Genomic DNA, 115,343 nt, shown 5'->3' with positions numbered 1-115,343 from the left:
AGCAATTTCTAATTTGGTATCTAACTCCCAAGCGTTAGAAGCATCAATTTGATCTTGAAGCTCAGCTTGACGATTCATTAGTTTTTCCATCTTATCTGCATCAGAGTATACTTCCTCTAAACCAAACTGATCGTTAATTTTATTGTATTCATCTAAAATAGCAACGGTTTCTGCTGCACCTTCACGTACAATTTCCATTACTGTTTTGTCATTATCCAATTCTGGTTCTTGTTCTAAGTAACCAACAGAATATCCTGGAGAAAAAACTACGTCTCCTTGATAATTTTTATCAACTCCAGCAATAATTTTAAGTAAAGTAGATTTACCAGAACCGTTAAGACCTAAGATTCCAATTTTTGCTCCGTAAAAGAAACTTAAATATATATTTTTAAGTACAGGTGTTTGTGCACTTTGAAATGTCTTGGTCAAACCAGACATTGAGAAAATTACTTTTTTATCGTCAGACATTTATTGTAATGTTTTAATTATTAATTTGATTATACTCTTCCCTTAAGTGCGTTAAACACCCAAGCCACAGCAAAAAAACCGACACCAACAGCTGCAAAACCCCAACCTGCTACATCATCGTATCTAAAGGCGCCTAATGCGATTAATGCTAATCCTACTATTATCATTATTGTGGTAGCCCAAGCTAACACAGTATTTTTATTCATTGCCATAATCTATTTTTAGTAAAATGTGAATTACAAATATCGTTTATTTCAACAAAAAAAGCACCCTATTTAGGATGCTTTTTTGATATCGCTTAATTTGAAGCTATGACATTGGTACTTCTATAAAAAGTAATTGCGTATTTGTATTTGTTTTTATTTCAAAATTATCTGTCTCAGTAACTCCTATAGCATCTCTAGTTTGTAATACATTATCATCTATAGTTACACCTCCAGACATAACCATAACGTAGGTTCCGTGGTTATCACTTTTTGCATGATACTTAAAGCTTTGATTGGCTTCTAAATCTATTCTGGACAACTTAGCGTCTTGATGAATTTTTAAACCATCCTCTTCATTATCTATAGATGTTACTAAGGTTTGTAACTTACCTTGCCTATCTTCTGCGTTAAAAAAGCGTTGATCGTAACGTGGTGCTACATTTTGCTTATTGGGTATCACCCAAATTTGAAATAAGCTTAAATACTCATCCGTTTTAGCATTCATCTCAGAATGTAACAAGCCTGTCCCTGCACTCATGACTTGTACTTCTCCTGCTTCTATGGTTTGCCATGCATTACCCATAGAGTCTTTGTGCTTAAGTGTACCTTTTAAAGGGATAGTAATAATCTCCATATTATCATGAGGATGTGTACTAAATCCCATACTAGGTGCTATGACATCGTCGTTTAATACACGTAACGCTCCAAATTGCATTTTATTTGGGTCATAAAACTGAGCAAAACTAAAACTATGATTTGCTTGTAACCAACCATGATTTGCAAAACCACGATCTGATGCTTGGTGTATAACTGTTTTCATTTTGTTTTAATATTTATTTTAGTAATCAATACCGTAATTTATGCGTCGTTATTGTCACGCATTTTATCTAATAAATCACTTAGCTGACCCGCTTCCTCGTTAGATAACGAATCCAATAAATGATGTAATGGATTATTAGGCATGATTTCGTTTAAAAGATCTAATCCATCTTTTGTTATTTCAATTAAAACAACTCTGCGATCTCCAGGAAAAGGAATCCGTTTAATTAGTTTTTTATCACATAACTTATCTGTCAAACGTGTTAGATTTGGTGCGCGCTCTACCATTCTTTCTTTTATGGTTTGCACTTTTATAGGTTGTTTTGCGCCACGCAATATTCTTAAAATATTATACTGTTGTGGCGACACCCCAAAAGGTTTAAAAAAATCGTTTTGATGACTTGTAATGTAATTTGCTGTATACAGAATATTAAGCATTGCCTTTATCCTGTTATTATCGAATTTTGAATTTATCTCTTCTGCGAAATTAGCCATGATCATTGGTGTTATTAGCTGTTATAAACTGTCAGAAAATTTAGCAATTTCATGCACTAATACCTTATTAAGATCAGTATCAATAACACTTCCTTCCTTAAAATTATCATTAAACGATGGGAAGTTATAAGTGGCAACAATGTTAGCATTATGTCTTGGAAATCTATCTTTTGCCATGTCAAACACTGACTGTCCTGCTCTTGCACCCGGAGACGTACTCATTAACAACATTGGTTTATCCTGAAACACTTTTACGTCTATCCTAGACATCCAATCTAATAAATTTTTAAAAGCTGCGGTATACGCTCCATTATGCTCTGCTAAGGATATAATAATTCCGTCAGTTGCTTTAAGCTTATCAAAAAATAATTGTGCCTTTTCAGGAAAACCAGAAGCTTGCTCTAAGTCTACTCCATAAACAGGTACTTCAAAGTCGTTAAGATCTAAAACCGTTACTGTTGTATTTGGTACTAAAGACGCTGCGTAAGTTGCTAATTGTTTATTTATTGATGTTGAGCTGTTACTTGCTCCAAATGCTATTAATTTTTTCATGTATCTAATTTTATAGATTACAAATATACAAAATAAATTAATATATATTACATGGAAACTAATTCCTTGTGTTGTATTACAGATGAAACAAAAAAAATGCTAATTATAAGCTGTAAATTATGGATTATAGCATAATACTTGTTATAATTAGAAAATAGTAGTTTCATTACACTATTATCTTTTGTATTTTTACCTCAAATAAAACAATTGCAATGGACATAAACTTCAATAAAAACGAAGATCACAATAAGCTATTACTTTCTGACCTTAAGTCTAAATTAGTTAAAGTTAAACTAGGTGGCGGAGAAAAACGCATAGAAAAATTACATGCAAAAGGGAAAATGACTGCCCGAGAACGTGTAAATTATCTATTAGATAGTAAAAAGAAAAGTATAGAGATCGGCGCTTTTGCTGGAGAAAACATGTACCAAGAACATGGCGGTTGCCCTTCTGGAGGTGTGGTTGTAAAAGTGGGCTACATAAAGGGTAAACAATGTATAGTTGTTGCCAATGATGCAACTGTTAAAGCAGGCGCTTGGTTTCCTATTACAGGAAAGAAAAACTTACGTGCTCAAGAGATTGCAATCGAAAACAAATTACCTATTATTTATTTAGTAGATTCTGCTGGTGTATACTTACCTATGCAGGACGAAATATTTCCTGATAAAGAACACTTTGGTCGTATTTTTAGAAACAATGCAATTATGAGTAGTATGGGAATTACACAAATTTCAGCTATCATGGGAAGTTGTGTTGCTGGTGGTGCTTACTTACCTATTATGAGTGACGAAGCTATTATTGTAGATAAAACTGCAAGTATTTTTCTGGCAGGTAGCTATTTAGTTAAAGCTGCTATTGGAGAATCTATAGACAACGAAACATTAGGTGGAGCAACAACACATTGCGAAATTAGTGGTGTAACAGATTATAAAGCTACAGATGATAAAGATGCTTTAGAAAAAATTAAACGTATTATTGATAAAATTGGTGATTATGACAAAGCTGGCTTTAGCCGAAATGAGTCGAAAAAACCAAAAGAAGATCCACAAGACATTTATGGTATTTTGCCTAAATCTAGAGCGGATCAGTATGATATGAAAGAGATTATTAAGCGACTTGTTGACGACTCTGAGTTTGATGAATACAAAGCCGATTATGGTAAATCTATAATAACTGCTTACGCTAGAATAGATGGTTGGGCTGTCGGTATCATAGCAAACCAACGTACCTTAGTTAAAAATGCAAAAGGAGAAATGCAATTTGGTGGTGTTATCTATAATGATAGTGCCGATAAATCTACCCGTTTTATTGCTAATTGTAATCAGAAAAAAATCCCTTTAGTCTTTTTACAAGATGTTACTGGATTTATGGTTGGTAGTAAAAGCGAACATTCTGGAATTATAAAAGATGGTGCCAAAATGGTAAACGCTGTTAGTAATAGCGTGGTGCCAAAGTTTACTATTATTTTAGGTAATAGTTATGGAGCTGGTAATTATGCAATGTGCGGAAAAGCGTATGATCCTAGATTAATTGCTGCTTGGCCAAGTGCAGAGCTTGCTGTAATGAGTGGAAATAGCGCTGCTAAAGTATTATTACAGATTGAAACAGCATCACTTAAAAAGAAAGGTGAAACAATTACTAAAGAAAAAGAAGACGAACTATTTAATAAAATAAAAGCACGTTACGATGAGCAAGTCTCTCCGTACTATGCAGCTGCACGTATTTGGACTGATGCTGTAATTGATCCTTTAGATACTAGAACATGGATTAGCATGGGTATTGAAGCTGCAAACCACGCACCTATTGAGAAACAATTTAACATGGGGGTTTTACAGGTTTAGATACATGACAAAACGTGGTTTACTTTATATACTTATAACACTATTTATTAGTTATGGTTTATACCAAATTTATGTGTTTTATTTTGACAATAACAACAACATACAATCCATCTATCTAGTACCTAAAGATGCGGTTTATGTTATTGAAAGTCAAAAACCAATAGACAACTGGGATGCCATAAGCAAAAGTGATATTTGGAAACACTTAAACACCAACACCTATTTTAATAGCCTTGCTAAAAACTTAAATAAGTTAGATACTATTTTTAAGCAAAAGCAAGGCACTTTTAACCGTATTGGTAATCGTGAGATTTTAATATCTGCACATGTTTATGCGCCTAAAAAATATGGGTTTTTCTATGTTGTAGATTTACAGAAAATATCTAAACTTAATTTACTTAAAAACAATTTAAACTCATTAATAAATAGTAATTATAAGGTTAGTAAACGTAAATATCATGACCATCAAATAACAGAGGTTTACGATGTTAAAAACAGAGAAACACTTTATATTAGTTTTATAGAAAACCAAATGATTGCGTCATATACGCATACTCTAGTAGAAGCTTCTATTGATCAGTATTCTGAACCTAAAATTGGTAGAGATTTAAATTTTATTGAAGTCAAAAAGCAAGTCGGGTATAATGATATGTTTAGGCTATACTTTCAATATGACTATCTAGACCAGTTTGTTAAGGTCTTTTCTAATACTACTGGGTATACAACACAAGTTTTAAAAGAAAGTCTTGAGTATAGTGGTTTTAGTTTTGACTTGGACGATAATACCATTATTGCTAACGGAATTACAAATACAAACAATCAAGCGTCGTCCTATTTAAAAGCACTTCAAAAATCAGGAAAAGGAAAACGTACAATAAGTCGTGTTGCTCCAAAAGAAACTGCTTTATATCTTAGCTTCGGTTTTAGTAGTTTTAAAGACTTTTACAACAATTTTGAGACCATTCAAAAAGAAAACCCAGAACAATTTAAAAGCTATTTGGACGGTACAGAACAGATTGAAAACTTTTTAAAAATAAACATTAAAAAACACTTCATAAGTTGGGTTGATGATGAGATTGCTTTACTACAACTCCATTCCAACGTTTCAGATTCTAAAAAAGATGTTGCCTTAGTTATAAAAACAAATAACATTGATGACGCCAAAGAAAACCTAGACTTTATTCTAGAACAAATTAGAAAACGATCTCCTGTTAAATTCAAGGCGGTTGACTACAAAGGCTATACTATTAATTTTATGTCCATAAAGGGCTTCTTTAAAATTCTTTTAGGTGATTTGTTTTCAGATATAGAAAAGCCATACTACACCATTATAGATAATTATGTTGTTTTTAGTAATGAGCCTAACACCTTAAAGAGTATCATCAATGGGTATACTAACAAACAAACATTAAGTAATTTTGAAGCTTTTAATAATTTTGACGACCGCTTTGATAAACGCTCTAGCGTCTTCGCTTACATCAATACACCTAGCTTATACAACAACGCTTATCAATTTGTAGATAATGCCACTAAACAACAGTTAAGTGTAAATAAAGACTATGTGATATGTTTTCCATTAATAGGAATACAACTAACACCAGAACAACGTTATTTTGAAAGTAAAATAGTAATAGACTATCAAGCACCTGATCAAGTAAAAAGTAGTTATACTTTTATAGATGCCACTATACCAAACAAACCAAATAGTAATACATCTTCATTAATTAATAAAGATACTATTGATCAGACTACTGTATTTAATATTCCTGAAATATATCCAACAGATCTAACTGCTGATCAATTTTCTAAAAAATACGCTAACGGAAACACCAAATTTAGTGTTGAATTAAAAGATGGTTTAAAACATGGACGTTATAAATCCTACTATTCCAACGGAGTTCTTAAAATTTCTGGTAAATACAGAAAAGACAAACAAGTTAGTACTTGGCGTGTTTATGATTTAAATGAAGATTTAATTTTTAAGAAACGTTTTTAATTTAATAAATTTAAAACATGAAAGCAATTAACAAAAATAACCTATTATTAGCTATAATTCTTACATCAAATTTTTGCATTTGTCAAACAAACAGTTTTGCTTTTAATCTGAGAGAAAAAGTTACTATAACTACTAATCATGAAAATACAAATAGCACTAAAAAAGATTCAACGTATATAAAAGTGTATCCTGAAAAATTAGACTTTATTTATCAATTTGATTATTTATTAAATCAATCTTTAACTAGTAATTATATAAATGCAACTTTTTCTAGAAAAAACAGCATCATTCAACAATTTTCAAAACCTATAAAAATTTATATTGACCCCAATCTAAAAAAGAACTTAAAAGAAGAATTTGTAGCTTTTATAAAAGACATACCAGAAATTAAAAACTTATCAATATCATTTGTTAACACACTTGATGACAGTAATTACTATATTAAAATAGCTGATAAAAATTTTCAAGGAATATCTCAAAAAATATTAAAAAACTACCCTGAAGAAGAAAGAAAAAATTTGATTTTCGAGAAAATATCAAGAATAAACTTTAATGATAACAACCATAATAGTTACGCTTGTTTACTAACATTAAGTCCGTCTATATTTGAAGACGATAATATGATGACGAAATTAAAAAAGGCGTTTTTTATAACCATAAGTAATTTTAGTGTCCTAACTTACGGTGCCCCAAATGGTTCTGTTTTGGATTTTAAAACAAAAACTATAGACCGATTGAATGAGGATGACATATTGTTACTTAAAATGCACTATTTTCATATCTATGATTTTAAAGTTGACTATAAAGTATTCAAAGAAATTCAAAAACTAAAATCTAAAAATTAATGAAAACTATTTTTCAGAGCCTACTTATAATTTTTTGTTTTAATTTTAGTTATGGACAAAAAAAAGGATTGCAAACAATTACTAAAAGGTATATTCCTTTAAGTGAATATCAAATACAAAACAAAGCCCCCTTAACTAAACAAGACTCTTTAAACTTAATAATAAAAGATGGTGTTTTTTTAATTTTATTAAAAGAAGATAGTGTCTTGAATAAAAAAGGGACTAGCGTAGCATATACATACAAAGACTCTACCTTTTTAGCTAAATATACTAAAATCGGATTTAATCATAAGAACCATATTTACAATGATTCTACAACGTCAAAATATTGGAAACAACCCATAAAATTATTTTTTGATAAAAACATACCAAACAAAACAAAGAAACAGTTTATCCATTTTGCTGAAAATATTATCAATCAAGTAGACTCCTTAAAATTAGATATTGTTAAAAAAGTAGAAGATTCAAATTATGTTATTTATTATTCTAATGGTTATGAATATGAAAGTAAAATGTCCAACAATACATACTCTGATTTATATATCCACTGGAAAAATGCCAATAGTCAAATTTACAAAGGGGCCATTAAAATAAGAGAGGATAAATTATTTAATGAAACCTTAAGGTTACAAAAAATTAAATCATTATTTATTCAGTCTTTGGGTTATTTTACATTTGACGATCAAATAGATTGTGAAAATTTTTTTTCAGGTTGTTATCAAGACAATATTAATCTGTCGGCATTTGATATAGAAATTATAAAATATCATTATGATTATGGCATATGTAAAGGTACTTATTTAAGCACTTTTGAAGAGCAACATAATAAAGCTAAAAAACTCCTAAATAAAAATCCAAAAAACAGAATGAGTTTCTTTCATCTAACTGAATAAAACAAAATAAAAAAGGAACGCTTTTAGCGCTCCTTTTTTATTTTAAATACCAGTAACAATTAAAACTTAAAATTGTATTGTTCCGATTTCCAATAGATCTTTCTCAGCATCTAATCTAAAAACTCTAACCTCTTTCGTTTCTTCTTTACTTCCGTATTTCTTGAATATTGTAATTTTTAAAGTGGTTGGTCCCGAAATTTTCTGAACGTCGTCAGCAAAATAATCTAATTCAATTTCGTATGTTCCTTTTAGTCCTTTTTTAATCATAAACTCTTCCGGTCCATAACCTTCAGTCATATCTTCTGACAAATGATCTCCAAAATCTGATATGGTCTTTTTATAACTTATCGATACTTCTTCAGGTGTTTCTACCCATAAATCTAAATCAGTATCGTTATGATTCCAATCTGCAACAACACGCAGGTCTAATTTAATTGGCTGTATTCGTTTTTTCTGTACTTCAGTTAATTGTATCTGACCTTTATATTTTTGTATCAAATGACCAGCCTCGATAAATGCTAAGTGTTCTATTCCATAAAAGCGTTCATCTAAATCCTTTTCAACTAATTGTCCGTCTATTAATGTATATAATAAGTCAAAAGCCTTTTGATACTGTCCAACGTGTTCAAAAGCTAAAGCTAAATCTCTTGTAGATTGTGGCTCTTCTGGTCTCAACTTTAAAATTTCTTTATAAACATGCAGTGCCAGTTGATCTTGTTTAAAATACTCTAACTTATAAGCCAGAGCACGCATTACTTCATGATTATCCAAATCTATTTCAACTAAATTAGACAACACTTTAATTGCTAATTTTGTTTCTTGTTTAGAATCAAAAAAATCTGCGACATCCATAAAAAAAGATGGTGTATTGCGGTATTTTCCTCTCAGCTTTAAATACGTTTTATAAGCATCTTCAATGCTAGTTTGCGCCATTAACAATTTTATATAATCATTCTCTGCTGACCAAGGTTTAAAATTAATGTCTTCCCTAATTTTATTATCTAATTCTTCTATTTCCTCTGGTCTATTTTTTAGACCAGCTTTGGTTCTTATTATTATAACTTCATTACTAGCCCTACTTCCAAATAAGGCGGATGTTGAAGCATCTTTAAGCACCGTAAGACTATCAATAGAATCCGTATCTATTTTTTTAAATTCAGTATCAGAAACTATTACTCCATCAATTACATACAACGGTGTATTGTTACCAATAGTACTTTGTCCTCTTATAATTATTTGAGGACTACCTCCTGGCTTCACTGAATCGTCTTCTATATTAACTCCAACAACTCTACCGCTTAATGTTTGTACTGCGTCCGTAACAGATTCTGATTTAACAACTTGAACTGAACTTGTCACACTTTTCCTTGTTATAGAAGCGTAAGCAGTAACAACCACTTCATCTAAATTATTATCCGGTTCTAAAGTACTATTAACAGTAGTATTACTACCAACAACAAACATTTTACTTACATACCCCACATAGCTAATAGCAATACTATCTCCAACGTCGGCATTAATGCTAAAATTTCCATCAAAATCTGTTGTTGCACCTCTAGACGTTCCTGTGACAATTATTGAAGCACTTGGCAATGGTAGTCCGTTTTCGTCAGTTATAACTCCTGATATTATCCTACTATTGGAGTCTAATTCTGTTTCCTGTAACACACTTCTAACAGGCATAACTTCAGGTTCTGGAATACTTGGCAGGTTAACTGTAGTACTTTCTGTTGTCACCGTTGCTGTATTTAAAGATTTTGGTTTTTTAATCTTAGTTACGATCGGATACTTAGTGCTATACCAATCCATTAAATCTTGATAATCTTTAATAAGATCTTCTTTTCTGTCTTGTATTTCTTCTTGTCTTTCAGCTTCAGCTTGACTATTATTAGCTATAAGTGCTTTATATTCTGTTTTTAGTTCCAATGGTGGCTCAATCTTATACCTGACATAATCTTCTATTCTATCTAAAATTATTAGCGACGTATATTCAGATATCAAATGATGCTTTTTTGCTAGTTTAATAATGTCATCTTTATTATTTTCTTTATCTATATTCAATGCTTGCAATTTCTTTTTTGCCCATAAGCGCTTTACTAATCCATTAAAACTAGATTTAATTAAGTTTACTTTTAAATGCTCTGTAACTTGACCATTATAACCAAAATTTAATTTTACTTCTGTATTAGAATCAAATTTTCCTGATACTGAAAAATCACTATTCACAGTTGTATTTGGTAGCGGATACACTTCAGAAACCGCCTTGTTTTTATCAGTACCTAAAAACTTAAATGATTCCGTTTTAAGGGCATGTAAAGCAGCATCAGGTTTGTTGAAATTTAGATTAATATATTTTCCGTTATTTTGATTTGCTATGTGCTCTAAAAACTGATGGTTGGCAGATTTAACAGTGTTTATGGTGTACAAACGACCGTTAAACTTATTTTGCAACTCTCCTAAATTAAACATACCATCACTAAAAAATAAAACCTCCTCTTTTACCGTGTTTTTAATATCCAAATAAGATGTACCTCCATCATACACTACGGACTGAATTTCTTTTTTTAATAAGTCCCAATTTCCGTTAGTAATACTAAAATATTTTGGTGTTTGAGTTACATTACTAAACACAACTAAATTGACGTTAACCGTCTTTAAATATTTAAAATAGTCTTCTAAAAGCTTAATTTCGGTTTCTAAATCTCTAAACTTCATAGAATAAGACGCATCCCAATACAATGTAATATTTCTAGGTTTTTCTTTAATCCTACTTTTCGGCTTAAATGATTTATAAACATTAAAATATGCGTTATAAGTGGATACACTCTCTGTGCTACCTATAGGAAACTCTAACAAAACAGCCGTATTTACAATAGCTTTAGTCTGCTTAGATGATGCTTTTAATACGCCATCTACTTCTTTGAATTTAAGTTTATACAGATTATCACCAATAATCCTCGGTTCTTGATTTACATTATAAACAACAACATCTAGATTAAAGTCTAAAGGATCTGAAAAATGTAATGGAATCTGATATAAGTGTTTACCATTACTAATATTCATTTCTTGCTCAAATGTGATACTTAATAATTTATAACCTTTTGCCGGTATTGGATATACTCTTGCTTTATAATTATTTCCTTTAGTAATTTCTAACAATCCAGGATCAATGGTTTGTCTGATAGTAGACTCATAAGCGACACGACCCAACTCTTTAGTAACAATTACAGCATCTCTAAGCTTACCATTTACATCCATTGCAAAATTAGTCACAGATTGACCCTGCCCCAAAGGAAAAGCCAACTGCCCCTCTAAAACACGATCTGTACCATTATAAAAGGTCATGTTATAAGTAGTTGTAGCAATATTACCTACAACTTCTGTTTTAACATCCAATTGCTTTAACGTTAATAAAGTAGAATCTTGAAGTTTTATTCTTGGTACTTCTTGCGCAAATAGTTGTATTGAGATAAAAAAGAAAAAGAGTTTGATTAGTTTCATGGTGGTTGTTTTAAAATTAAAACAAACTTATAACCAAACTAAAGATTACAAAACCAATATTGAGGGAACGCTACTTTTCAATTAGGCAAACCTACGATTTAACAAGCGCCATAGTTTTTAACCTATTTATTTTGCCTGAGGTTGTTTCCGCGAAAGCGGGAATAGAATATACAGTTTTAGGCGTTTGTATTGCTGTTAGGTCTAAAAAAACAGCAGGACTTAACATATTGTCTTCCGCTTCAATTACCATTACAATGACCTCTCCAAACGTCTCGTCTTTTTCTGAAGTTATAAAAAAACGAGGTCCAATTTTAGATTGAAGCTTCGCCTCTATCTGTTCCGGAAACAGTTTTACACCTCCAGAGTTTATAACATTGTCAATACGTCCTAACCACTCAAACGTTGTTTTAGAATGTAGTTTTACAACATCATTAGTTATAATTTGCGTTGTATTTAATTGTGGCGCATCAATAACCAAGCACTCCTTATCGTTTTGACTAATGGTTATATTTGGTAACGTTTTAAAGTAGTTTGTCGTTTTACCATTAATCTGTTTTACCGCAATATGAGTAATGGTTTCCGTCATCCCATAAGTTTCAAAAATATTAGTTTTTAAACCTTTAAACTGTTGTTTTAATTTGGGAGACACTTGAGCACCTCCTACAATTAACGTTTTTATATTGCTTAATTTTTGAATTGTCTTTTCTGCTTGCGCAGGAATCATAGCACAAAAATCATAATGCTTTTTAGTATTAAATTCCGGATTAGTTGTTGGTTGTACACAGTCTATTTCTAAACCTAAAATCATAGCACGTACCAACATCATCTTACCCGCTATATACGTTGCCGGAAGACACAATAACGCGGTATTACTAGGTTGCAACTTAAAAAAATCTCCAGTAGCAATAGCCGAATGCACCATGGCTTGTTTACTTAATGTAATTGTTTTGGGGTGTCCCGTAGACCCTGATGTCTTTACTAAAATAAAGTCATTATCATCTAACCAATCTGATAAAAAATCACCGATTTCTTTTTCAAACAAATCACCTTCTTTAATAAAACTATACGCTACTTCTTTCAAGTCTTCAAAAGAAAAACTATTCCCGTTTAACTTAAATCGGTTATGTACTTTATTAAATGTTGGTGTCATTACTTAATCTAAAAGGTTACTATTTTCCTTTAATGGTGCTTCAATGTTTCCGAATAATTTCTCTTTCCAATTGGTCCATTTATAGACTTTCGCAAAAATAAATAGCAATATAGGAAACACTACAAATACCGGTATAATTACATCTCCAAAACCTGCTCCTGGTTCTGACACGTCTTTTAAAACTGAATGTGTTTGCAATACAGTCCAGTCTGCAGTAACCAATAACGCACCAAATAAATTATTTGCAGCATGAAACCCTAAGGCTAACTCCATCCCGTCGTCCATTAACGTTAGTACTCCTAAAAATACACCTGTACCAATATAATACACCATTACACCATAACCTAGCTTACCAACTTCAGGATTAAACACGTGCATACCTCCAAAAATAACAGAGGTTATAAGTAATGGCACCCATTTTTTTCTTAAAGATGTCACTAAGTTTTTATTAAATTCAGACTCAAAAGCATTTTTCTTTTTTAAAATATCAAAGATTAAAGCACCAACTCCAATTACAGCGCCAATCGCACCAATACCTTCCCATACATCAAGATCATAAATCATGATTATATTAGAGCATATCGGAATAGACAACAGCGTAAAAATAAATCCAAAAGGAAATTGATTACTAGTTGTAACCGTACCGAAACCTTGCATTAAATACCCTCTAAAAATGTACTCTTCTAAACTTGTTTGAATTGGTATTAACAATACTGCAATAACAGCTAAAATTAAAAAACGTTCTAACTCAAAATTCCAAACATAACTCTCAGGCGTCGTTAAATAGTCGATCAATATCATTCCTGAAGATATAACACCCCAAAACAAAAAAGAAAACATAACACGTTTCCAATCTATTTTATTTCTAGCAGTCGTTACAGATAACAACGTTTGTTTATGCAAATATTTAACAGCAATAATTAACCCTATAAAACCAATAGCAAAGGATAGTAATAATAAAAACAAATTTAGATTAGGCTCTAAAATTGTCATCAATTGTTTTTCGTCCATATTATAAGCAGATCCACCATTTGCCACATATTTAAGCATAGCTGCAACTGTAAACGGAATTTGCCCTAATGATGCAAAAACAGCAATAATTAAAGACCCTACTAGGTAACGCCAAAATTCGTGTTTAAAATTAAAAGCTTGTTTTATAAAATCCATAGTCTATAATTTAAAATCCCAATTAGTATTGTTATTGTAATGTAATCGTCCTTGCTCTACTTCTAAAGGCGATGTAATATTATTAGTAAATAAACCGCCAGTACCAAGACCTTGTGGTAAATTACTTTGTTTTGTATACGTGTATTGCGCTATTGCATTTAATCCAACATTACTTTCTAGCGCGCTAGTAATCCACCAACCTATCTTTTGTTTTTGGGCTAATGCAATCCATGTATCACTACCTTTAAAACCTCCAATAAAACTAGGTTTTAAAATAATGTATTGCGGATTAATAGCGTGTAATAAGGCTTCCTTTTTAGCATCATCAAACACACCAATTAATTCTTCATCTAAAGCAATATCTAAAGGGGTTTGCTCGCAAAGTTTTGCCATTTCTGAAAACTGACCTGCTTTTATAGGTTGTTCAATAGAGTGTAAATTAAAGTCTGATAACTGTTTTAGTTTTTCTAAAGCTTCAGATGATTTAAACGCCCCATTGGCATCCACACGTAGTTCTATATCGCTTTCGCTGAAATTATGCCTGATACCCTTTAAAATATCCAACTCCGTTTGAAAATCTATGGCTCCAATTTTTAATTTTATACAACTAAATCCCGACGCTATTTTGTCTTCAATTTGTTGTTTCATAAAAGCCTGATCGCCCATCCAAATCAAACCATTAATATCAATCGAAGCGCTGCCTCTTGTAAATTCTGAAGGAAATAAAACAAAAGGGGCTTGACTCTCTAAACTTTTAAAAGCCATTTCAAGTCCTATTTGAATACTCGGGAATTCTCTATTCTTGGCATACAAATACGCTAACCCTTTTTCTATTTCTTGACATGTGTTGTGCAATTGCATTTCGTAATCAGGTCTATCATCTGCACTTAAACCTCTTAAAATACCACATTCTCCAATACCACGTTTACCGTCATGTTCTATAATAATAAACCAAGTTTCCTTAGTTTTTAAAACACCTCGAGAGGTACCACTTGGTCTTTTAAATTCTAAAATGTGTTTCTTGTAGCTTGCTTTCATAAGGAAATCAAAAATACTTAAATAATTTTGTAATTTCACCTAAAAATATAGGATTACATGACGTTTAAAAATAAAGTAGTTTGGATTACTGGCGCCTCTAGCGGAATAGGAAAAGGGTTAGTTCTAGCCTTAGCTAAGTTAGAGTGTCAATTAATAATTTCTTCAAGAAACAGTAGCACTTTAAATCAACTTAAGCAATTGTGTCCTAATCCAGATAATATTGCAGTCCTACCGTTTGATTTATTGGATTACAACCATATGAAACCAGTTGTAGCCCAAGCTATAAAACAGTATGGAAAAATAGACTTGTTAATTAATAACGGAGGTATTAGCCAACGCGCCTTGATTATTGATACGGATATAAGTGTAGATAAAAAACTAATGGAAGTGGATTATTTAGGGACTGTTGCTTTAAGCAAAGCGTTACTACCTCATTTTATTAAAAATCAATCTGGACATTACGCTGTAGTAACTAGTTTGATGGGTAAATTCAGTTCGCCTTACCGTTCTGGATATTGCGGTGCAAAACATGCTTTACACGGTTTTTTTGATGCACTACGTATGGAACACCAAAAAGACAATGTAAACGTAACACTAATCTGTCCCGGATTTGTAAATACTAATATTGCAAAAAATGCATTGATTGGCGATGGTAGTTTACAAAACAGCCAAGATGACGCCACAGAAAACGGATTACCTATTCCTGAGTTTTGTGACCGCATGATACATGCTATTCAAAAAGAAAAATTTGAAGCTTATATTGGAAAAAAGGAGATTTTAGGCGTGTATTTAAAACGCTTTTTTCCAAAGCTATTACATCGTTTTGTAATGAAAAGTCAAGTTAGATAATAATTACAACTCTAAACTTTCTCCTATTTCTAAAAGCATTAAGTCTTTGTCTTTTTCAAAAAACTTACGCTTAGCTGCTTCATGATCAATTTCTATATAACCAAACGTATCAAAATGATATCCTAAAATTTTATCGCACTCTACAAAACTACTAGCAATAATAGCATCATTAATACCCATTGTAAAATTGTCTCCAATAGGTAAAATAGCTAAATCCAATTTGGTTTGCATTGGGATCAACTTCATATCAAATGTTAGTGCTGTATCTCCTGCTATATAAATATTTTTATGTTCGCCTTCAAGAACAAAACCTCCAGGTTGACCACCATAACTACCATCAGGAAAAGAAGAGGTGTGTATTGCATTGACATATTTTAAACTTCCAAAGTCAAAATCCCAGGTCCCACCATGATTCATTGGATGACCTTCAAAACCTAAATTCTGAAAGTGTGTTACAATTTCAAAATTAGAAACAATGACTGCATCCGTACGTTTTGCGATTGCTTCCACATCTAATATATGATCTTGATGTGCATGCGTCAACAAGATGTAATCTGCTTTAATGGTATTAATATCAATATGAGCAGCTTTAGGGTTTCCTGAAATAAATGGATCTACTAAAATATGTGTATCCTCTATTTGAAGACCTAAGCAGGCGTGACCGTAAAAAGTAATTTTCATGGTAATGTATTTATTACAGTAAATGTCCGATACCTAATAGTAAACTTAACAATACTGTGGTTAATGCTAACTTTTTTAATTCTGGATCAAAATCTTTAGGGTTAGTAACCGATCTGACCTTTTTTAAATGTAATCCTAAAGGAATATACGCTACAAAGTAAATCAGATTTAAAGGTGATTTATAGTAAATTACACCAAATAAAACTGATAATACAATAGCTGTAATTATTAAAAAATAATGATATTTTTTAGACTTTTCAGCCCCTAATTTTACAGCCAATGTTATTTTGTTTGCTGTTACGTCAGATACAATATCTCTCATGTTATTTAGGTTAAGTACCGCTGTACTTAATAATCCTATTGCAACTGCAGGTAAAACAACAATAAAGTCTATCTGTTTAGCAAATAAAACATAACACCCTAAAACACTTACTAAACCAAAAAAAACAAAGACAAAAATATCGCCCTTACCTTTATAGCCATACGCATTGTTTCCTACGGTATATTTTATAGCTGCATAAATAGAGATTCCTGCTAGCACAAAAAATAATAGTGCTAACCACAAATATTCAGCTTTAAAAGACACATAAAGTAAAATTAGAGTAAGCACTACGCTAATAATTACGTTTAATCTAATAGCTTTATACATGTCCTGATGTGTAATAGCGCCAGATTGTAAAGCACGAACAGGTCCAATGCGTTGGTCGTTATCCGTCCCTTTTACACCGTCTCCATAATCGTTAGCTAAATTTGATAGTATTTGATAACTAAGCGTTGTTAATATAGCAAACACTAGTATTACACTATCAAAAACACCATTATATTTTGCTAAACAGGCGGCGACAATAATTCCAGAAATAGATAGTGGCAATGTACGTAAGCGCATTGCCGACAACCACTTGGTAAGGTTCTTCATATATTATGGAATCCATTGTTTTGGAAAATTAGGCTTACGCTTTTCTAAAAACGCATCCCTACCCTCTTTAGCTTCGTCTGTCATATAAGCCAATCGTGTCGCTTCTCCAGCAAATACTTGCTGCCCAACCATACCATCGTCTGTTAAATTCATGGCAAATTTTAACATCTTAATAGACGTTGGCGATTTCTCTAAAATTTCTTGTGCCCATTGGTATGCAGTAGCTTCTAACTCGTCATGAGGTATCACAGCATTTACCATTCCCATGTCATAAGCTTCTTGCGCAGAGTAATTTCTTCCTAAGAAAAATATTTCTCTAGCTCTTTTTTGACCTACCATTTTTGCTAAATAAGCAGATCCATAACCACCATCAAAACTAGTAACATCGGCATCCGTTTGTTTAAAAATAGCATGTTCTTTACTTGCTAAAGTTAAATCGCAAACAACATGTAAACTATGTCCTCCACCAACTGCCCAACCAGGAACAACTGCTATAACTGCTTTAGGCATAAATCTAATTAAACGTTGTACCTCAAGTATATTTAATCTATGGTAACCATCTTCCCCTACGTAACCTTGATGGCCTCTTGCCTTCTGATCTCCACCAGAGCAAAAACTATACACGCCATCCTTAGTAGATGGTCCTTCTGCTGATAATAACACAACACCTATTGAGGTATCTTCTCCTGCGTCATAAAAAGCATCATACAATTCCTTTGTAGTTTTTGGTCTAAAGGCGTTTCTAACATTTGGTCTATTAAAAGCAATACGTGCAACACCGTTACATTTACTGTAGGTAATGTCTTCGTAATCTTTGGCTTTCTTCCAATTTATATTATCCATAAAATATCTTTAATTTTTCAAGTCATAAAAATACGTAATAAATCTTTTTTAAGAAGCGATATTAATGGTTAACTACCGAATACTTTTTAGCTAAAAAAACATAAAAAGAGAGCATCTACACTTGTAAACTCCTGATTTACAAGTGTTAAATGTAAGAAAAATCAACTTAACATTTGATTTTAAACGATGAAATCAGACTTTAATCTATTTGTTATCACAACTTTAGCAATTAGCATAATACAATTAAAAACAACTTTTATATTTGTTTCATATTAAAATCCCTCTATTAATGAATGTAACCAAGTCTAACCTATATAATTCAATTTCAAAAGAACACAATCTCTCCCTAGGTGATTTATTTCTTTTTGAAAATGTAGCTGTAATTCAAGTTCATGAAGGCAAGCACGTAGATATAGACGCTTTACAAGATTGCTTAAAAATCTTATATGATTTTTATGAAAAAAGAAAAAAACCGTTTAGTTTAATTTCTAATAGAATAAATAAGTACTCTATTGAAGTTTTAGACTATCCAAAATACAGTAGTTTATTTGATAATATATGTATGTATGGTATTATCGGATATTCAAGCTTTAGTGAAATGAATATTTCAATTGAAAAACGATTTAGTAAAATGAAAACATTAACATTTAATACCCTTAATGAAGCTTTTACTTATTCCAATACAGTTGCACAAAATAAAGTAAGTATTAATTGATAGCGTAAATTAGTCCCCCCAAGTTACTATTATATAGAAACTTTTAAGTTACTTTTTAAGAGCCCTAAACTCTTTTTAAGTAACTTTTTTTTTGGTGTTAATCCGAAAAAACATAATTTATATCGAAAACTATCTAGTTAACAACCACATAACTACATTAAAAAATTTTCATGCTCTAAATTTGCTATAAGCTATTAAACTTATGAAAATTGTAGATTCCACACTTGCTGACCAAATTAAAGATGTATACATCTCGGATTATGGTAACTTCTATTTTTTAGACGATGTTATAATTTCAGAACTTGACGAAGGTATTACCTACACTTGGGAAGAAGCTAAAAAAGTTATTGAGGCAGCAAAAGCATTTTACGGTCCAACAATAAACGTAAGTTACGTGTCTAACCGTATAAATAAATACTCTGTAAAACCATCTGATTGGTTAAAATTTTATCGTGGTAACAATAGACTAAATGCCTATGCTGTAGTTACCAAAAGTGAAAACAGTTGGTTTAATGCTTTAATGGAAAAATTATTTTCTAATGTAGAGATTGAACGCTTTGATGACTTATACGAAGCTATTGACTGGGCAAAACGCCTTAGTAGTGCTAATCTTGCTTCTTAAGATAAATTCCATCAGGTTTTAACTCCACTAATTTTTGTCTGTATAACGTCCCTATTGCCTTTTTAAATGTTTTTTTACTCATTTGTAAAAGGTCTTTAATTTTTTCAGGACTAGATTTATCTGTTACAGCTAAAAACCCATTGTTATCCGTAAGTTCTTGCATGATCTTATCAGCATTAGGTTCTATATTTCTATAGCCTATTTCTCCTAATCCAATATCTAACTTATTTCCTGGTCTTACTTTTTTAACAATACCTTTTAGTTTGTCTCCAACACTTAAGTCTTGAAAAATACTATCCTTGTATATTAATCCTGTATGTATATTATTAACAATAACATTCATCCCTAAATCACTTGGATGAGATACAATAATATCCACTTGATCAAACTGTGCTACTGTTAACTCTTTATTATCTAAAAACTGATTAGTCTTACTAGATGCAACTAAACGCTCTGTAACATCGTCTAAATAACAACGTACTAAGTACCAACCACCCTTTTTCATAGGAAATGCTTGCTCTTTAAATGGGCAAAACAATTCTTTTACCAATCCAAAATCTAAAAAGGCACCAAAATTAGATACTTCATTACATCGTAATACCGCAAACTCTCCGTTAATTATAAACGGTTCTGTAGTTGTTGCGATAATACGTTCGTCATTATCTAAATAAACAAAAACTTCTATTTTATCCCCAATTTCAAAATGTTCTGGAACATATCTGTTAGGTAATAAAACTTCATTATTATCTGCATCACCTAAAAATAATCCAGGTTCTGTGTCTCTTAAAATTTCAAGCGTATTGAATTCTCCTATTTGTATCATTTTGCAAATGTAAGCATATAAAAAAAGCGTTACAGAACTGTAACGCTTTTTTTATATGTTTTTTTCTATTTTTTTTCTATTTGTTGTAAATCGCTTCTTTTTTGAAGTGTTTTGCCAATAAATAATAAACAACCGCTCTGTATTTATTTTTATTTGATCTTCCATAAGTTTCAATTACAGAATCTATAGCTTTATCTAAATCTGCACTATCTGCTAAACCTAACTTTTTAATTAAAAAATTATTTTTTACAGTAGCTAATTCTGATTCGTCAGAACCTGACACTGTCGCTGCATCTTTATTATATATAGATGGTCCACAACCAATAGTAACTTTAGTTAAAAAATCCATATCTGGATTAACTCCACATTTATCCTTTAAATCTGCAGCGTACTTTACGATTAAGTCATCACGTTTACTCATAATTTTTTTATAATTTAAATTAATAATTTTTAGCTTACTAAAGATACAATTTTTCTCGGTCTCTTTTTTAAGCCAAAATAAATATAATTACAATTACGATTAACGGTCAATTTCTCCGATTAAACTATTTGACAAATTGAAAATAATCTAATAGTATACTATCATTGTCTCTTGCTGGCGTCATAACCTCCAATAACTTAGGTTGCTCGGTTTTATCGTAAAAATGCTCTAGAGCATTTTCTAATTGGTCTTGGTCGGTTACTTGGGTGTATTCTAAACCATACATTTGACACAAGTGCTTTGCAGACAGATTATGTTTCGTTTCGAAAAAATAATCAAAGTTATCTGTGTTTTTATGTCCTGGTAGGATTCTAAAAATCCCTCCTCCTTCGTTATTAATAACTATAATCCTAAAGTTTTTAGGTATGTAGTTATTCCACAACGCATTACTATCGTAAAAAAAGCTTAAATCTCCAGTTATAAAGACGGTTGGATTATCTCTTGTTATCGATGCTCCAATTGCGGTACTAGTACTTCCATCAATTCCGCTAGTGCCTCGATTACAAAAAACGTCCAACGTTGGATTAATATCAAAAAGCTGTGTATATCTAATAGCAGAACTATTACCAACTTGTAATTGCGTATGATTTGGTATACTTTTTAGTAACACATCAAATGCTTTAAAGTCAGAAAATGGTATCAACCCCATGTATTGCAAATGCTTTTCTCTTCTAATATCCATTTGGTTTTTCCAAAATGGATTATAATCACTTTTTAAAGCTTTAGTTAATGGTATAAAAGATTGGAAAAACGAATTTATTGATTGCTTAAACACCTTATTTAGCACAAAAAAGGTGTCATTTGCCCCATTTTCTGCTACATGCCAATGTTGTTTTGGCTTATGGGTTCTTAAAAATTTCTTTATTTTTTTTGATACTATTAAACCTCCAAAGGTTAATAGTATTTCTGGTTGTAAACCTTGTAACTCTTGTTCAGAAAGCGCACCAATTAATTTATCAATACTTGGACAAATATTATCATGATGTAAGTTAGACGTGCTTTCGGTTAATATCAATACACTTTCATCTTCTGCTAAAACATCAATAAAGTGCTGCTCTACGCTGTTTGGAGCTAAAACACCTACTAATACTAACTTCTTTTTGGAGTTATTCCAAATTTCAGCGAAAGCGTTATAATCTTCACTAACTAAATTATGTTTTGGTACCGGCACTACTTGTGGAGTTACCGTAAGTGCATCCACCATTTGATATAAAGGCTCATCAAACGGAATATTAACATGTACAGGGCCTTGTGTTGTTATTGCTATATTAAAGGCTTTATTAATTTCGGTTTCGTTGTATTGTTGGATTCCTTGTTGTAGCCCTAAAAAGCGTTCGATTTTATTCTCAATACTCTTCATTATTGGCAAGTCTTCCGCGAAAGCGTTTTCTTTTTCAGGATTTAAATCTTGCTTTAAATTAGCCGAATATTGTATGTGATTTTTAAAAACGTTTTCTTGATTTATAGTCTGCCCATCTCCTATTCCGACCAAGTACTTAGGTCTATCTGCACTTAAAACCACTAACGGAACATGGCTATAATACGCTTCTGACACTGCTGGATAATAATTTAACAAAGCACTACCAGAAGTACAAACAACTGCTACCGGATGCTTTATTTGTTGTGCGATACCTAATGCGAAAAAAGCTGCGCAACGCTCGTCCACAATACTATAACATTTAAAAAAAGGATCGTGAGTAAATCCAATGGTTAATGGCGCATTTCTGCTTCCTGGAGACAGTACAATGTGTTGGATATTCTTGGCTTTACAAAGCTGAATTACCGTTTGCGCTAAAGGTGTTTTTGGGTGTTTCATGTGTTATACAAAAATACGAAACCCAAATCCTAAATAAAACCATTATAAGAGGTTTTTAACAGTCTTAGATTTTGCAACGGTTTCTTCCCATTCGTTTTCAGGTATAGAATCTTTTGTAATTCCGCCACCAACATAGATTAATGCTTGGTTGTCCTTAATTTGCAGACATCTTAAATTAACAAACAAATGCGATATTGTTTTTACGGATCCGTAAGCGTTATTCTCTACGTTTCTGCGATTGGTATTTCTTGTTTTGGCTTGTTTAATATTTATTTCGCCTAAAAAACCGGTATAATATTCACGATTATAGCCTTCGTTTTTTAATATAAACTGTTTAGCATTTTCTTTAGGTAAACCGCAAACTGCAGGTGTTGGATGTAATTTAGCAATAACAGACTGCAATCCATTTTCAGGCTTTAATAGTCCAGAAATCTTAGTTTGCAAATGCAATAAATCCCCTGCTTTGATAGTCTCTGTAGTGCCCAAATTAATACTACTGACTGACGACTCTAAACTACCTACTATAAAATCCGTAACTAATTGCTGTTCTTCTTGTTCCTTGGACTGCCACTGGACATCAACTGTGTTTTTGTATTGTTGCGTACCTGCAAGAGACATGGTTAAAAAGCGGTTGCCTTCTACTTTTAACAACGTTTCAGGCGTTGCTCCTAGCCACAACCCTACTTTTGGATGATACCAACAATACACCATTGCTGTTTTATAAGTCGCTAACAGTTTTTTAAATAGTAAAAGCGTATTGTCTTCAGGAAAAGTTTCGGTTTCAACTCGAGATATCACTACTTTTTTAAAACTACCATCTTCAATTTCGGAAATAGCTTTCTCTACTATTTGGATATGTTTCGCTTTCGCTGAAACATTTATCGTGCTACTTAATTGGCTTTTAGCCTGATCAGGTTTACTATCAAACAAACAATCTATTACTTCGCTTTTATCTAAAGGAAATAATACCGTATTATCTTCATTTTTAAAAGGTGAAAACACAAAACCGCTAGCCTCAAAATTTGTCGTAAAATGAAGCTGATTGCTATCCTGAAGCAATGCTTTTACCGCTAATTGATTGGGCTTTTTATAAGCTACAAAAGGAAGCTGATTTGTAAACTGCTGAGCAAGCTGTTCAAAAAAATCTGAAGACTTCATAACTTACTTCTTTTTAGGTAAAGAAATGGTTGACAATTTGCATAACGAAATAAGGTTATCATCATCATCCGTTACTCTAATATCTAGTAATTGCGTTGTACGTCCTTTATGTAAAAAAGTAGCCTTAGCGTAAACATAGCCTGAGCTAATACTTTTTAAATGGTTGGCAGTTATCTCCAAACCTCTAATCATTAAATTTTCTGAATCTAAAAAAATATGCGAAGCAAAACTACCAACGCTTTCTGCTAAAGCTGCTGTTGCGCCACCATGCAACACACCGTCTGGTTGATGCACACGTGGTGTCACTGGCATTCTGGACACTAAAAAATCCTCGCCATAATCCACAACTTCTATCTCTAAGGTTTCCATTAAAGTGTTTTTGCTTGCTTTATTTGCTATTGCTAACACTTGTGCTTTAGAATACTTCATGTAAGGGTTTGTTTTATTTTGCAAAAATACAAAACAATAGGCATTTATTTAGTTTTACTGTAGGTCGATATGCAATCCAAAAAAGCTCGCATTACTTGCTGCAGTGTATTTGGCATGTGTATAACTAAAACGTAATTTGTTGATTTTAATAGCAAATCCAACAGACAAACCTGAAAAATTACGTTGATCAACAATACGCAACTCTTCTGCACGTCTAAAATTATATCCTAATCTTATATTAAAACCTTTGTCTGGAAAAAGCTCCGCTCCTAAAATAGTATGACGTATTACATTGCCTAAAAAGCCAACCTTTTCTTGTGTTTGATTACCTTCTAAATCTGTGGTTGCACGTGCCGGATTAGAAGTCCCAATAGGCCACTGTTGCAAGTTTTCAAAAGTGACATGCCAACGCAATGGCACATGCTCTAGCGTTTGAGACAAACCTAAAGTGATGTCTAATGGCAAACTTTCTTGTTGTCCTGCGTAGGTTGTAATCTGTGTTCCTAGGTTTCTGACTACTAATGCAGCTTGAAACTCTAAATCGTCATCGACATACATTAAACCCAAATCTGTTGCTACTCCAAACGAGCTGTACTGCTCTAAAGTTGACGTAATAAATTTAAGATTGGCACCAAAATAAAAATCAGAATAGCCTAATTGCAATGCATACCCTAAAGATAAAGCTGCTTCTGTACCAGTAAATGTTCCTGTTGAAATTCCGTCTTCATCATAGCCATCAAAATCGCCATAATTAATATAGGTCATCCCAGCATGTAAAGTCTGAGTACGTCTGTCCCAAGTATAAGCATAAGCAGCAGTACCATAAGTAATACCACCCAAATAGTTACTAAAATTTAATGCGAATTGGTTATCCATTTCTGGATTAATAGCCGATGGATTATATAATCCCTGCGTGACATCGTAATCTATATTGGTTAAAACTTTACCTCCCAAAGCGGCTTGACGTGGGGATGATACTAAGTTTAAAAATTGATAAGTCGATTGCCCTCCCAATTGCGCGTAACTAAACGTGCAACCAAACAATAGCAATAAAAGGACTATTTTATTTTTAAACATAGTTTCGCAAAGTAAATAAATCTACCCTAAAACGCAGATATAGTAAATTTATTTTTTACTTAAGTTTAAGCTTTTGTCCTATTTTTAAATTATTAAACTTAACGTTGTTTAGTAATGTTAGCTTTTTAACTGTTGTTTTGTGTTTTAAAGCCAAGTTGTAAAGGTTATCCCCTTTTACAATTATATGGTAATCGACACCCTCTACTTCTTCTTTAGCTTCTTCTTCCGACTCTTCTTTGTCTTCATCAGTATTATCAACTGTATCTTCAGTCGCTACTTCAGTTTCTTCTTCTAAAACGTCTTCCACAGTTTCTTCAATAGCTTCTTCAACTAAAGCTTCTTCAACTACAACCGTTTCTTCAGATTCTACAATCTGTTTTACCACGTCCTTAGCTACTACTGCATCTTCAACAGCTGTATCTTCAATAACTGTTTCGCTAACAACGGTTTCAACTATTTCCTTTTGCTCTACTACTGCAGGTATCTTTACAGGCGCTGTTACTTTAGATTGTTGCGCTTTTTTAGCTGATTTTAATCGTTGCTTAGCATCTTCCAATTGTCTCTCTGCTCTTCTGACTTCTTCCGAAGCTTCCAAAACTGTTATTTGATTTGTAATTACAGTTTCTTGAACCTCAACCTTTGGAGCTGCGACAACTTCTTCTTCGATTGTTGTTACTGGAACAGTTGTATTTGATGGTTCTGAAACCGTAGGAATAATCATTGGTTTAGAATAGATACTTCCTTTAACTTTTGTTTTTTTGTCTTTAGGATTTACTGTTTTTGTTATCTTAGTATCACTTTCCATTGTTTGTGATGTCTGTGATGGTGGCGGTGCTAATGTAGATGGTGATTGTCCTGGTCTTAATTTAGCAATAATACGATCGTCTCCAGAATAACTAATTACCGGGCTACTTGATGTTACTAAAACTTTATTGATAATTTTTAACTTTTGACCTAAACTAAGCGCATTAGATTTTAGATTATTATCTTTTTTTAACTGCGTAAGACCTAACTTATATTTTTCTGCAATTACAGATAACGTTTCTCCTTTTTTAACAACGTGCGTAGATATGTTATTATAAACTACACCACTTGGTGTTGTTTGTAATTGTTCAGGATCCGTTTTTGCATGTTCTCTAAACACATATTCTCCTGTTAAAGTAGACATAAATGCCTCCTTTTCTTCTATTACTATTGGTAAAAATTCTTCTTCTACTTCTTGCGCTATACCTAGGTTAGCAAATAAAAACACTAAAATAAATAGTATGTTTTTCATTTTTATAAATGGATTATTTTCTGCAAATATAAGCTATTGCTTATTATCCGCTATAATTAAGGAATTTAACATAAAAAAAACACCATTATACTTTAGTTAAAAAGGATAATGGTGTTTTAAAAAATATTATTACCGACGGTTTAACGTCTTATTTTAATCTTAACTGCTGTCCAATTGACAACGTGTTACTTTCTAAATTATTTAAAGCTTTAATATCTGTAACAGAAACACCAGATTGTCTTGAAATACCATATAAAGTATCTCCTTTTTTAACAATCCAAGCACTTTCTGAAGGCTCTTGAGTTGCAGATGCATAAGAGATATTAAGTACCTGTCCAATGCTTAAGGCATTACTTTCTAGATTATTTATAGACTTTAATTGAGACATACTTACACCATATTGTTTAGATATAGAATATAATGTTTCTCCCCTATTAACTGTATGAGTATTACCGCTAGTTGTGTTACCACTACTAACTGTTTTACTTGCTGTATTATTTTTGTTGGATGACATTTTTGCCAAATCCTTTTTATTCATTGCTTTAAACTGACCCGTTTTTGTATTTAACAAAGCAGGTTTCCCGTCTAAAACGACTTCAATATAATTATCGTCTTGTGCAAATGCAGTTAACGAACTAAATAATACGGCTAATACAATTAATCTTTTCATGTTACTAAAGTGTGCTTTAAAGTTTTTTTGCGTTTTTAACTTTTTGGTCGGTAATAGCAATATTAACAACCTCCAACATGTCCGACACATAATGAAACGTTAGCCCATTTAAATATTCTGGCTTAATTTCTTCTATATCTCTTCTGTTGTCTTCGCAAAGTAATATTTCTTTAATTTTTGCACGTTTAGCAGCCAATATTTTTTCTTTTATTCCACCAACGGGTAAAACTTTCCCACGAAGTGTAATTTCGCCGGTCATTGCTAAGCTCTTTTTGACTTTTCTTTGTGTAAATAATGACACTAATGATGTTAACATTGTTACACCTGCACTTGGTCCGTCTTTTGGAGTTGCACCTTCTGGCACGTGGATATGTACATTATATTTCTCAAAAACATCAGGATCTATACCTAATTCTTCAGCATGTGCTTTAATATATTCCATTGCAATGGTAGAAGACTCCTTCATCACCTTACCTAAGTTTCCTGTAATATTAAGCGATCCTTTTCCCTTAGATAAAATAGATTCGATAAATAAAATATCACCACCTACTCTAGTCCAAGCTAATCCTGTAACAACCCCTGCTACATTATTGTTTTCGTATTTATCACGTTCTAATTTTGGACCACCTAAAATTTCAATAATATCATCATTAGATATTTTGATGTTATAATCTTGCTCCATTGCTATGTTTTTTGCTGCATAACGCACCATCTTAGCAATTTGCTTTTCTAAACCACGCACACCAGACTCACGCGTATAACCTTCAACTATTTTCTCTAATTGTGGTTTTGCAATCTTAATATGCTTGTCCGTTAAACCATGCTCTTTAAGTTGCTTTGGTAATAAATGACGTTTCGCTATTTCAACTTTTTCTTCAATAGTATACCCTGTTACATTAATAATCTCCATACGATCTCTTAATGCAGGCTGTATAGTATTTAAACTATTAGTAGTTGCAATAAACATAACCTTAGATAAATCATACCCCATTTCTAGGAAGTTATCATGAAACTCAGAGTTTTGCTCTGGATCCAATACTTCTAACAATGCAGAAGATGGATCTCCTTGATTAGAGTTAGATAATTTATCAATTTCGTCTAATACAAATACAGGATTAGATGTTCCTGCTTTTTTAAGACTCTGTAAAATACGTCCTGGCATTGCACCAATGTATGTTTTACGGTGTCCGCGTATTTCTGCTTCGTCACGTAAACCACCCAAACTCATACGCACATACTCACGTCCTAGAGCTTCTGCTACAGATTTACCTAAAGATGTTTTACCAACTCCTGGAGGTCCGTATAAACAGATTATTGGAGACTTCATGTCATTACGAAGTTTTAAAACAGCTAAATGTTCTATAATTCGTTTTTTAACGTCATCTAAACCATAATGGTCACGATCTAGTATTTTTTCGGCACGTTTTAAATCAAACTTATCTTTACTAAACTTACCCCATGGTAAATCTAGAAATAAGTCTAAATAATTACGCTGTATGGAATACTCAGCAACCTGAGGATTCATACGTTGTATTTTTGCTAATTCTTTTTCAAAATGCTCTTTAACTTTTTTGTCCCATTTTTTAGTTTTAGCACGTTTTTTCATCGCTTCAATTTCTTCAGCATTACCACCACCAAGTTCTTCCTGAATGGTTTTTAATTGCTGATTTAAGAAATACTCACGTTGTTGTTGATTTAAATCGCTTTGTACTTTAGATTGGATATCGTTTTTAAGTTCTAATTTCTGGAACTCGACATTCATAAAACGTAACGTTTCTAAAGCTCTTTCTTTTAAATCGTTAATTTCTAAAAGTGCTTGTTTTTCGTCTACAGACAAATTCATGTTTGACGACACAAAATTGATTAAAAACGCATCACTTTTAATATTTTTAATAGCAAAAGTAGCTTCTGTTGGGATATTTGGACTGTCCTTAATAATCTGTACAGCTAACTCTTTAATAGAATCTATTATAGCAGCAAACTCTTTGTTTTTCTTAGCCGGAGTTGCTTGAGGTACTTCTTTTACTGTTGCTTTAATGTATGGCTCCTCAGTGATTACTGTATCAATTTCAAAACGTTTTTTACCTTGAATAATAACTGTAGTGTTACCGTCAGGCATTTTTAAAACTTTTAAAATTCTAGCTACTGTCCCTACTTGGTGTAACTCTTCAGCTTTTGGATCTTCAACCTCTTCATCAATTTGAGAGACTACTCCAATAACTTTTTCGCCTTTATTAGCGTCGTTAATTAATTTAATAGACTTATCACGTCCTGCAGTTATAGGAATTACAACACCTGGAAACAATACCGTATTACGTAACGATAAAATTGGCAAAGATTCTGGTAATTCTTCTTTAGCTATTTTTTCTTCATCTTCTGGTGTCATTAAAGGTATTAACTCTGAATTTTCGTCAAAATCCTGCAATGACAAACTGTCAAGTGATATAAAGTTAGATTTTTTCATAGATATATATAAGCCAAAATGTCACATTAGTAGTTTCATTTGGACTATTTGTTTTTAAAAATTATTCTAATTAAAAAGCCATCTTATTGATTTACTTGTTGTTAACAAAATAGTATGGCTTAATTTCATTATTAAAAATTCAATTAATGTGCCACTTTTTAAGTTTTTACTTTCAAACCGAATAGATTCCGTGTGGAAGTTAATAGAATTGGATTCAATAAAATTTAAAATATTTTTTCTAAAAGTGTAACAAAGTGTTTTAACTTTCCTCTTTATATAAAACAAACCATTTTTTGACACTAACCAAACACAATATCGAAGAGCTTATAATGCTTTGCTTATCTGGTAACCAATTAGCACAATTGGAGATTTACAACAGATATTACAAAGCAATGTACAATACCTCGTTTAGAATTGTGAACAATAGTTTTGAAGCTGAAGACATTATGCAAGAGTCCTTTTTGACCGCATTTACTAAGCTTAAGACACTAAAAGAAATAAGCACATTTAGTGCTTGGCTTAAACGTATTGTTGTTAATAATAGCATCCATGCGTTTAATAAGAATAAAAAAAATGAAGACGTAGCAATAGACGATGTATTATATAAAATTGAAGACCAACAAGGTTTAGATACAACAACCGAAATTACGTCTACTAAAGCAAAACAAGTATTAGAAACCTTAAGTGGCTTAAAATCTAATTACCGCATTGCGTTAACCCTTAATTTAATTGAAGGTTATGATTACGAGGAAATTAGCCAAATCATGGATATTAGTTATGCCAATTGCAGAACCACCGTGTCTAGAGCTAAAGACAGTTTAAGAAAAAAATTAGAACAATTAAACTAATTGTTATGAGCGATAAAATAGAAGACTTATTTAAAAACCTAGACAATCACTTTGATGTTGAAGTTCCAAATTTTGGACACCAACAACGGTTTTTAGACAAATTAAATAACCAGCAGATTACTGTAAAAGTGGCTAGCACTAAATCCAGCTATTGGAAACCATTATTAGCGGTAGCAGCCTCTATAGTTTTAATATTAACCATTACGTTTAATTTAAAACCTGATACTAGTGATAAAGATTTAGCTAGTGTGTCTCCAAAAATGGCAGAAACACAAACTTTTTTTGCAAATACAATCACCTTTGAATTAAACAAATTAAATACAGAGAAAAGTCCTGAAACAGAAAAACTAGTAAACGATGCTTTACTAAGATTAGGACAGTTAGAAAAAGAATACAAAACACTAAAATTAAATTTAACAGAAAGCGGAGAAGATCAACGTGTTATTTACGCAATGATTACCAACTTTCAGAACAGAATAGACTTGCTACAAAGCACGCTTTTACAAATCGAAGCGATAAAAACATTAAAACAAAACAATTATGAAACTACTTTATAAACTAACCTTATGCCTATTGCTGCCGCTTTTCGCGTTTTCAAATAATGGCAATTGGGATGGCAAACACACTAAGAAAAAGACCATTAACAAGACCTATACTGTAAGTAAAGATGCAACACTAAAAGTAGCCAACAAGTATGGAAACTTAGATATTGTTACCTGGACAGGAAACACAATAGAGATTGAAGTAACAATTACTACCAATGGTAATGATCCTGAAGAAGTAGATAAAAGATTAAATGAAATTGATGTCGAGTTTAACGCATCCTCTAACCATGTCTCTGCCGAAACTGTTATTGGTAAAAAGAAGAAAAACTCTTGGTGGAGTTGGTCTAGTAATAATGACGTAAACATGAAAATAAATTATGTTATTAAAATGCCTATAACAAATAACGTAAGCTTAAATAACGACTATGGTAATATTACATTAGATACGCTTGAAGGACATGCTGACATAAAGTGCGACTATGGTAAGATTACAACTAAAGAGTTATTAGCAGATAACAACACCATCCAATTTGATTACACAAACAATAGTTATTTTGAATATATAAAAAGTGGTAAAATAAATGCCGACTATAGTGGGTTTACCGTAGCAAAAAGTAAAGATTTGACTATAGTTGCAGATTATACAAAATCACTTATAGAAATTGTAGAAAACATAGATTATAACTGTGACTACGGAAGCTTACGTGTTAATAAACTTAATAGCATTTCTGGTAACGGAAACTACCTTACAGTTGTCTTAGGTGATGTGTATAAAAATGTTAATATAAATGCAGATTATGGTTCTATTAAAATAGGAAAAATGGCCAAAAATGCTAAAAACATAAGCATCCAATCTGATTACGTGGGTATTAAAATAGGTATTGATGCAGAATACGCCTTTAACTTTGATATTAACTTAGAATATGGTGGACTTAACGGAGATGACGATTTTGAAGTACAAACAAAAAGTATAAAAAATACAGACAAGTACTACTCTGGTTACCATTTAAAAAATGGTACAGGAAATTTAGTTAAAATAAACTCAGAATACGGAAGCGTCACTTTTGATAAAAAATAATCAATTAATAATATAAATCAATCACTATGAATTTTTCAGCACACAAACACTTACCAATTACAAATGCGGTAAGTAAAACATTAAAACAAACATTACTTTTAGCATTAACTCTAGTTACTTTCTCGTCTTGTAATGCACAATGGGGTAACGGTAAAAAGATTAAAGGAAACGGAAATGTTACCACCATTACTAGATCAACATCAGATTATGATGCCATTAGATTAGCTGGTTGGATGGACTTTGAATTAGTAAAAGGTATAGAAGGTACAATTACTATTGAAGGTGAAGAAAACTTATTAGACTACATTATTACAGAAGTTGAATCTAACGGATTAGTAATTAAAATAGAAAATAACACAAATTTAAAACCAAGCGGAAGCAATAAAATCAAAATTACGGTTCCATTTGAAGACATAGATAAATTAACTTTATCAGGTTCTGGAGATGTTACTTCTAATGCAACATTCTACTCTAAAAATTTTGAAACTAAAGTATCTGGATCTGGAGATGTCACTTTAGATGTAGAAGCTACAAATATTAAAGCTTCGGTTACTGGATCTGGAGATTTAACCATTACTGGTACTACTAAAAACTTAGAAGCAAGTGTTACTGGATCAGGAGACATACATGCTGAGCGTTTAAAGTCTGACAATGCAGATGTAAAAGTTACAGGATCTGGCGGAATAGAAGTTTACGCTAAAGACAGTTTAAAAGCAAAAGTTACTGGATCTGGAGATATAGATTATAAAGGTAACCCGTCAAACGTAAATAAAAAAGTTACAGGCTCTGGAGATATTAGTAATTAAGACACTAAAATGAATCTATAGTTTAAAGGATTTTGCAATTAATTGTAAAATCCTTTTTTTTATGTTCTAAAATTATTGATTTAGAATGCTATATTTGAGTCATGAAAAAAAGCTTAGGATATCAAACTACAGTAGACTTTTATAATTGTAATAAAAACACCATCAATTCAGTCTCAACAATAACCACTATTTTAGAAACAGCAGCCAAGTTAATGAACCTTAATGTAGTTAACACAACTATACACCAGTTCTCTCCTATTGGTATTAGTGGTGTAATTGTAATTAAAGAAAGTCATATTGCAATACACACTTGGCCAGAACATAACTATGTCGCATTAGACTTTTTTACATGCAGTACCTTTAACGATCTTGAAAAAGGTATACTATGGATCCAAGAACAATTTGAATCTGATAAAATAGAGCAGCAATTTTCTCAAAGAGGATTTTTAGAAAAAATACATTAAGCTATGAGTTTTAAAAAATCAATTGCAAAATATTTTGATGACGAAAAAGGTAACGCTAAAGGAGAAGCACTATTAGAATATTTTATAGCGGTACTAATTCTAATAAATGTATTAGCCATTATATTAGAATCCTATAAAAGCATCTATACCAGCTATAAATCCCTTTTTCAATTACTAGAACTATTTACAATCATTGTTTTTTCAATCGAATATATCATTCGTATTTGGGTTTCAGATTTAATCTACCCACATCTATCTCCTACCAAAGCGCGATTAAAATATGCGCTTTCTTTTATGGGAATAGTAGATTTAGCATCAATATTGCCATTCTATTTGCCATTTATAGTCACGTTAGATTTAAGAATAATCAGATTGTTACGTTTATTTAGATTATTGAGAGTTTTAAAATTAAATCGAAATTTTAAAAGTTTAGCGGTAATACGTTCTGTAATAATTAAAACAAAAAATGAAATATTAGTTTCAGCCATATTAGTATTTATATTACTAATAATAGCATCTACTTTAATGTTTTATATAGAAAACAAAGCACAACCTGAAGCTTTTGAAAATATTGGACAAGCACTTTGGTGGGCAGTTGCAACCTTAACTACCGTAGGATATGGAGATATTTACCCAATAACAGGACTTGGTAAAATAATGAGTGCTTTTATCGCTTTACTAGGTATTGGTTTTGTAGCCTTACCAACCGGTATTATTAGCTCTGCCTATATTGAAGAAATACGTAGCCAAAAGAAAACAGAAAAATGTATTTGCCCACATTGTAATAAAGAAATAATAGAATAATGTTTGGAAACAAAAAACAACATCCATTAAACAAACTAAAAGTGGGGTTTTCATTTAGTTTATTAAAAAAAGAATGGACCATCCTTGAACTTGGTGAATATAGTTGGGATACAGGAAATATGAGTGTAGAATACACCATTGAAAGTGGTGCTGAAAAAGCATTTTTAGAAGTCGAATTTTATCGTGGTGAATTTGAAGTTATCTATAGCGAAACATTGCATCTAGGAACTATTGATTTAGATGAAATTATTGATGATGGTTACTTTAATTTTGAAGGTAAAGATTATAAATTAGAAGAAACATATTCAGGCTCTTACAGAAATATGACTATTTTTACAAGCACTGAAACCTTAACTAGTTATCAATTTTATTACAAAGACAATTGTATTACTATTGAAAAATGGAGTGACGGAAGTATTGAATCCTTTTATGGAAAAGAAATAAAACCTAAAAAAATAACCAACATTAACACCTTATAAAATGATTAACAAAATTATATGTGCTACTGTAATTAGCCTTTTATTGTTTTCGTGTGATAACACGGAAAAAGAGGTTAAAACAATAACTGTTGAGCCTTCTCAAGCCATATTAAAAAACATACCAAGTAACGATTTTTCGTTAGTATTGGATGATATGACTATTGAAGAAACTGAGAATCAAATTATACACAAACACAAGTATAAAGTTTTAGAGCTTAAAAAAGATTCGTTATACAGTACAGATAAAGATTGGGCTGTTGTAAATCAAACCTTTTTTTCTAATCATAAAAATGATTTAGGAATGGAGATTTTATCAAGGCATAATGGTAAAGTTTCAACATTAGCACAACCCGTAGGTTTTGGTTGGGCAATTGGAAATACAGCGCATGGCGAATGGGAAGAGACTAAAAAAGACTCTACAAGCACGTCCAATTCTGGAACAACACATAGACGTTGGAGAACACATTCTACTAGTCCATTTTTTTGGCTTTGGTTAGGTTCTAGACGTAGTATATTTAGAAGCGATTATACTAATTACAGAACGTACAATACTAGTGGTAGAAGTTATTATGGACAAAATAGAAATAATACTTATGGATACGGTACAAGAAGTAGTTACCAGAAAAAAACAAGGTCTTCGTTTTTTACAAGACAAAGTAAAAATGCTTCACGCTGGAATAATTTAGAAAAAAGAACTAGTAGAAGTTCTTCAAGATACAAATCAGGGTCTTCAACACGATCTAGATCAGGTGGAACTGGAAAATAGTAATTTTGAGTTATACTAAAAAACAAAAATCTACCGCTTTAAAAGTAGCCTTATTTGCTACAGGCTTAAGCGGTATCGTGGCAGAGTACATTCTGTCAACCTTAGCATCTTATTTTATTGGTAACGCCATACTGCAGTTTACATTAATTGTTTCAATTATGTTATTTGCAATGGGCTTAGGTAGTCGGTTATCTAGATTATTTACTGGTAATGTTGTTTTATCGTTTATTGTAACCGAGCTAGTGCTTTCTGTATTTATATCCTTTTCAGCAATTATTTGCTATTTGGTTTATGGATTTACAGATTTTTCATGGTTGATTATTTATATGTTTTCTATTCTAATAGGTTTATTAATTGGATTAGAAATCCCGCTAGCAACCCGAATAAATGATGACTACGAAGAGCTGAGACTTAACATTTCCAATATTCTTGAGAAAGATTATTTTGGGAGTTTAATTGGAGGACTATTTTTTGCATTTGTAGGCTTACCATATTTAGGATTAACCTACACGCCATTTATACTTGGGTTTCTTAATTTAAGTGTTTCGTTTTGGTTGTTTATTGTACTTAAAGACACATTTTCTGCAAAAACAAAAAAAATGCTTTCCATAACTTATGTGGTTGTATCCACTTGTATTGCATTAGGCGTTTATTTTGCTAGCCCAATAGTACAATACGGAGAGCAAGTAAAATACAAGGACAAAATAGTGTTTAGTCAACAAACTAAATATCAAAAAATAGTCATTACTAAATGGAAAGACTGGCACTCGTTATATATAAACGGAAACCAACAACTGTCCTCTTTTGATGAGTTTATGTATCATGAACCTATGGCACACATAACCATGGGATTAGCACCAAAAAAAAGTAATATTTTAATTTTAGGAGGTGGTGACGGTTGTTTAGCTCGAGAAATTTTAAAATACAAGTCAGTTAACACTATTACTTTGGTCGATTTAGACCCTATAATGCTAGAGCTTGGTAAAGACAATCAAACGTTTAAAACCTTAAACAACGATGCTCTAAACAGTCCTAAAGTAACAACTGTTGCAGATGATGCCTTTTCTTTTCTAGAAAGAAATGACATATTATATGATGTCATATTTGTGGACCTTCCAGATCCAAACAATGTTGATCTAAACAAACTGTACACTAAAGAGTTTTATTATTTATGTAAGAATAAGTTAAGCGATAATGGCTTAATGATAACCCAATCAGGAAGTCCCTATTACGCAACAAAAGCCTTTTACTGTATAGAAAAAACAATGCGTGCTGCGCAATTAAATACCATTCCATTACATAATCAAATTTTAACTTTAGGAGAATGGGGCTGGATTATAGGTAGCAAAAACAAGATAACTACAAAACAGGTTCATGATGTAGATGTTTCTAGTATACCGTCCTTAAAATGGCTTAATAATAGCTCAATTGGTTTGTTGACGTCTTTTGGAAAACCATTAGCAGATACAACGGATATTAAAATTAATACTATTTTCAACCCTAAGCTGTATACTTATTACAAAGAAGGTAATTGGAATCTGTATTAATAAATATTACCAAAATTAAACTTTTAAATAACTAATTCAAATCGCCCTCTTTTGGTACTCTAAATAACAACACAATACCTATTAAAAAGAATATGAATAAAAACAAGATGGCATTACGCATACTTCCCGTTAATTGATCTATTGTCGCAAAAATTACCATACCTATCACAATACCTATTTTTTCTGCTACATCATAAAAACTAAAATAAGACGTTGTGTCTTCTGTTTCTGGTAAAAATTTTGAATACGTTGATCGTGCTAAACTTTGCACACCTCCCATTACTAAACCAACAAAACCAGCAGCTAAATAAAATTGCATTGGTGTTTCCATAAAATAGGCGTAAAAACAAAGGAACATCCATATTATATTTACAACAATAAGTGTTTTAATGTTTCCGAATTTAGACGATGCTACTGAAGTTAAAAAAGCACCTAAAATAGCAACTAATTGAATAACTAATATACTTACTATTAACCCTTGCGTTTTAGCATCAGCGCCTCCCCAATTAATCTCTTCTTCTCCAAAGTACACCGCAACCAACATAATGGTTTGTACCGCCATACTAAACACAAAAAAGGCTGTTAAGTAACGTTTAAGTCTTAAGTTCTGTTTTAACTGAATCCAAACTAACTTTAATTCTTTTAAACCATTAAAAACAACAGCTCTAGTTACCTTATGTCCTTTAGACACACCTTTTGGTAAAACATAGAAAGAGTACTGACTAAATAATATCCACCATAAACCAACGGTTATAAAAGATATACGCATGGCTTGAAAAGATGCTGCATTTTTAGCCTCTTTTAATGCTTCTGCTATTTGTCCTTCTGTTCCTGTTTCTCTGATTGATTCAGAAATACTAATATCAAAACCAAACCAATCTGGCTTCATTACCATAGCTAAGTTTAATAATAATAGTGTAACACTTCCAATGTACCCCATACTAAACCCTTTGGCACTAATACTATCTTGCTGTTCTGGATAAGCTATATCTGGTAGATAAGAGTTATAAAAAACCAAACTGCCCCAATACCCAATTAATCCCATAAAATAGAAGAACAAACTTAGGTGAATAGAATCTATACTAAACCAGTATAACCCAATACAACCTGTACCTCCAACGTAACAGAAAAACTTCATGAAATTTTTCTTATTACCAACATAATCGGCAATACCTGATAAAATTGGAGAAGTAAAAGCAACAACTAGAAATGTAAATGCTGTAACATAGGTTATTAATGCTGTACTTTTAAATACCATCCCAAAAGCAGGTACTGTTTTTTCTACTTGTGATACAAAAAGTGCAGAATAGAATATAGGAAATATAGAAGATGCTATTGTTAGCGTGTAAACCGAATTTGCCCAGTCATAGAAAGCCCAAGCATTAAGTAGTTTTTTACTTCCCTTTTCAAGATTTGCCATTTAATAAGTGTTAGTTAGAGCCTAAAAATACAAAAGCTGCTCTATAAAAGAGCAGCTTTAAAAATAATTAAATATTTTAATAAGTAACTAGTATTTTCCTAATGGCTTAAAGCTAGTAACTCCAAACTTCTTTGCTTCTGCTTTCGCAGCTGGTGACAATGCTGTTAAGTTATCAATACGTGTTTGATTTGCAGGGTGAGTACTTAAAAACTCTGGTGGCGCCTCTCCACTACTTGCTGCTGCCATACGTCTCCATAGGTTTGCAGCCTCATCTGGATTATAACCAGCAATAGCTGTTAAATACAATCCAATTTTGTCTGCTTCCGTTTCATGACTTCTACTAAAAGGTAACATCCCTAAAACATTAGATCCAACACCGTAATATTGGTTAAACGCATTTCTGGTTTGATCATCTTTAATGGCAACATTTCCAGCTACAGCTAAACCTTGTTGTAAATATGAAGCACTCATACGTTGCTGACCATGATTTGCTAGCGCGTGAGCAACTTCATGTCCCATAATGGCTGCTACCGCAGATTCGTTTTCTGCTACAGGTAAAATCCCTGTGTAGAATACAATTTTACCTCCGGGCATACACCAAGCATTGATAATATCTTCATCAATTAGGTTATACTCCCACTTATAATCATTCAAATATCCTTGTTGACCATTTGCATTTAACCAACGTTCTGCAGCAACTGCTATACGCTGACCAACACGCTTAATCATATCAGCACGAGCCGTACCTGTTTCTACTTTGCTTTCTGTCAACACTTGATTATATTGTGCAAATGCAGTCGGAAACAATTGAGAGTTAGACACAAATGCTAGCGTCTTTTTTCCCGTAAACGGATTTGTTGCACAAGACATAAACATCACTAATGTTAATGTCACAACTATTGTATTCTTAAATTTCATATGGATTGTTGTTAATTCTTTTATAAAACTACAAAAACTTAGCCACAATTAAGTAATGACCGTATTTATCATGTTAGTAACATCGATAAACGTCAAAAAAGAACCTGTAAACTGTTAATTTTATTGTGTTATTTTCCTATTAAATGAATTTCTGCAAAGTTTTTATCGACAACCATTGATAGCGTTTCGTTTACTTGTAAATTTTCTATTGAAATAATTTCGTTATCAATTTGAATCTCTTTTATCTCGAAAGGTAAACCATGTAAATTAAGTTTAAAGGTTTTATAAGACGCCTCATACTTACCTTCTTTATGCTGTTGTATAATTAACTCGTTAGCCTTACCTGTTAGTTTAAACGTCCTAAAACTATAACGTCCTTTAGTATAGTCATAACCGTCATGTGCATCATCATACAATTCAGAGACCTCTTTCCCTAATTTATAATAGACTTCTAAAGCTAATTCTTCAATTTCAATTTCACCAACATATTGTTGCACAGGAAATTTAGGAATAATAGCACCTTCTTTAATAAACATTGGCATACTGTCTATTTCTGCATCTACCCATTTTTCCTTTCCACCTTCAACATATTCATCTGTCCAGAAATTATACCAACTTCCTCTAGGAATATACATTCTACGTCCTTTTGCATTTGGCTCTTGAATTGGACACACTAATATTTGATTTCCGTATACAAATTCATCTGTTCTGTAATGCGTTTGTTGGTCTTCTTGATCGAATAAGACTAACGACTGTAATAATGGTGTCCCATGTTCTATCAGCTTCCAGAATGCCGTATATAAATACGGTAACAATTGGTAACGTAGTTCAATAAATTTTCTAACAATATCAGTAACATCATCATCAAATGCCCAAGGTTCTTGATCACCATGGTCTCCTGAAGAATGCACACGACAAAACGGATGGAATACGCCTAATTGGATCCAACGCGTGTATAATTCGCCTTGAGGCTGTTCTGCAAAACCACCAATATCACTACCTGCAAAACTAAACCCTGACATAGCCATGCGCTGTGCTTGAATATTTGCAATACTTAAATGCTCCCAAGTCGCCACATTATCTCCTGTCCAAGTAGACGTATAACGTTGCGTTCCTGAGTACGCTGCTCTGGTTATAACAAACGGACGTTTTGGGTAATTAAATTTTTTCATTCCATGGTACGTCGCTCGCGCCATTTGCATACCATAAACATTATGCGCTTTTCTATGACTACAACGGTTACCATCATAATCATGTCTAACATCATCCGGAAATGTTTTGTTTGGCACTTCCATAACTGCGGGCTCATTCATATCATTCCAAACCCCTTGGACGCCAATATCTTCTACTAATTCTTTAAATAAACCTGACCACCAATCTCTAACTTCTGGTTTAGTAAAATCTGGGAAATAACATTCTCCTGGCCATACTTTTCCTTTCATGTAAGGACCATCAGCACGTTTACAGAAATAGTCTTTTTCTAGTGCTTCTTTAAATACAGAATATTCGTGATCTATCTTTATACCCGGATCTATGATAGCGACCGTTTTAAAACCATCATCCAATAACTCTTTCACCATACGTTTAGGATCCGGAAAATAGTCTTTATTCCAAGTAAAGCATCTGAAGCCATCCATATAATCTATATCCAAGTAAATGGCATCACATGGTATTTGTAACTCTCTAAACTTGTTGGTGATTTCTTTTACATTAGCTTCTGGATAGTAACTCCATTTACATTGATGAAATCCTAATGCCCAAAGTGGTGGTAATTGGTGTGGTTTTCCTGTTAAATCTGTATAACTTTCCACGACATCATTCATTTTAGGCCCGTAGATAAAGTAATAATTCATCTCTCCTCCTTGTGCCCAAAAACTTGTTACATTTCGTCTTTCTTGACCAAAATCAAAATACGTTCTAAATGTATTATCAAAAAATATCCCATAGGCTTTGTTATGGTGTAAGCCTGTAAAAAACGGAATAGCTTTATATATTGGGTCCGTTTGCTTACCAAATGCATAAGAATCTGTTACCCAATTTTCAAAACGCTTTCCTTTTAAGTTTAAATGTTCTGGTTTATCTCCTAAGCCAAAGTAGCTTTCACGATCATTTATGGTTTTACTCATTTTAACAATGTTACCACCATACTCGTAGCTTTCTTCCCAATGAAAACCAATTTCGTCTTCATTTATCAAAGTGTTATCCTTGACATCGTAAATACGTATTCTTAAATTTTCCTTTGCAATTTTACAAAGTAATTTAGAGGTGATAATATGGTATTCTTCATCATTTTCTACAATCTCTAAATGATTATACCCTTTGCTAGCATACTTAGTGATAGCATAAGAAAAATCGTTATCAAAAGTACCTGTGGTTGTATACCTAAATCGTAATACACTGTCTCTAAAAACAGTTAATTGAAGGACAACATTATTATCTGTTGAAAAATATAATGTATCGACATCTTTTTTAAAAGAGACGAACTTTGATGGAAACAAATTTCCTTTTTGTTCTAATTCTGTATTTACAATCATATATTGTATATTATTTATAAAGTAAAAAAACGGAAAATTTTAATGTTATAAAAACATTGATTACAGTTATTACCACAAATTATTAACTATAACGATTTCGGTAACAAAAATTATTAAAACCTTTATTATCAGCAGATAAAAAGAGAATTTAATATAATTTATTTTGCGCTCTTTTGATACTTAAATGCCACCATACCTAAAGGTGGAATTGTTATTTCTGCCGAGTTTTTTCGAGAATGCCAAAGCGTCCCTTCACTAGTTAGGCTGTTATTTTTAAAATCTCCTGTTCCAAAAAATGATTTATTATCACTATTAAAAACCTCTATTAAACTTCCTTTTTTAGGCAAACCTATACGATAGTTTTCTAAAGGTACAGGCGTCATATTACAAGCAATAATTACATTGTCTTTTGGTTGATTTCCTTTTCTTATAAAAACAATAACAGAATGCTCTGCATCTCCATAATCTATCCACTCAAAACCATCATGAGAAAATTGTTTTTGATATAAAGCAGGCTCCGATTTATAAAATGTATTTATAGCCTTAATAAACTGGTTAATCCCTTTATGAGATTGATATTCTAGTAAGTGCCAATCTAAGCTGGTTTGAAAATCCCACTCTTCACTTTGACCAATCTCCGCCCCTTGAAACAATAATTTTGTTCCTGGGTGTGTAAACATATAGCTGTATAACAATCTCAGGTTTGCAAAACGCTGCCACTCGTCTCCTGGCATACGTCCTAAAATAGATTTTTTGCCATAAACAACTTCATCATGGCTTAAAGGCAACATGAAATTTTCAGTAAACGCATAGGTTAAAGAAAAAGTGATATCGTTTTGATGGTGTTTTCTATAAATCGGTTCTTTTGCAAAATACTGCAATGTATCGTGCATCCAACCCATCATCCATTTCATCCCGAAACCTAAACCGCCTAAAAAGACTGGTTTTGATACTCCAGGAAATGCGGTGGACTCTTCCGCTATGGTTTGTACATCCGGAAAATTATCGTAAACAGCGACGTTTAGCTCTTTCATAAACGCAATAGCATCTAAGTTTTCTCGTCCTCCGTAAATATTAGGTTCCCATTCGCCTTCTTCTCTACTATAATCTAAAAATAGCATAGACGCTACAGCATCTACACGCAATCCATCAGCATGAAATTGTTCTAACCAAAAAATAGCATTACTTATTAAAAAGGATTTAACCTCGTTACGTCCGTAATTAAAGATTAAACTTTTCCAATCTTGATGATAGCCTTTTTTCTTATCAGGATGCTCATACAAGCAAGATCCATCAAAAAAACCAAGACCATGTGCATCTTCAGGAAAATGTGAGGGTACCCAATCTAGTATAATACCGATGTCATTTTGATGCAGCTTATCGACTAATAATTTAAACTCTTCAGGATATCCAAACCGCGATGTTGGTGCAAAATATCCTGTAATTTGATAGCCCCAACTTGGGTCGTACGGAAACTCCATGATTGGCATCAGCTCTACATGTGTAAAATTCATGTCTTTGACATATTTTACTAAGTCATCCGCCAACTCTACGTAAGATAAAAACCGATTCTCTTCAATTTGCTTTTTCCAAGATCCTAAATGCACTTCATAAACAGAATACGGTGCGTCTAATGCGTTTTTCTTTTTTCGAGATTTCATCCATTTGGAATCCTTCCAACTATAATCGTCTTCCCAAACAATAGATGCTGTATTGGGGTTATGCTCGCAACGTCTAGCGTACGGATCGGCTTTCTCTGTTACAATACCGTTATTATTACTTTGTATTTTATATTTATAGGCACTTCCTTTGCCAATATTTGGAATAAACCCTTCCCAAATACCGCTTTCATCCCAACGCACATTTAGTAAATGTTCGCTTTCCTTCCAATAATTAAAATCTCCGACAACAGACACTTGCTTAGCAGTTGGTGCCCACACAGAAAAATAAGTACCTTCTACTCCATTTACAGTCGTGATATGCGACCCAAACTTCTCGTATAACTTATAGTGTTTTCCAGACTTAAAGAGATTAATATCAAATTCTGTAAATAAACTAAATACTGTTACATCTGCCATATATTATATTACAAACCCATTAGGTATTATTGCTCCTTTTTTAATAACCACAATACCGTCTTTAATAACGTACGTATCCGTTTCTATATTTTCAAGATGTTTACCACCGTTAATGCGGACATCATCTCCAATTCTAGTGTTTTTATCAATAATGGTATTTTTAATAAAGCAACGCTCTCCAATACCCATTAAAATATTTATTTTATTAGATTCTATTTCGGATAAGGATTCATAAGAATCATTTCCCATCATATAGGTGTTAATAATCGTAGTTTCTTTACCTATTCTTGACCGTATTCCAATAACCGATTTTTCGATTTTTGATGCATGTACAATACAACCTTCTGCAATTACCGCTCTATCTAAAGCTGTACCTGATATTTTAGACGTTGGTAAAATCCTTGCACGTGTATAAACACTTTGGTCTTTGTCGTACAAATTAAATTTAGGAATATCATCCGTTAAACCAAGATTGGCCTCAAAAAACGAATCGATATTACCAATATCTGTCCAATACCCTTCAAACTGGTAACTTAAGGTTTTATGTTTCTCTATAGATTGCGGAATGATTTCTTTACCAAAATCATTAGTATCCGGATTACTCATTAATTCCACCAACAACTCTCTATTAAAGATATAGATTCCCATAGATGCTAAATGATTTTTACCTTCTTTTTCCATTTCTGGACTAACTTTAGACGTCCAATCCGGTAATAAGGACGCATCAGGCTTTTCTACAAAAGAGGTAATTACATTTTTATCGTCTGTTTTTAAAATCCCAAAAGACGTCGCATCCTTTGCATTTACTGGAATAGTTGCAATAGAAATTTCGGCTTTAGCCTTAACATGTGCATCTACCATGGCATTAAAATCCATTTGATAAAGTTGGTCACCCGATAATATTAAAGCATATTCAAAATCATGACTTAAAAAGTGATGCATGCTTTGTCTAACAGCATCTGCGGTACCTTGAAACCAACCTTCGTTACCAGGCGTTTGCTCGGCAGCTAATACATCTACAAAAGCAGAACTAAAAAAACTAAAATGATAGGTGTTTTTTATATGACGATTTAATGATGCCGAGTTAAACTGAGTTAACACAAACATACGTTTGATGTCAGAATTAATACAATTAGAAATAGGTATATCTACCAATCTGTATTTACCCGCAATTGGTACTGCTGGTTTAGATCTAGTTGCTGTTAAAGGGTACAATCTTGAGCCTTGTCCTCCTCCTAAAATGATAGATAAAACTTTATTATTAATCATAGTTATTTTTTTAAAGATTGGTATAAATTGATATATGCGTTTGCTGATACATGCCATGAGTGGTCAATTGTCATGATATGCTTGGTTAGTGACTTAAAGATAGTAGTTTTATGGTATAAATCGACACTTCTTTTAATTGCTTGGTAAATTTCTTCAACGGTAACCTGCTCATGGCTAATCCCAAAGCCACCTTTTTTACTAATATCCACAACCGTATCCTTTAAGCCTCCTATACTTCTCACTACCGGAATAGTACCATAACGTAAGGCGTATAATTGATTTAAGCCACAAGGTTCTACTCGTGATGGCATTAACAAAAAGTCTGCTCCAGCATAGATATTGTGTGACAATTTTTCGTCATATCCAATAAATGTGTTGTAGTAACCTTTATTTTTCGCTTTAAGCTGAAGTAAAGCCGCTTCTGCATCAGCATTACCCGATCCTAAAACCAAAACACTACAATTTTTATCTTCTAATGCTTTTTCTAAAGCTGAAGGAAATACATCTGCACCTTTTTCGTAAACCAAACGCCCTATAAAAGCAATTAAAGGCTTTGTTACATCCAAATCAAATGTTTTACAAAGCGCTAATTTATTAGCTAGTTTACCAGTTTCGACTGTATTTATACTATAATTCTCTTCTATATAATGGTCTGTTTCTGGATTCCAAACAGCAGTATCAATACCATTTAAAATACCAACACACTTATTACTTTCATGTTTTAATAAATCTTGCAATCCATTAGCTTCTAACTTTAACTCTTCCATATAACTTGGCGATACCGTTGTTACTCTCCAAGCACATTTAATAGCAGTTGCCAATGGGTTAATACTATTATCCCAGTCTAATAATCCTGTTTTGTTTAGATCAAATTCTGGTATTAAATGTAATTTATCATAGCTAAACCAACCTTGATACTGCGCATTATGGATAGTTGTCACCACAGGAATTGTGTTTAATGTTTTATACCTAAAACTCTCTTGTAGCATAAACGGAATTAACCCCGTGTGGTGATCGTGACAATGGATAATTTCCGGTAGTGCTTGTAAAGTCAAAATCCAATTTAAAGTTGCAATTTGAAACGCTAAAAAACGATCCGTATCATCCACAGAATACACATAATCTTTAAAAAGAAGTTCTGGTATATCCACAAAAAAGGTGTTAAAATCTAAAACGTCATCTGCTGTTTTTAATATTTTAAAACTAATTTGAGTGCCATTAAAATCTAATTGATCTTCAAAAACGGTAGTAAAACTGTTGTTTTGGGTGAATTTATTATCATAAAAAGGCATGATTACGGAAGACGAATGTCCTAACCCATTTTGATACTTTGGTAAGGCGCCCACAACATCTGCTAAGCCTCCTACTTTGGCTACAGGATAACATTCTGCGCTAATATGAAATATTTTCATTTACAATAATTTAATTAGAAGTTGAAAAGTTACACTTAAAATTACAAATAGTGAAATGTTATTTTTAAATTAAAATTACGACAGTATTAATTCTATTTTAAGTTTTTAAGATATCTTTAAAAAAAAGAAAAATTATGAAAAATATTGCATTAGTACTCCTAACTTGCCTTTTGTTTAGTTGCAAAAGTGAAGCACAGGAAACAACAAAAAAAGAAACCTTTGAGGTGACTAAAACAGATACAGAATGGAAAGCAGAATTGTCGGATGCTGAATATTATGTATTAAGACAAGCCGGTACAGAACGTCCTTTTTCTAGCGCTTTAAATAAAGAACACAGATCAGGAACGTACCATTGTGCTGCCTGTGACACGCCTTTATTTAAAAGTAAAGATAAATTTGATTCTGGAACAGGATGGCCTAGCTTTGACCAAGAAATAGAAGGTAATGTTGCATTTGGAACTGATACTAAAATTGGTTACACAAGAGATGAAGAACATTGCGGGACTTGTGGTGGACATTTAGGACATGTTTTTAATGATGGTCCAAAAGAAACCACAGGAGAAAGACATTGTATAAACGGAGTTGCATTAAATTTTAAACCAGATAATGAGTAATTATAAAGTAACAAAATCAGAGGACGAATGGCGTAAAGAATTAACGGATGAGCAATACCGTATTTTACGTAAAAAAGGTACTGAAATGCCGCATACAGGTAAATATAATCTTCATTTTGAAGATGGTGCCTATACTTGTGCTGCTTGTCACCAAAAGCTTTTTGAAAGCAACAGTAAGTTTGAATCTAATTGTGGATGGCCTAGTTTTGACGAAGCAATCCCAGGAAGTGTGACAAACATATTGGATAAAACGCATGGGATGATTAGAACGGAAGTCGTGTGCTCTAACTGTGGTGGACATTTAGGACATGTTTTTAACGATGGTCCTACTGAAACAGGAACACGTTTTTGTGTTAACTCTGCAAGTGTAGATTTTAAAGATGAATAATTACATTACAAGTATAATAAAACAGTTTGATTACTATAAAACTGCTGGAGACAAAACACTCCAGCAGTTATCTTTTGAGGAGATGAATTGGCAATCTCACGACAATTCTAATAGCGTATCTATTATTGTAAAACATATGGTTGGAAATATGTTAAGCCGATGGACTAACTTTTTAACAGAAGATGGCGAGAAAGACTGGCGCCAGCGTGAACAAGAGTTTGAAGCGATCTACACAAATAAAGACCAGCTTATTGCCGATTGGGAAAAAGGATGGCAATGTGTATATGATGCTATAAAACCGCTTAAAAACAAAGATTTAGAGCGTATTGTTTACATCCGTAATGAAAGTCATACTGTAGCCGACGCAATATTTAGACAACTAGGACATTACAGTTATCATATTGGTCAACTGGCCTACATAGGTGTTAGTATTAAAAATACTGATTGGCAATCTTTATCTATACCAAAAGGACAATCAGTACAGTTTAATTCAGAAAAATTTAGCAAACCTAAAACTTAGGATTTTAGTTTCTTTTTATAAGGTCTTATTATTAAACGTGCCTCTCTATCAAATCTAATATAGTTGTAAACCCAATTAATAAAAACAACTGTTCTGTTTCTGAATCCAACTAAAGAAAACAGGTGTACAAACATCCACACAAACCAAGCAAAAACACCTTGGAATTTAAAATTAGGTAAATCTACAACTGCTTTATTACGACCTATAGTTGCCATAGATCCTCTGTCTTTGTAAACAAACGGTGTCATTGGTTTTTTATCTAACAGCTTCAAGATATTATCACCTAATAATTTACCTTGTTGTATCGCTGGTTGTGCCATCATTGGATGGCCATGTGGTACACTTTCAGACTCCATTTGTGCGACATCTCCAATTGCAAAAATATTATCAATTCCTTTGACTTGATTAAACTCGTTAACCAAAATTCGATTACCTCTAGAGACAAATTGTTCGGCATCCAATCCTTTTATAGCAGCGCCCTTTACTCCTGCTGCCCAAACTACAGTTTCAGACTCAAACGTTAAGTCGCTATCTGTTGTTACCGTTGTACCGTCGTAACTAGTTACTCTAACATTTTTCCAAACGTTAACTCCTAATTGTTCTAAAAAATCTTCTGCTTTTTTAGAGGCATTTGGACTCATTGTTTTTAGAATAGTATCTCCCGATTGCACTAAATTTATTTGTGCTAACCGCGTATCCAAATCTGGATAATCCTTTGGCAATATTCCTTTTTTAATTTCGGCTAAAGCCCCAGCCAACTCTACTCCTGTTGGTCCAGCACCAACAATAACAAAACTCATTAATGCATTTCTTCGATTTAAATCAGACGTTAATAATGCTTCTTCAAAATTTTCAAGAATTAAACTTCTTAAATTTAAAGACTGTGGTATGGTTTTCATTTCCATACTATTATCTTCAATAGATTTATTACCAAAATAATTGGTTTTAGATCCTGAAGCAACTACTAAATAGTCAAACTTAAGTGCTCCTATATTTGATTGTATTGTGTTTTTTTCAGTATCTATTTCGGATACTTTTGCTAGTCTAAAATAAAAATTAGGAAAATCTTGTAATACCTTTCTAATCGGATAAGCAATGGAGTCTGGCTCCAAACCACCGGTAGATACTTGATACAATAAAGGCTGAAATGTATGATAATTGTGCTTATCCAAAAGTACGACCTGCACTTCTTGTTTAGATAATTTTTTAGCTAACGCAATGCCCGCAAAACCACCACCAATAATTACAATTCGAGGAAAACTAGATTTAGGTATATTCATAATAAAAAACTTGCTGTGCAAAGGTAGCATAAAGTTGTAATTTTTTAAGAATCTAAATTCTTTATTCAAATTTGGTTTCGTAACTTCGTAACTTCTTAAAAACTACAAAAATTAATAGAATGAGTAAATACGATGTAATTGTACTTGGAAGTGGTCCTGGAGGATACGTAGCTGCTATTAGAGCATCTCAATTAGGTTTAAAAACTGCTGTTGTAGAGAAAGAAAGTCTTGGTGGTATCTGCCTAAATTGGGGTTGTATTCCTACCAAAGCTTTATTAAAATCTGCACAAGTTTTTGAATATTTAAAGCATGCAGAAGATTATGGTTTATCTGTTAAAGATTATGACAAAGATTTTAATGCTGTAGTTAAACGTAGTCGTGGCGTAGCTGATGGCATGAGTAACGGTGTTAAGTTTTTAATGAAGAAAAACAAAATTGATGTTATTGAAGGTTTTGGAACACTTAAAACTGGAAAAAAGATTGATGTAGAAGGAACCGAATATAGTGCAGATCATATTATTATAGCTACTGGAGCACGCTCTAGAGAGTTACCTAGCTTACCGCAAGATGGTAAAAAAGTAATAGGTTACAGACAGGCTATGACATTACCAGAACAACCTAAAAAATTAATTGTTGTAGGTTCTGGTGCTATTGGTGTTGAGTTTGCTTATTTCTATAACTCTATGGGTACAGAAGTAACTATAGTAGAATATCTTGATAAAATTGTCCCTGTTGAGGATGACGATGTATCTAAACAATTAGAACGTAGTTTTAAGAAAAGTGGTATAAAAATTATGACTTCTGCTGAGGTTACTAGTGTTGATACTTCTGGCGATGGTGTAAAAGCGACTGTAAAAACTAAAAAAGGAGAAGAAATATTAGAAGCTGACATCGTATTATCTGCTGTTGGTATAAAATCTAATATAGAAAATATTGGATTAGAAACTGTTGGTATTGCTGTAGATAGAGATAAAATCTTAGTAAACGATTATTACCAAACTAACATCCCTGGGTACTACGCTATCGGAGATATTACTCCTGGTCAAGCATTAGCACACGTTGCCTCTGCAGAAGCTATTTTATGTGTAGAAAAAATTGCGGGAATGCATGTGGAAGCATTAGACTACGGTAACATCCCTGGTTGTACTTATGCTAGCCCAGAAATTGCAAGTGTTGGTTTAACAGAAAAACAAGCTAAAGAACAAGGATACGATATTAAAGTTGGAAAATTCCCATTCTCTGCGTCAGGTAAAGCAAGTGCTGCTGGAGCAAAAGATGGTTTTGTAAAAGTGATTTTTGATGCTAAATATGGTGAGTGGTTAGGTTGTCATATGATTGGCGCTGGTGTTACGGACATGATTGCAGAAGCAGTTTTAGGACGTAAATTAGAAACTACAGGACATGAAGTATTAAAAACGGTACATCCACACCCTACTATGAGTGAAGCGGTTATGGAAGCTGTAGCAGATGCTTATGGAGAAGTAATACATTTATAAATCTAAACATTTTAATCTTTAGGACTAAAATCTATTTAGAAAACTACAATACTAAAAAAGTTCCAGAAATTTCTGGAACTTTTTTTATGTTTAAAATATAGATATTATTGTAATAGTTATTATTAAAGACTATAAAAAGCTTTGAATAGCCAATTCATAACTCTGTAATCCAAAACCTAAAATAATTCCTTTTGCATTTGGAGATACAAAGGATTGATGTCTAAACTCCTCTCTTCCAAAAGTATTAGAGATATGCACTTCTACAACAGGTGTCTCTATAGCTTTAACAGCATCTCCTATACCTATAGACGTATGTGTATACGCTGCTGCATTTAAGATTATACCATCATAACTAAAGCCTACCTCTTGAATTTTATCAATTAGTTCGCCTTCAATATTAGATTGGTAATGCTCAATAGCCGCAGTTGGATATTTTGCCTTTATTGTATCTAAAAACTCGGTAAAAGAAAGACTTCCGTATATATTAGGTTCTCGCTTACCAAGTAAGTTTAGGTTTGGTCCGTTTATAATGATTAGTTTTTTCATACTGTAAAAATACAAAAGTTATAGCATAAAAAAACCGAAGCGATTAAGCTTCGGTATTTTTATAATAAAGTTTTATAAACTTAGAACTTGTAAACAACTCCAAAGTTAATATCACTTAAGTCTAATCCAATGTTAAAGCTATCAGTTGATTCAGCACCTGAAAAATCTGGCTTAGTAGTAGAGTACCCTAAAACACCTACAGAAGCTTCGATAGCAAAGTTTTTAGATACAAAATAGCTAATACCAGGAGCAAAAGCTACATCAAATCCATCATACTTAGCATCTGCTAACTTGTCTTCACCTGAAGTATAATCAACTCCTAATTCTGTGAATAAAGAAAATTGGTTAGCTGGAGAAAAGTAATATCTTCCAAAAGCACCAACAGCAAATTCATTTGCATCAACTAAATCTGTTCCATCGTTATCAGAAGAAAAAGAAGTGTAACCAACTTTTAAACCTGCAGCAATGTTTTCAGAAACAAAATATCCAACTTTTGGAGCAATGTTAAATACATTTGAATCAAGATCTCCTGTATTCTCAGTTCCAAAACCAACAGAACCAGAAACAAAAACATCACCTTTTTCGAAACCACCAACAGTAGTATCCTCTTGTGCATTAACACTTGTAAATCCTAATACTGCGATTGCAGCTGTAAATAATAATTTTTTCATAATTGATATAATTTTAAATCATTTGAACTGCAAATTTAGAAGCTATAAACACCTTCAACAAGTAAATTTTCGTAAAAAAAAAGAGCTAAAAAACAAGTCACTATCAATCACACATTTAGAGTAAAAGTTTAACGTTTTATTTTGATAAAAAGTAGTTAAAAATCTTGCAAAGTCCCGATATCAAAAGGATAGCAACAAAAATACATATTAAACATTATGAAAAAAAAACATGTATTTTAAGCATTATTCTCATCATATTAACACGCTTAGCTTTTATTTTTTATCACAATCAAACTAATATATAAACTATCAGCAATCTGCTCTATTTTCGTCTTTATAAATACTATATTTAACCTCATGAAATGGCATCAAGCACTAACGGATTATTCATTGTATTTAAAAATTGAAAGAGGGCTTTCTGAAAACTCTATTAATAGTTATATTCTTGATGTAAAAAAACTAATAAATTATTTAGAGACTAACACTATCAGCGTTTCACCCATTGACATAGATACGACAACAGTAAAACAATTTATTTATGAGGTTGCTAAACTATTAAATGCTAGATCACAATCCCGATTAATTTCAGGTTTAAAAGGTTTTTTTAACTATTTAATTTTTGAAGACTACCGCAAAGACAATCCTCTGGATACAATAGACTCTCCAAAAATTGGACGAAAACTTCCGGATACATTAAGCGAAAATGAAATCAATAATTTAATTGAAGCTATTGATTTAAGTCACCCGCAAGGCGAACGTAATCGCGCTATTTTAGAAGTATTATACAGTTGTGGTCTACGTGTTAGCGAGTTAACTAATCTAAAAATATCTGATTTATTTTTTGATGAAGGCTTTATAAAAGTCACCGGAAAAGGTGATAAACAGCGCTTTGTCCCTATTTTAGAAGACACTCAAAAATATATTACTATTTATAAAAACCAAATACGAAACCATATAAAAATACACCCTGAGCATCAGGATATCTTGTTTTTAAACAGACGTGGTAAGCAACTTACCCGAGCAATGATATTTACTATAATAAAAGGTTTAGCTGTTACCATTGATTTAGATAAAACAATATCTCCTCACACTTTTAGACACTCATTTGCAACACATTTATTAGAAAATGGTGCTGACCTTAGAGCTATACAACTTATGTTGGGTCACGAAAGTATTACCACTACCGAAATTTATACACACGTAGACCGCAGTCAATTAACCGCAGTAATTAATAATTTTCATCCAAGAAAATAGTTGGGTTTTCTCGATATATTTATTTATATTTGACACAGTCTGAATGATTTAGACGGAATCCCTGAACTAGCTTGATTAAAATTTTACTGTATGTCTGAGTTAATAAATGGTTTTCTGCCAAATCCAAATACGTCCATTCATGAAAATGAAAAGTGGCAATTAGCGTTGCAAATTAGTAAATTGGGTATTTGGGACTATTGCGGAACTTCTGACCGTATTTTCTTTTCTCAACCGTCTAAAGCTCTAATTGGATTTGAAGATAATGACGAATTTGGTAATAACGCCACAGATTGGAACAACCGTGTACATCCAGATGACAGAGCGCAATATTATAACGATTTTCAAGACCACTCCAAAGGACTAAAACCTATCTACGAGAATAAGCACCGTGTTTTGCATAAAGATGGGTCTTACCGCTGGATTTTGGATCGCGGTCAAATTGTTGAAAAAGATAAATCAGGAAAAGCATCTAGAATTATTGGTACACATGTGGACATCACTGAATATGTTGAAAACGAAGAAAAGATAATAGACACCTTTAACCTTGTTGTAAAGCAAAATAGTAAACTTCAAAATTTTGCACACATTGTTACTCATAATTTAAAACAGCATGCTGGCAATTTTGAAAGTCTGTTAGGGCTATATGAAGAAGCAGATACCGAAAGTGAAAAAACAGAAATGTTAGATTACTTAAAAACACTTTCTCAATCTTTATCAAAAACAATTACCGATTTAAGTGAAATTGTAACCGTACAATCTAAAGAAAAAACTTCAATACATAAACTATTCGTCGTTAATGAAATAAATGCTATTCTAAAGGATTTAGCATATTTTATATCAGATAATAATGCAATAGTGACCAATAACGCTAGCCCTAGTTGTTATGTCCATTTTAATACCTCTTATTTTCAAAGTATAATACAAAACTTAATTAATAATGCGGTTAAGTACAAACATCCAAATCGTGATCCTAAAGTAACTATAACATCTCAAACTATAAATGATATTTTAGAAATTAAAATAGCAGACAATGGTATTGGAATCGATTTAGAAAAATTTGGTAATGCCATTTTTGGACTCTATAAAACGTTTCATAATAACGATGACTCTGAAGGAGTTGGCTTATATCTTGTTAAAAATCAAATTGAAGCTTTTAATGGTACCATTACAGTGTCTAGTATTGTCAATTCTGGTACAACCTTTACCATTACTATTCCAAACAAACAGTTTTAAAATTATTCAAAAAAAACCAAAAGCAATTAAACGATAAAATACGTAGTTAATCTAATTAATCGGTATTTAATCGATGTTAACATTTCTACAAACACAAAAATCCTCAAATTAATTCTTGTATTAGATATTTGCACTGTAATGTATTAATATTTAGAGAAATGGAACAGATAACCGAAGAAAACACTCTTGAAAACCAGAAATGGAAATTCGCTTTAGAAAACTCAGGGATTGGAGTTTGGGATTGGAATGCAAAAACTAACGTTGTCATTTACTCTAAAGAATCAAAAAAAATAATAGGTTTTCAAGATGACGAAATAAGCTCTGAAGCATCAGAGTGGGATGATCGTGTACATCGCGAAGATAGAGCTGATTATTATGAAGATTTTAATGATCATATTACGGGTCTAAATTCTAACTATGTTAATGTACATAGAGTCTTACACAAAGATGATACTTACAGATGGATTTTAGACCAAGGAAAAATAATTGAACGTGACCTAGCTGGTAACCCAGTAAGAATTGTTGGTACACACACAGATATTACAAAACAAAAAGAAGCGGAACTTTCTTTAAAAAAATCTATTGATGTTATTACTGATCAAAATAATAAATTAAAAAGTTTTGCTCATATTGTTTCTCATAACCTAAAACAACATGCGGGTAATTTTGAGAGTATATTAAAATTTCATGAAGAAGCAGATTCTGATGCTGAAAAGCAGGAAATGTTTAGACACTTAAGAACCGTTTCTAAATCTTTATCAAAAACATTAAATAGTTTAAGTCAAATTGTAACGCTTCAGTCTAAAGATAGTATTAGAGATAAAAATATCAAAATAGATAAAGAAGTAAATGCTGTAATTGAAGAGCTTACTTTTATAATATCAGAAAGCAGCACTATAATTTATAACAATGTTAGAAACAACTGTAATGTCTACTTTAGTGCTAGTTATTTAAATAGTATTCTACAAAATTTAATTACTAATGCTATTAAGTACAAACACCCTGACCGTAACCCAGTAATAACTATTGATTCAGATTGTATTGAGGGTGATTTAGAATTGACGATTAGTGATAATGGAAAAGGTATAGATTTAGAAAAGTTTGGAAAAGATATTTTTGGACTATACAAAACCTTTCATCATAATGAGGATGCAGAAGGTGTGGGACTATACTTGGTCAGAAATCAAGTTGAAGCTTTTGGAGGTACAATCTCCATAGACAGTAAAATAGATGTCGGTACAACGTTTAAAATACGAATTCCTAGTCATAAAAAAATCCAGCTATAAGCTGGATTTTTTTTATAAATAGTTTTAGAATTACTTAGCAATATTTACCGCTCTAGTTTCTCTAATTACTGTAACCTTTACTTGACCTGGGTATGTCATATCTGTCTGTATTTTTTGAGAGATATTAAATGATAAGTCTGATGCTATTTGATCAGTTACTTTTTCACTTTCTACAATCACACGTAATTCTCTACCCGCTTGTATCGCATACGCCTTTTTAACTCCGTTAAATCCAAAAGCAATTTCTTCTAAATCCTTTAAACGTTGTATATAACTATCTAATACTTGACGTCTAGCACCTGGACGTGCTCCTGATATAGCATCACAGACTTGAATGATTGGTGATAATAACGATTTCATCTCTATCTCGTCGTGGTGAGCTCCAATAGCGTTACACACTTCATCTTTCTCGCCATACTTTTCAGCCCACTGCATACCTAAAATAGCATGTGGTGTTTCCATATCTGCTTCTGCATCTGGCACTTTACCTATATCATGTAATAATCCTGCACGTTTTGCTAATTTTGGATTTAAACCTAGTTCTGCAGCCATTACACCACATAATTTTGCAACTTCACGGGAGTGTTGTAATAAGTTTTGTCCGTAAGAAGAACGATACTTCATACGTCCTACCATTTTTATTAGTTCTGGATGTAATCCATGAATACCTAAATCGATAACTGTACGTTTACCAACTTCGATAATTTCTTGTTCTATCTGTTTTTGTGTTTTCTTAACAACTTCTTCAATTCGTGCTGGATGAATACGACCATCCGTTACTAATTTATGAAGTGACAAACGTGCTACTTCTCTTCTAACAGAGTCAAAACATGATAAAATAATTGCTTCCGGTGTATCATCAACAATAATCTCTACACCTGTCGCTGCTTCAATTGCACGAATATTACGTCCTTCACGACCAATAATACGTCCTTTAACATCATCACTTTCAATATTAAATACAGAAACACAGTTATCAACCGCTTCTTCTGTTCCAATACGTTGTATAGTATTAATAATTATTTTTTTAGCGTCTTGCTGAGCTGTTAATTTAGCTTCTTCCATTTTATCTTGGATGTAAGCCATAGCATCACTTTTAGCTTCACCTTTTAAAGACTCTACTAATTGAGATTTAGCTTCGTCTGCAGACAAACTAGAAATAACTTCTAATTGCTCTACCTGGCTTTTATGAAGTCTATCTAGCTCTTCTTGTTTTTTATCTAAAACATCAAGTCTATGATTGTAGTCTTTTACTTTTACTTCGATATCAGTATTTAGCTTTTTGTTTTTAGACAACTCACTAGATACCTGAGACTCTTTATCTCTAACACGTTTTTCTGTGTCAGCCATTTTTTTGTCACGACTTAAAATAACCTTTTCGTGCTCTGCTTTAAGCTCTAAAAATTTTTCTTTTGCTTGAAGTATTTTATCTTTTTTGATACCATCACCTTCTACCTTAGCTTCTTTGAGAATAGCTGCTGCTGATTTTTTAGCACCTTTGATAAGCTTTGATGCGTTATTGCGCTCTAATATTTTAGCGACTATAAAGCCTATTATGGCTCCGATTGCAATACCTGCTATAATTAAAATTGTTTTATCCATTTTTGATTGTTTATATATAAAAAAAGCCTACACTAATTTGCTTTTGTATAAACTCCTTAAAAACAAGTTTAGGGCTAACAAGCTGATCAATAATCTGCCTAAATAGTAATAAATCACTATTAGCAGCACGCTTTTACAGCTTAAAACTCACCCTTTTTAAAGAATTAACGTTGAGTTTATCAAAAAAATAATTAATGTAGGCAGTAACCTAATATTCTATGTTATATGAACGTATTATAAACTAAGATGTGATTGTAACATATCATTTAAAGCTTCTAACTTATCCTGTACATGTTCCGTCACATGGTCTTTATCTAGTGCCTTCTGTTCTACTTGACTTGCAAATTGTAAAGCACACATGGCTAATACATCTTGCTTATCCCTAACAGAGTAGCTTTGCTCGAACTTGGTAATCATAGCCTCAATCTTCTTTGCTGCTAAACGCAGTCCTTCTTCTTGACTAGGTGCTATAGTTAACGGGTAGACTCTATTTGCTATAGATAACTTTATTTTAAGCGTGTCTGCCATAAAAACTATATAAACTTTAACTTGATAATTGACTTATACAATGGTCAATCTCTCTTATTAATGTATTTATTCTGAGCTTTGTTTCTCGTTTATCATTGTCACTGCCAAGTATTGTGTTAGCCATTTTTAAAGTGTTATACTTTTCTTGCCAAGTTTCTAATTCTAAATCCTTTGCAACACTTTTAGATTGGGATTGTTCCAAAGCCTTTTTAAGCTTTTCGTTTTCTAGTTTTAAAATCTCTTGCCTATGTAAGACTTTTTTAATTTTACCTTCTAGAGCATCAACAATGTTTTCAATCTTACTCATGAACTAATACTATACTTATCTCACAAAGTTAATCAAACCTTAACACAATACAATTAATTTTTGATAATTTTTTAAACCGCCTTTAATTATGCTCATTATCAATAGTATGGCTTAGTCTTTGATTTTACTTTGGTATTTAAAACCTTATTTATACTTTAGCCGTAATCAATATTTTATGCGATATACACTTTTATTACTCATTTTTATTTCAACTTTTGGCCAAGCACAAAGCATTTACCCTCAAGACTATTTTAGATCTCCTTTGGATATAGAACTGGTGTTATCCGGTACTTTTGCCGAGTTAAGAAGTAACCACTTCCACTCTGGTTTGGACATTAAAACTAAACAAAGAGAAGGTTTAAACATTTATGCAACTGCTAGCGGTTATGTTAGCCGAATTAAAGTATCACATTACGGATATGGTAAAGCTATTTATGTGACGCATCCTAATGGTTACGTTACAGTACATGGGCATTTACAACGCTTTTCTGATAAAATTGAAGCGTATGTTAAACAACGTCAATATGCAGAAGAAAGTTATGAGATCGAGTTATTTCCCGATTTAAACGATTTGGTAGTTACAAAAGGTGACGTTATTGCTTATTCTGGGAATACTGGTGGTTCTGGTGGTCCTCACCTTCATTTTGAGATTAGAGATAACCAAGAACGTCCAATCAATCCATTGCTTTTTGGTTTAAAAATTAAGGACTCAAAAAAACCGACAGTTAGTAGTGTTTATGCGTATCCAATTAACGACTTATCTCATGTAAATGGTTCTAACCAAAAGCAAAAAATTAGACTTATCCCTTTAAAAAATGGGGATTATAAAACCGAAGACTTGACAGGTTACGGTAAAATTGGTTTTGCTATTAATAGTATTGATAGACACGATTTAGCTGCTAATAAAAATGGTGTTTATAAAATTGAAACGTTTTATAATGGCATGCAAAATTTTACAATCGATTTTAAAAAGTTTTCGTTTAACGAAACAAAACATCTTAATAGATTAATTGACTACAAACATTATAAGGATAAAAAGGAACGTCTTCAAAAGTTATTTAAAGACACCAACAATCCTCTAAGCATGTATGATAATATAATTGACGATGGATATTTAATTATATACGATACCGTTTCTAATGTTTATAAAGTAAAAATTACAGATTTTGATGGTAATGAAACTAGTATCAATATTAATATCAAAGGAGAAAACACACAACCTACAGATATTGTGGATCGTTTTACTTCGCCTTATTATATTAAATCAGAAGAAGTAAATTTATTAGAAGATCAAAATATAAAAGTAGAAATCCCGAAACAGACCTTTTACGAAGACTTTTTTATTGATTATAAAGTTAGTGGTGACACATTAAAGCTTCACGAAAACAATCTTGCGGCTAAAAAGTATTTTACTATATCTTATGATGTTAGCAATTATAGTGCTGAAGATTTAAAACAAATGTACATTGCTAGATTAGTGGGTTACAAAAATTATTTAAGCTACTCCTCTACTATCAGAGAAGATAATACATTACTAACTAGGACCAAAAACCTGGGGACGTATTGCTTAGCAAGAGACACTGTAAATCCCACAATAACACCTGTAAGTTTTAAAGATGGACAATGGTTAAGTAAATACCGTTTTTTGAAAATCAAAATTGATGATAAAGAAACCGGTATCTCTAATTACAGAGCGTCCATTAATGATGAGTGGATTTTAATGGAATATGACTACAAAAAGAAGACCTTAACATACGATTTTAACGATAAAGTCGTTACTGGTACTAAGAACAATTTAAAAGTTATTGTTACAGATAATGTAGGAAATAGCACTACATTTGAAGCAAGCTTTTTTAGAAAATAAAACAACTACCCTTGGACAAACCTAACTACACCATAAAACTATTAGCCTTTTTATTCCCTTTGTTCTGTTTTGCACAAACCGGAACAATAAAAGGTGTGATTTTAAACGAATTTAACCAACCAGTAGAAGCCGTAAATATTAAGAGTGGAGCGTTTGGCGGACAAACCAATCAAAATGGTTTTTTCGAAATTAAAATTCCGGCTAACACAGATGTAAAAGTTATTTTTTCTCATGTATCCCATAAAAATATAACGGCTACTTTCAACTTAAAAAATGGTGAAAAATTAGAGTTTAATCCCGTCTTAAAAGAAAACGTAGAGCAAATTTCTACCGTTGTCATAAATGGTCGTAAAAGAAAAGATGTGGAAGGTATTGTTAATATTGATCCCGCTACATTAACAAAAATCCCAGGTGCACAAGCTGGTATTGAAAATTTATTAAAAACGCTACCTGGTGTTAGTAGTAATAACGAGTTAAGTACACAGTATTCTGTAAGAGGTGGTAATTTTGACGAAAACCTAGTATATGTTAATGGCATTGAAGTGTATCGTCCTTTTTTAATACGTTCTGGACAGCAGGAAGGATTAAGTTTTGTTAATTCGGATTTGGTTCAAAATGTAGATTTCTCTGCTGGAGGATTTCAAGCCAAATATGGAGACAAATTATCTTCTGTTTTAGATATTACTTATCGTAAACCTGTAGACAATAGTGTAGCTGTAGATGCTAGCTTATTAGGCGCTAGTGTGGCTATAGAAACTGCTAGTAAAGATTCTAAATTTACAGGTATCGTCGGACTACGCTATAGGGACAACAGCTTATTGGTTAACGCTAAAGAAACGGAGACTAATTTTAAACCAACCTTTGCAGATGTGCAAAGTTATTTAACGTATCAATTTACAGATAAATTAGAAGTCAGCTTTTTAGGAAATGCTGCACTTAATAAATATGATTATACGCCATTAACTAGGCAAACAAATTTTGGAACCTTAGATAACCCACAAGCGTTAATTGTGCAATATCAAGGTCAAGAAAAAGATAAATACCAAACCCTTTTTGGTGCTTTAAGTGCTAATTATGATGTTAATGACGATTTATCGCTGGCATTAGTTACGTCTACTTATCACACTACAGAAGAAGAATACTTTGACATTTTAGCACAGTATGCTTTAGGGGAAGTTAATAGTAATATTGGAGATGAAAATTTAGGTGAAGTCGAATTTGCTGAAGGTATCGGAAGTCAACTAAATCACGGTCGTAACGATTTAGATGCTTTAATCACGACAGTGGAAGCAAAAGGAACGTATACTAAAAATGAAAACGAATTTAAATTTTCAATAAAATATACCAACGAGGATATTAGAGATAGATTGGTAGAATGGGAAGTAATTGATTCTGCCGGGTTCTCAATAAATCCTCCAAGATCAGATGCTTTTAATAATCAACCTTATGAGCCTTACGAAGGTCCTCTAGAAGCTTATCAGGACGTTAGAGCACGAAACAACACTACAATAGATAGATTACAAGCATATGTACAATGGAGTAAGCGTAGCACCATTGGAGCACATGATGTATGGTATAATGCCGGCGTTAGAAGCCATAGTTGGACTGTTAATGATGAGGCTACAAACCAAAGTGTATCTCAAAATGTTTTTAGTCCCCGTGCACAATTTGCTATAAAACCAAACTGGGATAAAGACATGCTATTTAGAATTAGTGGTGGTTTATATTACCAACCTCCTTTTTACAGAGAATTACGTAATCAAGAAGGTATTGTCCAAGCAGATGTAAAAGCTCAAAAATCCATACACTTAGTATTAGGTAACGATTATAGTTTTAAAATGTGGGACAGACCCTTTAAACTAACTAGTGAAGCCTATTATAAAAAACTAACAGATGTTAATCCATATACTTTAGAAAACGTACGTATTAGATATCGTGCTACTAATAATGCAGAAGCGTATGCTTACGGTTTAGATTTACGTTTAAATGGCGAATTTGTACCTGGTACAGAAAGCTGGTTTAGTTTTGGATATTTAAAAACAGAAGAAAATATTAATGATCAAGGTTTTATAGCAAGACCAACAGATCAACGCTTAAAATTTGCTGCATTGTTTCAGGATTACGTACCAAATATCCCTAGTATGAAAATGTATTTAAACTTAGTTTATAATACAGGTCTTCCAGGGGGATCACCAAGTTACGCCGATCCTTACGTGTTTCAAAATAGACTTCCTGACTATAAACGTGCTGATATAGGATTTCAATTTGTTGTAGTAGACGCAGACAAACAATTTAACAGTGGTTGGAAAAAAGCGTTTAAAGAATTGTCTTTTGGATTTGAAATCTTTAACGTGTTTGATGTTCAAAACTCTATAACCAATACTTGGGTTAGAGATGTGTACAGTAAACGTCAGTATGCAATACCTAATTATTTAACGCCACGTGTTTTTAATGTCAGAACTACAATGCGTTTTTAGAAGATAAAAACACTCCATCCTAAAAAAACAACAATTGAGTAAAACAAAATTAAAGAAGCCTTAAAATAAGTATAAGTTTGGGTATCTAACAACCCAAAATTATGTCTTATACTATTTTAATGTACCTTCATTTAGCCACTATACTTCCTGCTTTTGTTTTAGGAACACTTAGTTTTATACTAAAAAAAGGAACAGTAACTCATAAAATAATTGGTCGGATTTATATGATTTTAATGCTATTAACAGCATTCATTACTTTATTTATGCCCTCTTTTATTGGCCCTCAATTATTCAACCATTTTGGTTGGATACACTTATTTAGTTTCCTAACTATTTACACTGTACCAACTGCATACACCGCGATAAAAAAGGGAGATGTAAGGCGTCATAAAATAAAAATGATTGGCTTATACGTTGGCGCAATGTTAATAGCTGGTGCTTTTACTTTTGTTCCTGGGCGTTATATGCATACCTTATTTTTTACCTAATACAAAGATTAACAGATCCTTGACAAACTAAAGTGCCTTAGCACCTATCTTTGTAATAAAAGCTATGTTTGGATTATTTAAAAAGAAAAGTGAGTTAGATAAACTTCAAGATAAATACAAAAAATTATTAGAAGAGTCGTTTAAATTATCAACAACTAATAGAAGTGAGAGTGATAAGAAACAAGCAGAAGCACAAGCGGTATTAGAGCAAATAGAAGCGCTTCAAAAAAACTAAGCTACTATTGCTCTGCTTCTAAGAAAGTCTAAACTTGTTTTGTTAAACAACAAGGGTTGTTCCACATTAACCACATGTCCACATTTTTCAACTACATATAATATTGAAGATGAATGCGATTTTACTATATCCTTTATGGATGGTAAAAACAAATGATCCTCTGCTCCCATGACGTAAAGTGTTGGGATTTGAATATCCTTTGCTCTAAAAAACCGAAGTAAAGGGTTGATCTCAGAGGTTAACTTAAACCATCTGATAAACTCTTTTTGATATAGTTTTTTAGCTTCATTAACAAACAAAGATCTTGACTTTTTATGATTTTTTTTCGGCATTATAATAAATGCAAAAAAACGATACAATAACATATAAGGCACTACACTTTTAAAAATAACACCTAACTTAATCAAGATTTGAGACCTAACATTAAGTTTCATTATAGCACCTCCCATTATCATACTTTGTACGCGTTTGGGATGTTTTTCGGCTAAATTTCTTATTAAAATGGTTCCTAAAGAAATACCAACAAAATGTGACATTTCAATATTTAAATGATTGATAACCTCAAGAATATCATTAGTAATAGAATCAAAAGTATATTTAGAATTAAAGGTGTCTTTTAATCTAGGCTTGCTATTTCCGTGACCACGAAGGTCCAAAATAAGCACATTAAATTCTGCTTTAAAATCTCTAATTTGCTTGTACCATATGGAACTGCTCCCTCCCGCTCCATGGACAAAAGTCACCCATTGATTAGAATTAGCATTTAAATATGTAGAGTAGTTTAGCAAAAAATTTTTATGAGTTACAAAAATACGATATAAAAAGACTTAAATATATTCTTTTAACACCTCAATAACATAATCTATTTCTTCTGTTGTATTATACTTACTAAAAGAAAAACGTAAAGACGGTTTTTGCATATCATCATCACTTAAAATTTGAGATAATACATGACTTCCTTTAGAGCTTCCACTTTGGCAAGCACTTCCTTTAGAACATGCAATTCCTTTTAAATCTAATTGAAAAAGTAATATCAATGCTTTTTCTGACGCTATTGGTAGGCAAGTATTTAAAACAGTATATGTGCTTTTTTCAAAATCGGCACTACTACCATTAAATCCAACACCAGGAAAATTAGTTTCTAGTTGCTTTATAAAATATGTTTTAAGTATTGTGATATATGCTTTTTCTTCTTCTAGATGTTGGTAAGACAATTTTAGAGCCTCTTCCAATCCAACAATATTATGCACAGCTTCTGTCCCTGCGCGGTGTCCACGTTCTTGTTCTCCTCCAAAAATTAAAGGTTTTAAACCTGAATTTTTTCTAACAAATGCAAACCCAACTCCTTTTGGTCCATGAAATTTATGACCACTTACTGCCATAAAATCTATCGGGATTTCTTGTAAATCCAATTTATAATGTCCTACAGACTGTACAGTATCACTATGGAATAATGCTTGGTTAGACTTACACATATCAGCAACATGCTTGATGTCTAATATATTACCAACCTCGTTATTAACATGCATTAAACTAACTAAGGTTTTTTCTGATGTTTGTAATAATTGCTCCAAATGCTTATAATCTACATGACCATCTACATCTAAATCTACATAGTTGATGGTAATATCGTACTCGCGTTGTAATTGTTGTACGGTATGCAAAACAGCATGGTGCTCTATTCTTGAAGTAATAATATTTTTTACACCTAAATCTCTAACTGCACTTAATAATGCTAAGTTATCAGCTTCCGTACCACCTGATGTAAATACAATTTCTGACGCAGATACATTTAAAAGCTTCGCTACTGTTTTTCTAGCTTGTTCAATCCATGCTTTAGCAGAACGTCCAAAACTATGCGTCGAGGATGCATTACCATAACACTCTTGCATAACTTTAGTCATTTTATCTATAACTTCTGGTCTTATCTGCGTAGTGGCAGCACTATCAAAATATACTGGTTTCATTGCGTTTATTGCTATTAAGAAGCACAAAAATAGTTTAAATAAAATTAATTAGCTTAACCAACGTTATAAGTTTGACAATTCTCTTATTTTTGTCTTTTAAACTTATTAGCAATGCGAAAAATTTCAGTTTTATTTATCTTTTTATTAAGTCTATTTTCTTGTGATGATGGCGACATTATTACCACTGAACTAGATTTTGATGATACTTTTGAGGCTTGTGGTGATTTAGTTTTCTTTAAAGTAAAAACGGAACCTAACGAAACGCTTTCATTACAATTAGATAGTCCTAGTTTTACTGTTGCTTCTTTGCTTGAAACTGAAGCTAACGCTGATAACACGTTACTAGTAGATTTGGTAACAACAGATGTTACCGTAGCTAGTGTTGCTGGTTTATTTAAGTTTAGAAGTTACACTAGTGATCCTACTGATTTTTTCTGTAATGATGTCCCTCCAAACGGTATTCAAATAGTTGAAGAGTATACAACTACAAGTGGAACTGCATATTTTACTGTTAGTTTAATTGAAGATGATAACGACGGAATACCTGCCGAATTAGAAGATGATAATTTAGATGGTGATAACGACCACACAACAAATCCTTTAGATACAGATGGTGACGGTTTGCCAGATTATTTAGATGCAGACGATGATGGTGATAATGTTTTAACAGCAAGTGAAAGTGTTGCTTACACAGAAACTGATGGACTAAATAATGCTTTGGATACTGATGGAGATGGTATTGCAAATTATTTAGATAACGATGATGATGGCGATGGTATACCAACCAGAAATGAAGAAGTTACAACTTTTGATAATAACCCAACCAATGACGTTTCTGACAGTACTTTTGGTCCTGATTATTTAAACCCAATATTTATGAATAATCATCAACCGACATCATTTAGAAGTCATAGTATTTCTCAGGAATTTACAGTTACTCTTAAATTTGAAAATATTTCTTTTCCTGAAATTATTTATGACGAAACTAATTTTGGTACCTTAGATGATGGTTTAACGTCTAAAACTAGAACAATTACACCACCTTTTATTTAGGATTAAATAGTAGTACTAGCATTTTGCATAATATAAACCTCTGTAGCTCCTAAACCGTATTTTTTATAGTCGGCTTCGTAGTATTTAACATTGTCATACCTACTAAATAAGGTTTCTAATTCCATTTTTAAAACACCTTCTCCGACACCGTGTATAAACACAATTTTTTGAAGACGCTTTTTAATAGCAAATTCTAACTTATGTCTAGCGGTATCTAATTGAATGGTTAATTTGTCATAATTAGTCATACCTCTTTCGTGGTCAACTAATTTGTGTAAATGCAAATCCACTTCCATAGTTGGCTCATAACGTTCCTTAGCCTTAACTTTAGTTGTAGAATGGCGCTTTTTCTCTGTTTTTTCAGACAATACTTGTTGTAGTGATGCCGAATTAAAAACATTATTTCTTAGTGTAGCTGATTTAGTTTTAACTAATTCAGAAGGCTTAAATTCAAGCTCAAAACCTTCATCTGTTTCAATAGTTACAGTATTTGACACTATAGCTATTATTGTTCCAGACAAAGCATCATCCAAAACATCTACTACATCTCCAATCTTTAAATTCATTCTTCTTCGTCTTCAATTAGTTCTGATTCAACAAACGTCTCCTTTTCTTTTTTACTAGGTATTCCTGACTGCAAATTAAAAATACCAAACATTAATACAGCAACACCCCCAACTAAGAGAAGTATGTTTTGTTTCTCATTAGCATTGGCATAAATGGCAACAACTGCACCTAGTAAGATACAGATATAGTAAAGCGTAGTCTTTTTTTGCACGATTGTGATATCTTTAAATATTTAAACAAATCTATATATTTTTATAATACTTGTGTCGATTAGCTTAGTAAAAAACACCAATTAACAAATCATTAATCCGCAATACCTTACATAAAGGATAGTCAAAAGACTAAAAATGAAATTATTATACTGAATTAAACCAATCATATTGATAAATTCAATATTTTTGTATAGAATATTCATCCCCCAAAGAATCATGAAAAAAAACCTAATATTCGCGCTACTTATATGTCCTATATATATAAGCTTTGCGCAACTGACAGTAAGAAACGATGCTTACATTTTTGTTGATGGTACTGGATTTGATGACACTGTAGCCGATGTTGCTCCATTATTTGTAACGGACAACATTAACCTACAAGAAGCAAACAGTACTATTTATTTAAGAAACGAAGCACAAATAATACAAGGTATTAAATCAACAGGTAATTCTGGTTTAGGTAAACTAAGTGTTTATCAACAAGGTACTGTACATAATTATGCTTATAACTATTGGGCCTCTCCTGTAGGTAATGTATCAACTAATACAACAGGTAATTCTGCGTTTATACCTAATCAAAACATTTTTGATGTTGTAGATTTAACCAACAGTAATTTAGCTGGTTATGCTACTTCTGGATACAATGGTACAAGTGCACCTTTAAATATTGAAAGTTATTGGTTATGGAAGTATAACCCTGGTACATCTTATAGTGATTGGATATTTGTTGGTCAATCAGGAACGGTAGACGCAGGTTATGGTTTTACTATGAAAGGGACCACTGGATCTACTCCTGCTTCTGGGCAATTATATGATTTTAGAGGAAAGCCGAACGAAGGTGAAATTGGTGCTGAAGTTACCTTAGGTCAAGAAACTTTAATAGGAAATCCTTTTCCTTCCGCTTTAGATGCAAAAGCTTTTATACATGATGCCAACAATGTGCCTCTATTAGATACTGGGTCGTTATATTATTGGGAACAAGACCAATCTGTAAGCTCTCATGTTTTAGTAGACTACAGAGCAGGTTATGGTGCTTATACTATTGATGCTTCAGGTACACTTGGATCTTACGTCCCTCCTGCTTTTAATGCTTATAATGGCGATGGTACTTTAAATACAGCCGGATCGACATCCACCACAGGAAAAAGAGCCAGACGTTATATCCCTGTTGGTCAAGGATACATGGTCAAAGGTGCAGCCACAGGTACACTTTTAATATCAGATAAACACCGTGTATTTTATAAGAAAACTGGAGTAAATAGTGAATTTTACAAAACAACTTCGCAAAGAAGTACTAGTAATGATGCCTCAGAATACCAAATGATATACAACGACAATGGATATCAAATTATTCCTGAAGCTTTCAAACGCTTTAGATTAAACGTAGATTTTGGAGTTGCATACACAAGACAATTATTACATAATTTTCACGACTCAGCAACACCTGGAATGGATTATGGATTAGAAAGTAAAGTGAATAGTCTTTTAAGTGCTGATGCTAACTGGAAACAAGGCAATGATGCTTATGTTACTAAGGCTGATAAATTTGAAATTGAATTAATAATTCCAATCATTTTAAATATAGATGCGCCACAAACGTTAAAATTTAGATTAACGGATATTCAAAATTTTGACAATGGACAGCCAATATTTTTACACGATAAAGACAACGATTTATACGTAGACTTAAGACAGCAAGACTTTGATGTTATTTTACCTATTGGTATTTATTCTAATAGATTTGAAATTACTTTTGAAGAAGCAAATACATTATCAAGTGATGAGTTTGTAGATAATAATTTTAATGTACTACAAAACAATGCCAATGCAGAATTAGTTGTACTAAACCCTAAAAATTTAAAGATTAATAGTATTGAGTTATTTGATATAACTGGTAAGCTTGTTTTTAATAAATTAGTTAACAATACAACTACAAGATTAAGCTATTCTACTAAAAACCTAAGTGATGGTGTGTATCTAGTAAAAACCACATTATCTAATAGCAATACAACTACTAAAAAAGTGATTGTTGCTAACAAAAAATAAAATTAGTTACTGTTTAAACAAAAAAAAAGACTGTCAAAATTGACAGTCTTTTTTAGTATATAATAATTTAAAAATTACTTTTCAAATTGTTTTAATGTTTTTGTAATAATACCAACACAATCTAACAACTGTTCTTTAGTCATTACTAAAGGTGGCGCAAAACGGATAATATTACCGTGCGTTGGCTTTGCTAATAAACCATTGTTACGTAATGCCATACAAATGTTCCAAGCAGTCTCACTATCTTCTGTATCATTAATTAAAATAGCATTTAACAGTCCTTTACCTCTTACCGAGTTAACAATATTTGAAGTTTCGATAAATTTAGCTAATTCAGATCTAAATAATTCTCCTAAATCAAAAGCGTTTTGTGCTAATTTTTCATCTTTAATTACTTCTAAAGCTGCAGTTCCAATTGCTGCTGCAACTGGGTTACCTCCAAATGTACTACCGTGGTTACCTGGCTTAATAACATTCATTATGTTATCGTTTGCTAACACAGCACTTACTGGGTAAGCTCCTCCTGATAATGCTTTTCCTAATATTAAAATATCAGCTTTTACTTCTGGAGTACCAGAACAATGTTTGTCAGAACAAGTACAATTACCACAAGTTGCTAATAAACGTCCTGTTCTTGCAATACCTGTTTGTACTTCATCTGCAATAAATAAAACGTTATGTTTTGCACATAATGCTTTAGCTTTTGCTAGATACCCTTCACTTGGCACGTATACACCCGCTTCTCCTTGGATAGGCTCCACTAAGAAACCTGCAACGTTTTTGTTACTATTTAGCACATCTTCTAATGCTTGAAGATTATCATATTCAATTTTAATAAATCCTTTTGTATAAGGTCCAAAGTTTTTACGTGCTACTGGATCGTTAGAAAAAGATATAATAGTAGTTGTACGACCATGAAAATTGTTTTCGCAAACAACAATCTCAGCTTCATTCTCATCAATACCTTTTACTTCATAAGCCCATTTTCTACATAGCTTTAAAGCAGTCTCTACAGCTTCAGCACCAGTATTCATTGGTAATAACTTATCGTAATTAAATGTTTCGGTAGCATATTTTTCAAATTTACCTAACATATCATTATAAAAAGCACGAGACGTTAATGTCAATGTTTGCGCTTGTTTAACCATTGCTCCTACTATTTTCGGGTGACAATGTCCTTGATTAACTGCAGAATATGCAGATAAAAAATCATAATATTTTTTTCCTTCTACGTCCCAAACAAATACACCTTCACCTTTGCTTAATACAACAGGTAATGGATGATAGTTGTGTGCTCCGTATTTGTTTTCTAAGTCCATCGCTTCTTGCGATGTTAATTGGTTTAAAACAGCCATTTTTTCAATATTTAAAGTTATAAAGTAGCCATTCCTTCTGTACCTTTATCCTTTCGAAAGCTCGAAAATTCAGCGTGGGAGAGAAATCATCCCTAAGAACACGCAAATTAATAAATAAAACCTTCAAAGAAATAAAAATCAAATTTATTATAGTAATATATACCAATTCTAAATTCCTTTTAACAGACAAAAGCGCACTTAATCCGATGTGACATTTACTAGTTCTATTAATAATTACAACTGTCTTATAAATTCTATTTTAGCTAGAATCATTAACTAATCAACAAAATAATAATACAAAATGGAATTTTTAAAAAACATTGAAAGAAGTATTTCAAACTCACTTGGAGATAATTTAACTAATGCTTTGGGTGCTTTACTTATATTAATAATAGGAATCTTTGTCGCTAAATTTGTAAAAAAAATAATTACAAAATTAGTAGCAAAAAGTGGTATAGATGCAAAACTTAAAAGCGATAAAGTAATATTGTCAAAACTAATTGGTAAGCTTATCTACTTTTTATTAATGATAATTGTGTTTATGCTAGCATTAGAAAAATTAGGAATGACTAACGTTCTTGAGCCATTAAAAATAATGCTTAATAAATTTTTAGGTTTTATTCCTAATATTATAGGAGCAGGATTAGTAGCTTACATAGGTTACATGCTTGCTAATGTGGTTTCAGAATTAGTAGAATTATCTGGAGATACTATTCAAAAATTTACACCAAAATTAAAATTACCAGAAAATATTAATCTTGTTAAAATTTTAAAACAAGTAGTATTCATTTTAATATTTATACCATTATTAATTTCTGCATTAAACATTTTAAATATAGAAACTATTTCAGAGCCAGCAACACAAATGTTAAGTACGTTCTTTGCTGCTATTCCTAAAATATTATTAGCTGCAATTATTTTAATAGTATTTGTTGTCGCTGCAAAATTTATTTCTTCTTTATTAAAAGACCTTTTAAAAAGCATGAACTTAGACAGTACTTTAGAAAAAATGAATATGAAAAGCTTATTTGGTAACACCAATGTAGCAACTGCTATTTCTAAAATAGTTTATGTTTTTATTATTCTTTTTGGACTAGTTACAGCTCTAGAAAAATTAGAATTCTCTCAATTAACATCTATTGTTGATACAGTAATTTCTTATGGTGGAAGAATCCTTTTCGGAATTGTAATTATTACACTTGGTATGTGGTTAGCTAATTTATTAACTTCTACAATAGCAAAGGGTAACAACGTTTTTGTAACTTCTATTATTAAAATAGCAATTATCGCTATTTTTCTAGCTATCGGATTACGCTCAATGGGAATTGCTGATGAAATTGTAAACTTAGCATTCGGAATTACATTAGGTACAGTAGCACTTACAGTCGTATTATCTTTTGGACTTGGTGGTCGTGAAGCTGCAGGAAAACAGATGTCTAACATTTTAGACAGATTTAATAAAAAATAATTTAAATTTCCTTTAAATTTAAAACTGCTCTAAAACATTAGAGCAGTTTTTTTTTGATATTTTTGCACTTATGGCAAGACGAAATACAAAAAAACAAATTTTTACTAATGTAGAAGTTTTAGATGCTGCAGCTAAAGGAAAGACTGTAGCTAAAGCACCTGATGGACGTGTTATATTTTTACCAAACGCAGTACCAGGAGATATAGTAGATGTACAAACATTTAAAAAACGTAAGTCTTATTTTGAAGGTAAGGCTACTGTTTTTCATAAATTAAGTGATAAACGTACAACTCCAGAATGTGAGCATTTTGGCGTTTGTGGGGGTTGCAAGTGGCAAGATATGGGCTATGAGCACCAATTATATTACAAACAAAATGAAGTTACAAATAACCTAACCAGAATTGGTCATTTAGAGTTACCTGAAGTAACTCCTATCCTACCGTCTGCAGAACAATATTTTTATAGGAATAAAATGGAGTTCTCTTTTAGCGATGCTAGATGGTTAACTTTAGAAGAAGTACAATCTGATAGAGATTTAGGAGACAGAAATGCACTTGGTTTTCATATTCCTGGAATGTGGGACAAAATATTAGATATTAAAAAATGTCATTTACAAGCAGATCCTTCTAACGCTATTAGAAATGCAGTTAGAGATTTTTCTATTAAAAATGAACTAGAATTCTTTAATACTAGAAACCAAACCGGTTTATTACGTACTATGATGATACGTACGTCTTCTACAGGCGATATAATGGTTGTTATTCAATTTTTTAAAGAAGATGTTGCAAAACGTGAATTGCTTTTAAATTATGTAGCTGAAACTTTTCCAGAAATAACATCATTACAATATATTATTAACGAAAAAGCTAACGATACTATTTACGATCAAGATGTAATTTGCTTTAAAGGTGAAGATCATATTTTTGAAGAAATGGAAGGTTTGAAATTTAAGATAAATGCGAAGTCATTTTATCAAACCAATTCTAATCAAGCCTACGAGTTATATAAACTAACCCGTGAGTTTGCCGATTTAAAAGGAGACGAATTAGTTTACGATTTATATACAGGTACCGGAACTATTGCTCAATTTGTATCTAAAAAAGCTAAAAAAGTGGTTGGTGTAGAAGCTGTACCAGATGCTATTAGTGCAGCAAAAGAAAATGCTGAACGCAATAATATTACAAATTGCGAGTTTTTTGTAGGAGACATGAAAAACGTTTTTAACCAAGAGTTTATAAATACTCATGGTCAACCAGACGTTATTATTACAGATCCACCAAGAGACGGAATGCATAAAGATGTGGTGCAACAAATACTAAATATTGCGCCACAAAAAATAGTATATGTAAGTTGTAATAGTGCGACGCAAGCTAGAGATTTAGAGTTAATGAAAGACATCTATAACATTACTAAAGTGCAAGCTGTAGATATGTTTCCGCAAACACACCATGTAGAAAATATTGTACTTTTAGAAAAGAAATAATTTACAACGTAAATGAAACATTTAAAACTTTACTTAGTAGTATTGGTTGCCTCGTTTAGTCTTTTGACTTGTGAGCGTGACGATTTATGTCCAGAAACAACACCTACAACGCCAAGTCTAATTATTGATTTTTACAACAATAATGCGCAGGACAGTAGGAAAAATGCAACAAACCTATATGTAATTGGTCAGGATAATGAAGACGTTTTAGATGGTTATAATGTTGCAACCGTAAACCAAGTTGTGTTACCATTACGAACAGACACAGATACTACAACATTTTCTTTAACCCGTAATACAGTTTTAGATGACGATGGTAATATTACCTCAGGTAATACAGATACAGTTACTATAACCTACGCTACGGAAGACGTTTATGTCTCTAGAGCTTGTGGTTATAAAACTATATTTAAAAATGTAGTAGTAACAATAGATGGAGGTACGGATGCTAATTGGATCATATTTGCACAACCAGAAAATGATAATTTAACAATTGAAGATGAAACAACAACACACTATTTCTTTTATCATTAGTCTGTTTTTGTGCTGTAGTATAACATTACACGCACAAGAAGAAAAAGAAGAGGTCGCAATCAAAAAAGATAGTATCCAACTGCGCTATGGTTTGCGTTTAGGTACAGACGCTAGTAAATTAATTAGAACAGCTTTAGACGATGACTATTCTGGTTTTGAAATTAATGGTGATTACCGTTTGACTAAAGATCTATTTATTGCGGGAGAAATTGGTAATGAAGAAAAAACAACCACCAATGATTTTTTAGATGTTACTGCTAAAGGAAGCTACTTTAAAGTTGGTTTTGACTATAACCTTTATGATAATTGGGCAGGAGCGGATAATATGATTTATTCAGGATTTAGAATTGGAGCTAGTACTTTTAGTCAAACTAGAACTAGCTACACTGTTTATTCTACCAATCAATATTGGCAACCTCAATTCTCATCAACAGAGTCAATAGAATCTAGTGGCTTGTCTGCCATTTGGGTTGAATTAATATTAGGAATTAAAGCTGAAGTTTTTACTAATTTTTATATTGGTATTAATGCGCAATTAAAAGGAATGATTACGCAAGACCAACCTGTAGATTTTGAAAATTTATTTGTTCCTGGATTTAACAAAACGTTTGATTCTGGTCGTATCGGGGTTGGTTACGGATACAGTGTTTCCTATCTAATACCGCTTTTTAAGAAAAACAAAAACAGTGTAAAAACAAAAAAGGAAGTTGATAATTAATCAACTTCCTTTTTTTTATTAGCTATTTGTAATAACTACTTATTCATATACTTTCCTTTTTTACTTCCTGCGTAAATCTCGTATTTAACTAAACGTGATTCCAACATAGCATTCATTAAATGGATTTTTCTTGATGGTCTTAAACCAACATGTTTTAAAGCCTCTAAATTAGAAGTAATAAACCAAGCATCTGTATTTGGGTAATTCTGCTTTAAAGTATCTCCTATATTCTTGTAAAAGCTCTCCATTTCAATATCAAGACGTTCTCCGTACGGTGGGTTAAATACCATATGTAATTTTGACTCCCCTCCTCTTTGTGTCTTAAAAAAGTCTTCGTGCTGTATTGTTATAAAATCCTCTAAGTGCGCATTTGCAATGTTTTCCTTAGCTTTTGTAACTGCACTTGGAGACTTATCATAACCTACTATTTTATGATGAAAATCTCTAGTCTTTTTAATTAAAGACTCTTCTATTTTTTCAAATAAATCTACATCCCAATCGTTCCAACGCTCAAAAGCAAACTCTTTACGCATTAAATTTGGTGGTATATTACAAGCAATCATAGCAGCTTCTGCTAAAATAGTTCCACTACCACACATTGGGTCTATAAAATCGGATTGTCCATCCCAACCTGACAACATGATAATCCCTGCTGCCAACACCTCGTTAATAGGTGCAATATTGGTTGCTAATTTATAACCACGTTTGTGTAAAGAATCTCCAGAAGAATCTAAGGAAATATTACACTCTTCCCTATCAATATGAACGTTAATTTTAACATCCGGAAACTTTAAGTCTACATTTGGACGCTCTCCAGTGTCGTCCCTAAACTTATCTACAATGGCATCTTTAGTTTTTTGTGCTATATATAAAGAGTGTGTAAACACCGTAGAATTTATTGTAGCATCAACAGCTAATGTTCCTGAGGACTTCAAATAAGGCGTCCAGTCCATTTTATAAACCTGATCATATAGATCTTTTTCTGTTTGAATTTTAAAACTATGTATCGGTTTTAAAATTTTTGTTGCTGTACGCAAAGCCAAATTACTTTTGTACATAAATCCCTTATCCCCAACAAATGACACGTTACGAACACCGATTTTTACATCGCGCGCACCCAATTGTGTTAACTCTTTTGCTAGTAACTCTTCAAAGCCAAATAAAGTTTTGGCAACCATCTTGAAATTTTCTTCCATTCTTTTCGTCTAATACTTTGCAAAAATACTCTATTTTTGCCGGAAATATAACCTTTATAAATAAATGGGTTAAGGATGGAGCAATTTGTTTGAGCTCCTCGGAGAGAGCGAGTTGCGAGAGCCTGATAAACTGTAGCTTAAGCGGAAGTTTAAACCCCAAAAATAAAATATGAATAAAAACGATAAAAAATGGTACGCATCATGGTTTGATAGTCCATTTTACCACATACTTTACAAAGATAGAGATCATACTGAAGCTGAGCATTTTATGACTAGTTTAACGGAATATTTAAATCTTCCTGAGGAAGGTAAAATATTGGATTTAGCTTGTGGTAAAGGTAGACATGCCGTGTATTTAAACTCGATTGGATACAATGTTACTGGTGCAGATTTATCAGAAAACAGTATTAATCATGCTAAGCAATTTGAAAATGACACATTGCATTTTAAAGTGCATAATATGTGTGAGCCTTTCGGCGAAACTTTTGATGCTGTGTTTAATTTGTTTACCAGTTTTGGATATTTTGAAAATGAATCTGACAATTTAGCGACTATAAAAGCTATTAAAGCCAATTTAAACGATTCTGGTTTTGGTGTTATTGATTTTATGAATACCGAGTTTATTATTGACAACCTGGTTCCTGAAAACGTTAAAACGGTAGAGGGTATTGACTTTTTACAAAAAAGACGAGTAGAAAACGGATACATTATTAAAGACATTAGCTTTACGGCAGATAGCGAAGATTATCAGTTTCAAGAGCGTGTTAAAGCTTTTAGCTTAGCTGATTTTGAAGCTTTGTTTGAACAAGCCGGTGTTTATTTATTAGATATTTTTGGAGATTATAAATTAAATAAATTTCATAAAAAAACATCTGATCGCTTAATCATGATTATCAAGTAAGTAATTTAGTAAAACAAATGCAAAATTTTATTTTTCCCATTATAGCTGTTGTTTTAGGGTATTTAATAGTCTTATTATTTAAGCCTAAACATAATCGCAGTCTTAAATTACTACTAGCGTTTAGTGGTTCTTTTTTACTGTCAATTACCGTTTTTGATTTTTTACCTGAAGTGTATAATAGTTTTGATAAACCTATTGGTTTGTTTATCATGATTGGTATATTATTACAAATTATACTAGAGTTTTTCTCTAAAGGAGCAGAACATGGTCATGTCCATATTGACAAAAGTAGTGTTGATTTTCCTTGGTTATTATTTATAAGTTTAAGTATACATAGTGTTTTAGAAGGCATCCCTATCGAGGCACATGACCATTTAATTTATGGTGTAATTATCCATAAACTACCTGTAGCTATAATATTATCAACCTTTTTTCTAGCTTCAAACTTAAGCAAGTCTAAAAGTATTATGTTTTTATTACTGTTTGCATTAATGACGCCTTTAGGAGTGTTTTTATCAATGCAATTTCAGTTTTTTGAAAACTATTATTATGAGGTTTCTGCTTTGGTTATTGGTATATTTTTACATATTAGTACCACCATTTTATTTGAAAGTAGCGAAGGGCATAAATTTAATTTAGCTAAACTAAGTACCATTATTTTAGGTATTATAATTGCCTATTTAATATAACGAGGCGTTAACCTTATAAAAATATAAACTAACACGTTTATAAACTTTAACCGTGTTAATACAGTAATATATCTATGTTTTCAAAAGAAGAATCAAGAGAGATAAAAGAGTTGTTTTGGACTAGTTTTGGAAAATCTTTTCCAAGAAAATGGACCCTATACAACACTAAACTAAAAGGCTTAAGCTTCAAGTTTTATTTTGATAATAAAAAAGCTTTTGTAACCTTAGACCTTGAAGATGATCTTGAAAACCGCATTAATTACTGGGAAAAACTAGTATCTCTAAAATCTATTTTGTTAGATCAATATCTTCCCGAAGCTATTTATGACGAAGAATATATATTAGATAATGGAAAAGAAATCTCTAGAATTTATGTGCCCTTAGAGCAAAAAGTATCAATACATAACAAAAACTCTTGGCAAGAAGTAATGGTGTTTTTTAATACACACATGGCGCTTTTTGAAGACTTTTTTGAAGAGTATAAAGATATTCTAGAAGATTAAACCTACTCCATTTTTTATCAAAAATAGCTGTTTTAATTGTGTTAGGTACAATTAAAAATAACGACTTAGTATTTGTGTGTTTTATTTTAAAAAGATTAATTACAGTACGTTTTACTGTTTTAATTTTTTTTAAAGTAAATGGTAGACAGTACTAGTTATAGTCAGTTGACAAACTTTTCTCAATACCAAATAACAATTTTAGTGTTATTTTCATACGCTATATATCACGTTTAATTATTGGTTTAAAAATGAATTTATTCTTTTTAAACCAATAGTATTGATGTGTAAAATAACGTTAAAATAAATTTAAATTCGGACTAATAATTAAACCGGTAGCCAATTACTTGTTATATTTGAGAAGCATGGATACCATATTACAACACTACCAAAACACTCGAAATTACACTCAAACTATTTGTAATCCTCTAAATATAGAAGATTACACACCACAATCTGCTGCTTTTGCAAGTCCGCCTAAATGGCATATTGCACATACCACATGGTTTTTTGAAGAAATGATTTTGAAATCGTTTTATCCAAATTATATTGTTTTTGACAGTGAGTATTCGTTTTTATTTAATAGTTATTACAATAGCATAGGTAAACGTATAGAGCGTCATAACCGTGGTTTAATTACACGTCCAAGTATTGATGTGATTTTTAAATATCGTGCTTATGTGGATAAACATATGTCTCAACTATTAGAAACAGCAGCGGATCCAGAAGTTGTAAAATTGACTGTTTTAGGCATAAATCATGAGCAACAACATCAAGAGTTATTGCTTACCGACTTAAAATACACGTTTTCTTTAAATCCAATTAATCCAAAATATACAGACCATAATTTGGTTGAAGCCACCAATACAGAATCCGGTTGGTTATCAATACAAGAGGGTGTTTACACTATTGGACATAACACAGGTTCGTTTTCTTTTGATAATGAGCTAGGTTTACATAAAGTCTACCTTCAGCCCTACAGTATGAATAAAGCCTTAGTAACTAATCAAGAATATATTGAGTTTATTGAAGCCAAAGGGTATCAAACCGCCAAATATTGGCTTGACGAAGGTTGGTATTGGATTAATGACAACGCAATTGACAAACCCTTATATTGGGTTAAGATAGACGCAACTTGGCACCATTATACACTGTCTGGTTTAAAACCAGTTAATCCGGATGCCATTTTAACGCACATATCTTATTATGAGGCTGCCGCATTTGCTTTTTGGAAAGGTATGCGCTTACCAACAGAGTTTGAATGGGAAATAGCCTCTGAAAACTTAAATTGGGGACAACGTTGGGAATGGACCAATTCCGCTTACTTACCTTATCCTAATTTTGAAATAGCAAAAGGTGCTGTTGGCGAGTATAATGGTAAATTTATGATTAACCAAATGGTGCTTCGTGGGGCATCTTCTGCTACATCCAAAAACCACAGCAGACCAACTTACAGAAATTTTTTTCCACCACAAACTAAATGGCAATTTTCAGGCATTAGACTAGCTAAATAAATATGAATAACAATTTTTTAAACGACGTAGATAAAGGTCTAAGTAATACACCTAAGTACCTTTTATCCAAATATTTTTATGATAAAAAAGGAGATGCTTTATTTGTAGATATTATGAATATGCCCGAGTATTATTTGACTAGAGCTGAATTTGATATCTTTAAAAATCAAACCCAAAATATCATTAAAGCGCTACAACTAAATAAAAATACATTTTTTGAATTGATAGAACTTGGAGCTGGAGACGGAACCAAAACAAAAGAACTATTAAAAGTTTTAGATACTGAAAATTACGATTTTAATTATGTGCCAATAGATATTTCTCAAAATGCCTTAGACCAATTAAAGCAGAGTGTAAACAAAGAATTACCTAACGTTAAAACAACCACCAAACAAGGTGATTATTTTAATGTTTTGGCATCATTAAAACAATCTAATCATCCTAAAATAATTTTATTTTTAGGTTCAAATCTTGGTAATTTAAGTGATGTACAAGCGGAAGATTTTCTTTCTAAATTATCAGATTCATTAAGACCAAATGATAAAGTTTTATTAGGTTTGGACCTTATTAAATCTAGAGACATTGTACTACCTGCTTATAATGATAGTCAAGGAATTACCAAACGTTTCAACTTAAACTTATTAGATAGAATTAATAATGAATTAGGTGCAGATTTTGACACTAATGCCTTTATACACCAACCAGAATACACAGAAGAAGAAGGTATAGCCAGAAGTTATATAGTAAGCACAACAAATCAAAATGTTACGGTTAAAAGCTTAAATAAAACATTCCATTTTATGGAAGGAGAACGCGTACATACAGAGACCTCTAGAAAATATAATGATACCATTTTAGACTCTTATTTAAAGAATACATCATTACAAGTTATTGACAAATTAATGGATAGTAATACTTATTTCGCAGATTATATATTGGATAAAAAATGATTAAAAAACAATCAGAAGTATTAGGGATTTTAGGGCTTGGAAGCCGAAGCACTTTGTTTTATTTAGAACAATTGAACACACAATTCCACACCCTTAAAGGCGATTATCATACCTTCCCTTCTATTACACATACTGTAGATTTTAATACCATAAATCCGTATTTACCAAATCAATTCAATACACTTAAACCCGTTGTTAAACAACAAATAACATCACTTTTTAAGGACAATGTACATAGCTGTATTGTACCTAATATTACTTTACATGAAACTATAGATCAATTACAATTTGACAAGCCTATACTTCATCCTATAACGTTAAGCACAGAACACCTAAAAGCTCAAAACATAAGTAACGTGATAGTTTTCGGCTCTTTATACACAATGAGCTCTGAATATATTACTAATCAATTACATTCAGAAAATATTACGGTAACATTACCATCTAAATCTGATCAAATCACAATTGATAATTGTCGAAAAAAACTATATAGTTATTCTGAAACAGATGCTGATTTTGAAGAATATAAAGCACTTATAGAAAAATACAGTAAAAATAATATTGTATTAGTTGCCTGTACAGAATTGTCGCTATGGACAATTGCGCTTAACAATAAAAACATAGTGGATATGGCATTACTACAAATAAACAAAGCTATAGAACGCACCCACAATAATTTATAAACAGGATGTTTTAGAGTTAGACTACAAAAAATAAGATCATAAAAAAATGGCAAATGGCACCTCCTAAAACAAATAAATGCCAAATAACATGATTGTATGGTATTTTCTCGATAGCATAAAATACAATACCGACAGTATAAGACAAGCCTCCTGCCATAAGTAATACAATACCGTTAGGCTCCATAATACTTGATAGCGTTGCAAAATCAAACACTATTAACCAGCCCATTACTAAATACAATAGTGTAGAAAAAAAGTTGAATCTCCCTGTAAAAAATAGTTTTAAAACAACACCAAAAGCAGCAATTCCCCAGACGGTATAAAATAATGTCCAACCTAAACTTTGCTCTAAAGTAATAAGTAAAACTGGCGTATATGTTCCCGCAATTAGCAGATAAATACTAACGTGATCTACAATTCTAAAATAGTGTTTCTTTTTTTCGTCAGTAATATTATGATATAGTGTTGACGCTGTAAACAAAATGATTATTGATAAACCGTATACTACAACACTAAACAAACTGTATTCTGTTTTTTTAGTTTCAAAAACCATCAATAGCACTAATGCTACAATACCAAAAACAGCACCTATACCGTGTGTTAATGCATTTAATTTTTCTTCAAAAGGGGTTTGCTTACGCATTAGTTATTATTAGATTTATCTGTTGTTTCCCATTTATTGGATAACTTATAGTATTCAAAATTTAAAGGCGATTTCACCAATTTAAGTATTCCTCTTTGCCAGGCTCTAACCAAAATATCTTCGATTAAATAATCTTCCTCTACGTTTTCAGGGTCATACTCACGTTTTAAAGAAATATTAAATAAGTACGCCGTACTATTATACCAAAAGGCACGCCATCCATTACGTAACTCTTTTATCAAGTTAAAGGCTGTATCTCCGGTTTGTCTATGTATTAATTTAACTAAAATTTGACCCTCCGTTTTAGTTAACTTTTTTAGCTCTTCAGAAAACTCTTCTTCTATATATTTTTGGACTTTTTTAGCGTACTTCTTCTTCTCACGCTTTTTAGTCAACGTTTTCAATTTAGTATTTAATGCATTTAGACGGTCTGCTGCCAACTTAGCATACGGATACACTTTTATTGTTTTTCGTCTTAAAATATAATAACGTCTTCTGTCCGCTTTATCTTTAAAACTTAACTTATCCAAAAGCATAACTTCATCTAAATAAATAGAAGTATGTGGGATAGAATCTCCAGCAATAATAATGTACTCTACCTCTGTGGAATCTTTTACAACCTCATTAACTTCCTGTGCAAAAAGTCCAAAAGGGAGACATAAAAAAAGGCAAATAATATACTTCATAGTGACTTAACTGCTAAAACTATTCCAAAATAGAACATTTTATTGCACAAAATTAATAATTAACGTCTTGCTAACGATTAAAAAGTGTGAATATTCTTATTTTAGACAAAAATTAAATCAAATGGCAACAAAAAGCATACTTAATAAAAAGTCAATGGACTTTTTAGAAACATATTTAAATAATGCGTCTCCAACAGGATACGAATGGGATGGTCAAAAAATATGGATGGATTATCTTAAACCATATGTAGACGAGTTTTTTACTGACACTTACGGAACAGCTGTTGGGGTTATTAATCCTGATGCTAAATTTAAAGTTGTAATTGAAGGTCATGCAGACGAAATCTCATGGTACGTAAACTATATTTCTGATAACGGATTAATTTATGTGGTAAGAAATGGTGGTAGTGATCATCAAATTGCACCTAGTAAAATAGTTAATATTCATACTAAAAACGGTATTGTAAAAGGTGTCTTTGGATGGCCAGCAATACACACACGTAATAAAACTAAAGAAGAAGCACCAAAGCCTAATAACATTACTATTGATGTTGGTGCTAAAGACAAAGAAGAAGTTGAAAAAATGGGTGTGCACGTGGGATGTGTCATTACTTATCCAGATGAGTTTCATATTTTAAACGGAGACAAATTTGTTTGTCGTGCTTTAGATAACCGTATGGGTGGTTTTATGATTGCTGAAGTAGCACGTTTGCTTAAAGAAAATAAGAAAACATTACCATTTGGACTTTACATAACCAACTCGGTTCAAGAAGAAATTGGTTTACGTGGTGCACAAATGATTACGGAAACAATCAAACCAAACGTAGCAATAGTTACAGATGTAACGCATGATACTACTACTCCAATGATTGACATGAAAGTACAAGGTCATGTCGAAATTGGTAAAGGTCCTGTAGTTGCTTATGCGCCTGCTGTACAACAAAAATTACGTGATTTAATTACGGATACTGCAGATGATAATAAAATACCGTTTCAACGTGCTGCTTTAAGTAGAGCAACAGGAACTGATACTGATGCATTTGCATACAGTAATGGTGGTGTTGCATCGGCATTAATCTCTTTACCATTACGCTACATGCACACGACTGTAGAAATGGTACACCAAGATGATGTAGAAAACGTTATTAAATTAATTTATGAAACATTACTTAAAATTGAAGATGGTGAAACATTTTCTTATTTTAAATAATCAGTTTTGATCATTTAAATACAAATAACATAAAACAATTAAAGCCTCTTTTTGAGGCTTTTTTTTATCTTTATACTATGGATTTAAAACAACAAAAACACTTGTTTGATTTACCAGAAGACGTCACGTATTTAAATATCGCGTCGCAATCGCCAGCATTTAACACGATGCATCAAGCCGGATTAGATGGATTACTACAAAAAAGAAGGCCTTACTTAATAACGGGCTCTGATTATTTTGAACCCGTCAAACAACTTAAATCCTTATTTGCACAACTTATTGATGAAGACAATTATAACCGTATTGCTTTAATTCCGTCAGCATCCTATGGTATTGCAACAGTGACAAATAATATTGTTTTAAAACCAACCGACGAAATTTTGATTATTGACGAGCAGTTTCCTAGTAATTACTATTCCTGGAAAAGATTAGCCGATCAATATCAAGCAACTATTAGAGTTGTAAAAGCACCTTTATATGTAGAAAACATTGGTCAACAATGGAATTTAGATATCATAAAAGCTATAAATACTAATACCGCTGTGGTAGCCATGGGACATATCCATTGGTCTAACGGAACGTTATTCGATTTAAAAAAAATACGAGAAAAAGCTAAACAACACGAAGCCTTATTAATTATTGACGGTAGCCAGAGTATTGGCGCTTTACCATTCTCTGTTAAAGAGTTACAACCCGATGCATTGATTTGTGCAGGCTACAAATGGTTATTTGGTCCGTATGGTTGTGGTTATGCTTATTTTAGTAAAACGTTTGATAACGGAATTCCGCTTGAAGAAAATTGGACTAATCGCTTAGATAGCGACAACTTTTCAGGCTTAACAAACTACCAAGAACAATATAAACCATTAGCCAATCGCTATTCTGCAGGAGAAAGTGCCAGCTTTTTAAACGTAAAAATGCAAATCGCAGCACTACAGCAAGTTTTAGATTGGACACCCGAAGCCATCCAACACTATTGTAAAACAATAACACAAAAAGCTGTTCAAGAATTAAGAGCATTAGGATTTCAGATTGAAGATGATGATTATAGAACGCATCATTTATTTGGCATTAAATTACCAGAAAACATAACGCCCGAAAGTGTAAAACAAACATTGGCTGATCATAATATTTATGTTTCCTTCCGGGGAAATTACATTAGATTGTCTAGTCATGTTTTTAATACAACTGAAGATTTTAAAACATTAATCGCTTGCTTTTCAGCTTTAATTAAAACAACTTAACATGGACGAAACAATTGATATTGTTGACAAAAATGGACTTCCAACAGGAGAGACCGCTTTAAAATCTGTCATTCATACTAAAGGTTATTTACATAATACCGCACACATTTGGTTTTATACTGATGAGGGTGAAATATTACTCGCACAACGTGCAGCATCAAAATCAATCTATCCATTACTTTGGGATGTATCTGTTGCTGGGCACATAGATGCAGGAGAATCTATTGAGAATGGTGCCATTAGAGAAATTAAGGAAGAAATTGGTTTAAAAATAAAACAGACTGATTTAGAAAAAATTGGTGTTTTTGAGTGCTTTCAAAGCTATCCAAATGGGATAAAGGACAACGAGTTTCATAATACTTACATTGTTCCGTTACACCTCCCTATTGTGTCTCTAATACCTCAAGAGGAAGAGGTCAACGCTTTAAAACTAGTTAGTATGTACGATTTTTTAGATCTTTTAGAAAACAGTAAAACTAATGGGCATTTTGTAGCAAGTAATTACGACTATTACATAAAAGTCTCAGAAGCTATTTTAAATAGAATAACTTAAATAATACTATTTAAAAATAGTACCTAAAAGCAAAAACCTCAACTTTTACAAGTTGAGGTTTTTATATGCCATCCATAATAAAATAACAAGTCCCTTTAGATTAATAGCTTCCCTATCTACTGTTATTTTTTACATCATGAATATTTAGAAAAAATCAGTTAATTTGGTTAAATTTATCTGTTCCCTATCTTTCCTACAGCAAACTTACTTATCAAACAGACAAAATGTGTCCGTTTTAAATTTAGTTTAGAAATTATAAAAAAAACATTAAAAACCACAGATACCTCAGAAAACAATAAGACCCGTTTTTAATTAATAATAGTTTATCATATATTCCAAATGCTCCTTAACATAAGACTTAACGTGCGCAGGGCTAACCACTTTAACCCAAAGATTATACTTTAAAATCTCCATTAAAAACTCATAGTTAGGTTCAATATAAATCCTTATTTCTCCCCAAATATTAGCGTTTTTGTAGTCTAATGACTCTGTTTCAGCTGCTTTAGGACGTTTTACTATCTCTTGAGAATGATGCAAAGGATTACTCTCTAAATACTTAAAATGATGATTAGCTACTTGGATATATATCCATTCTACTTTTATATCCGTTTTTAAAATACCAATAGCATTTTTAAAATACTGTTTAGGATTAAAAGTTATAGGTTTTTTAACCTGATGGTTTGTTATATTTAAAGACTTAATTCTATCATCTAAACAAAAGGCATAAATACCATATTTGTCATTATGTGCAATTAAATACCAAGCCTTATTAATCTCTTTAATGTGCAATGGTTGAAAAAAACCTGTAATGGTTTCAAAACCATTATCATCATACCAACCATGATAAGTAATTTCCACTAAAACCTGCAATTCAATAGCTTGTATTAAAGGGACTAAATCTATATAGGCACTTAAAGAACTTCGAGCAGTCGTAACATGATCTTTCCAAGAATGGGCATGATGATGTAAAAGATAAAGTTCTGTTTTTTCATAAACTTCCTTTAAACCATCAGTCATTTCATAGCCTTCTAAAAAATAGCCATAATTACGTTTGTGTAAAATTATAGTTTGAAAATAGGATTTTATTTTCTCTAAATCACGCTTAATCGTTTTTTGAGAAAACTGATTGAGTTTATCATATAGCGGATCATCAATATTATTTACGCGTAATTGGTCTAACGCATTTTGTAAATCTTCTAACGGGACATAGCCATTTTTTTCAATTCCATAAACCTTAGGATTTGAAATAACACGTAAAATATAATAGCGTCTTAAAAACTCTGGTGTCATATTAAAATAATGAAAACGAAAGTAATACTAATCTATCAAACAGCTAATGGAAACCGTTTTATATATTTGAAAATTATAGACAATTCATGACCAACGTTTTTAGCAAAAAAGACTTTATCGCCACCAAATGGTTTACACTAGAAAAACTTATTCAGTTTGTAACGGGTGTCTTTATTGTGCCACAAATATTTAGCACTTTAGGTACGATTGACATCGGAAAACTTAAGTTTGTCGAGTCCGTTTTAGGACTATTAACACCTTTGTTTTTTCTAGGTCTTTCTGCTATATGCATCAGAGAAATAGTCTTTAACCCAAAGCGAAGCGAGCAAATTTTAGCCACTGCCTTTTATTTAAGACTTGCAAGTTGGATTGCAATATTTATTGGTATTATAATCTACTTTTATAGTACTGAAAATAGCCAATTAAACAGTTTGTATCTAATTATTGCTATCAGTTATTTTTTTAAACTCACAGACGTTTTTGAATACTATTTGCTCGCAAAAAAATGGACTAAGATTATATTTATTAGTAAAATATCTAGTCTTATTATTATTGTGTCTTTGCAATATTATGGAGTTAAAAATAATTTGGATGTTAATTATTTTGCGAAGCTTATTGCTTTAGATTTTCTAATTCAAGGCGTTATTTATTACTTCATTTTAAAATATAAAAAACAATTTTTGTTTAAGCAATGGCGCTTTTCATGGCCTTTAGGAAAGTCTTTATTAAAAATGTCTTTTCCGCTTATAGTGTCTAGTGCTTTAATTATGTTTTATATCTCTATTGACGAGCTGTTTTTGAAACATTTTTTAGGCGATCATGCTAACGGAATTTTTGCAACTGTTCAATTTTTAGTGATTGCTTTAAGTTGGAATATCGGGTTTTCGATAATTAATGCACTATATCCTTCTTTAGCGGAATCTTATAAAGACGACAGTATACTATATGCCAGAAAGTTAAAAAAGCTATTTAAAATCATGTGTTTTTTAGGGGTATTAATTGGTATACTTTATACGCTATTTGGCAGCGCAATATTAAACACCTATTTTTCAGAAAGCTATGCAGAAGCAAAAAGTCCGTTATTAATATTTTGTTGGGCACCGCTTATTATATTTATAGGAATGATATATGAAAAGCACTTAATTAACACAAATCAACTACAAAAAAATGTTTATCGCTTTATAATTGGTTGCACATTTAATGTCGTATTGTGTTATCTATTGATTCCTATTTGGCAAGTTTCTGGAGCTGCAATTGCTGTTTTAATAAGTCATTTTATAACTAATATTGGGTATATTTTTTTAGACCCTAAAAGCAGAAAGGAATTAGTTTCCCTTTTTTAATTACTTTTGAACTATGCAACTACTATTGATGGCTTTAGCGCCAATTGTTATTATCATATTTTACATTTATCTAAAAGATAAGTACGAGAAAGAACCTAAACGTTTATTAATAATTTCGTTTTTATTGGGTGCTATTGTTAGTATTATTATTACCACACTACTCTACTCTGTATTTAATATACTAGTCCCTTTAGAGGATAAACTAAGCATTTGGGAACAATTTAAACAAGCCTTTTTCGTGGTTGGTTTTTCTGAAGAATTAAGTAAGTTTTTAATCGTATTGCTTTTTGCGCAACGCCATAAAGAGTTTAATGAGCCCTTTGACGGTATTGTATATGCTGTTATGGTATCTATGGGGTTTGCAGCAACCGAAAACATCATGTACGTCATGCAAAGTGGGCCAGCAACAGCAATTGCCAGAGCATTTACCGCAGTGCCTGCCCACGCTACCTTTGGAATTTTAATGGGATACTTTATGGGTAAAGCAAAATTTGCACCTAACAAATTATACTTAAATTTATTAGGCTTATTTTTTGCTGTTTTATTTCATGGAGCCTATGACTTTTTCTTATTTATAGATTTTGTCCCAGGTATTTGGGTTGGTGCTTTTGTATCTCTAGCAATTGGAATTTTCTTATCTAGAAGAGCCATTAGATACCATCAAAATAGTTCTGTTTTTAAAGACGATTTAAATTCTATTTCTTAACAAATTTTATCGCATCCAAAGTACTTTCATTATTAAAAGTAACAAAATACAAACCATTAGCTAAAGCACTAACGTCTATTGATGCATTGTTATAAAAGCTAGCATCATAAACTTGCTTTCCTGTAATATCAGTAATAGAGAATTGTATGGTTCTATTTAAAGCAGACTGTAATTGTAGCGTATTATTAACTGGATTTGGAAATAAAACTATTGACTTAGTAGTGGTTACAGCCTGTGCTGTTGATAGCGTATAACTATTTAGTTCAGCTACATAACTATCTACAGAGTCTCCGTCTTCTGTTCCACTCCAATCACTACCAAATAATAATCTGGTCCCTGTTGGACTGATAGTCACATGTGGCTCTGCAAAATAACCAAACTCATCAGGATCACTTCTATGATGTGCTACTCTATAAACATCGGCATCAAACTCATTGACTTTCGCGATAAATAATTCTTGATCTAAAATCTGTACACCATCACGCTGAAAACCTAAACAAGAAACTGCAACCCAACCATCTCCTGTGTTTTTATGCGCTAAAGACGATATATGTGTTCCTGATTTTGGATATGCATAATCACTATAAGTTGTAACAGCAAAACAGTCTCCTGTTGTCGCATTGTGTGCCACTAAAGTCCCTTGACAACCACCATTTACACCTTCTTCAAAATTAACATTGTAATAAGCATCGTCTCCATTACTTAGTTTTCCTAAGCAAGAATGCTGTACGCCATCAATATTTAAACTTCTAACAAAATCACCATTAGCATCATAAACATCTCCTCTATGAAAAAACAAATTACCACTAGGAAAAGGCATTGGTGCTGTATAAGCAACGTCTGATAAATTAAATTGTGTTAGTGTTCCTGTAGAGATTCTGTAATAATATGCAGCAATATTTCCGCATCTAAAAGCAAATACATCATCATCCCAAGACATCATTTGGATATCATTACCTCCTGTTAAACCGTTACTAGAAACACAACTACTAATTGTTCTAATATTAACCAATACCGTTTTTACTTGGGTTTGCACATTGTAACTAATCAAATCATCCGTAGCGCCGTCCATATAAAAGAATATATCAGGATTTAAAAAAGACCAGAAAATAGTCTCAATATCATCAGGATTGACATCTGTTAAGTTTCTTATAAACGTATAATCTTGACCATTTAATAATTGGTGCGTACCTCCGCCATAAACTATCATTAAACTTTCATCTGCATTCCAAGCCTGTATTGTGCTATACATGGGTTTAATAGAGTTACCTGTTCCTGCATTTGTAATACGTCGTATTTGTGTTGCTGGAAAAGATGGATCTGCTGCAGATTGCAAATAACCTGGTTTAGCTAAATCTTGCATTGGGTGCTGTGCTAAGTCGTTTGCACTATATCCTAAAGACAAGTCCTGAGCGTAACTAACCTGGAATAATAAGCATATTAAAAGAAGTAATTTTATTTTCATAATCTATGTAATTTATAACTTAAGTACGTAAAAATAAACCTAATGGATGTAATTGTTAACTAATATAGAATAATATAATGAGTTTCTGTTTTACTAAAACGATATAGTTACTTATCTTTATACCTCATAATTTTAGACAAAATGAGCCAAAAATTTAATGTAAAAACAAATGATCTTAATCAATTTGAGATAGATTCAGATGTTATAAATAGCATTGATTCTGTTGAAGTTAAACAGAATACATTTCATCTTTTAGATAATAACAAACCTTTTAAAATCGAAATCACGGAAAGTGATTTTCTAAAAAAAGCGTACACCGTAAAAGTTAACAATAACCTATATACAGTCCAAATCGAAGACCAATTGGATGCTTTAATAAAGGCAATGGGATTTGAAGTTGGTGCTTCCAAAGTTATTGATAATATAAAAGCGCCAATGCCCGGATTAATCTTGGATATTATGGCAAAGCCTGGTGACGAAGTCTCTGTAAATACACCTTTACTTATCCTTGAAGCTATGAAAATGGAAAACAGCATTGTATCACCTAGAGATGGCGTGATAAAGTCTGTTACAGGAACAAAGGGAAGTACTGTAGACAAAGGTGAATTGTTAATTGAATTCGAATAAAATGAAAAAAATACTAGTCGCCAATCGTGGCGAAATCGCAATAAGAGTTATGAGTACAGCCCAGAAAATGGGAATTAAAACCGTAGCAGTCTACTCTACTGCAGACCGTAATGCGCCTCACGTAAAATTTGCTGACGAAGCTGTTTTAATTGGAGAAGCACCTTCTAATCAGTCGTATTTATTAGGCGATAAAATTATAGAAGTAGCCAAAAGCTTAAATGTTGATGGTATACATCCTGGTTATGGTTTTTTAAGTGAAAATGCAGATTTTGCAGAGCTTTGCGAAAAAAACAACATCACCTTTATTGGACCAAAATCGCATGCTATTAGAGTCATGGGTAGTAAACTTGCAGCTAAAGATGCTGTTAAAGGTTATGATATACCAATGGTACCAGGAACAGATCAAGCAATTACAGATATTCCTGAAGCTAAAAAAATAGCTAAGACTATTGGCTTTCCTATTTTAATAAAAGCCTCTGCTGGAGGTGGAGGAAAAGGAATGCGTGTTGTGGAAAACGAAGACGAATTTGAATCTCAAATGAACCGTGCTATCAGTGAAGCCGTTAATGCTTTTGGAGATGGTTCTGTTTTTATTGAAAAATACGTTGGATCGCCTCGTCATATCGAAATTCAAGTCATGGCGGACACGCATGGTAATGTGATACATCTTTTTGAGCGTGAATGTAGTATACAACGTCGCCATCAAAAAGTAGTCGAAGAAGCGCCAAGTGTTGTTTTAACGCCTGAGTTAAGAGAAGAAATGGGAGAAGCTGCAATTAAAGTAGCAAAAGCATGTGATTATGTTGGGGCTGGAACAGTCGAGTTTTTATTAGATGAAAACAAGAATTTCTATTTCCTTGAAATGAATACACGACTACAAGTAGAGCATCCTGTATCAGAAATTATCGCTGGTGTTGACTTAGTAGAATTACAAATAAAAGTAGCTCGTGGCGAAGCTTTAGACATAAAACAATCTGATTTAAAAATTAATGGTCACGCTTTAGAATTACGTATTTATGCTGAAGATCCTTTAAACGATTTTCTACCTAGTGTTGGACATTTAGACGTTTATAAACTTCCAGAAGGAAAAGGGATAAGAGTAGATAATGGTTTTGAACAAGGTATGGATATTCCGATCTACTACGATCCAATGTTAGCCAAGCTAATTACTTACGGTAAAACACGTGAAGAAGCCATGCAATTAATGCGTCAAGCTATTGCAGATTACGATGTTAAAGGTATCGCAACCACGTTGCCTTTTGGGACGTTTGTATTTAATCATGAAGCGTTTAAATCAGGAAACTTTGACACCCATTTTGTAAAAAAGTACTATTCTCCTGAAGCTTTAAAACAAGATGCAGAACACGAAGCTAAATTAGCTGCTCTTTTTGCTGTAAAACAGTATCTAGAGGATCAAAAGCAATTAAGACTACCAACTAATTAGATAATTACATAACGTATAGCGTTTACGACCATACGTGATTAAAATAGAGATATGGAATCTAAAATAAAAACCCTAAACGAAAAACTTGAGCTATCCAAATTAGGTGGTGGTCAAGATAGAATAGATAAACAACACCAAAAGAAAAAATTAACCGCAAGAGAACGTGTTACCTATTTAATGGACGAAGGTTCTTTTGAAGAAATTGGTGCACTAGTAACACATAGAACGGTTGATTTTGGAATGCAAAATCAAAAATTTTATGGTGATGGTGTTATTACAGGTTACGGAACAATAAATGGTAGACTAGTGCATGTTTTTGCACAAGACTTTACGGTTTTTGGAGGTGCGTTGTCTGAAACACATGCCGAAAAAATTTGTAAAATAATGGACTTAGCACTTAAAGTTGGTGCGCCTTTTATTGGTCTTAACGATTCTGGTGGTGCACGTATCCAAGAAGGTGTGAGATCCTTAGGTGGATATGCTGATATTTTTCATAGAAATGTAAAAGCATCTGGTGTTATTCCACAACTATCTGCTATTATGGGTCCGTGTGCCGGAGGAGCTGTTTACAGCCCTGCAATGACGGATTTTACTATGATGGTAGAAGATACAAGTTACATGTTTGTAACAGGTCCAAACGTTGTTAAAACAGTAACTAACGAGGAAGTTACCAGTGAAGAGCTTGGTGGTGCAAGTACACACTCGACTAAGTCTGGTGTAGCCCACGTCACATCATCTAACGATATAGAATGTCTAGAAGATGTTAAACGTTTACTTAGTTATTTACCACAAAGCAATTTAGAAAAACCAAAAGATTTACCATTTGAGTTAGGTGATGAAATTAGAGACGAACTTAAAACAATCATTCCTTTAAATGCCAACAAGCCATATGACATGCATAATGTTATAAAAGGCATAATTGATGTGGATAGCTTTTTTGAAATCCATAAAGATTTTGCCCAAAACATTATTGTTGGATTTGCAAGAATTGGTGGAAAAAGTGTTGGTATTGTAGCTAACCAACCATTGATTTTAGCAGGTGTTTTAGATGTAAATAGTTCGCGTAAGGCAGCACGATTTACACGATTTTGTGACGCCTTTAATATTCCGTTATTAGTGTTAGTAGATGTACCAGGATTTTTACCAGGAACAGATCAAGAATGGAACGGAATTATAGTGCATGGTGCAAAACTATTATATGCTTTAAGCGAAGCTACAGTACCTAAAGTAACTGTAATTACAAGAAAAGCTTATGGTGGTGCTTACGACGTTATGAACTCTAAACACATTGGAGCGGACTTAAATTACGCTTGGCCAAGTGCTGAGATTGCTGTTATGGGAGCAAAAGGTGCCAGTGAAATTATTTTTAGAAAAGAAATAAAAGCAGCAGATAATCCTGAAGAAAAACTTTTAGAAAAAGAAGCCGAATATGCTGAGCTGTTTGCTAATCCTTATAAAGCTGCAGAACGCGGTTTTATAGATGAAGTTATTCTTCCTGAAAACACAAGACGTAAATTAATAAAAGCGTTTAAAATGTTAGAACATAAGGAAGAAGTTTTACCAAATAGAAAACATGGTAATATTCCTTTATAGAAAAAAATAATACATAAAGAAAGCATAAAAAAAGAGCCTCAATTGAGGCTCTTTTTAGTTTCCCTAAAAAAATTAGAGATTACTAGCTACATTTTAAAATCTAAAGCTAAAATATTAACTAAAAAAGGATGTAACAATCACAAAACCATTACAATTGCTCATAATTTTATTTCTTTGAAAAATAAAATTTTAACACTTTAATAACTAGTTAATTAACTACATTTGCCTAATTATATTTAACGCATTTTTTTTAATGAAATTACACCTTGTTTTTATAGCCATAGTTACTCTATTTGTAACTAATAGCTTTGCTCAAAATGAGCTTCCATTACCAACTAGTGATGGCAAAATTGCGATGTTAACCTCTTTAGCGGATAGTGATCTTCAAAAAACACTAGAATCAGAGATTAATAAAAATCCCCTTTGGAAAAAACTAATCAATCAAAAAAAGATGTCTATTGGCTTAGTAGACCTTAGAGATACCAATAATGTAAAGTTTGCTAGAATAAATGGCAACCACATGATGTATGCTGCCAGTTTACCAAAAATTGCAGTATTATTAGCTGCGATGGATGCTATTGATAAAAAAGAATTAACTGAGACTGCAGACATTAGAAAAGATATGCGCCTTATGATTAGTAAATCTAATAATGCGGCAACCACTAGAATGATTGATCGTGTTGGTTATGATAAGATTGAGTCGGTAATGAGGAGTAAAAAATATAAGTTTTATGACGAAGCTATTGGTGGTGGTCTGTGGGTAGGAAAACGCTACGGTGGTGGTGGAAACACAAACAGAGAACCTTTAAAAAACTTAAGTCATGCGGCTACTGTTACACAAGTTTGTAGATACTATTACCTGTTAGCTAATGGTAAATTGGTTAATCAAAAACGCTCTAAGCAAATGTTAGATATTATGGAAAACACAGCGTTGCACCATAAATTTGTAAATACACTTGACAAAATAGCACCTGATGCAAGAATATTTAGAAAATCGGGCTCTTGGAAAAACTATCATTCAGACTCTGTTTTAGTTTGGGGAAAAGACCTTAACAGACGTTATATATTAGTAGCTTTAATAGAAGACGCTTCAGGAGAACAAATTATTAGAGACTTGATAAAACCAGTAGAGAAAGTCTTAAGAGCTAATTAAGTTTTGATATTATTTATTACCCTTTTCAATAAATATAAAAGATAGTTTATACCTTACATTTGTAAACTATTAATCATTACGCATTAGACACAAAACATTGGACTTAACAAATTCGGTATTAAAACCTATAAAAACCATACTTTTAAAAGCATTTGATTTAAAGGAAGAAGAGCTTAAAAAGACCCTTCTATTACAATTAAATATTTTTATAATTATTACAACACTATTAATTGTAAAACCTACAATTAACTCGTTGTTTTTATCAGAGTTAACATCAGATGCACTTCCGTTAGGCTATGTTTTAACTGCTATCATGGCAATTGTAGGCTCTTACTTTTATGACAAAGCCTTAGAAAAATACCCGTTAAATATTATAATAGACAAAACCATTATTGGTTCTGTAATATCACTAATACTCTTTGGTGTTGGTTTAAACTTTAATTTAATTACTGGTTTTTTATTATACATTCCATACATCTGGGTGGCTATTTTTGGATTGCTTACCGCCTCACAATTTTGGATTTTAGCCAACCTAGTTTATAATATTAGAGAAGCCAAACGTGTGTTTGGTTTTATAGGTGCTGGCGCTATTGCTGGAGGTATCTTTGGTGGGTATTTAACGTCTTTACTAACTACTTTTATTGACTCTGTAAACTTATTATTTATTGCGGCTTTACTACTTTGTATCTGTGTTTTTATTACACGATACATATGGAAAACCGAAATAGCAAAACTTAATACCTTTCAGCTCACTTTAAAAAGTAATGCTAAAGGAGAGTCGCCTTTAAAACTAATAAAACAATCAAAATTACTTAGTCTTATCGCTTTAGTTATAGGTTTAAGCGTACTTGTTGCCAAATTAGTAGATTACCAATATAGTGACTATGCGTCAAGACTTATTGATAACCAAGATGAACTGACCTCCTTTTTTGGATTTTGGTTTTCTACCTTAAGTGTTATTTCATTATTGGTACAACTATTTTTAACCAAGCGAATTGTTGGTACTTTTGGTGTTGGAAAAGCTTTATTATGGCTTCCAACCGGGATTTTAATTGGTTCAATAATTCTACTATTACTGCCACAATTGTGGGTGATTGTATTTATTAAAATTGTGGACGGTAGTTTAAAACAATCCGTTAATAAAGCATCTACAGAGTTGTTATCAATCCCTATTCCTATAGAAATTAAAAAGAAAACAAAAACCTTTACAGATGTTGTTGTAGATAGTATCGCTACAGGTCTTGCTGGTTTTATTCTAATCTTTTTTATAAACGGTTTAAATATTTCTTCTACTTATATCAGTGTAATTATTATCATATTAATCGCTGTTTGGTTGGTTTTAATTTATTTCCTTAGAAAAGAATACATCATTGCTTTTAAAGATTTACTTGATAATTCTGGAATTAAAAAAGATAAGCATCATAAAGAGATTATAAAAGTAACATCAATTATAGATAGTGTTTTAAGAGTTTTAAATACAGGAAAAGAGAACCAAATTGTTAATATGTTAGAAAGAACGTTAGACGTAAAAGACGAACGTTTTTTTAATAGTATTAAAAATCTTCTGAATCATGAATCGCCAAGGATTAAAACATTGGCTATAGATAATTTATATTTTTTAAAGTCTGAAAACCTATCATCTCAAATTGAAACCATGGTTTACGATAAAGATCAAGATGTTACCACGTCAGCATTTAGATATCTATTAAAAAACTACAAGCAAAATACTATTGTTTTATTTGAAAAGTATATAAACAGTGATGATAACACCATTGCTAATGCTGCTCTAGTAGGATTATCTTTAGAATCTAGTCATAATCAATTACTCCAAAATAGATTTAACTTAGACTCAAAAATAGACGCTGCTTTAAGTAAATATTTAGAGTTAGCGGATCCTGAGTTAAAAACCAACAAGATTACAGCAATTCTAGAAAGTATAGGTAATGCTAAAATAAGTGCTTATTATAATGTGCTAAAAACACAGCTATTATCTAAAGATTTAGAGATTTTAAAAACAGCGATAACTAGCGCTGCCAAGACTTTAGATTCTGAATTTATTGATGCTATTATATCGCATTTATCGGTAAAAGAAACCAGACAAACAGCTGTAGATGCTTTGTTTTTTTACAAAGAACCTGTTATAGATGTACTCTATCAAAAGGTCATAAAAGAAACTATTGATTTTGAAGATGCAGCCTATGTTATTTTAGTAATCGAAAAATTTAAATCTCAAAAAGCAATAAACACGTTAATTCTTCTAACTAACGATACTGAGCATGCTGTTAAAATCGAGGCAATTGAAGCATTAAAACGTTTAAAATGGAAATATCCACACTTAAAAATCAAGGATCGATTTATAGTCGATAAAATTCTAGACGAATGTCAATTGTATCAAAACACCTTAGCGGTTATTCATACTCAAATTGTACTGCAGTATAAAAAGAAATCTGGTGTTACTGAGTCTAAAGACGAAACCGAAGCTAGAAATGGACTTATACACCTTTTAGAGCAGCGATTAGACAGACAATTACAACGTATATTTAGGTTTTTAGGAATTAAATATCCACCAAACGATGTGGATCCAATATTTAATACCATGATACATGGTCAGGAAGAACAACGTTTACATGCTATTGAGTTTTTAGATAATATTTTAAACAGTCAACTTAAAAAAGAATTAATTCCGGTAGCAGAATCAATGTTATTAGATTCTAATTCTGAAGAAAAAATAAAAAAACTTAATCTTAAGGTTTTAAGTGAATTAGAATGCTATAATGAGTTACTAAAACGAAAAGATATTAAACTAAAATTTGCAGTATTATACCTTATTGAAAAGTCTAATACTGCAAATTATAAGCCTCTTTTAGAATTGGTTTTAATTAATGAAACTAATAAAAAAATCAGGACACAAACTGAAAACTTATTACGTCTTATTTCTTAATTAACTTATCAATATTGGCTGCTAAGTTCATATGGTCAGTTGCTGAGTTTTTGCCTAATACATTAGTCATCAAAACAACCATATACGTCGTTTTATCTGGATGCTCCACAATTGCTACAGAGTTCATGAAATTTTGAACATTACCCATATACTTGCCACAAGCCTGTCCATTACTTCTATCACATTTATATAAACTACCTGATTTAAAATAGACCGCTGCCTCTTTTAAAGCTGGTGCTTGTGCATATCTAATACGTCTGTCCGTCATATACATCAAACGTTTCATCTCTAAACTAGACTCAGCATCAATTACATTACCCTGTTCTAGTTGTACTAAAAATTTCATAACACCAAAAGGCGTACCAATACTCCCGCCTTTATCTCCAACGTAAGTGTTTGCTCCTCTAGTAAAAAAACTCCCCAAACGCCATTCGTCTGCAGTAATCCCTAAATCACGTAATGGTAAATTAACGACGTCATTTCCTAGGTCAGTTAACACCTTTTTTTCTGTGGTTTTAAAATAGGCTAACGCGTCTTCCTCTGTTAACTCTGGGTATTTCTCTCCAAAAGCTTGCATTAACAATACTTCACGCCAAACAATACTTGCTGCTCCGTTATTACTTACAGATAACATATGATCTGCCCATTCAAATAAAGTAAACGTATCACTAGCAATCACCTGGCGTTTCACTAGTTTTTTTGTTTCTATATTATAAATTGGTATTGTGTGCTCATCCGTTAAACCCCAAACTCCAGCTTTAACCACTTTTGTTTTTAGTAATTGAATACGTTTATCAAAATCATCAGGATAAATTTTAGATAACTGATTAAACAACCCAATCAAAACAGCTAATTTACCAACACTTCCTGGCTGATACCCTGAGGTTTCATTACGGTGCGCGTATCTAATATTGTTTAAATCGGTAATATCCATTACAGTTAACGAGTAACTTTTATCCAAACCTCTAAAAAGGCTACTAATTTCCTTTTGAAAAGCGTCATTTTCCTTGAAAAAACAATGTAGACTATCGGATGCCTTTTCTTTTAGATTCAATTTAATATCTAAATACGATTTAAAAGCACCTTCTGGTAAGGTTTGTTTTTCAACAATTTCGCCACTTTTAATTAGCTCCAAACGCTTTAAACGTTTAATTCCTGTATGCTCATACCCATCAATAGGATAAAAGGTTGCGGTTGTAAACGCAGAACAAATCAGTACTAAGACTAAAACAATTACTATTTTTTTCATTTATATCTTTTTTGAAAGTGCTATCACTTTATTATTATCAATTACTGGTGTTATGGATTGTAAGTATGTAGAACTTAATGCCTTTTTATTTTCTACAAATGGTCTAATTTGAAACAACCATAATTTATTATCCTTAAACCCTAATTCTACATCATAAGCGCCTTGATAATCAGAATTAGTGGCTTGAGACATGGTTGCTCTAATTGTTTTTGCCAGTGCTCTTATATCACTAATGTTTTGCGTATTTAATATTGGTTTATCAAAGGTTGATGACTTTTTAAATGTTCCGCCTGTAATTGGCAAACTATTGTAAAAACGCTCTCTTGATGGTGCTAAGAATTGTAATCCGCCATCATCTTTTAATAAATACGTTTCTGAAGACTGTCCATCCACTGCACCTCCCGCGCCTCTACTAAAAGCTATAGTCAAGTCGTTATCATTACCAGAAGTTAATCCTTTAGTAATTAAAACACCCGAATAATCGACATCTACACTCGGAATAACCAATATCGAAGGAAACACATTTTCTGGATTCAATAAATATTTTTGTCTCCATTTAAAACTACGTTCTGTGTACGGAGATGCCCAAACATCTTTAATCCCTTCTAATATTTTAGTTTTATCAACCACATTAAATAGGGTTAGATTTAAACCAGCACCTGTAAACTCTTTTAGGTCTTCCATATTAGTATCACTTCTTAAAAACACTGGAATAGCCCCTAAATCTTGACCTAAAACTGATTTAAAATCAGCTTCCATCTGATCAATAAAATCAGCTTTTAAAGGCATCTTTTTTATTGCTGCTCTTAATGTTTCTAATTGACGTAATTGGTAATGTTCAATCTCACCTTCTACAATCCCTTTGGCTTCCATTGCGGTAGCTTCCTTAAACATAGCTTCTAAAAACTGCCAATACGATTGATTTTGCTCTGGCATATCCTGATTCATGTGATCTCTAAATATCCCAAACGGAATAACTAATCCTTCCACAACTTGCTCCGGAAACATTTGTTTAAGCTGACCTAAATTGGCTGCTTTTGGCCCGCAAATCTTACCAGAATTACTAGCGTTTACATTTCGTAAATTAAGCACTTTAGATTCATTTAATATAATAGATTCAACCGGTACTTCTATCTTTTCGCTTTTACGTTCTGTTTTTGTAAATAAGGCACGTTCTTCTGCGGACATGTCTTTTTCTGCCTTAATAATTACATTTCCATTATTAGACACTGCATAAAACACTTTTTGTCCATTAAAAGGTTTTAAATCATCTAAATTTTGATCAGACAACGCTGCATTTGGAATCCCTAGATTACGCGCTAATAATTGCACATGAGACACCATGTTCCCTTCTGACACCGTTGCAATACCTGCTATTGGTTTTAAATCTGCTGGTGGGCGTTGGAAAATATAAATTTTGTTTGAAGACACCTCAATAGCATCTGGTGATCCTGCAACAACAACAAGTTCTCCAAAAGCGTACCCTGGGTTTAAACCACGCACTGTACTTTGGTTTGGTATGCTTAATACTTTATTAGTCAACGCTGATTCTTCAGCTATAAAATCACCCAATTCTCCTACCGCTTTACCTAAATGTAAAGCAATTGATCCTCTAATTTTATCATCTATAAAACCATAGGCTAAAGGTTCAAAAGCAGTATACGTATTTACTTCATTTTGATAATTAGCTTTAACCATCCCAGAACTCCATTCTACCAAACTTCTTCCATTTTGTAAAACAGACGTTAACTCGCCTAAAGTAGCTTCATTGGCTTTGTTAGCTGATAATGTTAGGTTTAAAGCGTCCCATTCATGTTGTTCAATATAACCGGTTGCAGCTGTTGCCATACCTAAATAACACACCTTACTAACTAACTGATCTACTGTTTCAGGTTGCCATAGTGGTGCGTTTTTAAAGATAAGTTCTTCAAGTACAATAGAAATATCTAATAGTTGTAAACGCGCAAGAGGCCTTTTTTCTTCAAGAAGACTTGCTCTTAAAGTGGTTAATAATTCAGCTGTATTCTGAATTAAATCCGACGCATTATTAGAATGATTATTCTGAATGGCATAATTTTTAAAAGTTTCGCCAAACGTTGTTGACTTTATTATACTTGCTTTAGCTTGTAATGACACCAAATCTATCGGTTTAAAAAAAGTAGTCATGGTTGCCAATAATTCATCTAAAACCTTAATTTGGCTCGCACTTAACTTCGCATCATGCTTTATTTTAAAAGCTTTTACTTTTTCAATATCATTTATTTCTGGTTGTGCATGTATCTTAACGCGTAAATCCATAAATGAAGGATACAAATCAGATAACACTTTAGATTGACTACGCATTAATTGTGCAAGATTATCATCACCACTATGGGGAATATCTTTTAAAGATTGCCTGATTAAAAAGTAATTTTCAACAAGTAATTTATCCTTAGATAATAACCACTTATAGAAATCAATCCCCCATGCTTCCTCATCTTCCGACTGGATTGCACCTCTATAAAACTGACTTTTTTGATTAACCCAACCATTATCAATAGCTCTTAAATACTTATCAATTTGGTATTGTTTTAACCTAGAATTGTCATTATCAACATCTAAAAAAGCGTCATTTGTTGTGTTAGTTAAAATTTGCCCTAAATAAATATGGTTACTTTTTGCTAATTTTTCAACGTCATCTTTATAGCGCGCATGTTGATTCCCTGGTCCAATATTATCAGGACAAGGATCTTTAGGTTGACGTAAACTACCATCCGTACAAAACCAACGGATATCTTTATAAGGACCACGTAAATCAGTCTTATAAATACTGATTTGTTCTTTTATCTTTTCTGGAGCAATTTGTTGCGCAGTTATTTGTGTTGAAAACAACAAAAACACTAAGCAAAATAGAACATTATTTCTCATTGATAATCAAAGGTTTATTACAATATACAAGATAATAATATAAATTTTATCACTAAAAATATTGTTTTGCAAAGTTGTTATAAAAGTTTGATAATAATCTAATTAATTGGGTCTATTTTAACACCTATTTCACACTAATTAAACCAAGGATAATTCTTTTTTATCCTACTTTTGCTGCATGCAAGAAAAACAGACTGTAAAACTAGAATTTATCATATTAATGGCGTCGCTAATGTCTATTGTAGCTTTAGCAATAGATGCCATTTTACCTGCAATGTCAGCAATTGGTATCTCTATAAATAGTTTTGATACTGGAAATAATCAGTTACTAATTACCATGATATTTTTAGGCTTAGGTTTTGGGCAATTATTATTTGGACCTTTATCCGATAGTTTTGGTCGAAAACCAATCGTATATATTGGTTTTGCTGTGTTTGCAGTAGGTAGTATTGTTTGTGTGCTTTCGCACAGTTTAGAAATGATGGTTGCTGGTCGTATCCTTCAAGGAATAGGTTTAGCAGCACCAAGAACTATTGCTATTGCTATTATTAGAGATATGTTTAAAGGTGATTATATGGCCAAAATCATGTCTTTTGTAACGACGTTTTTTATTTTAGTTCCTGTTATTGCGCCCGTAATGGGAAAATTTATATTAAACCATTATAATTGGACTGGTATATTTTATGTCCAATTAGTTATGGCATTTATAGTCAGCATTTGGTTTTGGAAAAGACAACCAGAAACCCTTAAACCTGAATACAAAATAAAGTTTAGTAGCCATGAGTTTATTGATGGTTTAAAAGAGTTAATAAAGTATAAAGAAACCATTGGATTTACTATTATTTCTGGGTTTATCTCGGGTGCTTTTATTGTTTATTTAAGTGCATCTCAAGTTATTTTTGAAAACCAATACGGTTTAATAGATGAGTTTCCATACATCTTTGCAGGATTGGCTTGTGGCGTCGGTTTATCAACCTTTTTAAACGGAAGCTTTGTGATGCGTTTAGGAATGTGGCGATTATCTTATTTAGCTATTATAGTATTTAGTGTCAATGCTTTATTATATGTGTTATTATTCTGGAATGCTGCTACAAACCCATCATTAACTGTAATACTATTGTTTATGGCTATTCAGTTTTTTACTATTGGTTTTATTTTTGGGAATTTAAGAGCCATTGCAATGGAGCCTATTGGTCATATTGCAGGAATTGGCGCTGCTATAACGGGATTTGTATCAACAATAATGGCGGTGCCAATTGCTAACTTTATTGGTAGTTATGTTAAAGATACAGCGCTACCATTATTTATTGGTTTTACCATATTTGGAACCTTATCATTTATGATATTTACTTACATCAAATCTACTAGAAAACGAAAAGCACGTCAGGAAGCTATCCTTTAATTAAAGTTAGTATATCTACAACCGAAGATATAATATACTCCACACCTATTGCTATTACTATAAAACCTATAATTCTGGACAGTGCATTTATACCGGATGCACCTAAAAAACGAACTATAAAATGAGCGCTTTTTAATATGATATATATCGCAAGTGTTGCCAAGAGAATTGCACCTACGATAATTAATATTTCAGAGGTTAGTACAAATTCTTGATTATAAGTTATTAATAAAGAGATGGTCCCTGGTCCTGCTAACATAGGTATAGCTAAGGGCGTTAAACTAATAGCATCACGCGTATGAATATCTTCCTGTACTTTTTTGCGCTTCATCCCCTTGTGCTCTCTAAACTTACCCGTTAACAAGGCAAATCCAGACGAGGTAATTATCAACCCTCCTGCTATCTTCAATGCATTTAGACTAATTCCAAAAAAAGACAATATATATTGACCTGCAAAAAACGAAAGTACTAAAATCACTAAAACATCTATTGCTGTCCAAAAAGCAGTGGCAGACCGTTCTTTTTTGCTCAATTCTTCTGTTAAACCTACAAATACTGGGACAGTTCCTAAGGGATTCATTATTGAAAATAAAGCACCAAATACGACTAAAAATAATTCCATTGTTTTTTCTGCAAATTCCGTGATTTTATAAAGTATAAAAGTTACCAAAGCATTAACTAATCTTAATTAAAATGTAAACACTAAAATCGCACTAAAAACAACATAATACTCATAATATCAGTATTTTAAATACTAAAAAACAACACTTAACATAGTGTTTACATAGTAACATTGGCGTAAAGTTTTCTTAAAATTTCATTCATTTTAAGGTAACATACAATTAGCCTCTTGACTTTAGTTTTGCTTAAAATTAACCACTAAAAATATTAATCAAAATGAAATTATTTAAACAACGTTTTTTTCAATTATGTATCCTAACAAGTCTTGGATTTGGACTATTAGGTTGTGAAGGCGAAGATGGATTAGATGGAACAAACGGTCTAGACGGAATTGATGGTCAAGATGGACAAGATTACACACCGCCAGAAGGCTTATTTACTAACAAATCCGCATTAGATCCGTTGGTAAATATTAGCTCTAATTTTAGTAACGTAAATGCTTACTCTTTAATTAGCTCAACAGATTATTTACCAAATGGATTCCGTTTAGTTGGTGCACAAGATGGTGCGGGTTTATTAAAAGATGGTAACGAATATATTTATGTTGTTAATGCAGAAGACGATTATAGTGTCTCTAGAATCAGATTTGACGAAAACATGAGACCCATTAAAGGAGAATGGTTATTAAACGCTGGAGTTGCAGATTTTGCAAGACAGTGCTCTGGAACAATGTGGGAAGCTGCAATACATGGTGGGTCTCAAGACTTCTTTTTATCTGCTTCAGAAAGTATCGCATACGATGTTAAAGCTATCGATCCTTGGATAGAAACGCCTACGCCTACTGCCGATTTTGGTTTAGATGCTTTAGGAGAATTCTCTTGGGAAAACGCAGTACCATTACCTCAAAACTCATTTGCTGGTAAAACGGTAATTATTGGTGGAGACGACGATTCTAGTGGGTCTGAAGGTCAAGTCATCATGTACTTGTCAGAAAATGGCGATGCAGATTTAACTAATGGTAAAATATATGTGTTGCGTTTAAAAGAAATTTCTGATGGCGCAAATGGTGTTCAAACAGTCACTGCGAATACAGTTTATAACGAAGGAAGCTTAGATTTTGGAATGACTTACGATGTTGAGTTTGTAGAAATCGAAAATGGTGCATCGATGACCAAAAACGAAATGGAAACAGCTTGCACTGGTGTCTTTGCTTCACAATTTATGCGTGTAGAAGATGTAGATTATCAAAAAGGTAGCGATGCCAATGGTAGAAACGTCTATTTTGCGGTAACTGGAAGAGGTCCTGGAGCAGGAACTTACAATGATTGGGGTACAGTTTACAAACTTAACTTAGATGCCAATAACCCTTTACAAGGTCAATTAACACAAGTGGTAAGTGGTAATACAGACACGAACAATCAAGACGGAAACTTATCTAGCTTACAAAGCCCAGATAATATTTGTGTGACAGAAAACTATATTTATATCCAGGAAGATCCTAACTCTTTTTCTAGAGGGCATGCTGCTAGAATCTACCAAACAGATTTAGAAGGAAACAACCCAACTGCCGTTTTAGATTTAAAAATTGAAAGCAACTTATCCCCTACTGGAAGCACTTCTTTATCAGGAGAGTTTGGAGCATTAATTGATATTTCTGACAAAGTTGGTGTACCTGATACCTTTATCTTAAACCTACAACCACATTACTGGAAAAGTGACGAGTTTATCTCAAATAACTTACCACACAATCAAGGTGGACAAATCGTTTTATTACAAGGATTACCTAGATAAGACAACGTCTTTTATTATTAATAATGAATCTCCGTTTTATAATGGAGATTCATTTTGTTTATTACAATCTTAACATGAAATCACACCATTCGTTTTTAATTATTCTAACATTACTATTAAGCCTTTCTGCTTGTAAAACCGATAAAACCGAAACCATAGACGTCATTAATTGGAAGGTAGCTCAAAATTACTATATAGAAAATATAGACCTTGCTTCCAAATACTTAGATAGCTTAAAAGCCGAAGGTCTAAAGGGTAAAAACACTAAACACTACTTTACATTAGCACGCGAAGCTTTTAAAAAAGCAGAGCCTTTTGCCTCGTATTTAAATCCTGAAGTTGGACACAGAGCTAATGGACCTGCGCTTCCTGTTTATAAAGAAGATACTGGTAAAATTTTAAAACCAATTGGTCTTCAAAAAATAGAAGAAAGCATTTATGAACAAGACACATCCATCATCGATTTTAATCAAGAAATTTATGTTACCCAAGGCTTATTTGCCATCCTAAAAGGAAATATGCAAAACAGAGCCTTAACACCACAACGCTTCTTTATAGCTACACACCAACAATTATTACGCATTGTAAGCTTAGGTATGTCGGGTTTTGATACACCTGTTAGCCATTTAGGTATTAAAGAGAGTGCTGTTTCATTAAAAAGCCTACAAACCGTTTATAATAATACCATTAAATCCACTATTCTAAAAAAAGACAAAACCTTAGATGACACGTTTAATAATTCAATTTTAAAGGCTATTAATTACATCAAACAAAATCAAGATTTTGATAGTTTTGATAGGTTTACATTTACACGTGATTACCTCAATCCAATTACACGTCATTGGGTTTCTATCCGTAAAACAGCTGATATTTGGAAGCCTACCAATACAGAGCCATTTAATTTTGATGCGCCTACTTTTTTTGAAAGCAACAGTTTCAACTTAAACTATTTTACAACAACCACAAACAGAAATCCTAGTGACAAACAAATCGCGTTAGGCGAAAAACTTTTTTTTGACACACAACTATCTGCTAATAACAGCATGGCTTGTGTCACCTGTCATAGTCCCGCGTTAGGATATGCAGATGCGTTGACTGTTAACTTAGACAATAACGGTAACAAGTTACAACGTAACACACCTACTTTAATAAACAGCGCCTTTCAAAAAAGCTTTTTTTGGGATGGTCGCTCAGAAACGATGATTGAACAAATTTCATCTGTATTTTTAAATGACAAAGAGTTTAATACTAATGTTCACACGTTTTCTGAAGCTATTCTGCAAGACACTACCTACATTAAATTATTTAAAGAAGCCTATGGACAAGTTCCAAAAAACAACACTAATGTTATAAAAGCACTATCTTCTTACATATCCACATTAAACGGTTTTGACTCTAAATTTGATAAAAATATTAGAGGAGAACTTGATAATTTTACAGATGAAGAAACCTTAGGTTATAACCTATTTATGGGAAAGGCTTTATGCGCTACATGCCATTTTATGCCACTAACTAGCGGAACTGTACCTCCTTTTTTTACTGAAACCGAAAAAGAAGTTATTGGTGTACCAAAAACAGCAAAAAATAATAAACTAGATGACGATTCTGGTTTCTATTATAAATATAAAGAAGACCTACATAAAGGTATGTTTAAAACACCAACTGTAAGAAACATAGCTATCACGGGACCATACATGCATAATGGCGTTTATAATACTTTAGAAGACGTTCTTAATTTTTACAACCTTGGTGGCGGTGGTGGATTAGGATTTGATTTAGAACACCAAACCCTTCCATTTGATAATTTAAACCTGACAGAAACGGAGCAACAAGCCATTATAGCTTACCTAGAAACTTTAACGGATGTTCCTGAAAATTAACACATTAAAACAACCAATATAAAAGCCTGTTATCTTTATTTGAAGTAGCCTATTACTTTAGGTTACTTCAAAATAATAGCTATAAAATTATACTAAATAGCCTTCCTTTTTAAGAAAATAAAAAGTCAATCACAGACTTTAAAAAATTCATGATAATACTCAGCATTTTTCATATTAATTTTGCATAAATTAGTAAGATGAAGAACACCATTGCTGAACGTATTTTAGATTTCCTTAAAAACTTCCCTCCTTTTGACGCCTTAACTCATGATCAATTGTTTGCTATTGCGTCTCAAGTCAAAGTGTTATACCTAGAAAAGGATAGTTTTGTTTTTAGACAAAATGAAGAATTACATGATTCCTTTTACGTTGTAAAGGATGGTGCTGTTGGAGTATTTAGAGGCACAAAATTGGTGGACGAATGTGACGAAGGTGATATTTTTGGTTTACGCGCAGTAATCCGTAAAGACCACTACTTATTAGACGCTAAAACTATTGAAGAAAGTATATTGTATAGTATTTCTTCAAAATTATTAGAAGACATAATTATTAATAATCCCAAAGCAAATCAGTTTTTAATAGCCAGTTTTGCAACCAATACGCGTAACCCTTACAGTAATGAAGACAAAGGGACACTATTTGCTAACGAAGCCATTTTAAAACCCGAAACGTCTGCTTTTACAGAAGTACAATCTGCCAAATATTCTAAAAACCCAATAATTTGTAATACACAAATTAGCATAAAAGAAGCCTCTTTAATTATGAGTCAGAATAAAGTCGGCTCCATAATTATTACAGAAGACAAATTACCAATTGGTATAATTACAGATAAAGATTTACGCAATAAAATAGCCACTGGATTACATTCAATTACGGAAGACGTTGAAGCCATCATGTCTTCACCCGTAATTACTTTTCCAGAAAACATATCTGTCGCAGAAGCACAAATTGCGATGCTAAAAAATGATATTTCGCATTTATGCATCACTAGAGATGGTACAATACATTCTGAATTAATTGGCATCTTATCAGAGCACGATATTATAGTAATACATGGTAACAACCCATCGGTTTTAATTAAAGAAATCAAACGTGCAACCACTGCAAAATCATTAAAATTTATCAGAGAAAAAGCTCAAGAACTACTTAAAGGGTATCTTAAACAAAACATCCCTATAAGCTTTGTTTCCAAGATAATATCAGCAATAAACGACGCCATAACCAAACGTATTATTGATTTGTCAATTGCAGAATTAGATAAACAACCACCGGTAGGTTTTGCTTGGCTAGCTATTGGAAGTCAAGGTAGAAAAGAACAATTATTATACACAGATCAAGACAATGCTTTGGTGTACGAAGATGGTATTGAAGAAACCAAAACCAAAGCCTATTTTTTAAAATTAGCAAAAGCAGTAAATGATAAATTAGCGATAGTCGGTTTTGAATTATGTCCTGCAAATATGATGGCTAGCAATCCCAAATGGTGCTTATCTGTATCGGACTGGCAATCACAATTCACCAATTGGATTACGCATCCTAACGAAGACAAAATGATGCTTTGCAACATCTTTTTTGACTACAATATTGTTTACGGAAAACCAAGTTTGGTTAGTCAAATGTCGGACAGCATCTTTCAGGCAATTGATAACTATACTATTTTCTTAAATTTTATGGGTCGCAATGCCTTAAAAAACCCACCACCTTTAAGCTTTTTTAGAAGTTTTTTGGTGGAAGATACAGGAGAACATAAAGATCAATTTGATATCAAATCTCGAGCAATAATGCCATTAGTAGACGCCGCCCGAGTTATTATTTTATCACATAATGTCAAAGATTTTAATAGTACTATTGCCCGCTACCAAAAGTTAATTGAACTAGAACCACAAAATAAAGAGTTGTATGAGTCTTGTATTTATGCTTTCAGAATATTATTACGTTTTAGAACAAAACAAGGCCTAAAACATGGTGATTCTGGACGTTACATAGATGTCAAAAATCTAAGTAAATCCAATAAATTAAAACTAAAAGGCTGTTTTAAACCTATCAAAGATATTCAAGAGCTATTAAACGTGCGTTTTAAACTGTCTCAAATCTTATAATGGGTTGGTTTAAGCGTCATATATATCCTGATTTTTATAACGCTTACGCGGAAACTTTTACACATCTAAACAACAGCTTAGACACCACTAGATTTGTTGTTTTTGACACAGAAACTACGGGTTTACAGCCAAAAACAGATAAAATACTATCCATTGGTTGCGTTGCCATTACAAACGGTGCTATTGACGTTGCTGATAGTTTTGAACGTTACATAATCCAAACTCAATTTAACGCAGACACTGTAAAAATACATGGGATTTTAAAAAACGGAACAATCGTAAAAACAACTCAACACGACGCTATCATTCAGTTTTTAGATTACATAAAAAATGCCGTTTTAGTAGCACATCATGCTGCTTTTGATGTCGCTATGATAAATCAAGCTTTAAAACAGATGGCGTTACCTAAGTTAAAAAACAAGGTTATTGATACCGGACAACTCTATAAAAAAACAAAGTACGTTAAAAATCAAAAACACTATAGCTTAGACGCATTATGCCATTTGTTTAATATTACTATGCATGACCGACATACAGCTTCTGGTGATGCTTATTTAACCGCTATTTTATTTCTTAAATTGTCCGCTTTACTTAAAACCAAAAAAAATCGCGAATTAAAATTACGCGATTTTTAAATTAACACGACGCTTATCTCTATAGTGACAAGAGTCGTTGTATTATGTTTTAGATAATCATTTATTAGTTATACTATTTACGACTTTTAACTTTAGACTTGACCTCTTTTATTCTAACGTAAATTAATTTTGTACGCCCTTTTGACGCTTCTCTCCTTTCAATCTCAATTGCAGGAATCGATTTAATTAACGGTGTTAATTTTTGAAAGCCATAGTTTCTTGAGTCAAAATTAGGCTGTTTCTTCTGTAACAAACTTCCAACATCTCCTAAAAAAGCCCATCCATCATCATCTGCAACATCATCAATGGTTGAGGTTATAAATTTAATTTCTTTTGCAGTAATGGTATCGTAGTTGTTTTTTGGTGTCGCAGACTTAGTGGTTGCTTCAGATGTTGTATCTTCAGATAGATTTTTAAGTATTTCGATGTAAATAAACTTATCACAAGCCACTATAAAAGGATTTGGTGTCTTCTTTTCTCCAATTCCATATACTTTCATGCCAGCTTCACGTAAACGCGTTGCAAGACGCGTAAAATCGCTATCACTAGACACTAAACAAAAACCATCTACCTTTTGAGAATACAATATATCCATAGCATCGATAATCATAGCAGAATCCGTCGCATTCTTACCTGTGGTATACCCGTACTGTTGTATTGGCGTTATTGCATTTTCTAACAATAAACTTTTCCACTTGTTAAGATTTGGCTTGGTCCAATCGCCATAAATACGTTTTATAGTAGGGTTACCGTATTTAGCAATCTCTTCCATCATTTCTTTTACGTAAGCGGATGGTATATTGTCTCCATCAATAAGTACTGCTAATTTTATATCCATAGTTTTAAGCGTTTTAATTCTTTTTAAATTGATATCCTTTTACAACACTAAAGATATAGTGTTTAAAGGAAAAAACCACTCTAAATTAGAGTGGTTTTTGTTATTCTATAATTAAGCTATTATTTACGAGCCGCCTTTTTAGCTAATTTTGCTGCTTTTTTTTCTTTAGGTGTTAATGTTGCTTCTTTTTTTACATTCTTTTTTGAATCTTGAGACTTAGCCATGACTTTATGTTTTATAAATTAATTTTACAATTGTGATTTAAATGTAGTGAAAATGATAATACAAACACGGTAATAATCATTTTATTAGATTAATCATAAAATTAGAAAGACAGAGAAACACCACATAAAGCGGTTCGTTTTTTAAATTATAGTCCTAAAAAAAAGCCTTACTGGTTATTACGTAAGGCTTTAAAATAAGTGAACAACATTGATTAATAGCTATTTTATCTCTATTAACTCAATCCTTTTATTAGTACGTTATCTATAGTTTAGAGTAGTACTAAAAGGATTCCTATCAAGATTTTAATCAAAGTCTGCTCAAAAATAAAACGATTAAAACGGTATTCTTTACGGAAAACCGCAAACCATAAAAAAAGAGGCAAACATTACTGTCGGCCTCTAATTTTCCCTTTTAAAAAAATTACTAACTAATAACATGCAATTTTAAGCATTCTCTTAGTTTGTATTTTACGGTTTCCCGTAAACAGGTGTTTTTATTTTTAAATTAGTCCTAAATCCTTGACAATAGCCACTAAATGAATAGCATTATTTGCCTTAAACTGTATTCTAAGTTTATTTAAACGCTTTTCTATAGAACTTAAACTGTTTGGAGATATGTTTTTAGATTTTAAATGAGTGCCTATCTGTTCTTGAGATAATCCTAGAGATAGCAGACGTATCAGTTCTACATCGTAATCGTCTATTTCTAAATTAGATTTTGGACTTAACGCACGCTCCACCTGAGGAGATAAATAGCTATGATTGTCATATACAGACGTAATAGCTTTACCTAGCTCGATCAATCCACGTCTACCTTTACAAACATAAGCATTAGCATTGTAGTTATTTATTAACGTTCTGACGCGTTGCAAGCGGTCTTCTACAGAATATACTATAATTTTTAACTCTGGATATTCTTGCTTTAGCGCTTTTACTAATGCTTCACCAGAACTATATATTTGATCCCTATGATCTGAGACAAAGGATAAATCTGTAATTAGTAAATCAAAAGGCTCCTGATCCATGCTAGCCTTCTTAATTTTAAGATACGCATCGTCACAATACTGGACTTGATGCACGTTTTTAATTGCTAAACTATCTAATACCGTTACTACACCTTGATTAATACTTCCTAAATCATCAGAAATCAATACTTTTTCAAACATACGCTACACAATAAAAAAGGCTTTAAAGCCTTGGTTAATATCTGAGTCAAATGTAATTGTTCCATTTATGCTTTGAATACGGTTTTCCGCATTTTGCAAACCATTTTGTTTTTTTTCTGCGCTTCCAACGCCATTATCCTTATAATTTACTTCTATTTTTTTATTTTTTTTATTGAACACCAAAACGACAATGGATGCTTGACTGTGCTTCTTCATATTAGTCATCAATTCTTGTAACACCCTATAAATAATTGTTTTTTTGATTTCAGAAACTGTTTTCCAATCTATTTTAGAGATGTCTTTGGTGATGATATTAACAGATTCACTCTTATAGCTTTGTAATAAATCTATCAGTAAATCTTCAAAATCTTGGTTTACATCAATTGTGCTATTTTCTCTAGAAATATCTCTAGTTTTTATATAAATATGCTCTAAATCGTCTAAAACGACTTCTTTTTCTATAGTTTGACCTTGTAGTTTTGTCATTACTTGATACACATCATTAGCAACCTCATCATGGACTTTTTTGGAAATCCGAGTTTCAGTAGCATACACTTCTTGTAGCTTTTCTTTTTTATGCTTTGATTGTAATATAAAAAAGAGAGAAATAGCAACAACTAATATTAACAGTGCTATAAATTGAAACTGCTGCTTTTTGGTCTTTTCTACTTGCGACTTTAACTCGCTTTGACCAACATTGTACTTTAACAATGCAAACTTGTTTTGGTTATGCTGCTTAACTAACTCCAAACTATCATTCCATTTAAAATACTGGTTAGACAACTCATAATCCCCTAATTGTAATCTTAGTTTTATTGCATCTAACTTATAAGACAAACTATTAACCTGATTTGCCACATTATATGCTTTAAGCGCGAAAATCTTAGCTTGTGCAGTATCTTTATGTGCTAAATAATATTTAGAAAAACTTTTATAACTTGGGTATAAGCTTAACGTACTTTTAGAAGCCTCTCTAAGTGCTAAGGCTTGACTTAATGTACTAAAAGCACTCTCTTTATTCAGCTTAAGCTGAACTAAACCTAAATTATCTAGTAGTCTAGCTTTTTCAATAGGACTTTCAACACGATTAAACATATTTACTGTATTAGATAACAACTGTTCTGCAGCTACAAAATCTGTTTTATCTTTTAATATATTAGAGATATTATTGTAGACAATTAAACTATCCAATGCACTTGTAGTCAATGCTAAAGCTTGATTGTACTTATCATAAGCCAAAGTATACATGTTTTTTTCTTTGTAAACTTTTCCTAAATGATTGTAAAGCGATCGCCTAAGTGCGTTATTATATGTTGTTTTTTTTATCTGATCTAAAATAGATAATGCCTCTACTGCATTTGCTTCGCTTGTATTATAAAACCCAAATTTATAGTCTATTTTAGATAATTGAAAAAGATTATAAACGACTTGTACTTTGTGCTTGTTTTTTAAAGCATTCAATTTATTATTTTGAAAAAACTGGTAAGCTTTTTCTAAGTCATTACTAGTATTTACTTGACTTATTTTAGTCACATAATAAGCTATGCTATCTGTTTTTTGTTGTGCAAACCCTTTGTTTACAACAAATAAGAACACAAAAAAGAGGAATGAATATTTTATAAATTTCATTCCTCTAAAATAGCAACTAATTTTTAGTTAGTTTAAACTGTTTGACAAAAAATATAGTGTTTATTTTAAATCATTTAATGTCAAGATACTAGGCGTTTACTGTTTTCTTGATTTTAATAACATGTAGTTTATCTAAAACGACCATTATTAAATAAGTAAAATCAATTTCAAACCAACGTACACCAAAATTAGCACGTCCACTATACGAGTGGTGGTTGTTATGATAGCCTTCGCCCATCATTAAAATATCTATTGGTAATAAGTTTTTTGAAGTATCGCTAACTTTAAAGTTACGGTATCCGTAAATATGAGCAAACCAGTTAATAATAACACCATGGATTGGAGCCATAAAAAAGGCTACAGGTAAAAATAACCATTGCCACCAAGCAGTTGTAAAAACAATAAAAAACACAATATAAGCTGTAGCCCAAGATAATCTTGAAATTCTAGAGCTTGCTATTTTGTCAAACGCTTTCCATTGTGGTACGTTTTTAGTAAACTTATCTGCTACTGCAATACGTTTTTTATTAATATCCTGATAAATATTTTTAGTACGCCACATCATAGTAAATAAGTTACTATCGTATTTAGGCGAGTGTGGGTCTTTCTCTGTATCCGCA

104 protein-coding genes and 1 other RNA gene (2 of these 105 only partly in view) are annotated in these 115,343 nt (G+C 32.2%); 54 read left to right on the top strand and 51 right to left on the bottom strand.

Features of this window, described 5'->3' with window-relative positions:
* The 5 genes from ettA to ACZ2G2_RS12940 all read right to left on the bottom strand — a co-directional run.
* Positions 1–468, bottom strand: partial view of an energy-dependent translational throttle protein EttA gene (gene ettA / locus ACZ2G2_RS12960; RefSeq protein ID WP_090838469.1) — the start only. Its footprint begins 1,224 nt before the window's first position; the window shows 468 of its 1,692 coding nt (coding positions 1–468); its start codon is at positions 466–468; the stop codon falls past the left edge of the window.
* 29 nt (positions 469–497) lie between these two features.
* A complete protein-coding gene (locus ACZ2G2_RS12955) occupies positions 498–680 on the bottom strand; it encodes a CAL67264 family membrane protein (RefSeq protein ID WP_028281998.1) in 183 nt (60 codons plus the stop codon).
* Between the two features lie 97 nt (positions 681–777).
* Positions 778–1,494, bottom strand: a complete 717-nt coding sequence (locus ACZ2G2_RS12950) for a pirin family protein (protein ID WP_470392556.1) — start codon at positions 1,492–1,494, stop codon at positions 778–780.
* Between the two features lie 38 nt (positions 1,495–1,532).
* Positions 1,533–1,988: a MarR family winged helix-turn-helix transcriptional regulator gene (locus ACZ2G2_RS12945; protein WP_282068004.1), complete on the bottom strand. Its 456-nt coding sequence runs from the start codon at positions 1,986–1,988 to the stop codon at positions 1,533–1,535.
* 21 nt (positions 1,989–2,009) lie between these two features.
* Positions 2,010–2,540: an NADPH-dependent FMN reductase gene (locus ACZ2G2_RS12940; protein ID WP_470392553.1), complete on the bottom strand. Its 531-nt coding sequence runs from the start codon at positions 2,538–2,540 to the stop codon at positions 2,010–2,012.
* Between the two features lie 212 nt (positions 2,541–2,752).
* On the opposite strand from ACZ2G2_RS12940, the gene ACZ2G2_RS12935 reads away from it, so the two are divergent.
* From ACZ2G2_RS12935 to ACZ2G2_RS12920, 4 genes are all read left to right on the top strand, one after another.
* Positions 2,753–4,381: an acyl-CoA carboxylase subunit beta gene (locus tag ACZ2G2_RS12935; protein WP_470392551.1), complete on the top strand. Its 1,629-nt coding sequence runs from the start codon at positions 2,753–2,755 to the stop codon at positions 4,379–4,381.
* Positions 4,344–6,377: a DUF3352 domain-containing protein gene (locus tag ACZ2G2_RS12930; RefSeq protein WP_470392549.1), complete on the top strand. Its 2,034-nt coding sequence runs from the start codon at positions 4,344–4,346 to the stop codon at positions 6,375–6,377. The genes ACZ2G2_RS12935 and ACZ2G2_RS12930 overlap by 38 nt, the downstream gene beginning before the upstream one ends.
* A 17-nt stretch (positions 6,378–6,394) precedes the next feature.
* On the top strand, positions 6,395–7,222 hold the full coding sequence (locus tag ACZ2G2_RS12925) for a hypothetical protein (protein ID WP_470392547.1): 828 nt from the start codon (positions 6,395–6,397) through the stop codon (positions 7,220–7,222).
* 68 nt (positions 7,223–7,290) lie between these two features.
* Positions 7,291–8,115 carry a hypothetical protein gene (locus ACZ2G2_RS12920; protein ID WP_470392545.1) on the top strand — a complete coding sequence of 275 codons (825 nt, stop codon included), beginning with the start codon at positions 7,291–7,293 and terminating at the stop codon, positions 8,113–8,115.
* 66 nt (positions 8,116–8,181) lie between these two features.
* Here ACZ2G2_RS12920 and ACZ2G2_RS12915 read toward each other — a convergent pair whose 3' ends face one another.
* The 4 genes from ACZ2G2_RS12915 to ACZ2G2_RS12900 form a co-directional block, all read right to left on the bottom strand.
* Entirely contained in the window at positions 8,182–11,616 is a 3,435-nt protein-coding gene (locus ACZ2G2_RS12915) for a VIT domain-containing protein (protein WP_470392543.1), read from the bottom strand.
* A gap of 91 nt (positions 11,617–11,707) precedes the next feature.
* Positions 11,708–12,766: an AMP-binding protein gene (locus ACZ2G2_RS12910; protein WP_470392541.1), complete on the bottom strand. Its 1,059-nt coding sequence runs from the start codon at positions 12,764–12,766 to the stop codon at positions 11,708–11,710.
* A gap of 3 nt (positions 12,767–12,769) precedes the next feature.
* Positions 12,770–13,933: a CPBP family glutamic-type intramembrane protease gene (locus ACZ2G2_RS12905; protein WP_470392539.1), complete on the bottom strand. Its 1,164-nt coding sequence runs from the start codon at positions 13,931–13,933 to the stop codon at positions 12,770–12,772.
* A 3-nt stretch (positions 13,934–13,936) separates the two neighbouring features.
* Positions 13,937–14,971: an o-succinylbenzoate synthase gene (locus tag ACZ2G2_RS12900; protein ID WP_470392537.1), complete on the bottom strand. Its 1,035-nt coding sequence runs from the start codon at positions 14,969–14,971 to the stop codon at positions 13,937–13,939.
* 57 nt (positions 14,972–15,028) lie between these two features.
* Between ACZ2G2_RS12900 and ACZ2G2_RS12895 the strand changes: the two genes are divergently transcribed.
* Complete coding sequence (locus ACZ2G2_RS12895; RefSeq protein WP_470392535.1) at positions 15,029–15,820, top strand: SDR family oxidoreductase; 792 nt, start codon at positions 15,029–15,031, stop codon at positions 15,818–15,820.
* Positions 15,821–15,823: 3 nt separating this feature from the next.
* Here the strand turns inward: ACZ2G2_RS12895 and ACZ2G2_RS12890 are convergent, their stop codons facing one another.
* Genes ACZ2G2_RS12890 through ACZ2G2_RS12880 form a run of 3 tightly spaced genes read right to left on the bottom strand, consistent with a single transcriptional unit; the run spans position 15,824 to position 18,260 of the window.
* Positions 15,824–16,501, bottom strand: a complete 678-nt coding sequence (locus tag ACZ2G2_RS12890; RefSeq protein ID WP_101202443.1) for a metal-dependent hydrolase — start codon at positions 16,499–16,501, stop codon at positions 15,824–15,826.
* Between the two features lie 13 nt (positions 16,502–16,514).
* Positions 16,515–17,417, bottom strand: a complete 903-nt coding sequence (gene menA / locus ACZ2G2_RS12885) for a 1,4-dihydroxy-2-naphthoate octaprenyltransferase (protein WP_470392533.1) — start codon at positions 17,415–17,417, stop codon at positions 16,515–16,517.
* A 3-nt stretch (positions 17,418–17,420) separates the two neighbouring features.
* Entirely contained in the window at positions 17,421–18,260 is an 840-nt protein-coding gene (locus ACZ2G2_RS12880; protein ID WP_090838498.1) for a 1,4-dihydroxy-2-naphthoyl-CoA synthase, read from the bottom strand.
* Between the two features lie 289 nt (positions 18,261–18,549).
* Between ACZ2G2_RS12880 and ACZ2G2_RS12875 the strand changes: the two genes are divergently transcribed.
* Both ACZ2G2_RS12875 and ACZ2G2_RS12870 read left to right on the top strand, forming a co-directional pair.
* Positions 18,550–18,975, top strand: a complete 426-nt coding sequence (locus ACZ2G2_RS12875) for a hypothetical protein (RefSeq protein WP_282068015.1) — start codon at positions 18,550–18,552, stop codon at positions 18,973–18,975.
* 202 nt (positions 18,976–19,177) lie between these two features.
* Positions 19,178–19,597: a hypothetical protein gene (locus ACZ2G2_RS12870; protein WP_272022413.1), complete on the top strand. Its 420-nt coding sequence runs from the start codon at positions 19,178–19,180 to the stop codon at positions 19,595–19,597.
* Here the strand turns inward: ACZ2G2_RS12870 and ACZ2G2_RS12865 are convergent.
* From ACZ2G2_RS12865 to lon, 9 genes are all read right to left on the bottom strand, one after another.
* Positions 19,581–20,420: a CvfB family protein gene (locus ACZ2G2_RS12865; RefSeq protein WP_090838504.1), complete on the bottom strand. Its 840-nt coding sequence runs from the start codon at positions 20,418–20,420 to the stop codon at positions 19,581–19,583. The two genes, ACZ2G2_RS12870 and ACZ2G2_RS12865, sit on opposite strands and share 17 nt — an antisense overlap.
* Positions 20,421–20,496: 76 nt before the next feature.
* Positions 20,497–20,841, bottom strand: coding sequence for a DUF2853 family protein (locus tag ACZ2G2_RS12860; protein WP_090838507.1), 345 nt, complete (start codon positions 20,839–20,841; stop codon positions 20,497–20,499).
* A 124-nt stretch (positions 20,842–20,965) separates the two neighbouring features.
* On the bottom strand, positions 20,966–22,717 hold the full coding sequence (gene menD / locus ACZ2G2_RS12855; RefSeq protein WP_470392530.1) for a 2-succinyl-5-enolpyruvyl-6-hydroxy-3-cyclohexene-1-carboxylate synthase: 1,752 nt from the start codon (positions 22,715–22,717) through the stop codon (positions 20,966–20,968).
* Positions 22,718–22,759: 42 nt separating this feature from the next.
* Positions 22,760–23,875 carry a chorismate-binding protein gene (locus ACZ2G2_RS12850; protein WP_470392528.1) on the bottom strand — a complete coding sequence of 372 codons (1,116 nt, stop codon included), beginning with the start codon at positions 23,873–23,875 and terminating at the stop codon, positions 22,760–22,762.
* Positions 23,876–23,878: 3 nt separating this feature from the next.
* Positions 23,879–24,304: a PaaI family thioesterase gene (locus ACZ2G2_RS12845; protein WP_090838513.1), complete on the bottom strand. Its 426-nt coding sequence runs from the start codon at positions 24,302–24,304 to the stop codon at positions 23,879–23,881.
* A gap of 54 nt (positions 24,305–24,358) precedes the next feature.
* Complete coding sequence (porQ, locus tag ACZ2G2_RS12840) at positions 24,359–25,381, bottom strand: type IX secretion system protein PorQ (RefSeq protein WP_281846545.1); 1,023 nt, start codon at positions 25,379–25,381, stop codon at positions 24,359–24,361.
* 55 nt (positions 25,382–25,436) lie between these two features.
* Positions 25,437–26,657, bottom strand: a complete 1,221-nt coding sequence (locus ACZ2G2_RS12835) for a LysM peptidoglycan-binding domain-containing protein (RefSeq protein WP_470392525.1) — start codon at positions 26,655–26,657, stop codon at positions 25,437–25,439.
* 148 nt (positions 26,658–26,805) lie between these two features.
* Positions 26,806–27,327, bottom strand: coding sequence for a LysM peptidoglycan-binding domain-containing protein (locus ACZ2G2_RS12830; protein WP_232782563.1), 522 nt, complete (start codon positions 27,325–27,327; stop codon positions 26,806–26,808).
* Between the two features lie 16 nt (positions 27,328–27,343).
* The gene (gene lon / locus ACZ2G2_RS12825; RefSeq protein ID WP_470392523.1) at positions 27,344–29,791 is read right to left on the bottom strand and encodes an endopeptidase La; all 2,448 of its coding nucleotides are present in this window, start codon (positions 29,789–29,791) and stop codon (positions 27,344–27,346) included.
* Positions 29,792–30,084: 293 nt separating this feature from the next.
* Here lon and ACZ2G2_RS12820 point away from each other — a divergent pair, with 293 nt between their 5' ends.
* From ACZ2G2_RS12820 to ACZ2G2_RS12780, 9 genes are all read left to right on the top strand, one after another.
* A complete protein-coding gene (locus tag ACZ2G2_RS12820; RefSeq protein WP_470392521.1) occupies positions 30,085–30,639 on the top strand; it encodes an RNA polymerase sigma factor in 555 nt (184 codons plus the stop codon).
* A gap of 5 nt (positions 30,640–30,644) precedes the next feature.
* The gene (locus tag ACZ2G2_RS12815) at positions 30,645–31,196 is read left to right on the top strand and encodes a hypothetical protein (RefSeq protein ID WP_470392519.1); all 552 of its coding nucleotides are present in this window, start codon (positions 30,645–30,647) and stop codon (positions 31,194–31,196) included.
* A complete protein-coding gene (locus tag ACZ2G2_RS12810; RefSeq protein WP_470392517.1) occupies positions 31,180–32,262 on the top strand; it encodes a hypothetical protein in 1,083 nt (360 codons plus the stop codon). The genes ACZ2G2_RS12815 and ACZ2G2_RS12810 overlap by 17 nt, the downstream gene beginning before the upstream one ends.
* A gap of 26 nt (positions 32,263–32,288) precedes the next feature.
* On the top strand, positions 32,289–33,068 hold the full coding sequence (locus tag ACZ2G2_RS12805; protein WP_470392515.1) for a head GIN domain-containing protein: 780 nt from the start codon (positions 32,289–32,291) through the stop codon (positions 33,066–33,068).
* A gap of 101 nt (positions 33,069–33,169) precedes the next feature.
* Positions 33,170–33,532 (top strand): adenosylmethionine decarboxylase, encoded by a 363-nt coding sequence (gene speD, locus ACZ2G2_RS12800; RefSeq protein ID WP_272022402.1) that lies wholly within the window; start codon positions 33,170–33,172, stop codon positions 33,530–33,532.
* A gap of 3 nt (positions 33,533–33,535) precedes the next feature.
* The gene (locus ACZ2G2_RS12795) at positions 33,536–34,336 is read left to right on the top strand and encodes an ion transporter (RefSeq protein WP_090838533.1); all 801 of its coding nucleotides are present in this window, start codon (positions 33,536–33,538) and stop codon (positions 34,334–34,336) included.
* A complete protein-coding gene (locus ACZ2G2_RS12790) occupies positions 34,336–34,815 on the top strand; it encodes a DUF4178 domain-containing protein (RefSeq protein WP_090838535.1) in 480 nt (159 codons plus the stop codon). Before ACZ2G2_RS12795 ends, ACZ2G2_RS12790 begins: the two co-directional genes overlap by 1 nt.
* A gap of 1 nt (position 34,816) precedes the next feature.
* The gene (locus ACZ2G2_RS12785; RefSeq protein WP_101202428.1) at positions 34,817–35,581 is read left to right on the top strand and encodes a hypothetical protein; all 765 of its coding nucleotides are present in this window, start codon (positions 34,817–34,819) and stop codon (positions 35,579–35,581) included.
* 5 nt (positions 35,582–35,586) lie between these two features.
* Entirely contained in the window at positions 35,587–37,128 is a 1,542-nt protein-coding gene (locus tag ACZ2G2_RS12780; RefSeq protein ID WP_470392512.1) for a polyamine aminopropyltransferase, read from the top strand.
* A gap of 31 nt (positions 37,129–37,159) precedes the next feature.
* Here ACZ2G2_RS12780 and ACZ2G2_RS12775 read toward each other — a convergent pair whose 3' ends face one another.
* The 6 genes from ACZ2G2_RS12775 to ACZ2G2_RS12750 all read right to left on the bottom strand — a co-directional run bounded on the left by ACZ2G2_RS12775 (position 37,160) and on the right by ACZ2G2_RS12750 (position 46,759).
* Entirely contained in the window at positions 37,160–38,548 is a 1,389-nt protein-coding gene (locus ACZ2G2_RS12775; protein ID WP_090838542.1) for an MFS transporter, read from the bottom strand.
* 87 nt (positions 38,549–38,635) lie between these two features.
* Positions 38,636–39,466 carry a M48 family metallopeptidase gene (locus tag ACZ2G2_RS12770; protein ID WP_090838544.1) on the bottom strand — a complete coding sequence of 277 codons (831 nt, stop codon included), beginning with the start codon at positions 39,464–39,466 and terminating at the stop codon, positions 38,636–38,638.
* A 128-nt stretch (positions 39,467–39,594) separates the two neighbouring features.
* A complete protein-coding gene (locus ACZ2G2_RS12765) occupies positions 39,595–42,000 on the bottom strand; it encodes a glycoside hydrolase family 31 protein (RefSeq protein WP_090838546.1) in 2,406 nt (801 codons plus the stop codon).
* A gap of 158 nt (positions 42,001–42,158) precedes the next feature.
* Positions 42,159–44,078 (bottom strand): 1,4-alpha-glucan branching protein GlgB, encoded by a 1,920-nt coding sequence (glgB, locus tag ACZ2G2_RS12760; RefSeq protein WP_470392509.1) that lies wholly within the window; start codon positions 44,076–44,078, stop codon positions 42,159–42,161.
* Positions 44,079–44,081: 3 nt separating this feature from the next.
* Positions 44,082–45,347, bottom strand: a complete 1,266-nt coding sequence (locus ACZ2G2_RS12755) for a glucose-1-phosphate adenylyltransferase (protein WP_101202421.1) — start codon at positions 45,345–45,347, stop codon at positions 44,082–44,084.
* A gap of 2 nt (positions 45,348–45,349) precedes the next feature.
* On the bottom strand, positions 45,350–46,759 hold the full coding sequence (locus ACZ2G2_RS12750; RefSeq protein WP_470392508.1) for a glycogen synthase: 1,410 nt from the start codon (positions 46,757–46,759) through the stop codon (positions 45,350–45,352).
* Between the two features lie 134 nt (positions 46,760–46,893).
* Here ACZ2G2_RS12750 and msrB (ACZ2G2_RS12745) point away from each other — a divergent pair, with 134 nt between their 5' ends.
* Genes msrB (ACZ2G2_RS12745) through ACZ2G2_RS12735 form a run of 3 tightly spaced genes read left to right on the top strand, consistent with a single transcriptional unit; the run spans position 46,894 to position 48,281 of the window.
* Positions 46,894–47,373 (top strand): peptide-methionine (R)-S-oxide reductase MsrB, encoded by a 480-nt coding sequence (gene msrB / locus ACZ2G2_RS12745; protein WP_470392507.1) that lies wholly within the window; start codon positions 46,894–46,896, stop codon positions 47,371–47,373.
* Positions 47,366–47,761, top strand: a complete 396-nt coding sequence (gene msrB, locus ACZ2G2_RS12740; RefSeq protein ID WP_101202418.1) for a peptide-methionine (R)-S-oxide reductase MsrB — start codon at positions 47,366–47,368, stop codon at positions 47,759–47,761. The genes msrB (ACZ2G2_RS12745) and msrB (ACZ2G2_RS12740) overlap by 8 nt, the downstream gene beginning before the upstream one ends.
* Positions 47,754–48,281 carry a DUF1572 family protein gene (locus tag ACZ2G2_RS12735; protein WP_470392505.1) on the top strand — a complete coding sequence of 176 codons (528 nt, stop codon included), beginning with the start codon at positions 47,754–47,756 and terminating at the stop codon, positions 48,279–48,281. The genes msrB (ACZ2G2_RS12740) and ACZ2G2_RS12735 overlap by 8 nt, the downstream gene beginning before the upstream one ends.
* Here the strand turns inward: ACZ2G2_RS12735 and ACZ2G2_RS12730 are convergent.
* Positions 48,278–49,561, bottom strand: a complete 1,284-nt coding sequence (locus ACZ2G2_RS12730; RefSeq protein WP_090838559.1) for an NAD(P)/FAD-dependent oxidoreductase — start codon at positions 49,559–49,561, stop codon at positions 48,278–48,280. The genes ACZ2G2_RS12735 and ACZ2G2_RS12730 overlap by 4 nt on opposite strands.
* A 119-nt stretch (positions 49,562–49,680) precedes the next feature.
* On the opposite strand from ACZ2G2_RS12730, the gene lpdA reads away from it, so the two are divergent.
* Positions 49,681–51,057, top strand: coding sequence for a dihydrolipoyl dehydrogenase (gene lpdA, locus ACZ2G2_RS12725; protein ID WP_470392503.1), 1,377 nt, complete (start codon positions 49,681–49,683; stop codon positions 51,055–51,057).
* A gap of 129 nt (positions 51,058–51,186) precedes the next feature.
* On the opposite strand, the gene aroQ is transcribed toward lpdA, so the two are convergent.
* Positions 51,187–51,603: a type II 3-dehydroquinate dehydratase gene (aroQ, locus tag ACZ2G2_RS12720; RefSeq protein WP_090838563.1), complete on the bottom strand. Its 417-nt coding sequence runs from the start codon at positions 51,601–51,603 to the stop codon at positions 51,187–51,189.
* A gap of 80 nt (positions 51,604–51,683) precedes the next feature.
* Entirely contained in the window at positions 51,684–52,274 is a 591-nt protein-coding gene (locus ACZ2G2_RS12715) for an outer membrane beta-barrel protein (RefSeq protein ID WP_272022386.1), read from the bottom strand.
* A gap of 357 nt (positions 52,275–52,631) precedes the next feature.
* On the opposite strand from ACZ2G2_RS12715, the gene xerD reads away from it, so the two are divergent.
* The 3 genes from xerD (at position 52,632) to ACZ2G2_RS12700 (ending at position 56,047) form a co-directional block, all read left to right on the top strand.
* On the top strand, positions 52,632–53,528 hold the full coding sequence (gene xerD, locus ACZ2G2_RS12710) for a site-specific tyrosine recombinase XerD (protein WP_470392501.1): 897 nt from the start codon (positions 52,632–52,634) through the stop codon (positions 53,526–53,528).
* A gap of 90 nt (positions 53,529–53,618) precedes the next feature.
* Positions 53,619–54,761 (top strand): sensor histidine kinase, encoded by a 1,143-nt coding sequence (locus tag ACZ2G2_RS12705; protein WP_470392499.1) that lies wholly within the window; start codon positions 53,619–53,621, stop codon positions 54,759–54,761.
* A gap of 158 nt (positions 54,762–54,919) precedes the next feature.
* The gene (locus ACZ2G2_RS12700; protein ID WP_470392498.1) at positions 54,920–56,047 is read left to right on the top strand and encodes a sensor histidine kinase; all 1,128 of its coding nucleotides are present in this window, start codon (positions 54,920–54,922) and stop codon (positions 56,045–56,047) included.
* A 30-nt stretch (positions 56,048–56,077) separates the two neighbouring features.
* On the opposite strand, the gene rny is transcribed toward ACZ2G2_RS12700, so the two are convergent.
* The 4 genes from rny to ACZ2G2_RS12680 form a co-directional block, all read right to left on the bottom strand.
* Positions 56,078–57,649 (bottom strand): ribonuclease Y, encoded by a 1,572-nt coding sequence (gene rny, locus ACZ2G2_RS12695; protein ID WP_090838573.1) that lies wholly within the window; start codon positions 57,647–57,649, stop codon positions 56,078–56,080.
* Between the two features lie 49 nt (positions 57,650–57,698).
* Positions 57,699–57,825, bottom strand: a non-coding RNA gene (gene ssrS / locus ACZ2G2_RS12690) — 6S RNA.
* A 58-nt stretch (positions 57,826–57,883) separates the two neighbouring features.
* Positions 57,884–58,177 carry a cell division protein ZapA gene (locus ACZ2G2_RS12685; RefSeq protein ID WP_090838575.1) on the bottom strand — a complete coding sequence of 98 codons (294 nt, stop codon included), beginning with the start codon at positions 58,175–58,177 and terminating at the stop codon, positions 57,884–57,886.
* 16 nt (positions 58,178–58,193) lie between these two features.
* Positions 58,194–58,484 carry a hypothetical protein gene (locus ACZ2G2_RS12680; RefSeq protein ID WP_090838577.1) on the bottom strand — a complete coding sequence of 97 codons (291 nt, stop codon included), beginning with the start codon at positions 58,482–58,484 and terminating at the stop codon, positions 58,194–58,196.
* Positions 58,485–58,659: 175 nt separating this feature from the next.
* On the opposite strand from ACZ2G2_RS12680, the gene ACZ2G2_RS12675 reads away from it, so the two are divergent.
* From ACZ2G2_RS12675 to ACZ2G2_RS12660, 4 genes are all read left to right on the top strand, one after another.
* Positions 58,660–60,348: a M23 family metallopeptidase gene (locus tag ACZ2G2_RS12675; RefSeq protein ID WP_282068050.1), complete on the top strand. Its 1,689-nt coding sequence runs from the start codon at positions 58,660–58,662 to the stop codon at positions 60,346–60,348.
* Between the two features lie 11 nt (positions 60,349–60,359).
* On the top strand, positions 60,360–62,825 hold the full coding sequence (locus ACZ2G2_RS12670) for a carboxypeptidase-like regulatory domain-containing protein (protein ID WP_470392495.1): 2,466 nt from the start codon (positions 60,360–60,362) through the stop codon (positions 62,823–62,825).
* Positions 62,826–62,926: 101 nt separating this feature from the next.
* A complete protein-coding gene (locus tag ACZ2G2_RS12665) occupies positions 62,927–63,313 on the top strand; it encodes a DUF2306 domain-containing protein (RefSeq protein ID WP_090838582.1) in 387 nt (128 codons plus the stop codon).
* Between the two features lie 64 nt (positions 63,314–63,377).
* Complete coding sequence (locus tag ACZ2G2_RS12660; RefSeq protein WP_157823379.1) at positions 63,378–63,548, top strand: Lacal_2735 family protein; 171 nt, start codon at positions 63,378–63,380, stop codon at positions 63,546–63,548.
* Here ACZ2G2_RS12660 and ACZ2G2_RS12655 read toward each other — a convergent pair.
* Both ACZ2G2_RS12655 and ACZ2G2_RS12650 read right to left on the bottom strand, forming a co-directional pair.
* Positions 63,545–64,336, bottom strand: a complete 792-nt coding sequence (locus tag ACZ2G2_RS12655) for an alpha/beta fold hydrolase (RefSeq protein ID WP_470392493.1) — start codon at positions 64,334–64,336, stop codon at positions 63,545–63,547. The two genes, ACZ2G2_RS12660 and ACZ2G2_RS12655, sit on opposite strands and share 4 nt — an antisense overlap.
* A 39-nt stretch (positions 64,337–64,375) precedes the next feature.
* Positions 64,376–65,515 (bottom strand): cysteine desulfurase family protein, encoded by a 1,140-nt coding sequence (locus tag ACZ2G2_RS12650; RefSeq protein ID WP_470392491.1) that lies wholly within the window; start codon positions 65,513–65,515, stop codon positions 64,376–64,378.
* Positions 65,516–65,626: 111 nt separating this feature from the next.
* Here ACZ2G2_RS12650 and ACZ2G2_RS12645 point away from each other — a divergent pair, with 111 nt between their 5' ends.
* Positions 65,627–66,568 carry a hypothetical protein gene (locus ACZ2G2_RS12645; RefSeq protein ID WP_090838588.1) on the top strand — a complete coding sequence of 314 codons (942 nt, stop codon included), beginning with the start codon at positions 65,627–65,629 and terminating at the stop codon, positions 66,566–66,568.
* Positions 66,569–66,570: 2 nt separating this feature from the next.
* On the opposite strand, the gene ACZ2G2_RS12640 is transcribed toward ACZ2G2_RS12645, so the two are convergent.
* Both ACZ2G2_RS12640 and ACZ2G2_RS12635 read right to left on the bottom strand, forming a co-directional pair.
* Complete coding sequence (locus ACZ2G2_RS12640; RefSeq protein ID WP_470392488.1) at positions 66,571–67,134, bottom strand: Smr/MutS family protein; 564 nt, start codon at positions 67,132–67,134, stop codon at positions 66,571–66,573.
* Positions 67,131–67,346 (bottom strand): hypothetical protein, encoded by a 216-nt coding sequence (locus ACZ2G2_RS12635; RefSeq protein ID WP_090838592.1) that lies wholly within the window; start codon positions 67,344–67,346, stop codon positions 67,131–67,133. Before ACZ2G2_RS12635 ends, ACZ2G2_RS12640 begins: the two co-directional genes overlap by 4 nt.
* Positions 67,347–67,563: 217 nt before the next feature.
* Here ACZ2G2_RS12635 and ACZ2G2_RS12630 point away from each other — a divergent pair, with 217 nt between their 5' ends.
* Positions 67,564–69,393 (top strand): T9SS sorting signal type C domain-containing protein, encoded by a 1,830-nt coding sequence (locus tag ACZ2G2_RS12630; RefSeq protein ID WP_470392487.1) that lies wholly within the window; start codon positions 67,564–67,566, stop codon positions 69,391–69,393.
* A 74-nt stretch (positions 69,394–69,467) separates the two neighbouring features.
* Here the strand turns inward: ACZ2G2_RS12630 and rocD are convergent, their stop codons facing one another.
* Positions 69,468–70,748: an ornithine--oxo-acid transaminase gene (gene rocD / locus ACZ2G2_RS12625; RefSeq protein WP_470392485.1), complete on the bottom strand. Its 1,281-nt coding sequence runs from the start codon at positions 70,746–70,748 to the stop codon at positions 69,468–69,470.
* Between the two features lie 301 nt (positions 70,749–71,049).
* Between rocD and ACZ2G2_RS12620 the strand changes: the two genes are divergently transcribed.
* From ACZ2G2_RS12620 to ACZ2G2_RS12605, 4 genes are all read left to right on the top strand, one after another.
* On the top strand, positions 71,050–72,216 hold the full coding sequence (locus ACZ2G2_RS12620; RefSeq protein ID WP_090838598.1) for a mechanosensitive ion channel: 1,167 nt from the start codon (positions 71,050–71,052) through the stop codon (positions 72,214–72,216).
* Between the two features lie 70 nt (positions 72,217–72,286).
* Entirely contained in the window at positions 72,287–73,699 is a 1,413-nt protein-coding gene (gene rlmD, locus ACZ2G2_RS12615) for a 23S rRNA (uracil(1939)-C(5))-methyltransferase RlmD (RefSeq protein WP_090838600.1), read from the top strand.
* A gap of 12 nt (positions 73,700–73,711) precedes the next feature.
* The gene (locus ACZ2G2_RS12610; RefSeq protein WP_090838602.1) at positions 73,712–74,233 is read left to right on the top strand and encodes a DUF6452 family protein; all 522 of its coding nucleotides are present in this window, start codon (positions 73,712–73,714) and stop codon (positions 74,231–74,233) included.
* The gene (locus tag ACZ2G2_RS12605; RefSeq protein WP_090838604.1) at positions 74,199–74,951 is read left to right on the top strand and encodes a DUF6048 family protein; all 753 of its coding nucleotides are present in this window, start codon (positions 74,199–74,201) and stop codon (positions 74,949–74,951) included. The genes ACZ2G2_RS12610 and ACZ2G2_RS12605 overlap by 35 nt, the downstream gene beginning before the upstream one ends.
* A gap of 35 nt (positions 74,952–74,986) precedes the next feature.
* Here ACZ2G2_RS12605 and ACZ2G2_RS12600 read toward each other — a convergent pair whose 3' ends face one another.
* The gene (locus tag ACZ2G2_RS12600; RefSeq protein WP_470392483.1) at positions 74,987–76,147 is read right to left on the bottom strand and encodes a THUMP domain-containing class I SAM-dependent RNA methyltransferase; all 1,161 of its coding nucleotides are present in this window, start codon (positions 76,145–76,147) and stop codon (positions 74,987–74,989) included.
* Between the two features lie 169 nt (positions 76,148–76,316).
* On the opposite strand from ACZ2G2_RS12600, the gene ACZ2G2_RS12595 reads away from it, so the two are divergent.
* The 6 genes from ACZ2G2_RS12595 to ACZ2G2_RS12570 all read left to right on the top strand — a co-directional run bounded on the left by ACZ2G2_RS12595 (position 76,317) and on the right by ACZ2G2_RS12570 (position 81,384).
* Complete coding sequence (locus tag ACZ2G2_RS12595; RefSeq protein ID WP_470392481.1) at positions 76,317–77,048, top strand: class I SAM-dependent methyltransferase; 732 nt, start codon at positions 76,317–76,319, stop codon at positions 77,046–77,048.
* A gap of 17 nt (positions 77,049–77,065) precedes the next feature.
* Positions 77,066–77,737: a ZIP family metal transporter gene (locus ACZ2G2_RS12590; protein WP_090838610.1), complete on the top strand. Its 672-nt coding sequence runs from the start codon at positions 77,066–77,068 to the stop codon at positions 77,735–77,737.
* A gap of 74 nt (positions 77,738–77,811) precedes the next feature.
* A complete protein-coding gene (locus tag ACZ2G2_RS12585) occupies positions 77,812–78,240 on the top strand; it encodes a DUF4268 domain-containing protein (protein ID WP_090838612.1) in 429 nt (142 codons plus the stop codon).
* A gap of 362 nt (positions 78,241–78,602) precedes the next feature.
* Positions 78,603–79,751, top strand: a complete 1,149-nt coding sequence (gene egtB, locus ACZ2G2_RS12580) for an ergothioneine biosynthesis protein EgtB (protein WP_470392478.1) — start codon at positions 78,603–78,605, stop codon at positions 79,749–79,751.
* Between the two features lie 2 nt (positions 79,752–79,753).
* Positions 79,754–80,701 (top strand): L-histidine N(alpha)-methyltransferase, encoded by a 948-nt coding sequence (locus ACZ2G2_RS12575; protein ID WP_470392476.1) that lies wholly within the window; start codon positions 79,754–79,756, stop codon positions 80,699–80,701.
* Positions 80,698–81,384: an aspartate/glutamate racemase family protein gene (locus ACZ2G2_RS12570; protein ID WP_470392475.1), complete on the top strand. Its 687-nt coding sequence runs from the start codon at positions 80,698–80,700 to the stop codon at positions 81,382–81,384. Before ACZ2G2_RS12575 ends, ACZ2G2_RS12570 begins: the two co-directional genes overlap by 4 nt.
* Positions 81,385–81,400: 16 nt before the next feature.
* Here ACZ2G2_RS12570 and trhA read toward each other — a convergent pair whose 3' ends face one another.
* Together trhA and ACZ2G2_RS12560 are read right to left on the bottom strand one after the other, a co-directional pair.
* Positions 81,401–82,027 carry a PAQR family membrane homeostasis protein TrhA gene (gene trhA, locus ACZ2G2_RS12565; protein ID WP_470392473.1) on the bottom strand — a complete coding sequence of 209 codons (627 nt, stop codon included), beginning with the start codon at positions 82,025–82,027 and terminating at the stop codon, positions 81,401–81,403.
* Positions 82,027–82,713, bottom strand: coding sequence for a DUF4294 domain-containing protein (locus tag ACZ2G2_RS12560; protein ID WP_090838624.1), 687 nt, complete (start codon positions 82,711–82,713; stop codon positions 82,027–82,029). Before ACZ2G2_RS12560 ends, trhA begins: the two co-directional genes overlap by 1 nt.
* Positions 82,714–82,834: 121 nt before the next feature.
* Here ACZ2G2_RS12560 and ACZ2G2_RS12555 point away from each other — a divergent pair, with 121 nt between their 5' ends.
* The 3 genes from ACZ2G2_RS12555 (at position 82,835) to ACZ2G2_RS12545 (ending at position 85,720) form a co-directional block, all read left to right on the top strand.
* A complete protein-coding gene (locus ACZ2G2_RS12555) occupies positions 82,835–83,923 on the top strand; it encodes a M42 family metallopeptidase (RefSeq protein WP_470392471.1) in 1,089 nt (362 codons plus the stop codon).
* Between the two features lie 77 nt (positions 83,924–84,000).
* Positions 84,001–85,167: an aminotransferase class V-fold PLP-dependent enzyme gene (locus ACZ2G2_RS12550; RefSeq protein ID WP_470392469.1), complete on the top strand. Its 1,167-nt coding sequence runs from the start codon at positions 84,001–84,003 to the stop codon at positions 85,165–85,167.
* Position 85,168: 1 nt separating this feature from the next.
* On the top strand, positions 85,169–85,720 hold the full coding sequence (locus ACZ2G2_RS12545) for an NUDIX hydrolase (RefSeq protein WP_281846576.1): 552 nt from the start codon (positions 85,169–85,171) through the stop codon (positions 85,718–85,720).
* A 312-nt stretch (positions 85,721–86,032) separates the two neighbouring features.
* Here ACZ2G2_RS12545 and ACZ2G2_RS12540 read toward each other — a convergent pair whose 3' ends face one another.
* The gene (locus ACZ2G2_RS12540) at positions 86,033–87,010 is read right to left on the bottom strand and encodes a helix-turn-helix transcriptional regulator (RefSeq protein ID WP_470392467.1); all 978 of its coding nucleotides are present in this window, start codon (positions 87,008–87,010) and stop codon (positions 86,033–86,035) included.
* A gap of 86 nt (positions 87,011–87,096) precedes the next feature.
* Here ACZ2G2_RS12540 and ACZ2G2_RS12535 point away from each other — a divergent pair, with 86 nt between their 5' ends.
* Entirely contained in the window at positions 87,097–88,353 is a 1,257-nt protein-coding gene (locus ACZ2G2_RS12535; protein ID WP_470392465.1) for a flippase, read from the top strand.
* Positions 88,354–88,366: 13 nt separating this feature from the next.
* Complete coding sequence (locus ACZ2G2_RS12530; protein WP_282068074.1) at positions 88,367–89,059, top strand: PrsW family intramembrane metalloprotease; 693 nt, start codon at positions 88,367–88,369, stop codon at positions 89,057–89,059.
* Here ACZ2G2_RS12530 and ACZ2G2_RS12525 read toward each other — a convergent pair.
* Positions 89,049–90,524 (bottom strand): T9SS type A sorting domain-containing protein, encoded by a 1,476-nt coding sequence (locus ACZ2G2_RS12525; RefSeq protein WP_470392462.1) that lies wholly within the window; start codon positions 90,522–90,524, stop codon positions 89,049–89,051. The two genes, ACZ2G2_RS12530 and ACZ2G2_RS12525, sit on opposite strands and share 11 nt — an antisense overlap.
* A gap of 141 nt (positions 90,525–90,665) precedes the next feature.
* On the opposite strand from ACZ2G2_RS12525, the gene ACZ2G2_RS12520 reads away from it, so the two are divergent.
* From ACZ2G2_RS12520 to ACZ2G2_RS12500, 5 genes are all read left to right on the top strand, one after another.
* A complete protein-coding gene (locus ACZ2G2_RS12520; RefSeq protein ID WP_470392460.1) occupies positions 90,666–91,151 on the top strand; it encodes an acyl-CoA carboxylase biotin carboxyl carrier protein subunit in 486 nt (161 codons plus the stop codon).
* Position 91,152: 1 nt separating this feature from the next.
* Positions 91,153–92,595: an acetyl-CoA carboxylase biotin carboxylase subunit gene (gene accC, locus ACZ2G2_RS12515; protein WP_470392458.1), complete on the top strand. Its 1,443-nt coding sequence runs from the start codon at positions 91,153–91,155 to the stop codon at positions 92,593–92,595.
* 51 nt (positions 92,596–92,646) lie between these two features.
* On the top strand, positions 92,647–94,188 hold the full coding sequence (locus tag ACZ2G2_RS12510) for an acyl-CoA carboxylase subunit beta (protein ID WP_470392457.1): 1,542 nt from the start codon (positions 92,647–92,649) through the stop codon (positions 94,186–94,188).
* A 253-nt stretch (positions 94,189–94,441) separates the two neighbouring features.
* Positions 94,442–95,341 carry a serine hydrolase gene (locus ACZ2G2_RS12505; protein ID WP_101202385.1) on the top strand — a complete coding sequence of 300 codons (900 nt, stop codon included), beginning with the start codon at positions 94,442–94,444 and terminating at the stop codon, positions 95,339–95,341.
* Positions 95,342–95,438: 97 nt separating this feature from the next.
* Positions 95,439–98,282 carry an Npt1/Npt2 family nucleotide transporter gene (locus ACZ2G2_RS12500; protein WP_470392455.1) on the top strand — a complete coding sequence of 948 codons (2,844 nt, stop codon included), beginning with the start codon at positions 95,439–95,441 and terminating at the stop codon, positions 98,280–98,282.
* On the opposite strand, the gene ACZ2G2_RS12495 is transcribed toward ACZ2G2_RS12500, so the two are convergent.
* Together ACZ2G2_RS12495 and ACZ2G2_RS12490 are read right to left on the bottom strand one after the other, a co-directional pair.
* The gene (locus ACZ2G2_RS12495) at positions 98,272–99,531 is read right to left on the bottom strand and encodes a serine hydrolase (protein WP_470392454.1); all 1,260 of its coding nucleotides are present in this window, start codon (positions 99,529–99,531) and stop codon (positions 98,272–98,274) included. The two genes, ACZ2G2_RS12500 and ACZ2G2_RS12495, sit on opposite strands and share 11 nt — an antisense overlap.
* Positions 99,532–102,438 (bottom strand): PEP/pyruvate-binding domain-containing protein, encoded by a 2,907-nt coding sequence (locus tag ACZ2G2_RS12490; RefSeq protein ID WP_470392452.1) that lies wholly within the window; start codon positions 102,436–102,438, stop codon positions 99,532–99,534.
* Between the two features lie 178 nt (positions 102,439–102,616).
* Here ACZ2G2_RS12490 and ACZ2G2_RS12485 point away from each other — a divergent pair, with 178 nt between their 5' ends.
* Positions 102,617–103,840 carry a multidrug effflux MFS transporter gene (locus ACZ2G2_RS12485; RefSeq protein ID WP_470392451.1) on the top strand — a complete coding sequence of 408 codons (1,224 nt, stop codon included), beginning with the start codon at positions 102,617–102,619 and terminating at the stop codon, positions 103,838–103,840.
* On the opposite strand, the gene ACZ2G2_RS12480 is transcribed toward ACZ2G2_RS12485, so the two are convergent.
* On the bottom strand, positions 103,830–104,462 hold the full coding sequence (locus ACZ2G2_RS12480) for a MarC family NAAT transporter (RefSeq protein ID WP_470392449.1): 633 nt from the start codon (positions 104,460–104,462) through the stop codon (positions 103,830–103,832). The genes ACZ2G2_RS12485 and ACZ2G2_RS12480 overlap by 11 nt on opposite strands.
* Positions 104,463–104,737: 275 nt before the next feature.
* Between ACZ2G2_RS12480 and ACZ2G2_RS12475 the strand changes: the two genes are divergently transcribed.
* The 4 genes from ACZ2G2_RS12475 (at position 104,738) to ACZ2G2_RS12460 (ending at position 110,866) form a co-directional block, all read left to right on the top strand.
* On the top strand, positions 104,738–106,252 hold the full coding sequence (locus tag ACZ2G2_RS12475) for a hypothetical protein (protein WP_470392448.1): 1,515 nt from the start codon (positions 104,738–104,740) through the stop codon (positions 106,250–106,252).
* A 74-nt stretch (positions 106,253–106,326) separates the two neighbouring features.
* The gene (locus tag ACZ2G2_RS12470) at positions 106,327–108,132 is read left to right on the top strand and encodes a cytochrome-c peroxidase (protein WP_470392446.1); all 1,806 of its coding nucleotides are present in this window, start codon (positions 106,327–106,329) and stop codon (positions 108,130–108,132) included.
* Between the two features lie 197 nt (positions 108,133–108,329).
* A complete protein-coding gene (locus tag ACZ2G2_RS12465; protein WP_470392444.1) occupies positions 108,330–110,231 on the top strand; it encodes a DUF294 nucleotidyltransferase-like domain-containing protein in 1,902 nt (633 codons plus the stop codon).
* Positions 110,231–110,866, top strand: coding sequence for a 3'-5' exonuclease (locus ACZ2G2_RS12460; protein WP_470392443.1), 636 nt, complete (start codon positions 110,231–110,233; stop codon positions 110,864–110,866). The genes ACZ2G2_RS12465 and ACZ2G2_RS12460 overlap by 1 nt, the downstream gene beginning before the upstream one ends.
* 73 nt (positions 110,867–110,939) lie before the next feature.
* On the opposite strand, the gene ACZ2G2_RS12455 is transcribed toward ACZ2G2_RS12460, so the two are convergent.
* The 4 genes from ACZ2G2_RS12455 to ACZ2G2_RS12440 all read right to left on the bottom strand — a co-directional run.
* Positions 110,940–111,704 carry an NYN domain-containing protein gene (locus ACZ2G2_RS12455; protein WP_090838668.1) on the bottom strand — a complete coding sequence of 255 codons (765 nt, stop codon included), beginning with the start codon at positions 111,702–111,704 and terminating at the stop codon, positions 110,940–110,942.
* A 724-nt stretch (positions 111,705–112,428) separates the two neighbouring features.
* Complete coding sequence (locus ACZ2G2_RS12450) at positions 112,429–113,094, bottom strand: response regulator transcription factor (RefSeq protein ID WP_090838670.1); 666 nt, start codon at positions 113,092–113,094, stop codon at positions 112,429–112,431.
* A 3-nt stretch (positions 113,095–113,097) separates the two neighbouring features.
* Complete coding sequence (locus ACZ2G2_RS12445) at positions 113,098–114,723, bottom strand: tetratricopeptide repeat-containing sensor histidine kinase (protein ID WP_470392440.1); 1,626 nt, start codon at positions 114,721–114,723, stop codon at positions 113,098–113,100.
* An 88-nt stretch (positions 114,724–114,811) separates the two neighbouring features.
* Positions 114,812–115,343 carry the 3' portion of an acyl-CoA desaturase gene (locus ACZ2G2_RS12440; protein WP_470392439.1) on the bottom strand. Its footprint extends 206 nt past the window's final position, so the window shows 532 of its 738 coding nt (coding positions 207–738); its start codon lies beyond the right edge, outside the window; its stop codon occupies positions 114,812–114,814.

This window comes from Olleya sp. KKT75, assembly GCF_055635485.1.
This window is presented reverse-complemented; position numbering and strand designations above follow the sequence as displayed.

Excerpts from the sequence above, each read along its gene's own strand:
- ACZ2G2_RS12955 (WP_028281998.1), bottom strand. The coding sequence starts at position 680 with ATGGCAATGAATAAAAATACTGTGTTAGCTTGGGCTACCACAATAATG.
- ACZ2G2_RS12950 (WP_470392556.1), bottom strand. The coding sequence starts at position 1,494 with ATGAAAACAGTTATACACCAAGCATCAGATCGTGGTTTTGCAAATCAT.
- ACZ2G2_RS12945 (WP_282068004.1), bottom strand. The coding sequence starts at position 1,988 with ATGGCTAATTTCGCAGAAGAGATAAATTCAAAATTCGATAATAACAGG.
- ACZ2G2_RS12940 (WP_470392553.1), bottom strand. The coding sequence starts at position 2,540 with ATGAAAAAATTAATAGCATTTGGAGCAAGTAACAGCTCAACATCAATA.
- ACZ2G2_RS12935 (WP_470392551.1), top strand. The coding sequence starts at position 2,753 with ATGGACATAAACTTCAATAAAAACGAAGATCACAATAAGCTATTACTT.
- ACZ2G2_RS12925 (WP_470392547.1), top strand. The coding sequence starts at position 6,395 with ATGAAAGCAATTAACAAAAATAACCTATTATTAGCTATAATTCTTACA.
- ACZ2G2_RS12915 (WP_470392543.1), bottom strand. The coding sequence starts at position 11,616 with ATGAAACTAATCAAACTCTTTTTCTTTTTTATCTCAATACAACTATTT.
- ACZ2G2_RS12910 (WP_470392541.1), bottom strand. The coding sequence starts at position 12,766 with ATGACACCAACATTTAATAAAGTACATAACCGATTTAAGTTAAACGGG.
- ACZ2G2_RS12905 (WP_470392539.1), bottom strand. The coding sequence starts at position 13,933 with ATGGATTTTATAAAACAAGCTTTTAATTTTAAACACGAATTTTGGCGT.
- ACZ2G2_RS12900 (WP_470392537.1), bottom strand. The coding sequence starts at position 14,971 with ATGAAAGCAAGCTACAAGAAACACATTTTAGAATTTAAAAGACCAAGT.
- ACZ2G2_RS12895 (WP_470392535.1), top strand. The coding sequence starts at position 15,029 with ATGACGTTTAAAAATAAAGTAGTTTGGATTACTGGCGCCTCTAGCGGA.
- ACZ2G2_RS12890 (WP_101202443.1), bottom strand. The coding sequence starts at position 16,501 with ATGAAAATTACTTTTTACGGTCACGCCTGCTTAGGTCTTCAAATAGAG.
- menA (WP_470392533.1), bottom strand. The coding sequence starts at position 17,417 with ATGAAGAACCTTACCAAGTGGTTGTCGGCAATGCGCTTACGTACATTG.
- ACZ2G2_RS12880 (WP_090838498.1), bottom strand. The coding sequence starts at position 18,260 with ATGGATAATATAAATTGGAAGAAAGCCAAAGATTACGAAGACATTACC.
- ACZ2G2_RS12875 (WP_282068015.1), top strand. The coding sequence starts at position 18,550 with ATGAATGTAACCAAGTCTAACCTATATAATTCAATTTCAAAAGAACAC.
- ACZ2G2_RS12870 (WP_272022413.1), top strand. The coding sequence starts at position 19,178 with ATGAAAATTGTAGATTCCACACTTGCTGACCAAATTAAAGATGTATAC.
- ACZ2G2_RS12865 (WP_090838504.1), bottom strand. The coding sequence starts at position 20,420 with ATGATACAAATAGGAGAATTCAATACGCTTGAAATTTTAAGAGACACA.
- ACZ2G2_RS12860 (WP_090838507.1), bottom strand. The coding sequence starts at position 20,841 with ATGAGTAAACGTGATGACTTAATCGTAAAGTACGCTGCAGATTTAAAG.
- menD (WP_470392530.1), bottom strand. The coding sequence starts at position 22,717 with ATGAAACACCCAAAAACACCTTTAGCGCAAACGGTAATTCAGCTTTGT.
- ACZ2G2_RS12850 (WP_470392528.1), bottom strand. The coding sequence starts at position 23,875 with ATGAAGTCTTCAGATTTTTTTGAACAGCTTGCTCAGCAGTTTACAAAT.
- ACZ2G2_RS12845 (WP_090838513.1), bottom strand. The coding sequence starts at position 24,304 with ATGAAGTATTCTAAAGCACAAGTGTTAGCAATAGCAAATAAAGCAAGC.
- porQ (WP_281846545.1), bottom strand. The coding sequence starts at position 25,381 with ATGTTTAAAAATAAAATAGTCCTTTTATTGCTATTGTTTGGTTGCACG.
- ACZ2G2_RS12835 (WP_470392525.1), bottom strand. The coding sequence starts at position 26,657 with ATGAAAAACATACTATTTATTTTAGTGTTTTTATTTGCTAACCTAGGT.
- ACZ2G2_RS12830 (WP_232782563.1), bottom strand. The coding sequence starts at position 27,327 with ATGAAAAGATTAATTGTATTAGCCGTATTATTTAGTTCGTTAACTGCA.
- lon (WP_470392523.1), bottom strand. The coding sequence starts at position 29,791 with ATGAAAAAATCTAACTTTATATCACTTGACAGTTTGTCATTGCAGGAT.
- ACZ2G2_RS12815 (WP_470392519.1), top strand. The coding sequence starts at position 30,645 with ATGAGCGATAAAATAGAAGACTTATTTAAAAACCTAGACAATCACTTT.
- ACZ2G2_RS12810 (WP_470392517.1), top strand. The coding sequence starts at position 31,180 with ATGAAACTACTTTATAAACTAACCTTATGCCTATTGCTGCCGCTTTTC.
- ACZ2G2_RS12805 (WP_470392515.1), top strand. The coding sequence starts at position 32,289 with ATGAATTTTTCAGCACACAAACACTTACCAATTACAAATGCGGTAAGT.
- speD (WP_272022402.1), top strand. The coding sequence starts at position 33,170 with ATGAAAAAAAGCTTAGGATATCAAACTACAGTAGACTTTTATAATTGT.
- ACZ2G2_RS12795 (WP_090838533.1), top strand. The coding sequence starts at position 33,536 with ATGAGTTTTAAAAAATCAATTGCAAAATATTTTGATGACGAAAAAGGT.
- ACZ2G2_RS12790 (WP_090838535.1), top strand. The coding sequence starts at position 34,336 with ATGTTTGGAAACAAAAAACAACATCCATTAAACAAACTAAAAGTGGGG.
- ACZ2G2_RS12785 (WP_101202428.1), top strand. The coding sequence starts at position 34,817 with ATGATTAACAAAATTATATGTGCTACTGTAATTAGCCTTTTATTGTTT.
- ACZ2G2_RS12775 (WP_090838542.1), bottom strand. The coding sequence starts at position 38,548 with ATGGCAAATCTTGAAAAGGGAAGTAAAAAACTACTTAATGCTTGGGCT.
- ACZ2G2_RS12770 (WP_090838544.1), bottom strand. The coding sequence starts at position 39,466 with ATGAAATTTAAGAATACAATAGTTGTGACATTAACATTAGTGATGTTT.
- ACZ2G2_RS12765 (WP_090838546.1), bottom strand. The coding sequence starts at position 42,000 with ATGATTGTAAATACAGAATTAGAACAAAAAGGAAATTTGTTTCCATCA.
- glgB (WP_470392509.1), bottom strand. The coding sequence starts at position 44,078 with ATGGCAGATGTAACAGTATTTAGTTTATTTACAGAATTTGATATTAAT.
- ACZ2G2_RS12755 (WP_101202421.1), bottom strand. The coding sequence starts at position 45,347 with ATGATTAATAATAAAGTTTTATCTATCATTTTAGGAGGAGGACAAGGC.
- ACZ2G2_RS12750 (WP_470392508.1), bottom strand. The coding sequence starts at position 46,759 with ATGAAAATATTTCATATTAGCGCAGAATGTTATCCTGTAGCCAAAGTA.
- msrB (WP_470392507.1), top strand. The coding sequence starts at position 46,894 with ATGAAAAATATTGCATTAGTACTCCTAACTTGCCTTTTGTTTAGTTGC.
- msrB (WP_101202418.1), top strand. The coding sequence starts at position 47,366 with ATGAGTAATTATAAAGTAACAAAATCAGAGGACGAATGGCGTAAAGAA.
- ACZ2G2_RS12735 (WP_470392505.1), top strand. The coding sequence starts at position 47,754 with ATGAATAATTACATTACAAGTATAATAAAACAGTTTGATTACTATAAA.
- ACZ2G2_RS12730 (WP_090838559.1), bottom strand. The coding sequence starts at position 49,561 with ATGAATATACCTAAATCTAGTTTTCCTCGAATTGTAATTATTGGTGGT.
- lpdA (WP_470392503.1), top strand. The coding sequence starts at position 49,681 with ATGAGTAAATACGATGTAATTGTACTTGGAAGTGGTCCTGGAGGATAC.
- aroQ (WP_090838563.1), bottom strand. The coding sequence starts at position 51,603 with ATGAAAAAACTAATCATTATAAACGGACCAAACCTAAACTTACTTGGT.
- ACZ2G2_RS12715 (WP_272022386.1), bottom strand. The coding sequence starts at position 52,274 with ATGAAAAAATTATTATTTACAGCTGCAATCGCAGTATTAGGATTTACA.
- xerD (WP_470392501.1), top strand. The coding sequence starts at position 52,632 with ATGAAATGGCATCAAGCACTAACGGATTATTCATTGTATTTAAAAATT.
- ACZ2G2_RS12705 (WP_470392499.1), top strand. The coding sequence starts at position 53,619 with ATGTCTGAGTTAATAAATGGTTTTCTGCCAAATCCAAATACGTCCATT.
- ACZ2G2_RS12700 (WP_470392498.1), top strand. The coding sequence starts at position 54,920 with ATGGAACAGATAACCGAAGAAAACACTCTTGAAAACCAGAAATGGAAA.
- rny (WP_090838573.1), bottom strand. The coding sequence starts at position 57,649 with ATGGATAAAACAATTTTAATTATAGCAGGTATTGCAATCGGAGCCATA.
- ACZ2G2_RS12685 (WP_090838575.1), bottom strand. The coding sequence starts at position 58,177 with ATGGCAGACACGCTTAAAATAAAGTTATCTATAGCAAATAGAGTCTAC.
- ACZ2G2_RS12680 (WP_090838577.1), bottom strand. The coding sequence starts at position 58,484 with ATGAGTAAGATTGAAAACATTGTTGATGCTCTAGAAGGTAAAATTAAA.
- ACZ2G2_RS12675 (WP_282068050.1), top strand. The coding sequence starts at position 58,660 with ATGCGATATACACTTTTATTACTCATTTTTATTTCAACTTTTGGCCAA.
- ACZ2G2_RS12665 (WP_090838582.1), top strand. The coding sequence starts at position 62,927 with ATGTCTTATACTATTTTAATGTACCTTCATTTAGCCACTATACTTCCT.
- ACZ2G2_RS12660 (WP_157823379.1), top strand. The coding sequence starts at position 63,378 with ATGTTTGGATTATTTAAAAAGAAAAGTGAGTTAGATAAACTTCAAGAT.
- ACZ2G2_RS12650 (WP_470392491.1), bottom strand. The coding sequence starts at position 65,515 with ATGAAACCAGTATATTTTGATAGTGCTGCCACTACGCAGATAAGACCA.
- ACZ2G2_RS12645 (WP_090838588.1), top strand. The coding sequence starts at position 65,627 with ATGCGAAAAATTTCAGTTTTATTTATCTTTTTATTAAGTCTATTTTCT.
- ACZ2G2_RS12640 (WP_470392488.1), bottom strand. The coding sequence starts at position 67,134 with ATGAATTTAAAGATTGGAGATGTAGTAGATGTTTTGGATGATGCTTTG.
- ACZ2G2_RS12630 (WP_470392487.1), top strand. The coding sequence starts at position 67,564 with ATGAAAAAAAACCTAATATTCGCGCTACTTATATGTCCTATATATATA.
- rocD (WP_470392485.1), bottom strand. The coding sequence starts at position 70,748 with ATGGCTGTTTTAAACCAATTAACATCGCAAGAAGCGATGGACTTAGAA.
- ACZ2G2_RS12620 (WP_090838598.1), top strand. The coding sequence starts at position 71,050 with ATGGAATTTTTAAAAAACATTGAAAGAAGTATTTCAAACTCACTTGGA.
- rlmD (WP_090838600.1), top strand. The coding sequence starts at position 72,287 with ATGGCAAGACGAAATACAAAAAAACAAATTTTTACTAATGTAGAAGTT.
- ACZ2G2_RS12610 (WP_090838602.1), top strand. The coding sequence starts at position 73,712 with ATGAAACATTTAAAACTTTACTTAGTAGTATTGGTTGCCTCGTTTAGT.
- ACZ2G2_RS12605 (WP_090838604.1), top strand. The coding sequence starts at position 74,199 with ATGAAACAACAACACACTATTTCTTTTATCATTAGTCTGTTTTTGTGC.
- ACZ2G2_RS12600 (WP_470392483.1), bottom strand. The coding sequence starts at position 76,147 with ATGGAAGAAAATTTCAAGATGGTTGCCAAAACTTTATTTGGCTTTGAA.
- ACZ2G2_RS12595 (WP_470392481.1), top strand. The coding sequence starts at position 76,317 with ATGAATAAAAACGATAAAAAATGGTACGCATCATGGTTTGATAGTCCA.
- ACZ2G2_RS12590 (WP_090838610.1), top strand. The coding sequence starts at position 77,066 with ATGCAAAATTTTATTTTTCCCATTATAGCTGTTGTTTTAGGGTATTTA.
- ACZ2G2_RS12585 (WP_090838612.1), top strand. The coding sequence starts at position 77,812 with ATGTTTTCAAAAGAAGAATCAAGAGAGATAAAAGAGTTGTTTTGGACT.
- egtB (WP_470392478.1), top strand. The coding sequence starts at position 78,603 with ATGGATACCATATTACAACACTACCAAAACACTCGAAATTACACTCAA.
- ACZ2G2_RS12575 (WP_470392476.1), top strand. The coding sequence starts at position 79,754 with ATGAATAACAATTTTTTAAACGACGTAGATAAAGGTCTAAGTAATACA.
- ACZ2G2_RS12570 (WP_470392475.1), top strand. The coding sequence starts at position 80,698 with ATGATTAAAAAACAATCAGAAGTATTAGGGATTTTAGGGCTTGGAAGC.
- trhA (WP_470392473.1), bottom strand. The coding sequence starts at position 82,027 with ATGCGTAAGCAAACCCCTTTTGAAGAAAAATTAAATGCATTAACACAC.
- ACZ2G2_RS12560 (WP_090838624.1), bottom strand. The coding sequence starts at position 82,713 with ATGAAGTATATTATTTGCCTTTTTTTATGTCTCCCTTTTGGACTTTTT.
- ACZ2G2_RS12555 (WP_470392471.1), top strand. The coding sequence starts at position 82,835 with ATGGCAACAAAAAGCATACTTAATAAAAAGTCAATGGACTTTTTAGAA.
- ACZ2G2_RS12550 (WP_470392469.1), top strand. The coding sequence starts at position 84,001 with ATGGATTTAAAACAACAAAAACACTTGTTTGATTTACCAGAAGACGTC.
- ACZ2G2_RS12545 (WP_281846576.1), top strand. The coding sequence starts at position 85,169 with ATGGACGAAACAATTGATATTGTTGACAAAAATGGACTTCCAACAGGA.
- ACZ2G2_RS12540 (WP_470392467.1), bottom strand. The coding sequence starts at position 87,010 with ATGACACCAGAGTTTTTAAGACGCTATTATATTTTACGTGTTATTTCA.
- ACZ2G2_RS12535 (WP_470392465.1), top strand. The coding sequence starts at position 87,097 with ATGACCAACGTTTTTAGCAAAAAAGACTTTATCGCCACCAAATGGTTT.
- ACZ2G2_RS12530 (WP_282068074.1), top strand. The coding sequence starts at position 88,367 with ATGCAACTACTATTGATGGCTTTAGCGCCAATTGTTATTATCATATTT.
- ACZ2G2_RS12525 (WP_470392462.1), bottom strand. The coding sequence starts at position 90,524 with ATGAAAATAAAATTACTTCTTTTAATATGCTTATTATTCCAGGTTAGT.
- ACZ2G2_RS12520 (WP_470392460.1), top strand. The coding sequence starts at position 90,666 with ATGAGCCAAAAATTTAATGTAAAAACAAATGATCTTAATCAATTTGAG.
- accC (WP_470392458.1), top strand. The coding sequence starts at position 91,153 with ATGAAAAAAATACTAGTCGCCAATCGTGGCGAAATCGCAATAAGAGTT.
- ACZ2G2_RS12510 (WP_470392457.1), top strand. The coding sequence starts at position 92,647 with ATGGAATCTAAAATAAAAACCCTAAACGAAAAACTTGAGCTATCCAAA.
- ACZ2G2_RS12505 (WP_101202385.1), top strand. The coding sequence starts at position 94,442 with ATGAAATTACACCTTGTTTTTATAGCCATAGTTACTCTATTTGTAACT.
- ACZ2G2_RS12495 (WP_470392454.1), bottom strand. The coding sequence starts at position 99,531 with ATGAAAAAAATAGTAATTGTTTTAGTCTTAGTACTGATTTGTTCTGCG.
- ACZ2G2_RS12490 (WP_470392452.1), bottom strand. The coding sequence starts at position 102,438 with ATGAGAAATAATGTTCTATTTTGCTTAGTGTTTTTGTTGTTTTCAACA.
- ACZ2G2_RS12485 (WP_470392451.1), top strand. The coding sequence starts at position 102,617 with ATGCAAGAAAAACAGACTGTAAAACTAGAATTTATCATATTAATGGCG.
- ACZ2G2_RS12480 (WP_470392449.1), bottom strand. The coding sequence starts at position 104,462 with ATGGAATTATTTTTAGTCGTATTTGGTGCTTTATTTTCAATAATGAAT.
- ACZ2G2_RS12475 (WP_470392448.1), top strand. The coding sequence starts at position 104,738 with ATGAAATTATTTAAACAACGTTTTTTTCAATTATGTATCCTAACAAGT.
- ACZ2G2_RS12470 (WP_470392446.1), top strand. The coding sequence starts at position 106,327 with ATGAAATCACACCATTCGTTTTTAATTATTCTAACATTACTATTAAGC.
- ACZ2G2_RS12465 (WP_470392444.1), top strand. The coding sequence starts at position 108,330 with ATGAAGAACACCATTGCTGAACGTATTTTAGATTTCCTTAAAAACTTC.
- ACZ2G2_RS12460 (WP_470392443.1), top strand. The coding sequence starts at position 110,231 with ATGGGTTGGTTTAAGCGTCATATATATCCTGATTTTTATAACGCTTAC.
- ACZ2G2_RS12455 (WP_090838668.1), bottom strand. The coding sequence starts at position 111,704 with ATGGATATAAAATTAGCAGTACTTATTGATGGAGACAATATACCATCC.
- ACZ2G2_RS12450 (WP_090838670.1), bottom strand. The coding sequence starts at position 113,094 with ATGTTTGAAAAAGTATTGATTTCTGATGATTTAGGAAGTATTAATCAA.
- ACZ2G2_RS12445 (WP_470392440.1), bottom strand. The coding sequence starts at position 114,723 with ATGAAATTTATAAAATATTCATTCCTCTTTTTTGTGTTCTTATTTGTT.